Genomic DNA, 115,343 nt, shown 5'->3' with positions numbered 1-115,343 from the left:
TCTGCAGGACTTATTTCTCAATACTGTACGCAAGCAAAAGATTTCCCTGACAATCTTTCTGATTAACGGCGTAAAACTCACAGGCGTTGTCACGTCTTTCGACAATTTCTGTGTTCTTCTCCGTCGTGACGGACATTCGCAGCTCGTGTATAAGCACGCGATCTCGACAATCATGCCTGGTCAGCCAATGCAGATGTTCGAGAGCGAAGAAGCAGCGTCCTAACCAAGGCCGGCCGTCATTTCGACACGCGATACAAAAAACGATTCCATCATCCCTGAAGCTGCCAAGCACAGGGATGATATGCGCGCGACCGTCGTTGTGCCGGTGCTGAAATCGCGCTCGCGCGGCGGGCAGAGCGAATCGGCATCGACCCGCACGCCGGAAAGCCGTCTCGACGAGGCGACCGGCCTGGCGCAGGCGATCGATCTCGACGTCGTCAATGGCTCGATCGTGCCGGTCAACGATCCGCGCCCGGCTACGCTTCTCGGAACGGGCAAGATCGAGGAAATCAAACACCTTCTGGACGAGCGTAATTCCGGTCTTGTGATCGTCGATCACCCGTTGACGCCGGTGCAGCAGCGGAATCTGGAAAAGGAATGGAACGCCAAGGTCATCGACCGGACGGGCCTGATCCTCGAAATCTTCGGCCGCCGTGCCTCGACCAAGGAAGGCACGCTGCAGGTCGATCTTGCGCATCTGAACTATCAGAAGGGCCGCCTGGTTCGAAGCTGGACCCACCTTGAACGCCAGCGTGGCGGTGGCGGCTTCATGGGCGGTCCGGGTGAAACCCAGATCGAAGCCGACCGGCGTCTGCTGCAGGATCGCATCATCAAGCTCGAACGCGAGCTGGAACAGGTCGTCCGCACGCGCCAGCTTCATCGCGCCAAGCGCAGGAAGGTGCCGCATCCGATCGTGGCGCTCGTCGGTTACACCAACGCCGGCAAGTCGACGCTGTTCAACCGCATTACCGGGGCAGGGGTCCTCGCTGAAGACATGCTCTTCGCCACGCTCGACCCGACACTGCGCCGCATGAAGCTGCCGCATGGCCGCACCGTCATCCTGTCCGATACGGTCGGCTTCATCTCCGACCTGCCGACCCATCTGGTCGCCGCCTTCCGCGCCACGCTGGAAGAGGTGCTGGAAGCCGATCTCATCCTCCATGTGCGCGATATGTCTGACGTTGACAATCAGGCCCAGAGCGCTGACGTGCTGCGCATCCTGAATGACCTCGGTATCGACGAGGCTGAAGGCGAGCGCCGCATTCTCGAAGTCTGGAACAAGATCGACCGGCTCGAACCCGAAGCCCACGATGCCATGGTGCAGAAGTCCTCCGGCATGAAGAATGTCATTGCCGTTTCCGCCATCAGCGGCGAGGGCGTGGACGGGCTTATGGATGAAATCAGCCGCCGTCTATCTGGCGTCATGACGGAAGCGACTGTCACTTTGCCTGTCGACAGGCTGGCGCTATTGCCCTGGCTCTACGACCATGCCGTCGTCGACAGCCGCGAGGACAACGAGGACGGTACCGTGACGCTGGACCTCCGCCTGTCCGAGACGGAGGCCGCCGAACTCGAGCGCCGCATCGGCAATGGTGCGAAGCCCGCCAAGGAAGACTGGGAGCGATAATCCCATTTGGGCGAAGTTTCACTCCGCCCCGGCTACGACAGCCCGCTCGATTGCCTTGGCCGCCTGCCAGATCTCTTCCATCCGCTCCAGGCTGGCTGCTTCCAAGCTCTCACCTTCTGCATCAAGAACCGTCTCTATATGATTGAATCGGCGCCTGAACTTCGTGTTCGTTCCGCGCAGTGCCTGTTCCGGATCGGCCTTCACATGCCGACCGATATTGACGACAGCGAAGATCAGGTCGCCGAGTTCGTCGCTGACCTTTGACTTGTCGCCGTCGCGCAGTGCAACACGCAGTTCATCGACTTCCTCCTCGATTTTGTCGAGGATCGGTTCGGGCGCCGACCAATCGAAGCCGACCTTGGCCGCTCGTTCTTGTAGCTTCAGCGCTTCGGTCAGCGCCGGAAAGCTGCGTTGCACCGAGCCGAGGAAGCCGGCCTTGAAATCTTCTGTCATGCCGCGCCTCGCCCGGCGCTCGGCGCGCTCGCGCTTCTCTGCCTGCTTGATCTCATCCCACTGCTTTTTCACCGCATCGGGCGTATCGGCATCCGAGCGGGCGAAAACATGCGGATGTCGGCGGATCATCTTGCGGGTAATGGCTTCCACGACATCGCCAAACGAGAATTCTCCGACTTCCTCGGCCATGCGCGCATGAAAGACCACCTGCAGCAGCAGGTCGCCAAGTTCATCGCAGAGGTCGTCCATGTCCTTGCGCTCGATCGCGTCGGCAACTTCATAGGCTTCTTCGAGCGTATAGGGTTTGATGCTCTCGAAATCCTGCTCGACGTCCCACGGGCAGCCGGTCTCGGGATTGCGAAGTGCCGCCATGATTTCGATCAGGCGCGAAATGTCTTTCGAAGGTTCCATGGTCTCTCAGTTCAGCGGAATATCGTTGGCACTCTTGGTGGCCTGATAGGTGTTGGAAAGGGCGTCATAGCGGGACTTGATCCGTGCGGTCTGCCGCTTGAGGTCGGCTTTCAGCTGTTCATCCTCGGTCTCGACGAGATCGGCGATCGCAAAGCTGTTCCAGAAGGCGTTCTGCCGCCGGTAGCCGCCGGGTTCAAGGCCGAAGACCTCCTTCAGGATTTTCAGGTCATGCGGGATCGCGAAGCTGTCGCGCGAATCCTCGTGGCTGAAGAAGTAGTAGAAATTATCGAAGCCGGCCCACGTGATCGCCGACATGCACATGGTGCAGGGTTCGTGAGTGGAGAGAAAGATCAGGTCTTTCGTCGCGGGTTTGTCGTTAAGCTCGTAGAAGCGCTTCAGCGTGTGCACTTCGCCGTGCCAGAGCGGGTTTTCGAGCTCGTTATTGGTTTCGGCGACAATGAGCGAAAGATCGGATTTGCGCAGGATAGCCGCCCCGAAGACCTTGTTGCCGGTGGCGACACCAAGTTCCGTCATCGGCAGGATATTCTCTTCCATGACCTGCAGCAGGCGGGAGGCGATTGTCTTTTCCGGCATGAAATTCTCCTGTTCGTGTTATCCTACCGTCCATCGGAATGAAGCGGAATGCGCAACTGTTTCGCGGGCGACTTTGCCACAGGGTTTATTGGCGTCGCTTCCCGTGCAGCCCCGCAGTCCGCAGCGAAAAACCTAATCAACACGCTCAGGATATGTGGCTTTTGCGCCGCACGGGTGAGTTTTCTCAAATCACTGATCAACCGGGTAAAAGAATACGTGACTGGCCGGCCTTTGGAATTCTGTTTCTTCATTCGCTTGTCCAGAGAATGCATATTCGGGCAACTTCGAAGTGGATTGAGAATGCCTCCCAGGACTGAACAGCTTTCGGTATTTCCCGCCTTCTTTCGCGTGGAAGGCCGGATCGCCGCCGTTTTCGGCAATGGCGACGAAGCATTCGCCAAGGTTCGCCTGCTGTTGAACACGCAGGCACGCATTGTCGCGCATACTGATCGCCCTGAAGCCGATTACCACGCTTTTCTGATTGCCAACCGCATCGACACCGTCCGCGAAGCCTTCGCGTCCGAACAGGTTGATGGTGCTGTCCTGGTGTTCGCGGCAACTGGCGATGCGGAACAGGATCGCCGTATCGTCGATGCCGCCCGCGCGGCCAAGATCCCGGCCAATGCCGTCGACCAGCCGGATTATTGCGATTTCTTCACCCCCGCTCTTGTCAATCGCGCGCCCGTTGCCGTCGCGATCGGCACGGAAGGGGCAGGGCCGGTGCTCGCCCAGATGATCCGCGCCCAGATCGATCAGCTCCTGTCACCCTCACTCGGGCGTCTGGCGGCTCTGGCGACGAACTATCGCAAGACGGTTGAGCATCTCGTTCCACGCGGCGTTTCCCGTCGCATCTTTTGGCGTGGCTTCTTCTCCGGCCCTGTCGCCGATGCCGTCGCCAACGGCAACATCCCGCAAGCTCGCCGCGCCGCCAACGGTCTGCTGCGTTCGCTGGATCGCGTCGAAGGTCATGTCTGGCTCGTCGGCGCCGGTCCGGGCGCCGAGGATCTCCTGACCTTGCGTGCGCAGCGCGTGATGATGGAAGCCGATGTCATCGTCTATGACGCGCTCGTACCGCAGGCGATCGTCGATATGGGTCGCCGTGATGCTGAACGTCTTTCGGTCGGCAAGCGCAAAGGGTGCCATTCGAAGTCTCAGGAAGAGATCAATGATCTCTTGGTCGATCTCGGTCGCCGGGGCAAACGCGTCGTACGCCTGAAGAGCGGCGATCCGCTTGTCTATGGCCGGGCAGGCGAAGAGATGGCCGCCCTGCGTGCCGCTGGCATCTCCTATGAGATCGTGCCTGGCATCACCTCGGCATTTGCCGCCGCCGCTGATTTCGAGCTGCCATTGACGCTTCGCGGCGTCGCCTCCTCGCTGGTTTTCACGACCGGACATGATCTGACGGGTGACGTGCTGCCGGACTGGGCAAGCCTCGCCGTATCGGGCGCCACGATCGCCGTCTATATGGGCCGCACGGTTGCAGCTTCCGTTGCCGAGAGGCTGATGCAGGCAGGTATTCCCGCCGAAACCACGGTTGCCGTCATCGAGAATGCCAGCCGTGCCGATCGCCGGCTGCTTCATGGCATTTTGCGCGATCTTCCCGACCTGCAGCATCGTGACGAATTGACTGGCCCGGTCATGGTCATTATCGGCGATGCTGTCGCAGGCGCCAATTTCGAACTGTCCGAACCTTTGGTGCGTGAACGCGCCCGGTTCGATGAACTTGCAAGGAGCTGACATGGTAGACAAGGTTCTGACCGCCAACCGCCTGGGCGATGGCATCGCCGTCTGGCTGAACGCCAACGGCGAGTGGGTGACCTCGTTGCAGGAGGCACTCGTTGCCCGCCATGCCGAAGCCGTCGCTGCCCTTGAGGAGATCGGCAAGAAATCCTACGCCGACAACAAGGTCGTCGACGTTGCCGTCGTCGACGTCCAGGAGACCAACGGCCAGCTCTGGCCGCTGCGCCTGCGTGAGCGTATCCGCGCCCAGGGCCCGACCATGGAATATGCGCCCGGCTACAAGCCGGCCGATCCCGAATTCATTGCAGTCTGAGGAAGACGATGTACCGTTACGACGAATTTGACCACGCCTTTGTCGCCGAGCGCGTCGAGCAGTTTCGCGATCAGGTCCAGCGCCGCCTTTCCGGCGAACTGGCCGAGGACGCATTCAAGCCGCTGCGCCTGATGAACGGCGTTTACCTGCAGCTTCATGCCTACATGCTGCGTATTGCCATTCCCTACGGCACGCTGAGCTCGCGCCAGATGCGCATGCTCGCACATATCGCCCGCACCTATGACCGCGGTTACGGCCATTTCACCACGCGCCAGAACCTGCAGTTCAACTGGCCGAAGCTGTCGGACATGCCGGACGTTCTGGCCGAGCTCGCAACGGTCGAGATGCACGCCATGCAGACGTCGGGCAACTGCATCCGCAACGTGACGGCCGACCACTTCGCCGGTGCCGCCGCCGATGAAGTCGCCGATCCGCGCCCCTATGCCGAAATCCTGCGCCAGTGGTCATCAGTCCATCCGGAATTCTCCTTCCTGCCGCGCAAGTTCAAGATTGCGGTAACAGGCGCCGAGCGCGATCGCGCAGCCATCCAGGTCCACGATATCGGCCTGCATCTTAAGAAGAACGACAAGGGCGAGATCGGCTTCGCCGTCTACGTCGGTGGCGGGCAGGGCCGCACGCCGATGGTCGCCAAGCTGATCCGCGACTTCCTGCCGGAAGAGGATCTTCTGTCCTACACGACCGCCGTCATGCGCGTGTATAACCTGCATGGTCGCCGCGACAACAAGTACAAGGCCCGCATCAAGATCCTCGTCCACGAAACCGGCGCCGAAGAACTCGCCCGTCAGGTCGAGGTTGAATTCGCCCAGTTGAAGGATAGTGAGCTGAAGCTGCCGGAAAGCGACGTTCAAGCGATCACTGCCTATTTCGCACCGCCGGCCCTGCCGCAGCGTGCCGAGGGCTGGGAAAACCTTGCCCGCTGGAAGAAGGCCGATCCGGCTTTTGCCCGCTGGGTGCAGCAGAATGTCCAGCCGCACAAGAATCCCGATTACGGCATGGTGACGATCTCGTTGAAGCCGATCGGCGGAATCCCGGGCGACGCCTCCGACTCGCAGATGGACGCCATTGCCGATATCGCCGTGGAATATGCCTTCGACGAAATCCGCGTCAGCCATGAGCAGAACCTCATCCTGCCACATGTGGCGCTCGCTGATCTCGAAGCCGTCTATCGTGGCCTCGTTGCGATTGATCTCGCCGAAGCCAATGCCGGCCTCATCACCGATATCATTGCCTGTCCGGGGCTGGACTATTGCGCACTTGCAAATGCGCGCTCCATTCCGGTTGCGCAGGAAATTTCCCGCCGCTTCGGCGATCCTGCCCGCCAGGCCGAGATCGGCGAGCTGAAGATCAAGATCTCCGGCTGCATCAACGCCTGCGGTCACCACCATGTCGGCCATATCGGCCTTCTGGGTGTTGAAAAGAAGGGTGCCGAACTCTACCAGATCACGCTTGGCGGTTCGGGCGACGAGCATACCTCGATCGGCGAAATCATCGGCCGCGGCTTCGAGCCGGACAAGGTGACGGATGCCATAGAGACGATCGTCGACACCTATCTCGGCCTGCGCCTCGATCCCTCGGAAATCTTCCTAGCGGCCTATCGCCGCGTCGGTCCGCGGCCTTTCAAGGATGCGCTCTACGGTTCGGCTCAGGAAGCGGCATAAGGAGGGGATGATGACGAAGATCTGGAGAGAAACCGGTTTTGTCGAGAACGACCCGTGGGTGATCGAAACCGACGAGGTCAAGGCATCAGGCGACCAGAAGCCGCTGCTGACGCTCGACGAGCTGATCGCCAAGGCGGATGAGAGTAACGATGTTGGCCTCGGCGTGGTTATCAAGCCGGCTGACGACGTGCTGAAACTTGAGCCCTATCTGTATCGCCTGGAGATCGTGGCTGTGGCATTTCCGGCCTTCAACGACGGCCGCGCCTTCAGCCATGCGTCGCTTCTTCGCCAGCGCCTCGGTTACACCAACGAGCTGCGTGCGGTCGGCGATGTGCTGATCGACCAGGTGCCGCTGATGCTGCGCGTCGGCATCGACAGTTTCGCGGTCACCAACGAGACGGCGATCCGCCGTCTTTCGGAAAAGCGCCTGCCGTCCATTCCGCATCATTATCAGCCGGCGGTGCGTGACGCCGAAGCCGGCAAGGGCTATAGTTGGCGCCGTCAGGCAAAGCCGGCCGCCTGAGGCTGCCGGTTCTGCCGTCTTCTTGATGACGGAACGATAGCATGAGCAAATTCGAAGTGGCGGTGATCGGCGGCGGTCTCGCCGGCATGATCGCCGCAGTCGCCCTGGCGCGCGGCGGTCGCAATGTGGCGCTGGTCGCCCCTCCCGCTCCCAAGGAGGACCGCCGTACCACGGCACTGATGGACCAGTCGATTCGCTTCCTGGATCGGCTGACACTCTGGGAGAGGCTTCGTCCGGCAGCCGCACCGCTTGCCAGCATGCGCATCATTGACGGCACAAACCGCCTGCTGCGTGCTCCGACCACGACGTTCCGCTCTGCCGAAGTAGGGCTCGATGCCTTTGGCTACAACTTCCCGAACAAGGCGCTGATAGATTTGCTCGAAACCGCGATTGCGGCGGAGGGCAACATTACCCGTTTCACCGGCATGGCCGAGACGATCGGCGTTGCTCCTGACGCCGTGACGGTCGCGCTCGCGGATGGCGAAGAGATCGTCGCCGACTTCGCTGTCGGCGCCGATGGCCGCAAGTCGAAGCTCAGGGAAACGGTCGGCATCGACGTCCGCACCTGGTCCTATCCGCAATCGGCCATGGTGCTGAATTTCGCCCATACGCTGCCGCACCAGAATATCTCCACCGAATTCCACGCCGAGCACGGCCCTTTCACGCAGGTGCCGCTGCCGGGCAATCGCTCCAGCCTCGTCTGGGTGCAGAACCCCTCCGATGCCGCCGCCCGCATCGAGCTGTCGCTGGCCGAGCTGGGCAATGTCGTGGAGGAGCGCATGCAATCCATACTCGGCAAGGTCGCTGTCGAGGAAGGAGCGCAGATCTGGCCTCTGTCAGGCATGATGGCGCATCGTTTCGGCAAGGGCCGCGTAGCACTGGTCGGCGAGGCAGCCCATGTCTTCCCGCCGATCGGCGCGCAGGGCCTCAATCTCAGCCTTCGTGATATCATGGCGCTGAGCGATCTCCTCTCTGCCCGCGCGGAATTGCCTGTCGCCGCCGACGCCGGCAGCAGCTTCGACCGCAAGCGTCGTGCCGACATCATGACGCGCACCGCAAGCGTCGATCTCCTCAATCGTTCGCTTCTTTCCGATTTCCTGCCGGTGCAGGTGCTGCGCGCCGCAGGGCTGCATGTCCTGTCGGCCATCCCGCCCTTGCGCAATATCGTCATGCGCGAAGGCATCGAGCCGGGGCGCGGCTTCCGCGATATCCCGGATGCGATCAAGGAACGGTTGAAGCGGAAGAAAGCCTGAATTCCATTGCAATCGGCCAGAGCGTCTTTGCTCAGCCGATTTGCATCAGGATCGGAAAGCTCTGTTGAAACCAGATCGCCACGTTGCTGACCCAGCCGAGCAGAAAGGCGAGGCCGGTCAGCACGAGGAAGACGCCCATGATCTTCTCCACCGTGCCAAGGTGCCGGCGGAAGCGCGACAGGAAGCGCATGAAGGCGCCTGAAAAGCCGGCGGCAATCCAGAAGGGCACGGCAAGGCCGAGCGAATAGACGGCGAGCAAACCCGCACCTGAGCCAACCGTTTCGCGCGATGCCGCAACCCCAAGGATCGCCCCGAGCACCGGCCCGATGCACGGCGTCCAGCCGAAGGCGAAGGCAAGGCCCATGATATAGGCGCCTGTCAGGGTCGCCGGCTTGCCATTACCCTGAAAACGGGCCTCGCGCGCCAGAAGGCCGATTCGGAAAAGCCCCAGAAAATTCAATCCCATGACGATGATGATGAGGCCGCCGATCTTGGCGAGCAGGTCGAGGTGCTGGCGCAGCACCATGCCGATCGTCGATGCACCGGCGCCAAGCGCCACGAAGACGGTCGCAAAGCCGAGGGTGAAGAAAAGCGCCGAGAAAAGCACGCCGCGCCGCACGTCCGGCCCGGCAGCAACCGCGCCGCCGCCACGGAACTGCTCGACCGAAATGCCCGCCATATAACAAAGGTAGGGTGGAACGAGCGGAAGCACGCAAGGCGACAGGAAGGATAGCGCTCCGGCAAGCAGCGCGCTCCAAAGGGAAATATCGGCAATCGACACGCATTCTCTCCGGCGGCAGTCTGAGCGATGTTCCTAGCGCCGTGGCGGGGCGATTGCCAATCACCTTTTTGCGCGGACATAGCAAGCCGGATCTCCATATTGCCGCAGGCCATGCGGGATGCTCCAATTATCCCAACATGAGACAAGGCGCGTGGATATTAACCGCGCGCAAACCATCATTGGCTCTCTGAGTAGATCGACTCAGACGTGACTGGTGGTATTGCCCGGCATTTGCAGGCACCCCACTGCAAATGCCGGGAGGTCCGGTCTGCGTCCATACGAGGCTGGCGCCGGACCTTCCGCGTGCTCTCCCGCCTGTTAGCGACGGAACAGGATCAATATGTTCTGCGTCGATGCATTTGCGATCGATAGCGCCTGAATAGCGAGCTGCTGTTGCGTTTGAAGCGCCGCAAGCCTGGTTGCCTCTTCTTCCATATTGGCATCGACGAGCCGGCCGATGCCGGACTGGATCGAATCGCGGAGATCGCTGACGAAGTTCTGCTGCATGTCGATTCGTTTCTGCATCGAACCGAGCTTGGAAGCGGCATCCGTCATCTTGCCGATCGTCAGGTCCACGCCCTGGAGCGCTACCTGCAGATCGCCAAGGCTCATGTTGGTGACGTCGATCGAAAAAATCGAGGGCATGGTGATCGAAACGCCGCCATACGAACCGACGATGGATGAACCAAGCAGGCCGGACGATGTGTCGATCATGCCACTTGTATTGAGGCCAAAAAGGACGTTCCCGCTCGTGGAGCTGTCGAGAGCGTAATCGGTCGTCTTGACGCTGACGCCATTGCTTGCATCGCGAACGAAGGAAGAGATGACGTTCTTCGTGCTGTTGCCGCCGACAAGCCAGTTTTCGCCGGCAAAGGAGGCAGACTGGGCAATGCTGAGGAGCTGGGATTGAAGCTGGCTGATTTCGTCCTGGATCTTGGCCTTGTCCACACCCTTTTCGGTTGCGGCGACGATCTTGGCCTTGATCTCGTCGACGACGCTGATGGCGCTGTCCATTGCGGCATAGGCTGTATCGAGTTTGGCAGCGCCGAGACCCAGCGCATCCTGAACGGCGGAAAGCGCCTTGTCATCGGAACGCATTGTCGTGGCGATCGACCAGTAGGCCGGATTATCGGAGGCCTTGTTGATACGATAGCCGGTCGCCAGGCGTTGTTGCGTTTCAGCCAGTTGCTTGTTGATGCTGCGCAACGTTTTTAGCGCTGCCATTGCCGAAGTGTTCGTCAGGATACTGGTCATCGTCTCGTCACCAAAGAAGAGGAAGGCCTATCCGGCATCCTGCCGATCGACGGTACCCAGCATCATGCTCCGACTCGCAAAGGGTCGGGCCGTTCGTACGTCTGTTAAACGCCATGATGGCTAACACATTGCTAATAACGTAAAGCTAGAAGTTGCAATGCTGAGGCGGTCGCGATTGGAGGGGCGTGCAATTCCGAATAAGGATAGCCGCGCGAATCAATAGGGGTGGAGATGGGCTGTAAGCCTTTTCCGGTATAAGGCCATTCCGTTGTTGTGACCGCGTGATAGATTATCGCGAGAGAATCCAAGAGGAGAAATATTGATGAGCAGGTTTCGGGCATTTGTGGCAGTTGGCGCGCTGATTGGCATTTCCGTGCTGACGGCATGCGCGACGCCCCCGAATTCTTATGGCTCCGCCTCCGGTTACGTGCCTGGAGATTCGATGAACCGTGCCTGCCGGGACGGTTTCAGGCCGAATGATGGGCGCTCCTGCAGCTATTGAGAGTGAGTGAGTAGGGGCGTCAAGCTGCCAGGATTGTGCCTGGCAGTATCCCGTCAATGCAGCTGCGGCTCATCCTCATCGAGAAAGCTCTGCACGCCATCGCGTTCTGCGGTGGCCAGGAATTCTTCCCAAGCATCCAGATCTGTCGCGAACTTGTCTTCCCAGGTCGTCACGACTTCCGTCTGTGAGATGACCTCAAGGGTCCAATCGCCATTGGTGCCAGCCGGCCGATATATGTCGACCAGCACGGTCACTCCACCGTCTTCGAATTCGCCGGAGAAGTCGGAATGCTCGAGTTTGGGTTCTTTGGGTGTTTTCGGCATTTGACTTCCAGCACCCTCACGCGCGTACAGTTGGGAAACAAAAGGACTATGGTGAGAGCGTCGGGGTTCGAACCCGAGACCTACTGATTAAAAGTCAGTTGCTCTACCGGCTGAGCTACGCTCTCCCTTTCCGCGAGTGCGAAGCACCCCGGCTGGAAGTGCGCGGAACATATGCAGGCGACCTATCGCGGTCAACCGAAAAAATCTCCTTGTGGACGCATTGCGCACATTTCTTGATGCATGCCATCGTCAGAGGGCGGTATTGCAGCGTCCAGACATTCGAGCATCTGATGCAGGCGTCCGGATTGGTGTGGACGATCGATCGACCGAGCGGGAGGCTACCGCCGCCGTCGTTCCAGAAAGGCGACTGCCTGCAAGGTTGCGATGATGACGGCAATGCCGATGAATGTGCGGAGATCGGGCAATTCATCGAAGAAGATGTAGCCGCTGACCGTCGCAAAGACGATCGACAGATAACCGAAGGGCGCAAGCAGGCTGGCGCTCGCAATCTGATAGGCTCGGAGGAAACAGAATTGCCCGAGCTGTGCCAGAAGCCCGATTCCGAGCAGGGCAGGCCAGTCTTCGCCGCGCACGGGCTGCCAGACGAAGAGTGCGGGAATGAAGGTGATGAGGGTCAGGCCCGCCGTATAGAAGACCATCATGACGGTCGTGTTCTCATAATGCAGCATCCGTGTCTGGATCGTCGCCAGTGCCCCGAAGATGATCGACAACAGCACCGCGATCAGTCCGAGATTCCAGGCGAACGTATCCGGCGCCAGCATGATGAGCACGCCGACAAAGGCAAATACTGCGCCGACCCACCGCCAGCGGCTGACCTTTTCGCCAAGCATGATGACTGCCATCAGCATGGAGACGAGCGGCCGCGTGAAGCCGAGCGCATTGACGAGCAACAGCGGCAGCATGGTGAGCGCCACGAAATTGCTGGTCAGCGCGACGGCATTGCAGCTGATGCGCATGATGTTTCGCAAAGGATCTCTGGAATTGGCAAGCTGCCGGCGATGACGCCAGATCAACGGCAGAATAAGCACCAGCCCGATCAGTGCGCGAATGAAGACAAGCTGGATGGCCGGGTAGGATGCGCCCTGCATCTTGACCAGCACCGTCATGCCCGTCACCAGTGTCGTATCGGAAAGCAGCCAGAGAATGCCGAAACGGCTATCCCTGGCTGTGGCAAGGCCATCCATCTCGCGTGCCTCAGGCGGGCTGCACGAGATTGGCAATCAGCCGAAAGGCGCCAGATGTCAGCTTGTCGAGCTGGTGATGTAGCACAAGGCTCGTATGTGTATGTCGGCCCTTGCCGATCTCTGCTGATATCAAGGCACCCTTGAGCGGCTGCTCTTCAGGGTCATGCATGGCAAGCAGCGGCACATAGGCGTCGTCCCAGCGGGCAGCAAAATAGAGGCCGCGCTCCTTGTCCCAGCCATCCCAGTCTGCCGATGTGATTCTGTTCGGACCCCGCAGCAGCGGATGGTCAGGCTCCAGCACGGTCACCTCTGCCGTCGGATCGGTCACACGCCAGCGGACCGAGGGCGACCCGATGTCGATTCGTTTCGGTGGCGTCGCATCTGGCTGCCAGCCATCAACAGGGCGATGGTAAAGCGTTAGCAGGTGGCCGCCCTCTTCGACGAAGCGATGCAGGCGGGCAGTCGCGGCCGCGAGATCCTTGCGGATGCCGAAGGCGAAGATGCCGACGACGATGGTCGTGAAGCGCGAAAGATCGCCTGACAAAGCCTGAGCATCGAGTTCAATGACGTCGAGCCCCATGCGACCAAGCCACAGGCCGACGCGATCTGCGCCGCCGCCGACATAGCCGATTTTGGCGCCTTCAGGCAGTTTGAGGTCGAGGGCCAGAACCCGCAGCAGTTCCGGTTCGCGGAAGCTCGTATGGCCGATATGCGGATAGGCGATCGGCGAGATGCGCATGGCCGGTTGCCCGTCCACGAGCGGCGTGATGGTGACGAGGCCGGGTGTTATGACATCAGGAGCTGAAAGGGTGGTCGCGCCATCAGCCTGGCTGATTGTCCAGCCGGGCGGCGTGGAAAGGCCAACATGCCCCGTTGATGCAGCCTTCATGGTCAGCTTCCGCCCATCGCTTTCTACCGGAATGATGAAGGCATTGGGCTGAAGGGTCAGCGAGTGCCGTGGGGCGATAACGAGCGGCTCTTCGAGATCGACGGCCACTGTGACCGAACGGCCGCCGATCTGCGCCCTGATATCGACGGAAGCATTGCCATTGCCGCCGAGGCTCGACCATCCCGGCTGATACTGCAGGGTCAGCGGCGCGTCCGCTGTCGACGTCAGCTCATAGGCGATTTGCAGCGGTGAGGTTTCTTTCAGGCTTGCCGAAATGCCGTCAGGCAATCTTGCATCGGCATTGACGACTGCAGCGCCGGCGTTGCCGCTGAGATGAAGAGTCAGCCTGCCGATTGCGCCAGGCGAAAGCTCGGCCGGCTCGGCAACGGCGCGAACGAAGACCTGCTCGGCCTCGCAAAGGGCTGCATCGATTTCGACAAGCTTGCGCCGCAGGCGATGCTCGTGAGCTCCGCGGAATGCCTCGGATGCTTGTTCGAGCGCCTTTTCGATCTCACACGCCGCTTGCAGCAACGCATTCACGATGGCGGATCGTTCCGGAAAACGTTCGATCGCCTTGCCGATTGCGCCATCCGCTCGCATCAGCGCATCGACGACACCCTGCGGCAAGTCCGTTTCTCGCGCGAGATCAGCCAGCCTAGAGGGAAGCGAATCGAGGATAGCGCTTTCTGCAACAGTTCCCTCGGCACTGAGCTTTAAGTGCAGTGGCCAACTATTGTGGCCGATATCACGCCAGCGGCCCATGCCCTGAGAGGCATGGTAGTAGCGCGACCACTCCCCGATATGACTGTAACTGACCCCGCTGACCGGCTCGAAACTCGCGACAGTGAGCGGCAATGTCGTGGCTGGTGGCGGAACTTCGTCGTCATAGGTATCACCGCCGCCAGACCACGCAGGCAGGTAGAATTTGGCTACCTGCCAGGGCGTCAGGCCTTCTTCGAAATGTTCCGGAAAGGCGGCGGGATCGGCGGCAAGGCCGATGGCGGTCTCCGCCGCCCGCGTCATGGCGCGATGGTGTCCATGCTGTCCTGGCACGTCGAGGAAGGTCGGCAGCACGATATCGGGACGTTCCTGGCGATAGGCGCGGACCAGCCGCTCGACGATCCGCTTTTCGCCCCAGCGGTCGAAGGTCCGGTCGCCGTTTTTCGAGAAGCCGAAATCGTGGATTGGATCTTCGGGGCCGTGGCCGAGCCAATGGATATCGGCGTCGAGTTCCCGGGCTGCCTCTTCCATCTCCCGACTGCGCAGTATGCCGAGCGCGCCGAGCCGCTCCGGACCAAGTGCATTCTGCCCGCCTTCGCCGCGGGTCGAGCAGGCGACGACGACGCGCATGCCGAGGCCGAGGCGCAGATAGGCGAGCAGGCCGTTATGCTCATCATCGGGATGGGCGCCGGTATTCATCATGGTGACGGTCGAGGTCAGGCGGGAGAGTGCCCGGTGCAGCCGCGTCAGCGAAAGGCTCCGCTTCTGTTTCTCAATACGATCTCGGTCGGTCAGCATGGTTCCTCCATTGGGGCAGACCGGCGGCGCATCTCAAGCTGCGTTATCGGCGGCGGTCGGTGATATGTCGAGTTTGGGGGTGACGGCTTCGAAGAGCGGCAGGGCGGCGGCACCGAGTGCGGCCGTCAACTGGCCGGTCTGGCCGCGAATGACGCGCGGCAGCGCGCGCGTCCGCCGGCTGGCGACCGAGACTGGAAGCGTCTGCATGGCCGCGACGATATCGTCGATAATGGCGTCGGGCAGGGCGCCGCCGAGGATGACGGTCTCCGGGTCGAGAACGTTTTCCAGCATTGCCACCATCGGCGAAAGATAGTCCGCGGTCTCCGCGATCCACTCCTTCACGACGGAATTGCCCTCCCGGTGCAGCACTTCAATGGCCGCAAAATCGGTATTCTCATGGCCGGCCTCGGCGAGCTTCTCCTTCAGTGCATGCAGCGAGGCATAGCGCTCCAGGCAGCCGCGCTGGCCGCAAGGGCAGGGCTTGCCGCGCGGCGCGACAACGACGTGGCCGATTTCGCCGGCATTGCCGAAGGCTCCACGGAAGGGCGCGCCGTCGTGGATGAGCCCGAGACCGACGCCGACGCCGAAATAGATCATGCAGAAATTGGAGATAGCGCGGCCCGAACCGAACAGTCTTTCACCGACGGCCGCCGCATTCGCGTCGTTTTCGACGATGACGGTCTCGCCGCTGGCTTCGCTCAGAACCGCGGCCGGATTGATGCTGCTCCAGCCGGGCAGGGTAGTGGGGCCGACCGAGCTCATGCCTTCGATTTCGAAAGGGCCGGGCATGACCACGCCGATGCCGAGAAGCTTCGACGGGAAACGCTTGCGCACCTTCTTCACTTCACCCGCGAAAAGCGGAACGATATGTTCCGGGTTGGTATTCACAACCGGCATGATCGTTTCGGAACGGACTTTTCCCGAGAGATCGAGCACCGTCGTCACAATATGGTCGGCGGCGATTTCGACGCCGATCGTCACCGCTCCGTCAGGATTGACGGCAAACTGGATCGGTGGCTGGCCGCGGCCGGAGCGCAGCCGGCCAATCTCCATCAGCAGCTGTTCGTCGACGAGTTCGTCAACGATGTTGGCAACGGCCTGCGCGGTCAGATGTGTCAGCTTGGCGATATGCATGCGGCCGAGCGATCCGTGCATGCGCACGACATCGAGCACGACACGACGATTGTGGTCGCGGCTGCGCTCGGGGTTCTTGCCCATCGCGATCTGCTGCTTGCCGGATTGCCGTGTCATCTCTCCGCCCTCGTCTCTGCCGGTATGGATAGCGCCGATATCATGAAGCGAGCAATAGAATAATTAAACTAAATTATCTTATTGACAAAGCCACCCATCCGAACCAGCCTGAAAGGGTCGCAGTGCGATGCCGAGGAAGAGGAGCCTCAGTTCCATCTTTCCGAGCCAATCAAATCGGGGCGCTGCCGATGTGCGGGATGCCCTGGGGAACCAGATGAGCGCGAGCGGAAGGATGCCGGCTCGGGCAATGGAGGAATAGATTATGCGTCGCGGAATCTTATTGGCTGGCCTGTTTGCCGGCATCAGCATGGTTGCGGTCAACAGCGCCCAGGCGGTCGAAATCGAATATTGGCAGTATGTCTATGATACGCGCGTCAAGGCGATGGACCAGCTGATCGCCAATTTCGAAAAGGCCAATCCCGACATCACCGTCAAGCAGACGACCTTCCCCTATGCCGATTACCAGACACGCGTCGTTGCCGCCAATCTCGCCGGTAATGGCCCTGACGTGATGCAGCTCTTCTATGGCTGGCTCGACCAGTTCATCGCCGGCGGCCTGCTGCAGCCGCTGCCGACAGACGCTTTCCCGCATGACCAGATCGAGAAGGATTTCTTCCCGATCGTGACGGCGATGAAGCGTGGCGACGATTATTACGGCCTGCCGACCGCCGTACGCTCGCTGGCGCTCTTCTACAACAAGAAGCTCTTCCAGGAAGCAGGCCTAGACCCGAACAAGCCGCCGCAGACGGTCGATGAATTCGTCGCCGCCGCCGAAAAGACCGTCAAGCGCGACGCCGCCGGCAACGTTGCCGTCGAAGGCACGACGCTCGATATGGGCGGCCAGGATCACCAGTGGTGGCGTGAGGTACTGATCCGCCAGTTTGGCGGCGAGCCCTATACTGCTGACTATTCCAAGGTCACCTACAACAGCGATGCCGGCATCAAGGCGCTGAAATTCTACACCAGCCTGCAGACTGAAAAGAAGGTCGGTCAGACCGGCTTCATGGATGAGGGCCAGGCAGCCTTCCGCGGCGGCAAGGCGGCGATGACGATCGACGGCACCTTCCGCCTCGGCTCCTTCGGCAGCATCAAGGACTTCGAATGGGGCGTCACCGAGCTTCCCGCCAACGCTGACGGCCTGCGCTCCAACTATGCGAGCTATTTCGCCAACGGCATCGGCGCCAAGGTCTCCGGCGAAAAGCTTGAAGCCTCCAAGAAGTTCCTCGCTTACGTCACCTCGCCGGAAGCCATGAAGATCTGGCTCGGCACGGTTGGCGAACTGCCGGCTCGTCGCGAGGCTGCTCTCACCGACGAAAACCTCAAGAACCCGATCTATGCGCCGTTCCTGAAGGCACTCGCTTATTCGCACACTTCGCTCTTCGTGGATGAAGCCGGTCAGCGCCAGAACGCCATCGATATGGTCAACCGCGTTCTGCTTGAAGGCCAGTCGCCCGAGGATTCCCTTGCTCAGGCCGCAACCGCCGAGCAGGAAATCATCGACAACGCCAAGAGCAAATAAGGGACGGCCATGAGCTCCGCACCCGCGAATACGGAAGGGGCGGCTGTCAGCCGTCCCGCCGGATCGTTCTGGGATCGGCTGACGATGCGCCAGAAACGCCTTGTCTGGGTCTGGACATTCCTGGCCCTGCCGATCCTGTTTTACTGCGTGATCCGCTTTTATCCGACGCTGCAGGCCTTCTACCTGTCCTTCACGAATTGGAATCTGATGAAACCGCCGAAATTCATCGGCGTCGCCAATTATGTGAAGCTCTATAACGACCCGCAATTCTGGAAGGTTTTCCGCAATACCTTCACCTATCTCATCATCGGCACGCCGCTGAGCCTCATCATCTCTTTCGTCGTGGCCTTCTTCCTGGATCGCGTGCGTTTCCTGCACGGCCTGATCCGCGCGCTCTATTTCCTGCCGTTCCTGACGACGGCGGCCGCCATGGCCTGGGTCTGGCGCTGGTTCTACCAGCCGGCCCCGATCGGCGTCATCAATGACGTGCTCGGCATGATCGGCTTGCCGCAGCAGCAGTTCATCCGCTCGGTCGATCAGGCGCTGCCGTCGATCATGGTCACCTCGATCTGGGCTGGCCTCGGCTTCCAGATCATCATCTTCATGGCCGGCCTTCGCGCCATCCCGAGCACCTTCTATGAGGCCGCGAAGATCGATGGCCTCGGCGAATGGCCGATCCTTTGGAAGATCACGCTGCCGCTCCTGAAGCCGACGACCGTCTTCCTCGTGGTCTTCTCCTCGATCGGCTTCCTGCGCATCTTCGACCAGGTCTACAACATGACGACCAACGATCCCGGCGGCCCGCTCGGATCGACCAAGCCTCTGGTTCTCATGATCTACCAGACGGCCTTTTCATCCTACAACATGGGGTATGCGGCAGCTCAAACGGTAGTACTTTTCGCCATCCTGCTCTGCGTCTCCCTGCTGCAGCTCTGGATATTGAGGGAGCGCAAATGAGTGCCGTGACCACGAATACCGCGGCACCGCTGCCGAAAGCCAATATCCGCCCCGGCGCCATTATCACGTGGACGCTGCTCTTCATCGGCGGCCTCATCATGGTCTCGCCGCTGCTCTTCATGTTCTCGACCTCGCTGAAGACGGCAGGCCAAGTCTACGACCTGCGCCTGATCCCGGCCGAACCGACGCTGCAGAACTACATCACCGTTCTCTCCGACGGCCGCTTCATGCGCTGGTTCCTGAACTCGACGATCGTCGCCTGCACGGTGACGCTCTCGAACGTCTTCTTCGACAGCCTTGTCGGCTATACGCTCGCCAAGTTCGAATTCCGCGGCCGTTACCTGATCTTCCTGGCGATCCTCTCGACGCTGATGATCCCGACGGAAATGCTCGTCATTCCCTGGTATCTGATGTCGGCACAGCTCGGCTGGCTGGACAGCTATTGGGGCATCATGTTCCCGGGCATGATGACCGCTTTCGGCACCTTCCTGATGAAGCAGTTCTTCGAGACGGTCCCGAACGATTTCCTCGAGGCTGCCCGCATCGACGGCCTGAACGAATTCCAGATCTGGTGGAAGGTGGCGATGCCGCTGGTCACGCCGGCGCTGTCAGCGCTCGCCATCTTCACCTTCCTCGGCAACTGGACGGCCTTCTTCTGGCCGCTGATCGTCACCACCAGCCGCGAACTCTATACGCTGCCGGTTGGCCTCTCGAGCTTTGCCGTCGAGCAATCCATCCAATGGGAAATGATCATGACCGGTGCGGCACTCGCGACATTGCCGACGCTGCTCGTCTTCCTGGTGCTGCAGCGCTACATCGTGCGCGGCGTCATGCTGGCCGGTCTGAAGGGATAAGACATGACCGAAACCAATCCACGCCTTGCCGACAGGAGCGTCTTTCCTGACCCTGTCTACAAGGAAACGGTGCTGAAGCCGCTCTTCGATGGCGCCAAGACGCATCATGTCGACGGTATCCGCCGCATCGACCGTGCCCATCTCGTCATGCTGGTTGAAACCGGCATTCTCGACCGCGAACAGGCCGGCAAGATCGCCGCCGCACTCGAAGCGATCGATCGCGACATCGACCCGGAAAAACTCGTCTATACCGGCGAGGTCGAAGACTTCTTCTTCCTCATCGAGAAGGAGTTGAAGGCCCGTATCGGCGTCGATATCGCCGGTCGCCTGCACACTGCGCGCTCGCGCAACGACATTGACCACACGCTGTTCAAGCTCGGCCTGAAGGAGCGCATCGACGCTCTGATGGTCAAGGCGCGTACGCTCCTCGATGCCATGATTGCGGCAGCCGACTGGGAAAAGGAGACGTTGATCGTTGCCTATACGCACGGGCAGCCGGCCCAGCCGACAACCTTCGGCCATTATCTTTCGGCGGCGATCGAAGTGCTGATCCGCGATATCGAGCGCTTTGCCGAGGCGCGTGAGATCGTCAACCTGAGCCCCATGGGTGCTGCAGCGATCACCACGTCGGGCTTCCCGATCGATCGCGCCCGCGTCGCCGAACTGCTGGGCTTTGCCGCGCCGCTGCGCAATTCCTACAGCTGCATCGCCGCGGTCGACTACACAACCTCGACCTACAGCGCGATCGAGCTGATGTTCCTGCATCTCGGCCGCCTGATCCAGGATTTCCAGTTCTGGACGAGTTTCGAAGTGGGCCAGATCTATGTTCCCAATGCGCTGGTGCAGATCTCCTCGATCATGCCGCAGAAACGCAATCCGGTGCCGATCGAGCATATGCGCCATCTTGCAAGCCAGACCTTTGGTCGCGCCCGCACCGTGCTCGACGTCATGCACAATACGCCGTTCACCGACATGAACGACAGCGAGGGCGAAACGCAGGACATGGGCTACGAGGCGTTCCATTCTGCCGGACGCGTGCTCGACCTGCTGGCAGCCTTCGTCGCGCAGATCAGCATTGATCCGCAGCGTGTGGCCGACAATATCCGCCGCTCCTGCATCACCATCACCGAACTCGCGGATTCGCTGGTCCGCCTCGAAGGATTGTCCTTCCGGCAGGCGCATGAGATTGCCGCGACGGTCGCCCGCGCCGTCGTCGCCAAGGGCGGCGGTCTTTCGGACGACGGCTATCAGCCTTTCCTCGCAGCTTTCGAGGAATTGGCCGGCCGCAAACCCGGCATCGACAAGGCACAGTTTGCCGAGATCGTTTCGCCGGAACATTTCGTTGCCGTCCGCGCCCGTTTCGGCGGTCCCGCGCCGGCACCGATGGCGGATGCGCTTGCAGCCTACCAGGAAAAGGCTGCCGCATTCGCCGCAGATGCGCAGGAAAACGCAGCGCGCGAAGCCGCCGCTGCCGAGGAACTTCAAACCAGATTCACGGCATTGATGGGGGCCGCCTGATGGCAAATATCGAACTGCAGGGGCTCGTCAAACGCTACGGCAAGCTGGATGTCGTCCACGGCATCGATCTTGCGATCGCCGACGGTGAGTTCGTCGTCTTCGTCGGCCCATCCGGCTGCGGAAAATCCACGACGCTTCGCATGATCGCCGGTCTGGAGGACATATCCGGCGGCACGCTGAAAATCGGCGGCGAGGTGGTCAACGAGCGCGAGCCGAAACAGCGCAATATCGCCATGGTGTTTCAGAACTACGCCATCTATCCGCATATGAGCGTACGCCAGAATATCGGCTTCGGCCTTTACACCTCGAAGCTGTCGCAGGTGGAAAAGGACAAGCGCATCGACGAGACGGCGCAGATCCTCGGCCTGACCGATTATCTCGCCCGCCGCCCGGCAGCACTGTCAGGCGGCCAGCGCCAGCGCGTCGCGATCGGCCGCGCCATGGTCCGCAACCCCTCGGCCTTTCTCTTCGATGAGCCGCTGTCGAACCTCGATGCCCAGCTTCGCACCCAGATGCGCATCGAGATCAAGCGCCTGCACCAGCGGCTCGGCACGACAATCGTCTATGTCACGCACGATCAGGTGGAGGCCATGACCATGGCTGACCGCATCGTTGTCATGAAGGACGGCCACATCCTGCAGGCGGGAACGCCGATGGATATCTACGAGAACCCCGCCGATGTCTTTACCGCACGCTTCATCGGCAGCCCGTCGATGAACCTGCTTCCGGGCACGGCGGCAGCCGATGGTCTGCGCATCGGGCAGGGCGGTCCGCATCTGATCGGCGTGCGCCCGCATGATCTTGTCATTGGCGAGGAGGCCGGCGTTCTGTCGCTCTCGGGCACGGTGACGGCCGTCGAGCCGCTTGGCGCCGAAACGCTGGTGCATTTCGATGTCGCCGGGACATCGGTGATTGCTACGGCCCCCGGTAAAGTGATACCGGCCGTCGGCAGCGCGGTGACTGCCCATGCAGCGTCAGGTGCTCTCTATGTTTTCGATGCAAAAACGGAAAAGGCCCTCGGGCGCCAATGACATCTGATAGTGACATGCGATCGGCGGTGCTCAGCATTGGCCGGACCTACTGCGACCTGATTTTCACAGGTCTGGAGACTATGCCCGTTCTCGGGCGCGAGCTCTTTGCTGATGACCTGCGCATTGCCGCAGGCGGCGGCGCTTTCATCATGGCCGCTTATTCCGCCCATATCGGCCGCAAGACCGCCTTGCTCTCCCGCCTCGGAACGGACGGACTTTCCAACGGTCTGGCGGGCGAACTGCAGGCAAGTGGGGTCGATCTGCGCTTTCTCGACCGGGCGGTCGACGCTGGTCCGCAGGTTACCGTCGCCATCAACAATGGCGAGGAACGCGCCTTTTTGTCGCGCCGCGCTGGCAGCGCTGAACCTGCAACGCTCAAAGAGGCGCTTGCCTGGAGCGAGGCGCGTCACCTGCACATCGCCGAATTCGCAACCCTTGCGGAAATCCCCCACTTGATTGCGAAAGCCAGGGAAAACGGGCTTACGGTATCGCTCGACCCGAGCTGGGACGAGGCCCTGATCTACCAGCAGGATTTCCTCGATCGCTGCGAAGGCATTGATCTCTTCCTTCCCAATGTCGAGGAAGCCATAGCGATTACCGGACGTTCCGATCCGACAGAAGCGCTCGACAGGCTCGCCGAGCGCTTCCCGGCCGTCGCGCTGAAAGCAGGCGCCGGCGGCGCTTATTTCGCGGCCGCCAGCGTCCGGCTCCATCAGAATGCTCCCACCGTCAAGGTCGTGGATACGACGGGAGCAGGGGATGCCTTCAATGCCGGGCTCATCCATGCCTGGCTTGGCGGCGCGAGCGCCGATATCTGCCTGCGCGAAGGCATTGCCATGGGCAGCCTGGCGGTTCAGGCTGCGGGCGGCGCTGCGATCCTTCCCTCACGCTAGGGTCTGGGCGATGCCGCGGTCTTTTCAGTGCCGCGGATCGCTCTAATTAACGGGAAGCGGCGCAGAAATCGCTGCACCGGACGGAACCCGGAATATTGGCGTCGAGCCCGCGGGCTTGCTGCGGAACAGCTTGCACTTGCCGCGCTATCCAGCTGTTTCCTTACGAATATTTCATGAAATTCAGCCGCATTTCCGTACCATCATCAGGGCATCGGTAATGTTGGGTTCATGTTCGTTGTGATTATTCTGGCGCGAACAGGCCAGGCATGGCGAAGCATATTTCGAGGATGACATGGACAATCTGGAGGCTGGTAAAGAGACCGGTTCCAAAAATGGCGCAAACGCCGATCTTGCTGCCGTGCTGGCCGCTGGCCGGCAGAGCAGGGGCCGGCGCTGGCGCGGACGCCTGATCGCGCTGGTGCTCCTAATCCTCGCCGCAGCCGCGGCCGCCTATTTCTACACGGGCCGCAGCCGTTCCGAGATCAGCTACACGACCCAGCCTGTCAAGCGAGGCGATCTTACAGTGCTTGTCACTGCCACAGGTTCGGTCCAGCCGACCCAGCAAGTCGATATATCGAGCGAATTGTCGGGCACGATGCGTGAGGTCAATGTCGACTACAACAGCGCAGTGAAGGCAGGCGATATTCTGGCCGAACTCGATACCAACAAGCTGGAGGCAGACGTCAAGAGCTCGCGCGCCAAGCTCAACTCGGCAAAGGCAAATGTGGTCAAGGCGAATGCCGATATGCAATCGGCCGCGACCTCGCTCGACCGCCTGAAGAGCCTCGTCAAGAGCAACGTCTCCACGCAGCAGAGCCTTGACGACGCGACCTATAAATATGACTCGGCTGTCGCCGCCAAGGATATCAACGAGGCCGAGGTCCTGGCCTCGGAGGCGGACCTGCAGCTTGCCGAGGTCAATCTTGGCAAGGCGAAGATCGTCGCGCCGATCGATGGCGTGATCCTGACCCGCTCGGTGGATCCGGGTGCGACTGTTGCTGCCTCGCTGTCGGCGCCCGTGCTTTTCACCATTGCCGGCGATCTCAAGAAGATGGAGCTGCAGGTGGATGTCGACGAAGCCGATGTCGGCCAGATCGCCGTCGGCCAGAAGGCAAAGTTCACAGTCGACGCCTATCCCGACCGCACCTTCCCGGCCGTCATCGAGCAGATCCGCTTTGCCTCTCAGGTGGTCAATAATGTCGTCACCTACAAGGCGGTGCTTTCGGTCGATAATGCCGACTTGCTTCTGCGCCCCGGCATGACGGCGACCTCCGATATCACCGTCGAAGCCGTAAAGGACACGCTGATGGTCCCGAACGCGGCCCTGCGTTACGCTCCGCCGCAGGCAGAAGGCCGTGGCGGCCGTGGTATCTTCAGCCTGTTCCGCCCGCCGCGTCCGCTCCGCAGCGGTGGTGGCGGTGATGCCAAACTGACCGGCACGCAGCGCCGGGTCTGGGTGTTGCGCAACGGCCATCCCGCAGCCGTCGTGATCCAGGTTGGCTCCTCGGATGGCCAGTTCACGCAGGTCACCTCCGGCGAGCTTACCGAAAAGGATGCGATCATCACCGACACCGCGACGCGGACGAACTGACGGGAGCCGATGATGGAAYGCCCGCCGCTTCTGGAATTCAGGCAGGTCTCGAAGATTTACGGCGAGGGTGCTGCGGCAATCCGCGCGCTCGACCACGTGGATCTTTCAATCCGCACCCATGAATTTGTCGCCATCATGGGGCCGTCCGGTTCCGGCAAGTCGACGGCGATGAACATACTCGGCTGCCTCGATGTGCCGACCTCAGGCGACTATGTTTTCCAGGGCATTTCGACCGGCGGCTTTGACCGCAGCCAGCTGACGCTGCTGCGCCGGCATATGCTGGGCTTCGTCTTCCAGGGCTTCAATCTGCTGTCACGCACCTCGGCGGTCGAGAATGTCGAATTGCCGCTGATCTATCGCGGCATGGCGGTCGGCGAGCGGCGCAAGCGGGCGAGGGAAGCGCTCGGCCTCGTCGGTCTGTCGGGCAGGGAACATCACAAGACGCAGGAACTCTCCGGCGGCCAGCAGCAGCGTGTGGCAATCGCCCGCGCTATCGTCACCGAGCCGGCCTTGCTGCTCGCCGATGAGCCGACCGGCAACCTCGATACCAAGACCAGCATCGAGATCATGGACCTGATGACGCGGCTGAACCGCGAACAGGGCATCACCATCGTCATGGTCACGCACGAGCCCGATATTGCTGCCTATGCAGGGCGCTTGTTGCGTTTCGTCGACGGCAAGCTGGAAACCGAAGTAGAGCATCAGCGGAGGGCGGAACATGTTCTTTGAAACGCTGAAGCTCGCGCTTCGCGCGATCAGCCGCAATCTGCTGCGTTCCTTCCTCACCGTACTCGGTGTCGTCATCGGCGTTGCCGCCGTCATCGCGCTCGTTACGATCGGCAACGGTACGACTGCGCAGGTTTCGACCGAGCTGTCACGTCTCGGCACCAACATGCTCTTCGTGCGTCCCGGTCAGTTCGGACCCGGCCGTGCCAGTTCCGAGGCGCGGCGCTTCACGCTGAAGGATGTCGAGGCGATCCGTGATCAGGTTCCGGGTCTCCGAGCGGTTGCGCCCTCCAACCAGTCGACGGCAACCGTCATTTTCGGCGGCCAGAACCATTCAACCACGGTCTATGGCACGACCAACGACTATTTCATCGCACAGGACTGGGATCTGGCGCTTGGCCGCAATTTCACGCCGGCAGAAGAGCGCGGCCAGTCGCGCTGCATCATTGGCGAGACCGTGCGAGAGCAGCTTTTCGGGGCTGCGGATCCGACCGGCCAGCTGATCCGTGTCGGCAAGGTTTCCTGCCCGGTCATCGGCGTCCTGGCAAAGCGCGGCCAGTCCGGCATGGGCAACGACCAGGATGATGCCGTCATCATGCCGGTCAAGGTCTTCCAGCGCCGCATCAGCGGCACCTCCAATGTGCCGACGATCCTCATCTCGGCGCGAGACGGCGTCTCTACCTCAAAGGTCCAGGCCGATGTCGAGAACCTGCTGCGTGAACGCCGCAAGATCATTCCCGGCCGTCAGGACGATTTCAACGTCAATGACATGACGCAGATCGCTGAAGCCATGACCGGAACCACCACGCTGCTGACGGGTCTGCTTGGAGCGGTCGCCGCCGTCAGCTTGCTCGTTGGCGGCATCGGCATCATGAACATCATGCTGGTATCGGTGACGGAGCGCACCCGCGAGATCGGTATCCGCCTTGCGATCGGCGCGCTTGAAAACCAGGTGCTGACACAATTCCTTGTCGAGGCTGTCGCCTTGTCACTCTTCGGCGGCATAGCGGGCATCATGCTCGGCCTGACGCTTGCCTACGGTACGGTCAGCTTCCTCAATGTACCCTTCGTAGTCAGTCCGCTCATCATCTTCATTGCCTTCGTCTTCTCGGCGGCTATCGGCATGATTTTCGGCTTTTTTCCGGCGAGGCGCGCAGCCCAGCTCAATCCCATCGAGGCATTGCGCCACGAGTAGAGAGAATGCTCTCGCGCAGGGCATGGCTTTGATATATCAGGATAACTTGTCTTCGGCATTCAACCGTGCCAGTATTGATATATCAGCCTCGGATTCGCCCGCATGCAGGAATCGCTAAGCCATCTCGCCTATCTGGCGCTGGAGCACGCTATCGTGACGCTGGCTTTGGCACCGGGTGCGCTGGTGACCGAAAAGCAGCTTATCGATCTTGCTGGCCATGGCCGCACGCCGGTGCGGGAGGCAATCCAGAAGCTTGCCTGGCAGGGGCTGATACTGGTCAAGCCGCGTGTCGGTCTGCAGATTGCTGAAATTCATGCTGAAGACCACGCCAATGTCATGCAGGTGCGCCGCAAGCTGGAGCCGGTTGCTGCGGCTCTAGTGGCAGATACGGCCAACGAGGAGCAGAGGGGACGGCTTGTCGCCTGCGCGCTGGCGATGGAGGAATGCGCCGTCCGCGGCGATCTCGCGGGCTTCTTCGCCGCCGACAAGGCCTTTGACGAGATCCTTGAGGACGCCTGTCCGAACAGTTTCATGATCGCCGCATTGGGGCCGGTCCAGACCCATTCCCGCCGTCTTTGGTATTCGACCGCCAATCCGGAACGGATGGATCGCTCTATCTCCCTGCATGTTACGGTCATCAAGGCCATTCATCAGGGCGAGGCCGAGCAGGCGCGCGAGGCCATGGCCGACCTCATCGATTATCTGAGCCAGAAATAGAAACGGCCCCGTTTCCGGAGCCGTTGCCTGTGGATCGGGATTACAGCCTCAGCCGACGAAGGCGCGTTCAATCACGAATTCGGCGGGCTTGCTGTTGGCGCCCTCGTCGAGGCCGGCCTTTTCCAGGAGCTCCTTGGTGTCCTTCAGCATGGCGGAAGAACCGCAGATCATGCCGCGGTCAATAGCCGGATCGATCGGCGGAACGCCGAGATCGGTAAAGAGTTTGCCGGAGGAGATCAGGTCGGTGATACGGCCGCGATATTCGAAATCTTCGCGGGTGGCGGTCGCATAATGGCGCAGCTTGTCGCCGACGACTTCCTGGAGGAGTTCGTCATTCTGGATCTCGTGGACGAGGTCGAAGCCATACTTCAGCTCGGAAATCTCGCGCGCCGTATGGGTGAGGATGACCTCGTCGAACTTCTCATAGGTCTCCGGATCGCGGATCAGGCTCGCGAACGGTGCAATGCCCGTGCCGGTCGAGAACATGTAGAGACGTTTGCCGGGGGTCAGCGCATCGAGAACAAGCGTGCCTGTCGGCTTCTTGCGCATCAGCACCTGGTCGCCCGGCTTGATGAGCTGCAGATGCGAGGTCAGCGGGCCATCCGGTACCTTGATGGAGAAGAATTCCAGTTCTTCTGCCCATGCCGGGCTTGCGATCGAATAGGCGCGGAAAACCGGCTTGCCTTCGACCATAAGGCCGATCATCGCAAACTCGCCCGAACGGAAACGGAAGCCGTCTGGCCGGGTCATCGTGAAGCGGAAGAGCCGGTCGGTATAATGCGTCACGCTCAGCACCGTCTCGGCATAGACGCCGGCGGGGATGGCGGAAGCGAATTCTTCGGTCTTTGCGGGTGCGTTCATTTCGATATCGGACTCGTCGTTCGCAAGAAGATCATTACATGCGAGGCAGATATTACAAAACCCCGTTGAATTAAAGGCAATCCATTCCATCGCATGGCTGGGGAGCGAAATATGCATGTCATTGTCAGGAATCAGTGCTGTGATGAACTGTCGCTTTTGCACTGGCTAAGCTATTCAAAGGATGCATATTAAAGCATGTCTCACAAAACAGTTCGGCGGTTTTGCGCTAAGGACACGCGGCAAGTAAAAAGATAGAGCGTGGCGAGCGATCCGAAAGATCGTCGCATGCTTCAATAAAAACGACGCCCACCGCGACGCGGGCGCGACAGGTGGTTACGGGGGAACATGAAAATCTTCAACTATAAGCGCGTTCCATACGCGGAAATGCGCGCATTTTCCGTCCATATTCTGACGGCCTCCGGTTCCTTTCTCGCGTTTCTCGGCGTGGTGGCGGCTGCCGAGCACCGCTTCGTCGATATGTTCTGGTGGCTGGGTCTGGCCCTTCTTGTCGATGGCATTGACGGCCCGATTGCCCGCAAGGTGCGTGTCAAGGAAGTGCTGCCCAACTGGTCGGGTGATACGCTCGACAATATTATCGACTACGTGACCTATGTGCTGTTGCCGGCCTTTGCGCTCTATCAGAGCGGCATGATCGGCGAGCCCTGGTCCTTCGTCGCCGCCGGCATGATCGTCGTTTCGAGCGCCATCTATTATGCCGATATGGGCATGAAGACCGAGGAATATTTCTTCTCGGGCTTCCCGGTCGTCTGGAACATGGTCATCTTCACACTCTTTGTCATGCACGCGAGCGAGATGACGGCCTTCATCGTCGTCACCGTTTCGGTGGTCCTCACCTTCCTGCCGATCAACTTCCTGCATCCAGTGCGCGTCCAGCGGCTGCGCCCGTTGAACCTCGGCATCTTCCTGCTCTGGTCGGCACTCGGCGCCTATTCGTTGCTGAAGCATTTCGATATGCCGCAATGGGCAGTCGTTCTCTTCATCGTGAGCGGCATCTACCTTTACGTCATCGGCGGTGTGCTCCAATTCTTCCCTGCGCTCGGACGCAAGTGAGGTAAACGGCGATGGCAATGACGAAGGCGGTTTCTTTTTTCAGAAATGGCGGACCCGAAGTTTTCGAATATGTCGATATCGATCTGCCGCCGCCTTCCCAAGGTCAGGTACAGGTACGCCAGGAAGCGATCGGCCTGAATTTCATCGACGTCTATTTCCGCGACGGCACCTACAAGGCTCCGCATCTGCCCTTTGTGACCGGCAAGGAGGCTGCCGGCATTGTGACATCAGTCGGTCCCGGCGTGATTGATTTTGCCGTGGGCGACCGCGTTGCTTATGCGGGCTCTGATGGCGCCTATAGCGCTGAGCGCAATATCGAGACGAAACATTTGGTGAAGGTGCCCGACGGTGTCAGCCTGGAAACAGCAGCCGCCATGATGCTGAAGGGTATGACGGCCGAGTATCTCCTGAACCGTACGTTCAAGGTCGGCCCTGAAACCGTGCTGCTCTTCCATGCCGCAGCCGGCGGCGTCGGCCTCATTGCCGGCCAGTGGGCAAAGGCGCTCGGCGCAACCGTCATCGGCACGGCAGGCTCCGCCGACAAGGTCCAACTGGCGCTCGAACATGGCTATGATCATGTCATCAATTACAAGACCGAGAACTTCGCAGAACGCGTGCGGGAGATCACCTGGGGCAAGGGCGTCGACGTGGTTTATGACTCGATCGGCCGAGACACTTTCCCACAATCACTGGATTGCCTGAAGCCACGCGGCCTCTTCGCATCGTTTGGTCAATCTTCGGGCGCGATCGAGAATTTTACGATGGCGCACCTCGCCCAGAGAGGCTCTCTCTATGCCACGCGCCCGACGCTCTTCACTTATATTGCCTCGCGTCAGGAACTGACCGATTGTGCAAACAATCTATTTGATGTTGTGCAGAGCAACAAAGTGCGTATCAATATCAACCAAACCTATCCGCTGCGTGAGGTTGGGCGGGCGCACGCGGATCTGGAAACAAGAAAAACAACCGGAACGACGCTGCTGATTCCATGAGATCCAAAAGGACCGGTCAGCAGAAGAAATGAGGGGAACGTGTCGCCATTGAATGTGCCGGCTTCCGGCGCGTTGTTATCGGTGCAAAAGCTGACGAAATTCTTCGGTAGCTTTGCCGCCTGCAATGAAATCGATCTCGATATAGCGCCGGGCGAAATTCATGCGCTCCTCGGCGAAAATGGCGCAGGCAAATCCACGCTGGTCAAGATGCTCTTCGGCGTTCTGGAGCCGACGGATGGGCATATCCTCTGGGAGGGAACGCCGGTTGCGATCACCTCGCCGGGCGAGGCCCGCAAGCTCGGCATCGGCATGGTCTTCCAGCATTTTTCGCTGTTCGAGGCGCTGACCGTTGCCGAAAATATCGCACTTTCGCTTGATGACAGCATTCCGATCGGCAGGATCGCCGAAGAGGCGAGGGCGCTGTCTGCGGCTTATGGCCTCCCGCTCGATCCGCATGCGCATGTGGCCGATCTCTCGGTGGGCGAGCGTCAGCGCATCGAAATCGTCCGCGCGCTCCTGCAGAACCCGAAGCTCATCATCCTCGATGAACCGACATCGGTGCTGACACCGCAGGAGGCCGACAAGCTCTTCGAAACACTTTTCAAACTGCGTGCCGAGGGGCGCTCCGTTCTCTATATCAGCCACCGCCTGGAAGAGGTGCAGCGCATTTGCGATCGCGCCACCGTGCTCCGCCACGGCCGTGTGACCGGCGCCTGCGATCCGAAGCAGGAAACGCCCGCCTCTCTCGCCCGGATGATGGTGGGCAGTGAGGTGGCGGCTGTGACTCATCCCGAGCGTAGCGATAAGGGCGAGGTGCAACTCGCCGTTTCGAGCCTTTCCGTTGCAGCGCGCACGCCCTTTGCCATGCCGCTGCGCGACGTCTCCATGAGCGTGCGATCGGGTGAAATCCTTGCCATTGCCGGCGTTGCGGGCAATGGACAGAGCGAGCTGTTCGATGCGCTGTCCGGCGAATATCCGGTGTCGTCGGCCGAAGCGATCGTGATCCGCAAGAAGCCGGTCGGAACGCAGGGAATCACGGCCCGCCGCCTGCTTGGCGCCGGTTTCGTGCCGGAAGAGCGGCATGGTCATGCGGCGGTGTCGGCTATGAAGCTCTCTGACAATCTGGTGCTGGCCCGCAGCCAGTCGGACCGCAAGGCCTTTCTCGGTGTCCTCGGCATTATCAGGCAGGGCGCGGTGAAATCCGCCGCACGGCGCATTTCAGAGGCCATGGACGTGCGCAAGAGCGGCGATGATCCCGCCGCGGGTTCGCTCTCCGGCGGCAATCTGCAGAAATTCATCGTCGGCCGCGAACTCGACCGCCAGCCGGCTGTGCTGGTCGTCAACCAGCCGACCTGGGGTGTGGATGCCGGTGCTGCAAGCCGCATCCGTCAGGCGCTTGTGGACCTGGCAAAAGCGGGCTCCGCCGTCGTCGTCATCAGCCAGGATCTCGACGAAATCTTCGAGGTGGCGACTGATATCGCCGTCATTTCCGAAGGGCGCCTTTCAAAGCCCTATGCGGCAGGTGAACTCACGCGCGAGAAGATTGGCTTGCTGATGGGCGGCCTGCATGAAGGCAAGCATGCCGCGGAGGCCGCTGATGCGMATTGAGCTTGAAAAGCGCCCGCAGGTCTCGAAGCTCTACGCCTTCGTTTCACCGCTTCTCGCCCTCGTCCTGACGCTGATATTTGGCGCGATCATGTTCGCCATGCTCGGCAAGGATCCGGTCGAGGCACTCGATGCCTTCTTCCTTGAGCCACTTTTGGAAGTGTGGTCGTTGCACGAATTGGCGGTCAAGGCAGCACCGCTGATCCTGATCGCCGTCGGTCTTGCCGTCTGTTATCGCTCCAACAACTGGAATATCGGCGCCGAAGGCCAGTTCACCATCGGCGCGATCACCGGCTCCTATGTCCCGATCATCTTCTACGACTGGCATTCACCGCTTGTACTGCCGCTGATGCTGATTATGGGAGCGCTCGGCGGCGCGCTGTTCGCAGCCATTCCGGCATTATTGAAAGCGCATTTCAACACCAACGAGATACTGACGTCGCTGATGCTGGTCTATATCGCCCAGCTCTTTCTCGATTGGCTGATCCGCGGCGCATGGCGCGATCCGAAGGGTTTCAACTTCCCGGTCTCGCGCGACTTTGCGCCGGAGGCAATCGTGCCGGCAATATGGGAAGAGTCCGGCCGCGCCCATTGGGCCTTCATTTTCGCGATCGTCGCGGCTGTTCTCGTCTGGTTCATGATGCGCTTCACTCTGAAGGGCTTCGAAGTCGTCGTGCTCGGCCAGTCGGAACGGGCAGGGCGCTTCGCAGGCTTTTCCTCGAAGAGGATGATCTGGTTCAGCTTCCTCTTTTCCGGCGCGCTCGCAGGTCTTGCTGGTATCTGCGAGGTCTCGGGCTCGATCGGCCACCTGCAGCCGGCGATTTCGCCCGGCTACGGCTTCACCGCCATCATCGTCGCCTTCCTCGGTCGCCTCAATCCGCTCGGCGTCATTGCTTCCGGTCTTGTGCTGGCGCTGACCTATCTGGGCGGTGAGGCGGCGCAGCTTTCGATCGGGGTTTCGGACAAGGTCACCCGCGTCTTCCAGGGGCTCATCCTCTTCTTCGTGCTCTCCTGCGACACGCTGATCTATTATAAAATCCGCATCGTCTGGTCGCGGGTGAGAGGCAACGCGGCATGAGCATCTTCGAAGCCATTCTCCTGACCGTCATCACCGCCTCCACGCCGCTCGTCATCGCAGCCCTCGGTGAGCTCGTGACGGAGCGCTCGGGCGTCCTCAATCTCGGCGTCGAGGGCATGATGATCATGGGTGCTGTCGCCGCCTTTGCCGGCGCGCAGATCTCCGGTTCGCCCTATGTCGGCATCATCTGCGGCATTGCCGCCGGCGCGCTTTTCTCGCTGCTCTTCGCCTTCCTGACGCTGACGCTGGTGGCAAACCAGGTGGCGACCGGTCTGGCGCTGACCCTTCTCGGCCTTGGCGTCTCCGGCCAACTCGGCGAGCCCTATGTCAGCGTCCCCGGCATTCAGCTGAAAGAGATCGTCGTCCCGCTTCTGTCCGATATTCCCGTTATCGGCGCGGTTCTCTTCAAGCAGGATCTGATCTTCTACCTGTCGATTGCCTTGCTCTTCGGCGTGAGCTGGTTCCTGTTCAGAAGCCGTCCCGGCCTGAAACTCAGGGCGATCGGCGACAGCCACGGTTCTGCCCATGCGCTCGGCATTCATGTCATCCGCACGCGCTATCTGGCTGTCATGTTCGGCGGTGCCTGCGCGGGTCTTGCCGGCGCGCAGCTTTCGCTCGTCTATACGCCGCAATGGGTGGAGAACATGTCGGCCGGCCGCGGCTGGATCACGCTGGCGCTGGTGGTCTTCGCTTCCTGGCGCCCGTGGCGGGTCTTTGCCGGCGGTTATCTCTTCGGAGCGGTAACGATCCTGCAGCTTCATGCGCAGGCCTTCGGTCTCGGCATCCCATCGCAGTTCCTCTCGATGCTGCCCTATGCCGCGACTATTGTGGTTCTCATCATCATTTCTCATAATCGACGCACGACGTTGATCAACACGCCCGCGTCGCTTGGAAAAGCCTTCGTACCGGAGCGATAAAACAAGAACACGGACGGGTTTCCGGAATAACTTCAAACCAACAGGGGTCATCATGAAGAAGTTCGCACTCACACTTGCCGCATCGGCCGCAGCCGTGATCGGCATATCCTCAGCCGCCGCGGCGGCCGACAAGACGAAGGTCTGCTTCGTCTATGTCGGCGCACACAATGACGGCGGTTATTCGCAGGCGCACGATGTCGGCCGCCAGCAGATCCAGGCCGAATTCGGTGACAAGATCGAAACGCCCTACCTCGAAAACGTCCCGGAAGGCCCCGATGCCGAGCGCGCCATCGAACGTCTCGCGCGTTCCGGCTGCCAGCTGATCTTCACGACGTCTTTCGGTTTCATGGACGCGACGGTCAAGGTGGCCGCCAAATTCCCGAAGGTCAAGTTCGAGCACGGCACCGGCTACAAGGCCGGCCCGAACCTCGCGACCTACAATTCGCGCTTCTATGAAGGCCGCTACATCCTCGGCCAGATCGCCGCCAAGACCTCGAAGAATCATGGCGCTGCCTACATCGCCTCCTTCCCGATCCCGGAAGTGGTCATGGGCATCAACTCCTTCGAGCAGGGCGCAAAGTCGATCGACCCGAGCTTCAAGCTCAAGGTCATCTGGGTCAACACCTGGTTCGACCCGGGCAAGGAAGCAGACGCTGCCAAGGCCATGATCGACCAGGGCGTCGACGTGCTGACCCAGCACACCGACACGACTGCGCCGATGCAGGTTGCCGAAGAGCGCGGCATCCACGCTTTCGGCCAGGCATCGGACATGATCGCAGCCGGCCCGAAGGCTCAGCTGACGGCGATCGTCGATACCTGGGGCAACTATTACTCCAAGCGCGTTCACGCCCTTCTCGACGGTACCTGGAAGTCCGAGCAGAGCTGGGACGGCCTGAAGGATGGCATCCTCAAGATGGCGCCTTACACGAACATGCCTGACGACGTGAAGAAGATGGCTGAGGAAACAGAAGCCAAGATCAAGTCCGGCGAACTGCATCCTTTCACCGGTCCGATCAACAAGCAGGACGGCACGCCCTGGCTGAAAGCCGGCGAAAAGGCTGATGACGGCACGCTGCTGGGCATGAACTTCTACGTCGAAGGCGTGGATGACAAGCTGCCGGCACAATAAGCAGATTTTGTAACTCGCAGTTGCGAAAAGGCGCTCTGAAAGGAGCGCCTTTTTTGCTGCAGTGCATACCAAAATGCGCATTTACAAAAGTATTACTATATGATTTTTTGACCCTGCGCCGCGAGACGCGGCATTGGGAGAGGAAATCATGAAATTGAAGACTGCACTTTTGAGTGCCACGGTTCTGGCTGCCTGCATGTTCGGTTCGGCTTCGGCCGGCGGCTTGACTGTTGGCTTCTCGCAGATCGGTTCGGAATCGGGCTGGCGCGCGGCTGAAACGACAGTAACCAAGGAACAGGCCAAGAAGCGCGGCATCGATCTGAAGTTTGCCGATGCGCAGCAGAAGCAGGAAAATCAGATCAAGGCTCTGCGCTCCTTCATTGCTCAGGGCGTCGATGCCATTCTCATTGCTCCCGTTGTCGAAACCGGCTGGGACGACGTTCTGAAGGAAGCCAAGGAAGCCAAGATTCCGGTCATCCTTCTCGACCGTACGATCAAGGCTCCTGACGACCTCTACCTGACGGCGGTTACCTCCGACCTGGTCCACGAAGGCAAGGTCGCAGGCGACTTCCTGGTAAAGACCGTTGGCGACAAGAAGTGCAACGTCGTCGAGCTGCAGGGCACCACCGGTTCGTCGCCGGCCATCGCTCGCAAGAAGGGCTTCGAAGAGGCTCTTGCCGGCCACGACAACCTGAAGATCGTTCGCAGCCAGACCGGCGACTTTACCCGCACCAAGGGCAAGGAAGTCATGGAAAGCTTCCTGAAGGCCGAGAACGGCGGCAAGGACATCTGCGCTCTCTATGCCCATAACGATGATATGGCGGTTGGCGCCATCCAGGCGATCAAGGAAGCTGGCCTGAAGCCGGGCAAGGATATCCTCGTCGTCTCCATCGACGCCGTGCCGGACATTTTCAAGGCCATGTCCGAAGGTGAGGCCAATGCCACGGTCGAGCTGACGCCGAACATGGCAGGCCCGGCCTTCGATGCGCTCGATGCATACCTGAAGGACAAGAAGGCTCCGGCGAAGTGGATCCAGACTGAATCCAAGCTCTATACGCCTGCTGACGACCCGATGAAGGTCTACGAAGAAAAGAAGGGCCAGGGCTACTGATTTGAACCTGCAACCGCACCGGTCCATCATGGACCGGTGCGGAACTGCCGGTGCCGGGCCGGGCGTCATGCCCGGTTTTGGCGCAGGCGTAAGGCGCAATATCAGGAAACAGCAGCCCTCATGGTTCACAATTTCGAGAATATTCTCGCAGCCTCGGCCATATCGAAATTCTTCCCCGGTGCTATTGCCCTGGACAAGGTGGATTTCACGCTGCGCCGTGGCGAGGTTCACGCCTTGCTCGGCGAAAACGGCGCCGGCAAGTCGACGCTCATCAAATGCATTACCGGCGCCTATCGCCGCGACGGCGGAAGCCTGACACTGGAAGGTCACGAGATTGATCCGGCCGATACGCTGGCCGCCCAGAAGCTCGGCATCGGCACCGTCTACCAGGAGGTCAACCTCCTCTCCAATCTCAGCGTTGCGGAAAATCTGTTCCTCGGCCGACAGCCGAAGCGTTTCGGCATGATCGATGCCCGCACCATGAACCGGAATGCCCGTGAGCTTCTGGCAGGCTACGGTCTTGATATCGACGTCACCGCGCAGCTCGACCGCTTCTCGGTCGCCGTCCAGCAGATCGTCGCGATCGCTCGCGCCGTCGATCTGTCGGGCAAGGTGCTCATTCTCGACGAGCCCACCGCCAGCCTCGATACCCATGAAGTCGAGATGCTTTTCCGCATCATAAATGACTTGAAGAAGCGCGGATTGGGTATTGTCTTCATTACTCATTTTCTCGAACAGGTCTATGCCGTCAGTGACCGCATCACCGTGCTGCGCAACGGCCGGCTTGTGGGGACGCACGCGGCAGCCGAACTGTCGCGGCAGAACCTGATCGCCATGATGCTCGGGCGCGAACTCGCCCAGACGGAACATGCCGCCAAGGAACGCACGATTGCCGCCGGCGAGGTCAAATATGCTTTCGAGGGCTTTGGAAAACGCGGCAAGGTGAAACCCTTCGATCTCGAGGTCCGCGTCGGCGAAGTTGTCGGCATTGCCGGACTTCTCGGCTCCGGGCGCACGGAAACCGCAGAACTCATGTTCGGCATCGAAAGCGCCGACAGCGGCGTCGCCAGGATCGATGGCGCGCCGGTGACGCTGTCGAGCCCGCGTGCCGCAATCGCCAGGGGCTTCGGCTTCTGCCCGGAAGATCGCAAGACGGATGGCATCATCGGCGACCTGTCGATCCGCGAGAACATAGCGCTTGCCTTGCAGGCGCGCCGAGGCTGGGCGCGGCCGCTTTCGCGCGCCGAACAGAATGCGATCGCCGACGAATACATCAAGGCGCTCGATATCCGCACGACCGACCGTGAAAAGCCTATTCGGCTTCTGTCGGGCGGCAATCAGCAGAAGGCGATCCTTGCTCGCTGGCTGGCCACAAATCCGGATTTCCTGATCCTGGACGAACCGACCCGCGGCATCGATGTCGGTGCCCATGCCGAGATCATCAAGCTGATCGAGCAACTGTGCGCCAGGGGTATGTCGCTGATCGTCATTTCTTCGGAACTGGAGGAGCTGGTTGCCTACAGTTCCCGCGTCATCGTGCTGCGCGACCGCGAACATATCGCTGAACTGACCGGTGAGCGCATAACCGCCGCCGGCATCGTCGACGCCATTGCTGCGGGCGACAAACGAACGGAGGATGCATGACTGCCTCGCTGAAGGCGCTGGGCTTTCGTCTTGCGCCGCAATTGATTGCGCTTTTGGTTGTTCTTCTTTTGAATTTCAGCTTCTTCCCGCAATTTCTTGATGTAATTGTTCAAAATGGCCGGCTCTACGGAAGCGTCATCGATGTGCTCAATCGCGGCGCGCCCGTTGCGCTGCTGGCGATCGGCATGACGCTTGTGATCGCCACCAAGGGCATCGACCTTTCAGTCGGCGCGGTCATCGCGATTTGTGGCGCCGTTGCAGCCTCGTCGATCGTCGAAGGCAATTCGCTTGCCTATACGCTGGCACTCACTGTTGTCGTCGGCCTGCTCTGTGGCTTCTGGAACGGCTTCCTCGTCGCCGTCCTCAACATACAGCCGATCATCGCCACGCTCGTTCTGATGGTCGCCGGCCGCGGGATCGCCCAGCTCATCACCGAAGGCGCCATCATGACGTTCAACGATGATGGGCTGATCTTTCTCGGCAGCGGCTCCTTCGCCTTCCTGCCCATGCCCGTTGTCATCTGGCTGATCGTCGCCCTGATGGTCATCCTGCTGGTCCGCCGCACCGCCCTCGGCATGCTGATCGAGGCTGTCGGCATCAACAGACGCGCGAGCACGCTGTCAGGTGTACAGACGCCGGTGCTGCTAATGGCGGTCTATATGCTGAGCGGCCTCTGTGCTTCCATCGCGGGCATCATCGTCGCCGCCGACATCAAGGGTGCGGACGCCAACAATGCCGGCCTCTGGCTGGAGCTCGATGCCATCCTCGCCGTGGTTGTCGGTGGCAACTCGCTGCTCGGTGGCCGCTTCAGCATCATCGGCTCGCTGGTTGGCGCTATGATCATCCAGGCAGTCAACACCGGTATTCTGCTTTCCGGCTTTCCGCCGGAGTTCAATCTCATCATCAAGGCGATCATCATCATCGTCATTCTGGTCATCCAGTCGCCGGCCATGCAATCGCTGACCAGCTTCCTGAGCCGCCGGACGGACGCAAAGGGGCGCAAATGAATTCCAAATACTTGCCGCTCCTTGCGACGATCGTCATCTTCGTGCTCGCCTATGCGGTCTGCACGCTGCAATATCCGAACATCCTGTCGACACGCGTCATCGGCAATCTGCTGACGGATAACGCGTTTCTCGGCATCGCCGCCGTCGGCATGACCTTCGTCATCATCTCCGGTGGCATCGATCTGTCGATTGGATCCGTTATCGCCTTCACCGGTGTTTTTCTCGCAGTGATCCTGCAGAATACCAGCATTCATCCGCTGGCCGCCTTTGCGATCGTTCTCATCATCACCACCGCCTTCGGTGCCGTAATGGGCATGATCATCCATTTCCTGCAGATGCCGCCGTTCATCGTGACACTTGCCGGCATGTTCCTCGCTCGCGGCATGGCCTATGTCCTGTCGATCGACAGCATTCCGATCAATCACGAATATTATTCGACGCTGACCAGCCTCTATTATCGTTTGCCGGGTGGCGGACGTCTGACGCTGATCGGCGCCATCATGCTGATCGTGTTCGCAGCCGGCATATTCATCGCGCACCGCACCCGCTTCGGGACCAATGTCTATGCGCTGGGCGGCGGAGTGCAGACGGCACAGTTGATGGGCGTTCCAGTGGCGCGCACGACGATCCAGATCTACGCCTTGTCGGGTTTTCTGGCGGGCCTATCCGGAATCGTTTTTTCCCTATACACCTCTGCAGGATATTCTCTTGCGGCGGTTGGCGTCGAACTGGATGCCATCGCAGCAGTCGTCATCGGAGGGACGCTGCTGACAGGAGGAGCGGGATTCGTGGCAGGGACCTTCATCGGTCTGCTGATCCAGGGGCTCATTCAGACTTACATCACTTTCGACGGCACGCTGTCGAGCTGGTGGACGAAAATCCTGATTGGCCTGCTGCTTTTTGCATTCATGGTGATGCAGAAGGCCATCCTTTTCCTTTCCAGTCTGAACAGGAGATATGGCTAGGAGGAGAGTCGTATTGCGCAACAGATCGCTTGAAACCCGTAAGGTTGGGCGAAGAACCCGAACAAGCCACGCGCATGTCGTCGATGAACTCGGCAGGGGAATCGTTGCCGGCACCTATCCCGTCGGCGCTATCCTGCCCGGAGACGGAGAACTGGCGCAGCGCTTCAAGGTTTCGCGTACGGTGCTGCGCGAGACGATGAAGACGCTCGCCGCCAAGGGCATGGTCGTTGCAAAGGCGCGCGTTGGTACGCGTGTTACGGAAAAGAACTTCTGGAACATGTTCGACACCGAAATCATATCCTGGCATTTCGCCAACGGTGTGAGTGAAGAATTTCTCCTGCAGCTTTACGATATCCGCCTCGCTTTCGAACCTTTCGCTGCCGGCCTCGTGGCCGAGCGTGCAAAACCGGACGAGATCGAATGGCTGCGCGGCCTGGCGCTCGACATGGCCGCAAGTGACCATACGGCCGACAGCCTGGCACTTGCCGATCTGCGCTTCCATCTCGCCGTTTCAGAGGCGTCCCATAATCCCTTCATGCGCACGCTTGGCGGGCTCATCGAGGCGGCACTCGTCGGCATGTTCCGCATGAGTACGCCGCCATCCGAGAACGGTTTCGCCAACATTGCTGAAACCCATATGCGCATCGTCGACGCGATTGCGGCAGGCGACGCCGCTGCAGCTCGCAAGGCGATGGAAATTGTCATCGTCGAGGGCAGGGACCACGTCCACGAAGCCTTCTCCGCGCTTTCTGAGCCCATCGTTTCCCTGCCGATTTCGTCTTTTTGAAGCGTCGCCTTGCTGCTATGAGCGGCGGAAGAGCCGCCTCGCAATGGATTCTCGGAGTCTGCCATGGAACGCACCTGCCTTGCCGTCATTCTCGCCGCCGGTGACAGCACCCGAATGAAATCCGCAAAGTCGAAGGTGCTTCATGAGGTCGCCGGCCGACCGATGATCGCTCATGTCGTCGATGCCGTGGCCGCAACCGGAGTGTCTTCCGTTGCCCTCGTCGTCGGTCGGGATGCCGAGAAAGTAGCAAAGGCTGCCGATGTCGGTGGCGTGACGGTCAAATCGTATGTTCAGGAACAGCGCCTCGGTACCGGACACGCCGTTCTGGCCGCCCGTGAGGCGATTGCCGAAGGCTATGACGATATTCTCGTGACTTACGGCGACGTGCCGCTGCAGACCGCCGGTCCGCTGCTCGAAGCCCGCAAGGCATTGGCTGAAGGCAGCGACGTCGTCGTCATCGGTTTCCATACGGACCGTCCGGCCGGCTACGGACGCCTGCTTGTCAAGGATGGCGAATTGATTGCCATCCGGGAGGAGAAGGACGCCACGGACGCCGAGCGCGCCGTCAAATGGTGCAACAGCGGCCTCATGGTGATCAACGGCCGCAAGGCGCTCGACCTGCTGTCGCGCATCGGCAACAGTAATGCCAAGGGCGAATATTATCTGACCGATCTCGTCGAGATCGCCCGCTCGCTTGGCGGCCGCGTCACCGCCGTCGATGCGCCGGAGGTCGAGATGGCCGGCTGCAATAACCGCGCCGAGCTCGCGGCGATCGAACGCTTCTGGCAGGAGCGCCGCCGCCACGAACTGATGCTCTCGGGTGTGACGATGATCGCCCCGGAAACGGTATTTCTTTGCTACGACACCGTCATCGGCCAGGATGCACTGATCGAGCCGAATGTCGTCTTCGGCCCCGGCGCCGTCATCGATGGCGGTGCGGTCATCCATGCCTTCTCGCATATCGAGGGCGCGCATGTGAGCGAAGGCGCGACGGTCGGTCCCTTCGCCCGTCTGCGTCCGGGTGCCGATCTCTCGATTGGATCCAAGGTCGGCAATTTCTGCGAAGTCAAGAACGGCAAGATCGGCGAGGGCGCCAAGGTCAACCACCTGACCTATATCGGCGATGCCGTTATCGGCTCCGGTAGCAATATCGGCGCCGGCACGGTCACCTGCAATTATGACGGGGTGAACAAGTTCGAGACCGTCATCGGCAAGGACGCTTTCATCGGCTCGAATTCCTCGCTGGTTGCTCCGGTCACGATTGGCGACAGCGCCTATATCGCATCGGGCAGCGTCATCACCGCAGACGTGCCTGATGATGCACTCGCCTTCGGCCGTGCCAGACAGGAGATCAAGCCCGAACGCGCCAAGCTCCTGCGAGAACGGGCGCTCGCCATCAAGGCGGCAAAGAAGGCCAAAGGCTGAGCCTTCTTCGGTAACGTGCGGAAACCGAAAGTGACCGCCGTACCAATTGAGAAATAAGCGGGAATCGCTAGGAGTGGCCTCACTGAACAGGTCTGAGGGGACGTTTGCATGTGCGGAATTGTTGGGATCGTCGGAAATGCGCCGGTTGCGAGCCGTCTTGTCGATGCGCTGAAGCGGCTGGAATATCGCGGCTACGATTCCGCCGGTGTCGCCACCATCCATGATGGCGTGATGGATCGCCGCCGCGCCGAGGGCAAGCTCTTCAACCTCGAAAAGCGTCTCGACAGCGAGCCATTGCCCGGAACGACCGGCATCGCCCATACACGCTGGGCAACCCACGGTGTGCCGAACGAGACTAACGCCCATCCGCATTTCGTCGAAGGCGTCGCCGTCGTCCACAATGGCATCATCGAAAATTTCTCCGAACTGCGCGACGAACTGAGCCACGAGGGCGCGGCCTTTCAGAGCCAGACCGACACGGAAGTCGTCGCCCATCTGATGGCGAAGTATCTGCGTGAAGGCCTGACCCCGCGAGAAGCCATGCTGAAGATGCTGAACCGCGTCACCGGCGCCTATGCGCTGGCCGTGATGCTGAAGAGCGATCCCAGCACGATCATGGCTGCCCGCTCCGGCCCGCCGCTTGCCATTGGCTATGGCAAGGGCGAGATGTTCCTGGGATCGGATGCTATCGCGCTGTCCCCCTTCACCAATGAAATTACCTATCTCGTCGACGGCGATTGGGCGATCATCACCCGCGAAGGCGCGACCGTGCTCGATTTCTCCGGCAAGGTGGTCAAGCGCCCGCGCCAGATTTCCCAGGCTACCGCTTATGTGGTCGACAAGGGCAATCACCGTCATTTCATGGAAAAGGAAATCTACGAGCAGCCGGAGGTTATATCCCACGCGCTCAGCCACTATGTGGATTTCACCGCCAACACGATCAGCCCGAATGCATCCGCGATTGATTTCAAAGCCACGACCGGCCTTGCGATCTCGGCCTGCGGCACAGCCTATCTTGCCGGCCTGATCGGCAAATACTGGTTCGAGCGTTATGCCCGCCTGCCGGTCGAAATCGATGTCGCCTCTGAGTTCCGCTACCGCGAAATGCCGCTGCAGCCGTCGCAGGCCGCCCTCTTCATCTCGCAGTCCGGCGAAACCGCCGATACGCTGGCTTCGCTGCGCTACTGCAAGGACAATGGCCTGAAGATCGGCGCCGTCGTCAATGTGCGGGAATCGACCATCGCCCGCGAATCCGATGCCGTCTTCCCGATCATGGCCGGGCCGGAAATCGGCGTTGCCTCCACCAAGGCTTTCACCTGCCAGCTTGCCGTGCTTGCATCACTGGCGATCGGCGCAGGCCGGGCCCGCGGCACGATCAGCCCCGATGACGAGAAGGCGATGGTCCGCCACCTTGCGGAAATGCCGCGCATCATGAGCCGTGTCCTCAATCTCATCCAGCCGCAGATGGAAGGCTTGTCCCGCGAACTCTCCAAGTGCAAGGACGTGCTCTATCTCGGTCGCGGCACCAGCTTCCCGCTTGCCATGGAAGGCGCGCTGAAGCTCAAGGAGATCTCCTATATCCACGCGGAAGGTTATGCCGCGGGCGAGCTGAAGCATGGGCCGATCGCACTGATCGACGAGAACATGCCTGTCATCGTCATTGCGCCCCATGACCGGTTCTTTGAAAAGACGGTGTCCAACATGCAGGAGGTCGCAGCCCGTGGCGGCCGCATCATCTTCATCACCGACGAGAATGGCGCTGCTGCTTCCAAGCTGCCGACCATGGCGACGATCACGCTGCCGAATGTCGACGAAATCATCTCGCCGATGATCTTCTCGCTGCCAATCCAGTTGCTTGCTTACCATACGGCAGTCTTCATGGGCACGGACGTCGACCAGCCGCGCAACCTCGCAAAATCGGTGACTGTGGAGTAAGCCCTTCGAGGCTGAAACATGTTGTGCGTCAAGGCGAATTCTGGCAATTTTGTGCCTTGCGGACACAGGGGGAAGGTCGGTCAACCGGCCTGTCTAAAGACTGAAACGGAGTTCATCAGAAAAGATGTCCGAGAAGGCCCCCCGAGTGCCGGTCGCCATGCGGCTGCGTAATAATTTCCTCGCTGGACTGATTATCTGCGCACCGATCGCCATCACCATCTGGCTGACGTGGACCTTTATCCACTGGTCGGATAGCTGGGTGCGCCCCTATATCCCGGCGCGCTGGAATCCCGAGAGTTACATAAACTTCGCCATTCCTGGCTTTGGCCTGTTGACCGCGGTGATCATCATCACGATCGTCGGCTTTCTCGGCAAGAATCTGATCGGTCAAAGCATCGTCCGCTTCGGTGAATCCATCGTCCAGCGCATGCCGCTGGTGCGCACGATCTACAGAAGCGTGAAGCAGATCTTCGAAACGGTACTGAAAGAGCAGTCCAATTCCTTCAAGAAGGTCGGCCTAATCGAATATCCAGGTCCGGGCCTCTGGGCGCTGGTCTTCATCGCGACCGATGCCAAGGGCGAGATCGGCTCGAAGTTCAACGCCATGGGGCAGGACATGGTCGCCGTCTTCCTGCCGCCGACGCCGGTGCCGACGGCCGGCTTCCTGATTTTCGTGCCGCGCGAAAAGATCGTCATGCTCGACATGAGCCCGGAAGATGCCGCCAAATTCCTGATATCGGGTGGCCTCGTTGCCCCGGAACACCTGCCGGTCGTGCGCCCCAAGCCGAAGGCAATATCCAAGGTCGACTAGAGCCTTTCCCGACCGCGAGCGATTCTATCCGGCTCGGAGGAAACGGATCGCCTCGTCGCGGCGGAAGAGATAGAGCAGGGTGCGCACGGCCTCGCCACGCTCGGTCGTCAGGTCGGGATCGCGTTCGATCAGATAGGCGGCATCCTTGCGGGCGATTTCCAGCAAATCGGCATGCGCCTCGATACTGGCGATACGGAACCCGGGCGTGCCTGACTGGCGCGTCCCGAGGATTTCGCCTTCGCCACGCAGTTTCAAATCCTCTTCGGCTATCCGGAAACCGTCTTCCGTATCGCGCATGATGGACAGCCGCGCATGGCCGGTCTCGCCGAGCGGTCCCTTGTAGAGCAGGATGCAGGTCGAGGCCTCGTCGCCGCGGCCGACGCGACCGCGAAGCTGGTGCAACTGCGCCAGCCCGAAGCGCTCGGCATGTTCGATCACCATGATCGTCGCATCGGGCACGTCGACGCCGACCTCGACGACGGTTGTCGCCACCAGCAGCCGCAATTCGCCACTCTTGAAGGCGAGCATCACGGCGTCCTTTTCCGGCCCGCTCATGCGACCATGAATGAGGCCGATGCCCGGACCGAGTGCGGAGACGAGCGTCGCATGCCGCTCTTCCACCGACATCAGATCGACTTCTTCGGACTCTTCGACCAGCGGGCAGATCCAATAGGCCTTCTTGCCCTCGGCAAGCGCACTCTTCAGCCGACCGACAATCTCGCCGGTTCGCTCGGTCGGGATGGTGATGGTGGTAATCGGCTTTCGGCCGGCCGGCTTCTCCGTCAGCTTCGAGACGTCCATATCGCCGAAAGCCGCCAGCACCAGCGTGCGCGGGATCGGCGTTGCCGTCATGACCAGCATATGTGGCGAGATGCCCTTCGCCGTCAGGCGCAGACGCTGGTGCACGCCGAAACGATGCTGCTCGTCGACGACGGCCAGCATCAGGTTCTTGTAGTTGACGCTGTCCTGGAAGAGCGCATGCGTGCCGATGACGATCTGCGCCTCACCGGAGGCGATGCGTTCGAGAATGTCCTCCCGCTCGCGCCCCTTGGTGCGCCCCGTCAATACTTCGACGCTAAGACCGGCGGCAGCTGCGAATTTCGAGATCGTCGCATGATGCTGGCGTGCGAGGATTTCCGTCGGCGCCATCAGCACGGCCTGTCCGCCGCTTTCGATGACGGCGGCCATCGACAACAGCGCCACCAGCGTTTTGCCTGAGCCGACATCGCCCTGCAAAAGCCGCAGCATGCGTTCTTCGCCGGCCATATCCTTCAGCACGTCGGCCACGGCCCCAGTCTGGCTGTTGGTTGGAGAAAAAGGAAGATGTTGCAATATCTTGCCGCTGATTTCTCCAGTGGCATGTACGGGTTGTCCAGCGACCTTGCGCAGCCGCTGGCGCACCAGCGCCAGTGATAGCTGGCCGGCCAGGAATTCGTCATAGGCAAGGCGGCGGCGGGCAGGGGCCTGCGGATCGATGTCGGACGTATCCCGCGGCTCGTGCAGCATATGGAAACTGTCGCGGATCGTCGGCAGGCCCTGTTTTTGCGCCAGCGCCAGATCGATCCATTCCGGCAATTCTGGCATGCGCGGCAATGCCGCCTCGATGATCTTGCGCAGGGTTTTCGGAGAAAGCCCCGCCGTCAGCGGATAGATCGGTTCGACCAGCGGCAGGTTCTCACCCTCGCTTGCTCTGACGATATAGTCGGGGTGAACCATCGATGCGCGGCCGTTGAACCAGTCGACCTTGCCGCTGACGGTCACCTCCTCGTCGATCGGCAATTGTTTTTCCAGCCATGCGGCCTGGCCGCGAAAGAAGACGAGCGTCAGCTCGCCGGTCTCGTCATGCAGAAAGACCCGGTAGGGAACGTTGCGATTGCCGCGTGGCGGCGCCTGATGCCGGTCGACACGCGCAGTGATGGTTACGATCGCGCCTTGCGGCGCGCGGGCAATGCCCGGCTGATTGCGGCGGTCGATCAGTGAGTAGGGCGCGTGGAACAGCAGATCGATGACCCGGCAATCATCCGGTGTTTCACGCCCGAGCAGCTTGACGAAAAGCTCGGAGATCTTCGGGCCGACGCCTGGAAGGCCCGAAACGGGAGAAAACAGCGGATCGAGAATGGTGGGGCGCATGGGCGCCAAAATGCGATGAACAATAGGGCCTTGGCAAGGCTGACAAGCCGCTTTCCAGGGTCTATAGAGGCGCATCAACAAGGAAGGTGATGCCATGACAGGAGTAACGCTCACGAGCGCCGGTCTCGACCCCCGACGCCGCCGGATTCTTTTCCGCTGCTGGCATCGCGGCATCAGAGAGATGGACCTTGTCTTCGGCCAGTTTGCTGAAAATGAACTTCCCACGATGAGCGAAGTCGAGCTCGATGAATTCGAGACGATCATGGCGGAAGAGGATAATGACCTGGTGCGCTGGATCATGGGAACCTGGCCGACGCCCGAGCATTTACAGACGCCCATGTTTGCCCGCATTGCCGCCTACAAACCCGACTTCGAGACCCCCAGGACGCCGGAATGATCCCTGGTTTTGATGCCAAGAAGCTCGCAGCCGCCGCCGAGCCGCTGACGATCGGCAATGTGCCTGCAGGCATGGAGCCGTTGCTGCTGGCCGAGCTCGCACGCAATGGCGAGCCGGTCGCCTATGTGCTGTCAGATGGTCAGCGCATGGCCGATCTGGAGCAGATGCTGGGCTTCGTTGCCCCTGATATTCCAGTCTTGACGCTGCCCGCCTGGGACTGTCTTCCCTATGACCGCGTTTCGCCGAGCGCCGATACTTCGGCGCGGAGGCTCGCCGCGCTCTCGGGTCTGATCGCCCATCGCAAGAAGCCGCATGCGGCAATCGTGCTGGTGACAGCCAATGCCATGCTGCAGAAGGTGGCGCCGCAAGATATCATCGAAAGCCTGACCTTTTCCGCGCGTCCCGGCAATCAGCTGCGGATGGACGATATTGCCGGACGGCTGGAGCGCAACGGCTTCGAGCGTGTGGCGACCGTGCGTGAGGTCGGAGAATATGCGGTGCGCGGCGGCATCCTCGATGTCTTCGTGCCCGGTTCGGAAGAACCGGTTCGCCTGGATTTCTTCGGCGACACACTGGAGAGCATCCGCAGCTTCGATCCGGCCAGCCAGCGCACGATCGGCCAGGTGCGTTCCCTCGATCTCAATCCGATGAGCGAAGTGACGCTGACGCCGGATACGATCAGCCGTTTCCGCAAGAACTACCTCTCCACCTTCGGCGCCGCCACGCGTGACGATGCGCTTTACCTCGCCGTATCGGAAGGTCGCCGCTATCCCGGCATGGAGCACTGGCTTCCGTTATTTTACGAGAAGCTGGATACGGTATTCGATTACCTCTCCGGCTTCCGTATCGTCACCGATCACACGGTTCGTGAGGCAGCAGAAGAACGGTCCAAGCTGGTCTACGATTACTACGACGCGCGTCTCAATTCCGGCCAGCAGGGCAAGGGCCAGATGGCGCAGGGTACGCCCTACAAGCCGGTCTCACCCGGTCAGCTCTATCTCGACAGCAAGACTTTTGCGCGCACCCTCGATGCGATCAACGCGATCCGCATGTCGCCTTTCAACGAGCACGAAGGCGAGGCACGCCGCGTCGTCAATCTCGATGCGCGCCAGGGGCAGCGCTGGGCGCGATCAAATGCCGAAGGCGGCGGTGATGCCGAGCGCGTCAATGTCTTCGACGTCGTCGTCAAGCACATCGCAGACAAGCGCGCCGGCGGTGCGAAGATCATCATCACYGCCTGGACCGAAGGGTCGCTCGAGCGTTTGCTGCAGGTGCTGAACGAACACGGCCTCGAACGCGTCAAGCAGATTGCGGCGCTGAAGGATGTCTCCAGCCTTGCGAAGGGTGAGGCGGCTGCGGCTGTGCTCAGCCTTGAATCCGGCTTCGAGACCGGCGATCTCATCGTCATCGGCGAACAGGATATTCTCGGCGACCGCATGGTGCGCCGCTCGCGTCGCCGTAAGCGCGCCGCCGACTTCATCTCGGAAGTCGCTGGTCTGGACGAGGGATCTATCGTCGTCCATGCCGAACACGGTATCGGCCGTTTCGTCGGCCTACGCACCATCGAGGCAGCCGGTGCGCCGCATGCCTGTCTCGAACTGCAATATGCCGATGAGGCAAAGCTTTTCCTGCCGGTCGAAAACATCGATCTCCTGTCGCGCTTTGGCGGCGAGGGCACGGAAGTGCAGCTCGACAAGCTCGGTGGCGGCGCATGGCAGATGCGCAAGGCCAAGCTCAAGAAGCGCTTGCTGGATATGGCCGATGCCCTGATCCGCATCGCAGCCGAGCGCCTGACGCGTCATGCGCCCGTGCTGACGACGCCGGAAGGGCTCTATGACGAATTCGCCGCGCGTTTCCCCTATGACGAAACGGAGGATCAGGAAAACGCCATCGAGGCCGTGCGCGGCGATCTCGGCGCCGGTCGGCCGATGGACCGTCTCGTGTGTGGCGACGTCGGCTTCGGCAAGACGGAAGTGGCACTTCGCGCCGCATTTGTCGCCGCGATGAATGGCGTACAGGTCGCTGTCGTCGTGCCGACCACGCTGCTCTCCCGCCAGCACTTCAAGACATTTTCCGAGCGCTTCCGCGGATTGCCGGTGCGCGTGCAACAGGCTTCGCGCCTTGTCGGCTCCAAGGAATTGGCGCTGACCAAGAAGGAAGTCGCCGATGGGAAGACGGATATCGTCGTCGGCACCCACGCGCTGCTTGGCTCGGGCATCAACTTCGCCAATCTCGGCCTGCTCATCATCGACGAAGAGCAGCACTTCGGCGTCAAGCACAAGGAGCGGCTGAAGGAGCTGAAGAGCGACGTGCATGTGCTGACGCTCTCGGCAACGCCGATCCCGCGCACGCTGCAGCTTGCCATGACCGGGGTGCGTGAGCTCTCGCTCATCACCACGCCGCCGGTCGATCGTATGGCGGTGCGCACCTTCATTTCGCCCTTCGACAGCCTCGTCATCCGCGAAACGCTGATGCGCGAGCATTATCGCGGCGGCCAGAGCTTCTATGTCTGCCCGCGTCTTGCCGACCTCGAAGATATCCACGCCTTCCTGCAGTCCGACGTGCCGGAGCTGAAGGTCGCCGTCGCTCATGGCCAGATGCCGGCCGGTGAACTCGAAGACATCATGAATGCCTTCTACGAAGGCCGTTATGACGTGCTGCTATCGACCACCATCGTCGAATCCGGCCTCGACGTGCCGACGGCCAATACGCTGATCGTCCACCGCGCCGATATGTTCGGTCTTGCCCAGCTTTACCAGCTGCGCGGCCGTGTCGGCCGTTCGAAGGTGCGCGCCTTCGCGCTCTTCACGCTACCGGTCAACAAGGTGCTGACTGCGACCGCCGAGCGCCGCCTGAAAGTGCTGCAATCGCTGGACACGCTCGGCGCCGGCTTCCAGCTCGCCAGCCACGACCTCGATATCCGCGGCGCCGGCAATCTGCTCGGCGAGGAACAGTCCGGCCATATCAAGGAAGTCGGCTTCGAGCTTTACCAGCAGATGCTGGAAGAGGCCGTTGCCGAAGTGAAGGGTGTCGACGAGATTGCCGATACCGGTTGGTCGCCGCAGATTTCCGTTGGCACTCCGGTCATGATCCCCGACAATTACGTGCCGGATCTGCACCTGCGCATGGCGCTTTATCGTCGCCTCGGCGAGGTGAGCGAGCTCAAGGAGATCGATGGCTTCGGCGCCGAGATGATCGACCGTTTCGGTCCGATGCCTGTCGAAGTCCAGCATCTGCTGAAGATCGTCTACATCAAGTCGCTCTGCCGCACCGCCAATGTCGAAAAGCTCGATGCCGGCCCGAAGGGTGTCGTCGTGCAGTTCCGCAACAAGGAATTCCCGAACCCGGCCAATCTGGTCGGCTATATCGGTAAGCAGGGCGCCATGGCGAAGATCCGTCCCGACCACAGCCTGTTCCTGACCCGCGACCTGCCGACCCCGGAAAAGCGCCTGCAGGGCGCGGCCGTCATCATGACGCAGCTTGCGGAACTGGCCAAAAGTTAAGGGCAGCCCGGCGAAACCGGACTGCCCTTACTCTCATCCGTTAGCTGGGATCGTCGGTGTCAATTCATCCCGGCGCGTGCTTCGGCCTTTGCCTTGGCGATTTCGCGCAGCGCTTCTGCCAGCACATCCGGTGTCTGTGCGCCACTGACAGCATATTGCTGGTCGAAGATGAAGAACGGCACGCCATTGACGCCCATGCGCTGCGCCGCGTCGATTTCCGAGAGAATGACGCTGCTGTCGGCATCGGACGCGAGCAGGGCAGCAATGACGGAGCGCTGCAGGCCTGCCTTCTCGGCGATATCGAGCAGCACTTCATGATCGCCGATATTGCGGCCCTCTTCGAAATTGGCCTTGAACAGTGCCGAGACCACGGCCTCCTGCTTCTGCCTGTCCTCGACAACTGCCCAGTGGATCAAGCGGTGCGCATCGAGTGTGTTCGGCCCGATCTTGATGGCTTCGAAATTGAAGTTGATGCCGACTTCACGACCGTAGTTGGTCAGCATCTTGTGCGCTTCGGCCACACGTTCGGCGCCACCGAGTTTCTGCTCCAGCATCTTCTTCTGATCGACGCCTTCGCGCGGATAATCCGGATTGAGACGATAGGGGCGCCAGTTGATATCGACACCGATTTCGTCCTGAACCTCGGCGATCGCGAGCTCCAGCCGCGCCTTGCCGAGATAGCACCAGGGGCAGACGACATCAGAGACGACGTCGATGGTGATGCGTTCCATTGTGATTTCCTATTCTGCCATCCCTCAACAAGAGTTGGCTCGATGCATAGAAGATGTTGCCGGCGATCTTTAGAGGAAGGCCGAGGCAAGAGAAAGGAAATAGAGCGCTACGCTCAATGATGTGATTATTGCGCGCTCGTATCCCACCACGTTTGCAATTGATAGCCATAGAGCGGCACCGCATCCGGATGACCGATGCGTTTGTTGCGGGCAACCCATTGCTGATCGATGTGGTAGAGCGGCAGCACATAGTGGTTGGAGAGCAGCAGCCGGTCATAGGAGCGCACAGAAGCGGTGAAATCCTCCGTCGAGCGGGAACGCAGCAGGTGATCGATCAATGTATCGAGATTGGGATCATTGGCCCCCGCGAAGCTGTCTGTACCCTGGCGCGTGCGTGCCGCCGACGACCAGCGGCCGAGCTGCTCATTGCCGGGTGACAGTGAAGAGGTATAGGCCTTCATGATCATGTCGTAGTCGAAACTGTTCGTCCGGCTCTGATATTGCGAATCGTCGACGGTGCGGATCGACGCCGCGATGCCGATCGTCTGCAGCGAACGCTGGTAGGCGACGGCGAGTTTTTCCTGATCGGGATTTTGCGTCATGATCTCGAAGGCAAGCTGCTTGCCGCTCGCATCCGCCATCTTGCCGCCCTGGATCGTGTAGCCCCCCTGTTTCAGGAGGTCGACAGCCTGCTTCAGCACCTTGCGGTCGCGTCCCGAACCGTCCGTCACCGGCAGCTTGTAGCTGCCGTCAAGGATGGTGGGGTCGATCCGGTCCTTGATCGGTCCGAGCAACGCCAGTTCACGCTCATCCGCCGGTACCCCGAAACTCGACAGATCAGAGTTCTGCCAGAAGCTTTGCGTGCGCTTGTAAGCGCCGGAGTAGAGGTTCTTGTTGGCCCATTCGAAATCGAAGACCAGCGACAGGCCTTCGCGCACCTTGATATCGCCAAAGATCGGCCGCCGGGTATTGAAGACGAAGCCCAGCATGCCGCTCGGCAGTTTCGGCTTGAAGACATCCTTGACAACCGTGCCCGATGTTGCAGCCGGGAAATCATAGGCATTGGCCCAATGCCCGGGATTGCCCTCCAGATAGATATCGACATCGCCTTTCTTGAAAGCCTCGAAAAGCGTCGTGTCCTGTAGAAAATACTGCACGGTGAGCTGGTCGTAATTGTCCATGCCGACCTTGGCCGGAATGTCCTTGCCCCAATAGTTCGGGTCGCGCTCGTAGGTGATGCTCTCGCCGGGTTTCAGGCTCTTGATCTTGTATGGACCGGAGCCGATAGGAGGCGTGAGCGAACTGCGGTCGAAACCATCAAGTGCGATCGCATGTTTCGGCAGGATCGGAAACAGGCCGAAGATCATCGGCGTCTCGCGATCTGCCTTGTCGTTGAAGGTGAAGCGCACGCTGTGGTCGCCGACCTTCTCCATTTTCGAAACGAGATTGAGGCGGCTGGAGAAGGGCACGCGTCCCTTGTCGCGCAACAGTTCGAAGGAAAAGATCACGTCATCTGGCGTAACCGGCTGCCCGTCCGACCACTTGGCTTTCGGGTTGAGGTTGAACTGAATGAAGGTACGGTCTTCATCCCATTCCACCGTTTCCGCCAACAGGCCGTAGAGCGTGAAGGGCTCGTCGCTCGAACGTTGCAGCATGGATTCATAGACGAGGTTGCCGAATTGCGGATCCCACATGCCGCGCGCCGTTGTACGCATGCTTTTCAGGATAAAAGGGTTCAGGCTGTCGAAAGTGCCGACCACGCCATAGGTGATTTTCCCGCCCTTCTTCACGTCGGGATTGACGTAAGGGAAGTGCTTGTAATCGGCAGGCAGCGCCGGCGCACCGTGCATGGCAATACCATGTACGGGCTCAGCAGCGGCGGCGCCACTGATCAGCGTGAAAGCGGCGAGAAGGGCGATCCGAAGCATTGCTGAAATTCCTTGATGCGCGGCAATGGGCACGATTCGCGGCAGGGTAACATGCGAGCGTCCAATTCCAACCGGACCCGTCGTTTTCTTTACCTATGTGCCAAAATGCCCGCGAAATTGCCAAAGAAATGCTGGATATCTTCCACAGCGCGATGTAACACGTGACCCGAAGTTTTGGGGTCATGCATTTGCCTTAATTTTTTAAGAGGTGGAGTGCCGAACGACCCGGTGGTTGGGGCGGCCGAACGTAGCCCCGCAACGGATATCAGGAGACGGAATTCGTTATGATGTTCAAGTCTGAAAAGAAAATGCGGGCAGCACTGTCCGTTATGGCAGTGATCTTCGGTGCCTCGGCTCCGGTCTCGTCCTTCGCACAGGATGCAGCCGCCCAGGCTCCGGCAGCGTCGGCTGACGCGCCCGCACAGGCCGCAGGTGCACCGCGCCTCGGCTGGTACAAGACCTGCAGCAAGCAGGAAGACAACGACATCTGCGTTGTTCAGAACCTGGTTCTCGCCAATGGCGGCCAGCTGGTTACTGCCGTTGGCTTGATCTCGGTCTCCGGCAAGATCAACCGCAAGATCCTTCAGGTTTCTGTTCCTGCTGCGCGCCTGATCCCCCCGGGCATTGCAATGCAGATCGACGGCGGCAAGGGCCAGAAGCTCGATTACGCCGTCTGCCTGCCCGACAAGTGCACGGCTGAAATTCCGCTGACGGACGCCATGATCGCAAGCCTCAAGAAGGGCAGCGACGTGGTCTTCACCTCGATCAACTTCCGCCGTGCTGCAAACCCGATCAAGGTTTCGCTCGAAGGCTTCACGGGCGCTTATGACGGCGAACCGGTTTCCGAATCGAAGCTTGCCGAAAGCCAGCGCAGCCTGCAGGACAGCATGCAGAAGAAGGCTGAAGAAGCCCGCAAGAAGCTGGAAGACGCCCAGAAGGCAGCAAAGGCCCAGTAATCGGGGCTTTCACGAATTGACGAAAACCCGGCTTCAGGCCGGGTTTTTTGTTGCCGGCTTGTTGCGCAAAAGTGTGAAGCCGTTTTGCGCAACATGCGAGAAAAGAAAAAGGCCCCGACATGCGGGGCCTTGTCATAGAGGTCATGTGATCCGACTTAATGGGCGAAGCTCATCTTGGGTTTGAACTGGCCCGTCGGGCCGCGGTCGAAGATCTGCTCGACCTGCGGATTGCGAAGCGGCGTATCGCTCTCGTCGCTCACCAGGTTCTGCTCGGAAACATAGGCGACATATTCGCTGTCATCGTTTTCGGCAAGCAGATGGTAGAACGGCTGGTCCTTGCTGGGGCGGACTTCCGCGGGAATGGAATTCCACCATTCTTCCGTATTCGCGAACTCCGGATCAACGTCAAAGATGACGCCGCGAAACGGAAAAACCTTGTGCCGAACCACTTCGCCTATACTGAACTTTGCAACTCTTTCTTTCATGGTACGACTTCCTTTCTCACCTGATTTGGTGATCGGCCCCCCGCAAATCAAGATTTTTTGCGGGACTTCGTCACATGATTGTCATGTCCGCCCATCGGTTTTCATGACCTCGAGGTCGAAAAAAGCCCCGGCGAACCGGGGCTTCTCTCTTGTTTTATGCCGAGTAATACATGTCGTACTCGACCGGATGCGGCGTCATTTCGAAGCGCATCACTTCAGCCATCTTCAGCTCGATGAAGGCATCGATCTGATCGTCGTCGAAGACGCCGCCAGCCGTCAGGAACTTGCGGTCCTTGTCGAGGCTTTCCAGCGCTTCACGCAGTGAGCCGCAGACGGTCGGGATCTTCTTCAGTTCCTTCGGCGGCAGGTCGTAGAGGTCCTTGTCCATGGCCTTGCCGGGATGGATCTTGTTCTTGATGCCGTCGAGGCCTGCCATCAGCATGGCGGCGAAGGAGAGGTAAGGGTTCGCCATCGGATCCGGGAAGCGGACTTCGACGCGCTTTGCTTTCGGATTGGTGCCGAACGGAATGCGGCAGGAGGCCGAACGGTTGCGCGCGGAATAGGCGAGCAGAACCGGTGCTTCGTAACCCGGGACGAGACGCTTGTAGGAATTCGTCGACGGGTTGGTGAACGCGTTGATCGCCTTGGCATGCTTGATGATGCCGCCGATATAGTAGAGGCAGGATTCGGACAGGCCCGCATATTCGTCGCCGGCGAAGGTCGGCTTGCCGCCCTTCCAGATCGACTGGTGAACGTGCATGCCCGAACCGTTGTCACCGAAGATCGGCTTCGGCATGAAGGTTGCCGTCTTGCCATAGGCATTGGCGACCTGATGGACGACATACTTGTAGATCTGCATCTTGTCGGCGTTGCGAACGAGCGTGTCGAACTTGATGCCGAGTTCGTGCTGGGCGGCAGCCACTTCATGGTGGTGCTTTTCAACGACGACGCCCATTTCCGAGAGAACCGTCAGCATTTCCGAACGCATGTCCTGGGCGCTGTCGATTGGCGGAACCGGGAAATAGCCGCCCTTGACGCGCGGGCGGTGGCCGAGGTTGCCGGTCTCATAGTCGGTATCGTCGTTCGACGGCAATTCGGTCGAGTCGAGCTTGAAGCCGGTGTTGTAGGGATCAGCCTTGTATTTGACGTCGTCGAAGACGAAGAATTCGGCTTCCGGGCCGACGAAGATCGTGTCGCCGATGCYGGATGCCTTCAGATAGGCTTCGGCCTTCTTGGCAGTGCCGCGCGGGTCGCGGTTATAGGCTTCGCCGGAAACCGGGTCGAGGATGTCGCAGACGATGACCATCGTGGACTGGGCGAAGAACGGGTCCATATGTACCGTGTCCGTGTCGGGCATCAGCACCATGTCGGACTCGTTGATGGCCTTCCAGCCGCCGATCGAGGAGCCGTCGAACATGACGCCATCGGCGAACATGTCTTCATCGACGCAAACAACGTCCATCGTTACGTGCTGCAGCTTGCCCTTGGGGTCGGTAAAGCGCAGGTCGACGAACTTGACGTCGTTTTCCTTGATCTGCTTCAGGATTTCGCTTGCACTCGCCATAAGATGTTTCCTCTGTTTTGTGATGATGTTACGTTATGTGCGATGAGGATGGGTGAGCTTGCCCGAAGGCAAAGCTTTCAGATGGCATCGATACCGGTTTCACCGGTGCGGATGCGGATGACCTCTTCGACGTTGGAAACAAAAATCTTTCCGTCGCCGATGCGCCCCGTCTGCGCGGCCTTGCGGATCGCGTCGATGACGGCCTCCGCATTTTCATCTGCGAGCACGACCTCAACCTTCACCTTCGGCAGGAAATCGACGACGTATTCAGCGCCGCGGTAGAGTTCGGTGTGGCCCTTCTGGCGACCGAAGCCCTTCGCTTCCGTGACGGTGATACCCTGCAGACCGACTTCCTGAAGGGCTTCCTTCACCTCGTCCAGCTTGAAAGGCTTAATGATCGCTTCGATCTTTTTCATGAGAAAATGTCTCTCCGCTTCTCCTGTTACAGCAGGAACGTTCCCGCTCGCGGAATATGATGCAGATATCGTGCCAGTTTGAAATCCGTCTCGCGCAAAAAATCGCGGAATTTTATGTGCGCGACCTTGTTTGCCAGCGTTTCAATGTCGTTTTGATGAAAAATGAGGTGAGTAGGGGCGCATTTTTATCGAAAATGATACAAAACCTGAAAAAACCATTCCGTTTTCGACTTCTCGATGGAGCTTGCGATTCGATGAAAAATTAATCAGATGCACAAAATATGATCTCTTGTTTTCTCGATCATGCGGTTGTTTTTTAGGCGTTTTTTGAATTGAATAGGGCCATGAGCCAACGCCTTTCTGATCTCCTCCTGACACCTGCCGAAATGGCCGCCGCTGATAGGGCCGCCGCTGAAACCGGAATCGACTCCTACGGCCTGATGGAGAAGGCGGGTGCCGCTGTCGCCGCCGCTGCGCTGCGGCTTTATCCGGGCACTGCACGTTTTGCCGTCCTCTGCGGTCCCGGCAATAATGGCGGCGACGGCTATGTGGTTGCCCGGCTTCTGCAGGAGAGTGGCGCACGTGTGGAGATCTTCTATCTCGGCGATCCGGAGAAGCTGAGGGGAGACGCCGCACGGGCGAGGGCAGTCTGTGCGTTGAAGGGCTTGGATATAGGCAACTATGATCCAGAGCAGGGCGATATTGTTGTCGACGGTCTCTTCGGAGCGGGCCTGGCGCGCGATGTGCCGCCCGATGTCGCCGATCTGATCCGCAAGGTCGGCAGGGCGGGCACGCCGGTCATTGCCGTCGACCTCCCATCAGGCCTGGACGGGCGCACCGGTGCCATGCTCGGAGCCGCCTTCCGCGCGGCGCATACCGTGACCTTCATGACCCGTAAGCCCGGCCATCTTCTGATGCCGGGCAGGGAGCTTTGCGGCAGCCTCGAGGTCTTCGATATCGGTATTCCGAGCCGCATCATCCAGGCGCAGACGACTGGCCTCGTGGCCGAGAATACGCCCTGCGCCTGGCGCGCTGCCATGCCGGCCGAGCAGTTGGAAACACACAAATACAAGCGCGGCCACCTTGTCGTGTTTTCGGGAGAGGCGAGCAAGACGGGCGCAGCCCGCATGTCGGCCATGGCGGGCCTGAAAGCCGGGGCAGGGCTGGTGACGATCGCAGCGCCGACCGAAGCCCTCTCGGCCAACAGCGCCCATCTGACCGCCATCATGCTGCACGCCATTGATGACGCGGCGGCGTTGAAGGACTGGCTTGGAGATGCCCGGCTTCAGACCTTCGTTCTCGGACCCGGTTTCGGGATTGGAAAGAAAGCCCGTAAATTCGTGTCCCTGCTCCGGGACCGGCACGTCGTTCTCGATGCTGACGGTATCAGCTCATTCAAGGATGACCCGCAGGCGCTGTTCGACCTGTTCAAGGGGGAGCCGAGCCTCGTGCTGACGCCGCATGATGGAGAATTCGCTCGCCTCTTTCCCGATATTGCCGCAGACGAGAAGGCGGGTAAGGTCGACAAGGCGCTCGCAGCCGCAAGTCGCGCCAACGCCGCCGTCATATACAAGGGTGCCGATACCGTCATCGCCTCGCCGGATGGGCGTGCACTGATCAATACCAACGCGCCGGTCTGGCTCGCCACCGCAGGCTCAGGCGACGTATTGGCCGGCATCATCGGCGGCCTGCTTGCCCAAGGAGTGCCGGCTTTCGAGGCGGCGGCTGCCGGCGTCTGGCTGCATGGCGAAGCCGGCAATCGCGCCGGCAAGGGCCTGACCGCCGAAGATCTCGCCAGCCACGTGCTGCCGTTTTGAGCTCTTAACCGTTTACCCGCTTCTGCAGGGCCATTGCCCCATGCGGCGCGTTGACCTTGCCCTCATGGATCATGAAGGCGAAGACATCGCGCGGTTCAATTTTGACCTTGCGGTCCTTGTCGATCAGCGGCAGGTCGTCAGGCACCTTGCCTTCGGCCCAGACCTGCAGCCGCTTGGTCCAATCCTTCAGTTCCGGCTCCGGGTAGCAGGTCGGAATATCGTCCGATCCCTTCTGCAGACGCGTGTAGACGAAATCCGCCGTTACGTCGGCAATCATCGGATAGTCGAAATGTTCGGCGCAGACGGGCGCCACCCCGTATTTTTCGAGGAGCGCAATGAATTCAGGCACCTTGAAGGAATCGTGCCGGACTTCCACGACATGGCGCAGCTTCAGCCCGTCCTGCTTTTCGGGCAGCAGCTTCAGGAAGGCTTCGAAATCATCGGGCTCGAATTTCTTGGTGGGCGCAAACTGCCAGAGCAACGGGCCGAGATGATCGCCAAGCTCGCTAATGCCGGACGAGAGGAACTTCTCCATCGACTCCCAGGCTTCGGCAAGCACGCGCCTGTTCGTGGTGTAGCGCGTCGCCTTCAGCGAAAAAACGAAGCCATCGGGCACGTCGGCGGCCCATTTGGCGAAGACTGCCGGTTTCTGCGTGCTGTAATAGGTGCCGTTGACCTCGATGACCTTCAACTGGCGGCTGGCATAGTGCAGCTCGTCCTTCTGCTTGAGATCGTCGGGAAAGAAATGGCCGCGCCACGGCTCGAATGTCCAGCCGCCGATGCCCACGCGGATCGTGCCCGATTTGCTCATCTCTTCCTCCTCGCTTGCGATCCTTCAGATCGCGCCAACCTTCTTCGTCCTGTCGATCGTTTTCGACATGTCGACGATAGTCCACCCTGGCCGATAGGGATGGGGGCGGCGACCCGTTTCCTGAAAACCGAAGGCGGAATAGAGCGCTATATTCCGCTCCATTAGCGCATTGGTATAAAGTCGGATCTCCGGCACTGCCCATTCCCGCGCTCTGTCCTCCAGCCAGGTAAGCATTGCAACGCCATGTCCCGATCCCTGAAACTCAGGCGCGACGGCGATGCTGAAGAGCATAAGATGGTCCGGGTAGCGTTCGACAACGACCAGTCCCGTAATCCTGTCGTCAGCCTCCCGCAACCAGATCTCTCCGCGATCGAGCCGAGGCCCGTAATCTTCGGTTACGGGCACCGGCGGCGCGCCGAAGCTTTGTGTATAAGGGGCAAAGGCAGCTGCGGTCAGCGCCACGACAACCGGTAGATCCGCTCCCGTGGCACGCCGCATGGTCATTCCGCCGCCGCGAACGTCTTCTTGACCGGTCGCCGCTCCAGCAGTTCCTTCAGGAAATGACCGGTATAGGAACGCTTCTCCTTGACGATGGTCTCCGGCGTGCCGACGGCCACGATCTCGCCGCCTCCGTCACCGCCTTCAGGGCCGAAGTCGAGGATCCAGTCGGCAGTCTTGATAACTTCGAGATTGTGCTCGATGACCACAACCGAATTGCCCTGATTGACCAGCTCGTGCAGCATTTCCAGAAGCTTGGAGACGTCATGGAAATGCAGGCCAGTTGTCGGCTCGTCGAGGATATAGAGCGTGCGGCCCGTCGAACGCTTCGACAGTTCCTTGGCGAGTTTGACGCGCTGCGCCTCACCACCCGAGAGCGTATTGGCCTGCTGGCCGACCTTGATATAGCCAAGGCCGACATCGAAAAGTGACTGCAGCTTGTCGCGCACGCCCGGAACCGCTGCGAAGAACTCGACACCTTCTTCCACCGTCATGTCCAGCACGTCGGAGATCGACTTGCCCTTGAAAGTCACGTCGAGCGTTTCGCGGTTATAACGCTTGCCGTGGCAGACGTCGCAGGTGACATAGACGTCGGGCAGGAAATGCATCTCGATCTTGATGACGCCATCGCCCTGGCAGGCTTCGCAGCGGCCGCCCTTGACGTTGAAAGAGAAACGGCCCGGCTGATACCCGCGCGCCTTGGCCTCCGGCAGGCCGGCGAACCAGTCGCGGATCGGCGTGAAGGCGCCGGTATAGGTCGCCGGATTGGACCGCGGCGTACGGCCGATCGGCGACTGGTCGATATCGATCACCTTGTCGATATGTTCGAAACCGTCGATGCGATCGTGATCGGCAGGGATTTCGCGCGCGCCCATGACACGACGCGCTGCAGACTTGTAGAGCGTTTCGATCAGGAAGGTGGACTTGCCGCCGCCCGAAACACCCGTAACAGCCGTGAAGACGCCGAGCGGAATGGCTGCGGTGACGTTCTTCAGATTGTTGCCGCGCGCGCCAACGACCTTGATCTCCTTGCCTTTCTTCGGCTTGCGTCGCTCGTCGGGCAGTGCCACCCCGAGTTCGCCGGACAGATATTTGCCGGTGAGCGACTTCGGATTGGCCATGATCTCCTGCGGCGTGCCATGTGCCACCACCTGTCCGCCATGGACGCCGGCAGCAGGGCCGATATCGACCACATCATCAGCCGTCAGGATCGCATCTTCGTCATGCTCGACGACGATAACCGTATTGCCGATATCGCGCAGGTGCTTCAGCGTTTCGAGAAGCCGGGCATTGTCGCGCTGGTGCAGGCCGATCGACGGCTCGTCGAGCACGTAGAGAACACCCGTCAGGCCCGAGCCGATCTGCGAGGCAAGCCGGATACGCTGGCTCTCGCCGCCCGACAGCGTGCCTGAATTGCGCGACAGGCTCAGATATTCGAGGCCGACATCGTTGAGGAAGCGCAGGCGGTCGCGGATTTCCTTGAGAATGCGCACGGCAATCTCGTTCTGCTTGGCATTGAAGGTCGCCGGTAGCGTCTCGAACCAGTCGCGCGCGATGCGGATCGACATTTGCGTCACTTCGCCGATATGCAGCTTGTTGATCTTGACCGCGAGCGCTTCCGGCTTCAGGCGAAAACCATTACAGGCCGGGCAGGGGGCGGCCGACATGAAGCGCTCGATATCCTCGCGCGCCCAGGCCGAATCCGTTTCCTTCCAGCGCCGCTCGAGATTGGGCACGATGCCCTCGAAATTCTTCGAGGTCGTGTAGGAGCGCGCGCCATCGGCATAGTGGAATTCGATCTTCTCCTCGGTGCCATTGAGAATGACATCCTTGGCTTTCTCAGAGAGATCGTTCCAGCGGCTGCCGAGCTTGAAGCCGAAATGCTTGCCGAGCGCCTCAAGCGTCTGGTTGTAATAGGGCGAGGTGGACTTGGCCCACGGCGCAATCGCGCCATCCCGCAACGTGCGCTCCGGCTCAGGCACGATCAGGTCGGTATCGATCTTCTGCTGCGAGCCGAGACCGTCGCAGGTCGGGCAAGCACCGAAGGGATTGTTGAACGAGAAGAGCCGCGGCTCGATTTCCGGAATGGTGAAGCCGGAGACCGGGCAGGCGAATTTTTCCGAAAACAGCACACGCTCATGCGTCTCGTTGAGCGACTTGTTGGCAGAGCCACCAGCCGAGGTTTCCTCCGGCGGCAGCGGCTTGTCGGCAAATTCCGCAACGGCGAGCCCATCGGCGAGCTTCAGAGCGGTCTCGAAACTGTCGGCCAGACGCGAGGCCATGTCGGGGCGCACGACGATACGGTCGATGACGATATCGATATCGTGCTTGTATTTCTTGTCGAGAGCAGGCGCATCGGCGATCTCGTAGAACTGGCCATCGATCTTGACGCGCTGGAAGCCCTTTTTCATGAGATCCGCCAGTTCCTTCTTATACTCGCCTTTGCGGCCGCGGATCATCGGCGCGAGAATGTAGAGCCGCGTGCCTTCCTCGAAAGCGAGCACCCGATCGACCATCTGGCTCACCGTCTGGCTTTCGATCGGCAGGCCGGTGGCCGGCGAATAGGGGACGCCGACGCGTGCGAAGAGCAGGCGCATGTAGTCGTAGATTTCGGTGACCGTACCGACCGTCGAGCGCGGGTTGCGCGATGTCGTCTTCTGTTCGATCGAGATTGCCGGCGAAAGCCCGTCGATCTGGTCGACGTCAGGCTTCTGCATCATTTCCAGGAACTGGCGGGCATAGGCCGAAAGGCTTTCGACATAGCGGCGCTGTCCCTCGGCATAGATCGTGTCGAAGGCGAGCGAGGATTTGCCGGAGCCGGAAAGGCCGGTCATAACGATCAGCTTGTTGCGCGGCAGATCGAGGTCGATGCCCTTCAAATTATGCTCGCGCGCGCCACGGATGGAGATCGTCTTCAGTTCGCTCATCGTCTCTGCTTCAAGTCGTTTGGGGAATAACAGCCCTTATTTAGTGATGCCGACGGGCGAGTCGAGGCTGAATGTCCGGAACAACAAAGGTTTTCGATTCTGTTGACAGGATCATAGCGAATAATTAGAACAAATAAAGAACAAAATTCCTTGTGGATGACAGGAACTGGATACGCACCGCCTGTCCTCTATGGTTTAAGGTGCGCCGATGATTTTTAAACGCCGCCGGGCAGGGCGGCAGTAAGGTGAATGATATGGCTGGCAGTGTGAACAAGGTAATTCTGATCGGAAACGTGGGCGCCGACCCCGAAATCCGCCGTACGCAGGATGGCCGGCCGATCGCCAATCTTCGTATCGCGACCTCGGAAACCTGGCGTGACCGCAATTCCGGCGAGCGCCGCGAGAAGACCGAATGGCACACGGTCGTTGTCTTCAACGAAGGCCTCTGCAAGGTTGTCGAGCAATATGTGAAGAAGGGCGCCAAGCTCTATATCGAAGGCGCGCTTCAGACCCGCAAGTGGCAGGACCAGACCGGCAACGACCGCTACTCGACGGAAATCGTGCTGCAGGGCTTCAACTCGACCCTGACGATGCTCGACGGTCGTGGTGAAGGCGGTGGCGCAGGTTCCGGCTTCGGCGGCGGTCGCGGTGGTGACGACTTCGGTGGCGGCGGTTACGGCGACGATTATGGTTCCAGCCCGTCTTCCGGCGGTGGTGGCCGAAGCAGCGGCGGCGGTAATCGTGGCGGTGGCAGCAGTGGCGGTGGCAGCAGCAGCGGCGGCAACTTCTCGCGCGATCTCGACGACGATATCCCGTTTTGAGCGACGCTATTTCCGAGCTTTGACGACGGCGCCCCAGGGCGCCGTTTTCATGTCGGCGTGGCGCTGATCAGATTAAGAGCGGATTTTGCACCGTCCACGACGAACTGCGCGGCAAGTGCTGCGAGGATTACACCGAGGAGGCGGGTCAGGATCGCGCGGCCGGTCACCCCGAGGAAACGGTCGAGCCGGTCGGCGAGGAACAGCACCATTAGGGTGATCAGCAGACATGCAGCGATGACGCCGATCAGCTGCGCACGTTCGACCGTGGAGGGCAGGGTTCCTCCGAGCAGGATCGTCGCCGAAATGGCGCCCGGTCCGGCAATCAGGGGCAGGGCAAGCGGGAAGACAGCGATATTCTCGATATGATCCTTGGTAATTGCGACTTCCGTCGTCTTTTCCTTGCGATCCTGGCGCTTCTCGAAAACCATTTCGAAGGCGATCCAGAAAAGCAGCAGGCCGCCCGCCAGCCGGAAAGCGCCGATGGAAATACCGAGCACGCCGAGCACGCTGGAGCCGAATAGCGCAAAGACCGCAAGAATGATGAAGGCGATGGTGGTGCCGCGCAGCGCCACCTGCTTTCGCTCCGGCCGGCTCATGCCGACAGTGAGGCCGAGAAAGAGGGGCGCAAGCCCCGGTGGATCGATGGTGACGAGCAGCGTCGTGAACGCGTTGATCAATTGGTCGGCGCTTGCCATCGCTTCTTCAAAACCCCATATAGATGCTTGTTTTTCATGATTGTGCTGTGCCGATTCCGATTTGGCAAATGCGTGATCGCTGATTGTCTATCTATCGCGGGCAAATACCGTTATTTGCCCTCTTTCGACCGTAAAAGCCTGTTCAAAACCCCTGGCCAAATTGGCGCGGGAACAGGCTTTCCGCTATAAATCTTCGAGTGATTCTAGAAGAGAACGTGAACCGTTTTGACTGAGCAAACACCCCCCGGCGGCGGGAAGCTCCCGCCAGGCATCGAGCCGATCTCCATTATGGAGGAAATGCAGCGGTCATATCTCGATTACGCGATGAGCGTTATCGTGTCCCGCGCACTTCCCGACGTGCGCGACGGCCTGAAGCCCGTGCACCGGCGCATCCTCTACGGCATGTCCGAGCTCGGCATCGACTGGAACAAGAAATACGTCAAATGCGCCCGCGTCACCGGGGACGTGATGGGTAAATACCATCCGCACGGCAATGCCGCGATCTACGACGCGCTCGCCCGTATGGCGCAGGACTGGTCGCTTCGTCTGCCGCTGATCGACGGCCAGGGCAATTTCGGCTCTGTCGACGGTGACCCGCCGGCGGCCGAACGTTACACCGAATGCCGCCTGCAGAAGGCCGCGCATTCGCTGCTCGACGATCTCGACAAGGAAACGGTCGATTTCCGCGACAACTATGATGGTACGCTCTCCGAGCCTGTCGTCGTTCCCGCAAAATTCCCGAACCTTCTGGTCAACGGTGCTGGCGGTATCGCCGTCGGTATGGCGACCAACATTCCGCCGCATAACCTCTCCGAAGTCATCGATGGCTGCATTGCCCTGATCAATGATCCGGCGATTGAACTGCCGGACCTGATGCAGATCATTCCGGGTCCCGACTTCCCTACCGGAGCCAAGATTCTCGGCCGCTCCGGCATCCGCTCAGCCTACGAAACCGGCCGCGGTTCCGTCGTCATGCGCGGCGTTGCCACCATCGAGCCGATGCGTGGCGACCGCGAGCAGATTATCATCACCGAAATCCCCTATCAGGTGAACAAGGCGACGATGATCGAGAAGATGGCCGAACTGGTGCGCGAGAAGCGCATCGAAGGCATCTCCGACCTGCGCGATGAATCCGACCGCCAGGGCTATCGCGTTGTCGTCGAATTGAAGCGCGACGCCAATGCCGACGTCATCCTGAACCAGCTTTATCGCTACACGCCGCTGCAGACCTCCTTCGGCTGCAACATGGTGGCGCTGAACGGCGGAAAGCCGGAACAGCTGACGCTGCTCGACATGCTCCGCGCTTTCGTGGCCTTCCGCGAGGAAGTTGTTAGCCGGAGAACGAAATTCCTGCTTCGCAAGGCGCGCGAACGTGCGCACGTCTTGGTCGGTCTCGCGATTGCTGTTGCCAATATCGACGAAGTCATCCGTGTCATCCGTCAGGCGCCGGACCCGCAGTCCGCCCGCGAAGAACTGATGACCCGCCGCTGGCCGGCAGAAGATGTCGAAAGCCTGATCCGCCTGATCGACGATCCGCGCCATCGCATCAATGACGACCTGACTTATAACCTCTCGGAAGAGCAGGCCCGCGCCATCCTCGAACTGCGCCTTGCCCGTTTGACGGCTCTCGGCCGGGACGAAATTGGCGATGAACTCAATAAGATAGGCGAAGAAATCAAGGATTACCTCGATATCCTCTCGTCGCGTATCCGCATCCAGACGATCGTCAAGGACGAGCTCACTGCCGTCCGCGACGAGTTCGGCACGCCGCGCCGCACCGAGATCATCGACGGCGGTCTCGAAATGGACGATGAAGATCTCATCGCCCGTGAAGACATGGTCGTTACCGTTTCGCATCTCGGCTATATCAAGCGTGTGCCGTTAACGACCTACCGTGCGCAGCGCCGCGGCGGCAAGGGCCGTTCCGGCATGACCACCCGCGACGAAGATTTCGTTAGCCGGCTATTCGTGGTCAATACCCACACGCCGGTCCTGTTCTTCTCCTCGCGCGGTATCGTCTACAAGGAGAAGGTCTGGCGCCTGCCGATCGGCACGCCCACCTCGCGCGGCAAGGCGCTGATCAACATGCTGCCGCTCGAACCTGGCGAGCGCATCACCACGATCCTGCCGCTGCCCGAGGATGAGGACAGCTGGGATAACCTCGACGTCATGTTCTCGACGACGCGTGGTACGGTCCGCCGTAACAAGCTCAGCGACTTCGTCCAGGTGAATCGCAACGGCAAGATCGCCATGAAGCTGGAAGACGAGGGTGACGAAATCCTCTCCGTCGAGACCTGCACCGATCAGGACGACGTGTTGCTGACGACGGCGCTCGGCCAGTGCATCCGCTTCTCGGTCGATGACGTCCGCGTCTTTGCCGGCCGCAACTCGATCGGCGTGCGCGGCATCAACCTCGGCGATGGCGACCGGATCATCTCGATGACGATTGTCGGCCATGTCGATGCCGAGCCCTGGGAGCGCGCTGCCTACCTCAAGCGCTCCGCCGCCGAACGTCGTGCGACGGGCGTGGACGAGGAGGATATCGCTCTGGTCGGAGAAGAAGTCACCGAAGAGGGACAGCTCTCGGACGAACGCTACGAAGAGCTGAGGGCACGCGAACAATTCGTGCTGACGGTCTCTGAAAAGGGTTTCGGCAAGCGCTCGTCCTCTTACGATTTCCGCATCTCCGGCCGCGGCGGCAAGGGTATCCGTGCCACCGATACGTCGAAGACAGGCGAAATCGGCGAACTCGTCGCCGCCTTCCCGATCGATGATGGCGATCAGATCATGCTCGTCTCGGATGGCGGTCAGCTGATCCGTGTCCCGGTCGGCGGCATCCGTATCGCCAGCCGCGCTACCAAGGGCGTAACGATCTTCTCCACCGCCAAGGATGAAAAGGTCGTCTCGGTCGAGCGTATCAGCGAGCCGGAAGAAGAAGAGACGCCCGAGAATGGTGACGAAGCCGTGGTTTCCGAAGGTGAAGCTCCGGCAGCGGGCGAAGCCGACGAAACCCCATCGGCTGAGTAATTCACGACATTCACATAGCAAACCGGGCGGCACCTGCCGCCCGGTTTTTTTTATTGCGCTATGAAGAGCTTGCCGCTTCATCCTGAGGCGAATGTTGTGGGCAGCTGGACAAGGCGAGGTGTGTTGGCCGGAGTTTCGGCTGCAACCGGCGCGGCGGCGCGGCGCTTCCTGCTTCTGCCGCAAAGTGATCCTGGACCAGCCTTTCCAGCGGAACTTCCCTTGAAGATGGCGCTGCCGTATTTGCTGCAACAGGTGAGGACACGGCTGCCGTGGTCTTTCCGGCCGGCAACATCCAGCCCGCCACTTTGCCCGAGGGTATCTCGATCCTCGCGATGGGGCAGGCTTTGCCGTCATTACAAGCGAACGCAGCGACTATCTGCGCGCGCTCTATGGCATCGGGCTCTATTGGTTCTGCCGTTGCGAGACAGCGGCTGTCTGGCGCTTCGGCCGCCATTCTCGACATGAGAAAGCCGGATGCAAAACATCCGGCTTGCATTCATGCTTTTGCGCTGCGGGAGCGGCTTCAGAAAGCCTTGTGCTTTTCTTGGAGCGATTTCACTTCCTCGCTTTCACGGCGCAGAGCGGAAATCGTGGAGGTCACGGACACAATGAACATGATGCTGATGAGTGCTGTGAAAACTGTCAGGATCGTGAACATGGTGGCGTTCCTTTCTTTAGGGAGTTGCGTTCAAGCTCCTCAGTACTGACCGAGAACGCTTACGGAGCGAGCCGAAGCGAACGGACCATATACCTTGGAAGCATCGACTTTCTGATTGTCATAGAGAGCGATTGTGGCAGTCAGCATGCCCGTGACCATTACCATCCAGAGCATGTTAATCATCGTGATCTTGCCAGGCATCTTTGTTCCCTTCCTGCCGCGCTTACGCATCTCATATGTGTCGATCATTTGAACGCATCCGTCTTTAAAAGGTTCCGCCGGATGTTGGCGGGGTGTTTACCAATCGTGATCTGAAGCGACCTTGAATGTCACGTTCATCTGCCGTTCAGAAATCAAATCGATTAGAACGCGTGCAGCCAAGCTGTCTCATGATCGCCGCATGTTCGCTGACCTCCGGGCGTACCCAGCCAATCTGATGCCTGTCGGCGACGTAACCGTAGAAAAACTCGGCAAACAGCGAGGAAATAACGGCTACTGCGATGAGGATGATCAGCATGATCGGGGTCTTTCCGGGGAGTGACGCTACCGGGACCGGCAGCGTCTGGGTTGATGATGCGAATTAAGCAGATCGCATCTGAGCGGACCTTGAACGCGCCGTTCATTCATCGTTCAGCCGCGTCGGGCGGTCTGGCTAAATGACTTGCGGGAAACGGGCTTCCATGACAAAAGGCGTCAAACGAACGGCCGGACCAAATGACCACAGCTTTCTATCCGGGGTCCTTCGACCCGATCACCAATGGACATGTTGATGTGCTGGTCCAGGCGCTCAACGTCGCCGAAAAGGTGATCGTCGCGATCGGCATCCACCCGGGGAAGGCACCACTCTTTTCATTCGACGAAAAGGCAGCATTGATCCGCGCGTCGCTGGGCGAGGTGCTGCCGGAAAAGAGCGCGCATATCGATGTCGTCTCCTTCGACAATCTCGTCGTCGACGCGGCGCGCGCGCATGGCGCAAGCCTGCTGATCCGTGGCCTGCGCGACGGGACCGATCTCGATTATGAAATGCAGATGGCCGGCATGAACAGGCAGATGGCGCCTGATATCCAGACTATCTTTCTGCCGGCAGGCACGGCCTCGCGGCCCATTACCGCCACATTGGTGCGCCAGATCGCAGCCATGGGCGGCGATGTCAGCGCCTTCGTGCCGGCGGCCGTCTTGCAAGCCCTGAAATCCAAGCGCAAAGCTTAGGCGGATACCGCCGCAATGGAGCTCACATGAAACTCTTCTATCTTGCATTTGCCGGCGTGCTCTATCTCGCCTCCTTCGCGGGCGACGCTTTTGCGCAGGCGGCCGATCACTACATCACCATCCAGCTGAAGAGCGGCCCGGTTGTCATCCAGCTGCTTCCGGATGTGGCGCCGAAGCATGTGGCGCAGATCGAAGCGCTGGTGAAGAAGGGCGAATATGACAATGTCGCCTTCCACCGCGTCATCCCGGGCTTCATGGCCCAGACCGGCGACGTGAAATATGGCAACATGGAAAAGAACTTCGATGCCGCCCAGGCCGGCACCGGCGGCTCCGACCTGCCTGACCTGCCGGCCGAATTTTCGAAGACGCCTTTCGTGCGCGGCACGGTCGGCATGGCACGCGCCCAGGACCCGAATTCTGCCAACTCGCAGTTCTTCATCATGTTCGATGACGGTTCCTTCCTGAATGGCCAGTACACCGTCGTCGGCAAGGTTGTTTCGGGCATGGAAAACGTCGACAAGATCAAGAAGGGCGAAGGCCAGAACGGCGAAGTCAGCAATCCTGACCGCATGATCAAGGTCACGATGGGCAAGAAGTAAATTCACGACAAGAAGGAGAACGACAATGGCCGAGATCAAGGATCCGGAAAACACCATCATTCTGGAAACCACCAAGGGCAAGGTTGTCATCCAGCTTCTGCCGCAGGTCGCGCCCGAGCATGTCAAGCGCATCAAGGAACTCGCCCGCGAGAAGGCCTATGACGGTGTCGTTTTCCACCGCGTCATCGCCGATTTCATGGCGCAGACGGGTGACGTACAGTTCGGCAAGAAGGGCGGCGACAACTTCAATCCGGGCCGCGCCGGCATGGGCGGCTCTGAAAAGGACGATCTGAAGGCTGAATTCTCGGCAACGCCGCATGTTCGCGGCACCTGCTCGATGGCCCGCTCGCAGAGCCCGAACTCGGCGAACTCGCAGTTCTTCATCTGCTTCACCGACGCTCCCTGGCTGAACAAGCAGTACTCGGTCTGGGGCCAGGTCATCGAAGGCATGGATAACATCGACAAGATCAAGAAGGGCGAGCCCGTCTCCGATCCGGATTCGATCGTCTCCATGCGGGTTGCCGCCGACGTCTGATTGTGATTTCTGCAGAAACCCGCCCTTGCGCGAGAGCGCGGGGCGGGTTTCGCTTTGCCTGGAAGTGCTTCGATGCGCGTAGACCTCTTTGATTTCGACCTGCCGGATGAACGCATTGCGCTGCGGCCCGCTGAGCCGCGCGACAGCGCGCGGCTGCTTGTCGTCGATCCGAACGGGCAGCCGGTTCTTTCCGATCATCGCGTCTTCGACCTGCCGTCCTTCCTGCGCGCCGGCGATGCGCTGGTCTTCAACGATACCAAGGTCATCCCGGCACAACTCGAAGGCATCCGCCACCGCGAGGGTGCGGGCGGTCAGCAGGTTTCGGCGACGCTGCATATGCGGATCGGCGCCAACAAGTGGAAGGCCTTCGCCAAACCCGGCAAGCGTATCAAGGAAGGCGATCGTATCGCTTTCGGCCATGGTGGCCAAAGTTGCATGATCGGCTCGCTCGACGCGACCGTGGAGGAAAAGGGTGACGCCGGCGAAGTGACGCTCGCCTTCGATCTTTCCGGACCTGCGTTGGATGAGGCAATCGCAGGCGTCGGCCATATTCCGCTGCCGCCCTATATCGCCGCAAAGCGTCCGGAGGACGAACGCGACCGCGCCGATTACCAGACCATCTATGCGCGAGAGGAGGGCGCCGTCGCCGCCCCGACCGCCGGTCTGCACTTCACGCCCGGCCTTTTCGAGGCACTGGACATGGCTGGCATCGAACGCCACTTCGTGACGCTGCATGTCGGCGCCGGCACTTTCCTGCCGGTCAAGGCCGACGATACCGACGATCACAAGATGCATCTCGAAAGCGGCTATGTCAGCGCCGAGATTGCTGCGAAGCTGAATGCCGTCAAGGCAAGGGGCGGACGCATTGTCTGCGTCGGCACGACCTCGCTCCGGCTGATCGAGAGCGCCGCCGAAGAGAGCGGCGAGATCAGACCCTGGGCGGGCGCGACAGGCATCTTCATCACGCCTGGTTACCGCTTCAAGGCGGTCGATATACTGATGACCAATTTCCACCTGCCGCGCTCTACACTCTTCATGCTGGTCTCGGCCTTCGCCGGTTTCGAGACCATGCACGTGGCTTATACGCATGCCATTTCGACAGGCTACCGCTTCTATTCCTACGGCGACGCGAGCCTTCTTTTCCGGAAAGACCGATGACCACTGAGAATTTCCAGTTCACCCTGAAGAAGACCGATGGCGGTGCCCGTCTCGGGGAAGTTTCCATGCCGCGTGGCACCATCCGCACGCCGGCCTTCATGCCTGTCGGCACGGTCGGCACGGTCAAGGCCATGTATCTCGACCAGGTGCGTGATACCGGCGCCGACATCATTCTTGGCAATACCTATCACCTGATGCTGCGGCCGACGGCCGAGCGCGTTGCCCGCCTCGGCGGATTGCACAAGCTCATTCGCTGGGAGCATCCGATCCTGACGGATTCCGGCGGCTTTCAGGTCATGTCTCTCTCCGGTCTGCGCAAGCTCGATGAGCAGGGCGTCACCTTCAAGTCGCATGTCGACGGCAGCCTGCATCACATGTCGCCGGAGCGCTCGATCGAGATCCAGGGGCTGCTTGGCTCCGATATCCAGATGCAGCTCGACGAATGCGTGGCATTGCCGGCCGAGCCCAAGGAAATCGAGCGCGCCATGGAGCTTTCGCTGCGCTGGGCCGAGCGTTGCAAGGTCGCGTTCGGCAATCAGCCGGGCAAGGCGATGTTCGGCATTGTCCAGGGTGGTGACGTGCCGGCCCTGCGTGTCCGGTCGGCCGAAGAACTGGCAAAGCTCGACCTAAAAGGCTACGCCGTCGGCGGTCTTGCTGTCGGCGAGCCGCAGGACGTCATGCTGAAGATGCTGGAGACGACGCTTCCGGTCCTGCCCGGTGAAAAGCCGCGCTATCTGATGGGCGTCGGCACACCCGACGACATCCTGAAATCCGTCGCCCGTGGAATCGACATGTTCGACTGCGTCATGCCGACCCGCTCGGGCCGTCACGGTCTGGCCTTTACCCGGCGCGGCAAGGTCAATATCCGCAACGCCCGCCATGCGGAGGACATGCGCCCGCTCGACGAACAATCGAACTGCCCGGCGACGCGCGACTATTCCCGCGCCTATCTCCACCATCTCGTCCGCGCCAACGAAGCGCTCGGCGGCATGCTGCTCTCCTGGCACAATCTGAACTATTATCAGGAACTTATGCAGGGTATCCGCAAGGCGATTGCCGAAGGTCGCTTCGCCGATTTCATGGCGGAAACGATCGAGGAATGGGCGCGAGGCGATCTCGAACCGGTGTGATCAGATGCCCTTGCTGGCGGCGTTCGGCACGATCTGCACGCCGTTGATCTTGAAGCTGCCGTCCGGCTGACGAGCGACCTGATAGATCGCCGTCCAGTCCTTGCCGTCGCGGCCGGAAATCAGCACTTCCTGATAGATCATTGCACCGTCGTCGATCGATCTGCTGCGCCCGAAGGCATAGTTGCCCGGGTGATAGACCGGCTCGTAGCTTTTCTTCACCATCGCGAAGAAGACGTTTTTGTCTGGATACATGGCCTTGATGCCGGGCGCGGCGAAGGAATAGGCGGTATCCGCGTCGTCCTTGAGGAATGCCCTGATCTGCTCCTCGATCATTGTCTGTGTTGCCTGCACGGGATCTTCGGCGCGGGCCGCCATGCCTGACATCACGGATACAGCACACAGAACCAGCACTGCGAAGAAGGCGCGCATAGGATCATCTCCGGCTATGTCAGCAGAAGTGTAGGCTATTTTGCGCGCAAGGAAAGAGCCCGATAAACCAGGGCTCAGGACCAGCGACGGAAGAGAGCGCTGGCATTGACGCCGCCGAAGCCGAAGCCGTTGGTAATCGCATATTCCATCGCCACCTTGCGGGCCACCCTGCCCACGAGATCAATGCCTTCTGCTGCGGGATCGGCCGTTTCGAGATTGCGGGTCGGCGGGGCGAGCTGATCGCGCAGCGCGAGGATTGTGAAGATGGCTTCAAGGCCGCCGGCTGCACCCAGGAGATGGCCCGTCGCCGACTTGGTTGCGCTGACGGCGATGCCGCCGTCGCGACCGAAGACCGTGCCGATTGCAGCGATCTCGCCCCTGTCACCGACCGGTGTCGAGGTCGCATGGGCGTTGAGATGCTTCACCTCGGCCGCCGGAATCCTGGCTTGCCGCAATGCTGCTTCCATCGCCCGGCGGGCACCGTCGCCATCTTCCGGGCCTGCCGTCATGTGATAGGCGTCAGCGGCCGTGCCGTAGCCGACGAGTTCGGCAAGCGGCGTTGCGCCGCGCGCCAGCGCATGCTCAAGGGTTTCGATGACGAGAATTCCGGCTCCTTCGCCCATCACGAAACCATCGCGCGCTGTATCGAAGGGACGTGACGCAAGTTCGGGTCTGTCGTTGAAACCGCTCGAGAGTGCGCGCGCTGCTGCAAAACCGCCGAGGCTCACCTTGTCGATGCAGGCTTCCGAGCCGCCGCAGATAGCGACGTCAGCCTCGCCGGAGCGGATCATCCGCGCCGCATCGCCGATCGCCTGAACACTTGCCGCGCAGGCCGTTACCGGCGCGCCCAATGGCCCCTTGAAGCCGTAGCGTATGCTGACCTGACCGGCAGCCAGGTTGACGAGGAAGGAAGGCACAGTAAAGGGCGACAGCCGTCGCACGCCGCGGGTTTCAGCCGTGCGCACTGCATCCGTTATTGCCGGAAAGCCGCCGACACCCGACGCGATGATCGTGGCTGTCCGCTCGCGCGCATCGACGCTTTCGGGCATCCAGCCGGCCTGGCCCACCGCTTCGTCCGTCGCCATCATCGCAAACTGGATGAAGCGGTCCATCTTCTTCTGGTCCTTGGGCGGCACGGCGCGATCGGGATCGAAACCGGCTTCACTGTCCTCCTCGATGGAGGGAACGACGCCGCCGACCTTGGCGGCGAGATCGCCGACCACATTCTCCGGCAGCACGCGCAGGCCGGAACCACCAGCGACGAGCCGGTTCCATGCGGTCTCGACGCCAACGCCAAGCGGCGAAACAAGTCCCATACCGGTGACAACAATGCGTTCCATGGATTTGTCCTTTCTAAAGCAATTCCAGCAAGAGCGCGAAGCGGGGTTGCGTCCGGAATTGCGTAAAAACTAAGAGATAGAGCATTGGAAATGCTCTAGGCGTCGATGCCGAGGTAGTAGGCGCGCATGCGGGCGATCCGTTCGCGGTCGCCCTCATCGGCAGCCGGTCCCGGCAGCAGGCAGGTGTTTTCAGGTTTCAACTCCTCGCCGCTCGCTGCATCCACCAGCATGGGCTGGCGTTCCTCGCCGGAAGCGGCATTGCCGAGCAGGAAGGCAAGATCCTCTTGCGGAACGTGCCGGCGTCCCCAGGAAAACAGGGCCATCAGAACGGGGAAGAAATCACGTCCCTTGGCAGTCAGCACATATTCGTAGCGGGCAGGGCGCTCGTTGTAGAGGCGCTTCTCGAACAGTCCTTCATCGATCAGATGCGCAAGCCGCCGCGTCAGGATGTTCGGCGCGATGCCGAGGCTCTTCTGGAATTCGTCAAAACGCGTCAGCCCGTGAAAGGCGTCGCGAAGGATCATCATGCTCCACCAGTCGCCGACGCTGTCGAGCGCGCGGGCGGCGGGGCATTTGAAATTGGCAAAGCTCGTTCGTTGCATGATGCAAGTCAGTACAGAAGTCACTTGCATCATGCAAGCGACTTACGCGCGTAAGCGACTTGTCAGGCGTCATACCGCTCGAAGATCCGCGCCAGGAGAACGCCGGTTACGAGAACGCCGGCTGCTACAAAAACGGTGTCGCCCGGCGTCCCGATATAAAGCGGCCCGATATTGGCAAAGAGCAGGAAGGCGACGAGGAAATTGAACCAGCCCCAGATGACATTGGTGGCCGGAGAACTGAGCTTCGCCCCCTGCAGGCGAGCGAAAGGTGTGCGAAAAGGCCGGCCGCTGACGCCATTGACGAAATGCGGCATGCCATTGGTCAGGAATGCGGCGGCGATGAAATGAATGATGTAGGCAGTCCAGGGCAACGGTCTCTCCGCTCGGCTGATGGGATCCTGCTGACAATGTTGGGCAGGACCGGCGCAGGACAAGAAAAAGGGGCTCCGAAAATGGAGCCCCATCCAGGACCACCGCTTGAAGACGTCAGGGTCGGATGTCAGATGAACAGGAAATCATCGTGATGAAGCGCCGCCAGATTGGAGAGTGTCGCGATCTGTACAGCCGCGCCGCGCCCGCTTCCATCTGCATCGTAGAAAAGTTTTCCCGATGTCTGGTCGTAGATCAAACGGTCGTTCGAATCCAAAGCCTTGGTGCCGAGCACGAAGTTTTCGGCCGAAAAACTCGCTGGATCGATGGCGGTGAAAATCTCGTGATCGAGCACGATCTTGTCACCGGTGCTTTCCGAGAAGTCCTCGATCTTGTCGATGTTGTTGTAAGCGCTGGGCTTGAAGTCGAAGACGAAAGTATCGGCTCCAGCTCCGCCGTTCAGGACATCGTTGCCGTTGCCGCCGATGAGCTTGTCGTTTCCTGCGCCACCCGACAGGGTATTGGCTGCATTGTTGCCGGTCAGCACGTTATTTTCGCCGCTACCTGTGGCATTGATCGCCGATGAGCCTGTAAGCGTCAGGTTTTCAACTGTTCCAAGGGCATTCTCAAGATAGAAGGATATGGAGGCATTGACGGTGTCGATGCCACCGCCGCCCGTCTCGTCGACGATGTCGCCCGCCGAATCCACCTTATACGTGTCGTTGCCAAGGCCGCCGATCATTCGGTCTTCGCCTCTGCCGCCATCGAAATAATTGTCGCCGGAATTGCCTGTCAGAACGTTGTTCATGACATTGCCGGTCGCATTGATGTCGTCGGCACCCAACAAGGTCAGGTTTTCGACAGTTCCGGTCACGTGGTCCTTGTCCATCAGGCTGAGGGAGACATAGGACTTGATGGTGTCCTTGCCGGAGCCGCCAGCCTCGATGACCACATCATTGATGTTGTCGACGATATAGGTATCGTCACCACCACCGCCCTTCATGGTGTCGGCGCCCGCGCCGCCATCCAGCACGTTGGCTCCGTAGTTGCCGACGAGAATATTGGCAAGGTTGTTGCCAGTCGCGTTGATATTGGCGTTGCCGGTCAGTGTCAGGTTTTCGATGGCGCCGATCGCATGTGCGGCATCGGCCAGACTGAAGCTGATCGATGACATGACGGTATCGGTTCCGCCGCCGCGGCTTTCATCGACAATGTCGGTCGGGGAGGTGACCGTAAACGTGTCGTCTCCGGTGCCGCCGTAGATGTGGCCGGGTTCCGGACGGGCGCCGCTACCTGCGGCTATGTTGATGATGATGGGATGGTCGACAACGTCCAGGTTTAGCGAGGATATGTTGCTGAAGCTTTTGACCGGCGTATCGCCCGCCAGTGGGTCGTAGACCTGCACGGTCCCGAAAGCTCCACCCAGGTTGACGCTGACGTTGGTCGCAGCCGCCTGGATCGCCTTGTCGGTCGCCTGGTTCCATATATCCGGCTCGTTCCAGATGATGATCTGATAGCTTCCGTCGGATTTCTCCGTCAGGTAGCTGCGCGCCGTGGAAGGCAGTCCGTTGATGGAGTAATTGAGCGTGCCCGGATTGAAGTTCGCTTGGGTCGCGCCGTCGTCTTCGAGAATTTCGGTCAGATTGTGGATCGCCATTGCTGCCGGTTTCGGCGTGTAATCCAGGCGAAACAGCCCGAAATGCTTTTCCTGATCGGAACCCTGCGGATCCGAATAGGCATCGAGAAGCTGGTAGATGAAGGTTCCCTTGGATCCCAGAAAGGCGCCGTCCATCAGAGTGTTGAGAAGCAGTTTTGCCTGCGTCGTCTCGTCGACGCCTTCCCATCCGCCGTTGGTATCGGCGGTCAGCGACGTGTGATAGCCGATCTCGGTGATGGTAAGCGGCTTGCCGGGATCGGCCTGCATCTGGTTGCCGGATTCACGCGATAGCCAGGAGAAGGGCTGGTCGCCCTCCTTCGCATAGGTGTGGATCGTCGTGTAATCGTTGGAAGAGGCAACCGTGTAACCGGTAAAGCCGAGAACCGGAATATCCTTCAACAGCGGATCGGCATTGACCGCATTGAACAGGTCCTTCTGGTAGGCAACTGCCGCAGCCTCTCCCGACAGACCTTTATAAGCCACCGGCCAGTTGTTGACCTCGTTCGGGCCTTCGATGCCGACGATCGAACCCGGATGCGCTTCGACGAAAGCATGCAGCCGCTGGACGACGGTGGCGGGAGTGTCATCTCGCCCGGAAACAAAAACGAATTTGACACCCGCATCGGCCGCATCCCCAAGATGACCTTGACCGTAGGGGTCGGAGACAGGGGTAGGGGCATGATCTCGAACTGTGTCGAGACCAAGGTAGCCCAGGGCTTTAACAACTTCCGCGATATTGGAATATTTCCCGTCGGTGTAGTCGATATGTGTGTCGATCCCGAATGAATCGATAACGTCAGTAATTCTAGTAGCTTGGGCCATTTCATCCTCCTCGCCTGGAAGTAGAAAACATTACTTCGATGGTATAGTGATTCCCTTCAAAAGTAGGGCCTGATTTACAGTAGAATCCGCCAAAGTTATGATTGCGTTAACCATATTGTATTGTTCGCAATATGATTGCTAAGCGCTGCGTTGGAGGCGATCCGATATTTGCGGACTCGGCATCTCGCCTTCGAAGCGACGGGAAGGGCATTGTTGCCAAAGCGATAAGGCCTGGTCGCCAAGCGGAAGAACGTCCTAGGTGATATCGATGATATCCTGCTCGGTCAGAGGGCCGGGGTCCGCTTCAATGCTATCGGTCAGGGGGATACTGGAATTGAAGGCGAGGTCGTATCGGTTCGACCCGATGTAGTGGCCGAATAGCGCAGCGGCGCAGATTACTGTCCATCGCTCATCAAGCCGGAACCGGCAAGCTCGCAAGAGCTCGCCCACATCGCGCTCTATTCAGGTGTCGGCGGAGGTCTTCATCAAAGTCGCGGATTGCTCCGTCATTTCATGCGTGACGACGCCGCTGATGGATCAGATCAGCCATACATTCTGTCAACAGTCGTTGGCTGGCGAGGATGTAGGGGAGGCACGGTCGATCTTATTACCAATAGGGAATGCCGGGGCGTTTCCGCCCCGGCACATCGTATTGATCACGCCGCTTTGGCAATTGCACCATGCGGGTCGAGAACGAATTTTGTCGCAGCACCCTGGTCGAAGCTCTCATAACCCTGGGCGGCATCCTCAAGCGAGATCACCTTGGCATTGACGATATCGGCAATGGGCAGCCGGTCGTGCAGGATCGCCTGCATGAGTTGGCGGTTATATTTGAGCACAGGCGTCTGACCGGTGTGGAAGGACTGCGCCTTGGCCCAGCCGAGACCGAAACGCAACGACAGGCTGCCCTGCTTGGCCGCATTGTCCACGGCGCCGGGGTCCTCCGTGACATAGAGGCCGGGAATGCCGATGGAGCCCGCGGCACGGGTGATTTCCATCATCTGGTTCAGAACGATCGCCGGCTGTTCGCCGCCGGAATGTCCACGTGCTTCGAAGCCGACGGCATCGATGGCGCTATCCACTTCATTCGTGCCGACCACCTCTGCGATCATGTCGCCGAGGCGGTCGCTCTTCGAGAGGTCGATGGCCTCGAAGCCGACGCGGCTGGCATGGGCGAGGCGATCCTTGTTGAAATCGCCGATCATGACGACGGCCGCGCCGAGGATACGGGCGGATGCCGCTGCTGCGAGGCCGACCGGGCCGGCACCTGCGACATAGACGGTGGAGCCGACGCCGACGCCGGCCCTGACGGCGCCGTGGAATCCGGTCGGCAGGATGTCGGAAAGCATGGTGAGATCACGGATCTTGGCCATCGCCTTGTCGCGGTCGGGGATTTTCAAGAGGTTGAAATCCGCATAGGGGATCGTGACATAACGGGCCTGGCCGCCGATCCAGCCGCCCATGTCGACATAGCCATAGGCGCCGCCGGCCCGCGACGGATTGACCGTCAGGCAGACGCCGGTATCCTGTGATTTGCAGCAGCGGCAGCGCCCGCAGGCAACATTGAAGGGCACGGAGACGATGTCCCCGACATCGAGCATTTCGACGTCGACGCCYTTTTCGATGATCTCGCCGGTAATCTCATGTCCGAGCACGAGACCCGGCATCGCGGTAGTGCGGCCACGGACCATGTGCTGGTCGGAACCGCAGATATTGGTGGAGATGACCTTCAGGATGACGCCATGTTCGATACGACGCCCGTCCGGTGCCTCGAGTTTCGGATCGTCAATGTCGCGGACTTCCACTTTTCCGGGCCGCAAGTAGACGACGCCACGGTTCTTGCTCATTTCCGTCTCCTCCGTTGAAATGCAGCAACGCGCAAGCAGCTCCTCCCGCAGCGGTTGCCTGTCACAGAGTAGACCAGAAAGATCTGAGCGCCGTCCCGAAAGCGACGCCTTGCGGGCGGAAACCGCAAAACCGGGTCAAAGGGCAGGGCGCTCGATACGGTCCGGCCACCCGCTTCGGCGGACTCGAAGACAGGTGGCCTTTCCCCGGCAGGCGGGGTGCATCCTGCCAGGGCGCCGCATTAGCACCGTCGTGACGGATACAATATCAAAACGGTAGCTCCCTTTTGACGTGGCTTCCGCTATAGTTGCAGGGATAGAGCCTGGGGGCCATCATGACGCAGCGCGGCCGTGCCTTCGCAGACATCGTCTACACTATCCTGATCGTGGAGAAGGCCTATCCGGTAGAGGTCGTCGCGACCGCGTTGGGCATGAATTATGCGGCCTTTCACTCACGGCTGATCAGCCGAACATGTTTTTCCGCAGAGGAAATCCAAAATCTGCTGGAAGTCGTGCCGGATCCGCGCTTGGCATCCTATCTGTTCGAGAAGAGTATCTTTGTTGCGGCGGAGCGTTCTTCCGACTGGCAACAGCAGCAGCCTGCCGGGTCGCTGCAGCGGGGCGCCACGCGCGTGGTCATCGAGGCGACGGACGTGCTCGAAATTGTGGATGCCGCACTTGCCGGAGGCGGGATGGATCACCGCAAGCAGCGACTGGTGCTCAAGGAAATCGAGGATGCRGAGAGGGCGCTTGCATCCCTTCGCCTCTCTCTCAACGGCGCCTATACCGGGCCGTCCTTGCGCATCAGTAAAAGATAGGCTTCACCCTCTTCCTCGAGCGAGAGCATCGCCTCGATGATCGTCAGGCGCGTCTCCTCAAGGAAGGACTTCCTGGCGCCGCCAGCGGTCGCCAGCTGCCGTTCCACGGAAAGAAGCCGAAGTTTCAAGAGGTTTTTCTGGCGCACAATGCGTGCATATTCCTGGAGGGGATGAGAATGGTCGGAAGACATGCGAAAGCCGGTGATTTTTGCTTACGCATCTAGCCGGCCCGGCTGAGCTTCGCCATCAAAACGACCCTGTCGTTTTTACGCAGGTCGACGAACACGATCGGAACAGATCCCGAAGCGACTGCGCTCTTCGGGATCCAGTCTTCAAACCTATCGAACCGCTGCCGGAAGTACCTCGAATTTCCAGAACTTGTCCGGCTGGAAGTAGGTCGTGGCAAACTGGCGAATGTCCTCGGCGGTGACTTTGTCGTAGCCGGCAAGATTGTCGCGTATCCGTTCCAGACGGCGAGGGTCCGTTTGAGCGCCGTTCAGATATTGCACCCAATATTCGTTGCTCTGCTGCTGGTGTTTCAACGTCTCGATAATCGGTGCGCGAGCCCTGACCAGTTCGTCCGGCGAGACATCTTTCGATCTGAGGTCATTAGCGATCTTGTCCACGAGCGCATAGAAATTCTCGACCTTGTCCGGCGTTGTCTCGACATAGAGATAGGCGTAGCCATAGCCTGGAATATCCCACGACAGATCCATCGCGCCCTGCGGACTGTAGGTCGCGCCTTCGGCAATCCGGAACTGGTCGATCAGCCTGTTTTCGAAGATCTGGCCGGCGATGTTGGCGACAAAGCCCCGCTGCATGTCCGAGAGCATGTCGCCAACGGGGGCAGCGACAATCGCCGCGGCGTTGTCGCTCCGGCCGTTATGAGTCCGCATGACGGGTTTTTCGGTGGGGGCGGGGAAATGCACATCGTTTGCAACGTTGTCCGATGTTGCATCCGGGCGAGCCGGCAAAGCCCCGAAGGTTTCAGCCGTCAGGCGGATTGCTTCGTCCGCCGTTATGTCGCCGACAATGGTGATATCGATCGGGCCTGCGGAAATTTGCGGCCGGAACAGCGCTTCGAAATCTTCCAGTTTCGTGGCAGACAATTGCGCCTTGTCCGGGAAAGTCCAGCGCGGGTCGCCGGAATGCACGAGGCCAGCGAAATCGCGGCCGATGACGGCCCCTGGCGTCGCCTCATACTGATCGAGGTTGTTCAAATAGGCTTGCCGGACGCGCTTGAAAACTTCCGGCCGGTAGGTGGRATCGGAAGTGTAGGCGGCCATGATCTGCAGTTGCGTCGCCAGATCCCCCGTCTGTGTCTGGCCGGTGAACTGGAAGGAGCTGTCATCCACCGAGAAGTCGATGCCGGCGATTTTGGCAGCCAGCGCTTTCTGTAAATCCGGGTAATCCATTGCCTTGGTGCCCGACAGGACCACGGCCGGCGATGTCCAGATCGGCAGGGGACGGTCATTCGGCAGTCCCAGCCGGCCGTGACCAATATCCTCGCGTACCAGCACTTCGTTGGCGCGCAGCTTGGTCGGCTTGATGGTCAGCCGCACGCCGTTGGCAAAACGCACCATGGTCAGGCCGAGATCCTCGACAACGCGGCGTTCGACAACAGCGCCGGGTTCGCCGAAATGGGTATAGGGCCAGACGACCGCCGCTGCGGCGGACGGCGCGGTGACCGGAACGGCACGGGAAGCGTCATATGCCTGCCTGATGTCGCTGGCGCCGCCTTTTGGCGCTTGAGCAGTCTGCAGGACGAGCTGCGGGCCGTTCCCGGAAAAGACACGCGCGACAACCTCGTTGACCTCGGCCGCCGTCAGCCCCTTGGTGATTGTCTCGAACATCGAAAGATCTTCCGCGGGGGAGGTGAAGACCTCATTATCGTCCACGCTGCTCGCCAGCATGGAGGCGATGTCGGTGCTTGTGCGCGTCGCAGCACCGGCGGCCGCCGCTTCAAGGAGAGAGCGATATTCGACGATTTCCCGGTCGAGCTCGGCCTGCTCGGCGCCGAATTGCTGGAAACGGCGCTGTTCCTGATCGATGGCCGCGAGCGCCTGCTGCCATTTGTCCGTCTCGGAATTTGCCGTGACGACAACGATATGGGCCGAGTCGAAAAGATCCTGAGAGCCGACGGCGGCGCTGATGAAGGGAGCGTTGGCCCTGTTGGCCATGGCGCCTAGTCGACGTTTGAGTACCAGAAGACCGAGATCTTCGACCAGCTGCTGGCGACGCTTGGCAAAAGTGTCAGGTGAAGCATCATAGGGCCGCGTCCAGGCGATCTGAACATTCGTTGTGCCGCCCGGAACCGCGATGACCTCGGCGCTTTCGCTTTTCGGCTTCAGCGTGCCGAGATCGGGCTTTGGCGGGGCAGGGATGGCAATCTTCCAGTCGCCAAAGCGCTGCCTGATCTCCAGTTCCATCGCAGCGGGATCGACATCGCCCACCACGATCAGCGTGGCGCGATCGGGCCGATAATTCGCGTGGTAAAAGTCACGCAGCAGATCGACAGGGGCATTGCTGATGATGTCGACCTTGCCGATCGGCGCGCGCATCGTCACGCGCTGGCCAGCGAGCATGGAATTCGTGACGCCGATCGCCGCGCGATATTGCGGCGTGTCGCGCAGCCGCTCTTCCGAAAGGATGACGCCGCGCTCGCGGTCGAAGGCGCCGGCATCGAGCGTCAGCTCGCTTGCCGTCTCGCGCATCAGCATCAGGCCGGTGGAAATCGTATCCGCGTCAACCTCGGGCAGATCGAGCGAATAGACGGTCTCGTCATAGGAGGTGTTGGCGTTGGTATCAGGCCCGAAGGCCAGGCCCTTGCGCTGCAGGATACGGATCATCTCGTCCTGTCCGACATGCGTCGAGCCCTTGAAAGCCATATGCTCGAGGAAATGCGCAAGCCCCTGCTGGTCATCCCTCTCGTCCAGCGAGCCGGCGCCAATCCGGAAACGGATGGCCGCTTGTCCCGTTGGCGTGGCATTGCGCATAATCGCAAACCGCATACCGTTTTCGAGCGTGCCGAAGCGTATGCCGGGTTCGGCCGGCAGGTCGCTGATCGTCTGCGGCCACGGCGCGGATGGATTTTCCGCAAGGGCCGGCGAGCCTGAGATGAAGAGCGCGGCAAGCGAGGCCGCTGCCAGGAGTTTGGAAAGGATAGGAAATTTCATATATTTAAGGGGCATTTTGTCCTGGTGCCGGGCACGGGGTGTTTGACTTCGGCCGGACTATCAGACAGGTCGCGACTCGCATCAACGTGTATTTTCCGTCATGGATAAGAGTTGAGAAAATGCACCTATCTATAAAATCAGGAAAATTTGAGGAAGGCCGATCGGTCTTCGACTTTACCTGCGAGAAACGTACCAGCTTCCGGAGTTCAGCCCGCCGTTCGCAAGCCATCTCATGCGCTGTCACACAGTAGTTGCCATTGAGATCCGGAATCAGCTTGTCGACGAATGTGTTGCGCTTGAACTCACGAAAGATCGTCGATCGATGCCGTCCGGGCTTCTCGGCAATGATCTCGACAGCCGCGGCGCCAGCGGGCGATCTTGCGTCGTTCATCCACATCGATATGCGAGTAGGTAGGTTTCATCGCGTCTTCCTTGCGAGTGACAACCCATTGGTATCATTCGCAAGTCGCACTTTATCCTTGAACTCACCTCTTCGTACACATAGATCGCATAAGATAGATTATGGAACCACAATGGATACCCAAACCCAGATCAGAGCCAATGTTAACCCACTACTGCGCCGCCTGCATCTCCGGCTGCGGCCACCGCTGCAATGCGTCGCGTCCGGCCTCCGTCAGACCGTAGACGCCTCTGTCGAGCCGTTCGAACCAGCCATAGACATTGGACAGCAGGATCTTGCCAGCCTCCGGCACGCCGGATCGGATGTCACGTACGCGCAACGGACCTGATGCCAGTGCTGCTGCGCAGCCAAGCGCCTGCTGGCGATATGCCGTCATGACCGGAGCGCGCGTACTGCCGCCAAGCGCCGGATCTCCGCGCCGTTTCTGGTGCTCGCGCATCAGCCTCGAACGTCGCTTCGGATTGGTCCGCGGCATCGGTGACACGGAGCCGACAATGACGCTGACGTCGCCGGTGTCCGAAATCCCGAGCATGCCGATGCCAAGCCGCCGGCAAAGGTCGCGGTAGCGTTTGTCTGCTTCCCGGCCTTTGCCCTTGGCTGAAATTCGCGCCGCGATCCAGACTTCGTCAGATACGGCCGCGCGATCGACGGCCTGCAGAATGAGCTCCAGATTGAAGCTCATCTTCAGCTCGCAGACGACGACAACAGGCGGATCGTCATCGCTCAGGCCGACGAGATCGCAGCCGGCGACTTCGCCCTTGACGACATAACCTGCCTTTTCGAGAAAGCCTTTCACGGGCAGATAAAGCGAAGTTTCCATGGGCCTGCAGATCGAAGAAGAGAATCGTTACATAATCTACATCGATCCGCTGATACGGGACACCGCATCGATTGCCATGAGCCGGATTGCCTGGGATAGCGTGGATGGGCATTATCGCATCCCTTCCAAGGTTGACGGAAAACCCTCAAGACGCTAGCACGCTCGAAGCGTATTCCGGGGGTAATTCAATATGGATATTTTCACAGCGGCCGGTTTGACGGCTCTGCTGCAGGTCATTGCTATCGACCTTGTTCTCGCCGGCGACAATGCCGTCGTCATCGGCCTTGCTGCTGCCGGCCTAGAAGCCACGCAGCGTCGCAAGGCAATCATTGTCGGCATTCTGGCGGCAACGGTGCTCCGCATCCTGTTCGCATCCGTGGCCGTCTATCTGCTGGCAATCGTCGGATTGCTGCTCGCCGGCGGCCTGTTGCTGCTCTGGGTCTGCTGGAAGATGTGGCGTGAGCTGCGTGCCGGCCATGGTGAAGAACATGCGGCCGAGGCTGGCGCAGCTGCGCCGAGGAAGACCTTCTTTCAGGCTGCGACACAGATCGTCATCGCCGACGTTTCCATGTCGCTGGACAATGTTCTTGCCGTTGCCGGCGCCGCTCGCGAACATCCGAGCGTGCTGGTGCTGGGCCTCGGTCTTTCCATTGCGCTGATGGGCATCGCCGCGAACTTTATCGCCCGCCTGCTCAACAAACATCGCTGGATCGCCTATGTCGGCCTGCTGATCATTCTCTATGTTGCGCTCGACATGATCCATCGCGGATATCTCGAAGTCGCACCTTTTATCGGCGCCTAGAGCTCGACTTCGAAGCTCATCTGATCGAACGCCGGCACCACATGGTCCGGCGTTTCAGCCATAACCACGTCATAATCGAGCGGCGTATGCATATGCGTCAGGATTGCCCGTTTCGGCTTTAGCCGCTCGATCCAGTCCAGCGACTGTTCCAGTGAGAGATGGCTGGGGTGATAGGCATATTGCAGGGCATCGATGATCAGCATGTCGAGCTTTTGCAGCTTGTCGACCGTCTGCGGCGGAAAATCGCTGACATCGCTGCAATAAGCCACATTCCCGATGCGGAAGCCGAGCGAATGGATATCACCATGCTGTTGCAGATGCGGCATGAAGGCGATCGTTCCGCCCGGCCCATGGATTTCAACGGGCTTTTCCAGATCCTCGATCACGATTGGCAGCACGATCGGCGGGTAATTGCTGCCCGGCGGCGTTTCCAGGCAGTAGCCGAATGCTTCCCGTAACCTGCCCATGGTGAACTGGTCGGCAAAGATCGGCACGCGGCGGCGGGTATTGTGGAAATAGCCGCGCAGATCGTCGATGCCGTGAATATGGTCGGCATGCGGATGCGTGTAGAGAACAGCGTCCACATGATCGACCCCTGCCCTGATCATCTGCTCGCGAAAATCCGGACCTGTGTCGATAACGACAGTCGTTGCCGCGCCGCTGGCCGAAAACTGCTGAACCATAAAGGCTGCGCGTGTTCTCTTATTCTTCGGATTGTTGGGGTTGCAGGCACCCCAGTCACCTGTAATGCGCGGCACGCCGGGTGATGACGAGCAGCCGAGAATGGTGAACCGCAGCCGCCGTGTCACGCCGCTAGATCCTCGGCATCTTTGAAAACAGGCGGAAAGCGTTGTCAGTCGTGATCCGTGCGACTTCCTCGTAGGGAAGGCCGATCGTATCGCCCAGTACCTCGGCCGTATTCACGACGTATGACGGCTCGTTGCGCTTGCCGCGCCAGCGCTTGGGCGCCAGATACGGCGCATCCGTTTCGACCAGCAGCCGGTCGTGCGGAATGGTCTTTGCGATCTCTCGCAGCTCTTCGGATTTCGGAAAGGTCAGGATGCCCGAAAAGGAGATATAGCCGCCGAGCTCGACGCCAGTCTTCGCAAGCTCCGGGCCGGCCGAGAAGCAATGCAGGATGAAGGGAAAGGCCCCCTTCCCTGTCTCCTCGGTCAGGATCGCCGCCATGTCGGCATCGGCGCTGCGGCTATGGATGACGAGCGGAAGCTGTGTTTCCCGGGCAGCGGCAATATGGCGGCGAAAACCGGTCTGCTGGTCCTCCGGCTTCTGCGTGTCGTAGAAATAGTCGAGGCCAGCCTCGCCGATCGCGACGACCTTCGGATGTTCATTGGCGAGCCGAACGAGATCTTCCGTCTGGATATCCAGTTCGTCGCCCGCATTGTTGGGATGCGTGCCGACCGAACAGAAGACGGAAGGATATTTCTCGGTAATGGCAAGCAGTCCGTCGAGCTTGCGCACGCGGGTGCAGATCGTCACCATCTGCGCCACACCGGCCCCATGGGCACGTGAGACGATCTCGTCGCGCTCCGCATCGAAATCGGCAAAGTCCAGATGGCAATGCGTATCGACCAGCACGGCTTTAAGCCTCCGGAGCCACGTAGCGCGGGAAGACCGGCGTCGGCGCCTCGATCGGCGTTCCCGGCACCAGGCGGCCCGCTTCGCCAAGGCTCGTGAAATCACGCTTGTCGGCCGGAGCGGCCACGAGGTCGAGCAGCTTGCCGGCCGATTCCGGCACGAAGGGCTGCAGCAGGATCGCGATCTGGCGCACCACTTCTGCGGTTACATAGAGCACCGTACCCATGCGCGCCGGATCGGTCTTCTTGAGCGCCCAAGGCTGCTGACCGGCGAAGTAGCGGTCGGTTTCGGAGACGACGGTAATGATAGAGGCCAACGCGCGGTGAATGAGCTGCTTGCCCATGTCTTCGCTTGTCGAGGCATGCAGCGCATCGGCCTGGGCCAGCATCGCCTTGTCCTCATCTGTCAGCGGTCCGCATTCCGGGATCTTGCCGTCGCAATTCTTGAAGATCATCGACAGCGAGCGGCTGGCAAGATTGCCGATGCCATTGGCAAGATCGGAATTGATGCGCGTGCCTATCGCCTCTTCGCTGTAGCTTCCATCCTGTCCAAAGGAGACTTCGCGCAGGAAGAAATAGCGCACCTGGTCGAGGCCGAAATGGTTCACCAGATTGACCGGATCGACGACATTGCCGAGCGACTTCGACATCTTCTCGCCCTTGTTGAGCAGGAAGCCGTGGGCGAAGACGCGCTTCGGCAGCGGCAGCTTTGCCGACATCAGGAAGGCCGGCCAATAGACGGCGTGGAAACGGATGATGTCCTTGCCGATGATATGCACGTCGGCCGGCCAGTATTTCGCCCGCGGTCCGTTGCGGTCTTCGATATAGCCCGTGGCAGTGATGTAGTTGGTCAGTGCGTCGACCCAGACGTACATGACATGGGCGGGGTCGTTCGGTACCTTGATACCCCAATCGAATGTGGTACGCGAAATCGAGAGATCCTTGAGGCCTGACTTGACGAAGGAGATCACCTCGTTGCGGCGCTCGGCCGGGCCGATGAAATCGGGGTTTTCCTCATAGTGCTTCAGCAGCCGGTCCTGATATTCGGAGAGCTTGAAGAAATAGCTCGCCTCTTCCACCCATTCGACTGGCGTGCCTTGCGGCCCGTAGCGCACGCCGTCGGCGCGCAACTCGGTTTCGTTTTCCTGGTAATAGGCTTCATCGCGCACCGAGTACCAGCCGGCGTAGGAATCCTTGTAGACATCGCCGTTGTCGGCCATCAGGTTCCAGATGTTGCGCGAAGTCTCGTGGTGACGCTCCTGTGTGGTGCGGATGAAGTCGTCGTTCGAAGCGTTGAGCAGCTTCGCCATCGCCTGGAATTCACTGGAATTGCGGTCTGCAAGCGCCTGCGCCGTGATACCTTCGGCGCGCGCCGTCTGCTGCATCTTCTGGCCGTGTTCGTCAGTCCCCGTCAGGAAGAAGACATCCTTGCCGTCGAGGCGCTGGTAGCGCGCCATGGCATCGGTCGCAATCAGCTCGTAGGCATGGCCGATATGCGGCTTGCCGTTGGGATAGGAGATCGCGGTCGTGATGTAGAAGGGGGTCTTGTCTGTCATGGCGGCCAATTCCGGCTTACTCTATAAATCGTCCGCCGCTCTTAGCGCATGTCTCGCACAAGCGAAACATCAAGTTTGGCAGCCGCCTACGATTTCACGGACACTAGGCCTCGAACTTGACTCACGTTCGGGCGCCATCTACCCCTTGTCCGGCAACGGGGTGGGACAGACGCGAAGTGCCATTTTTCATTGATCGGAACAGTCACGGCCGCGCGCCTTCGGAGGCGCATATTTGACGTTCGAGCCTCTCTATTCCCTGTCCGGTCTCATGGTGGGAGCATTGGTCGGGATCACCGGCGTCGGCGGCGGTTCGCTGATGACGCCGCTGCTCGTGCTCCTTTTCGGTGTCCACCCGGCAACCGCCGTCGGGACCGACCTTCTCTATGCAGCAATCACCAAGACGGCCGGCACGGCTGTTCACGGCATGCATGGACGCGTCAACTGGAAGATCGTCGGCAGTCTGGCGGCCGGCAGCGTGCCCGCCGCGCTGTCGATGCTCTGGCTCATGGCCGGCGTCGACCGTAAAAGCATTGGCGTCACGAATACCATCACCACCGCGCTCGGCTGGCTGCTGGTCATGACCGCAATCATGCTGATTTTCCGCAGTCAGATCCTTGAATTCGCTCGTCGTGTCATCGGTGAGCGCATGCCGCCGAAGCCGGCAAGCATCGTCGCCTTCACCGTCGTTCTGGGCTTCGTGCTCGGTGTGCTCGTCACGCTGACATCGGTCGGCGCCGGCGCTCTGGGCGTGACGATCCTGCTGATCCTCTACCCCAGGCTCGACGTGCGTGAGATCGTCGGTTCGGATATCGTCCACGCCGTGCCGCTCACCCTGATCGGCGGTATGGGATACTGGTTCATTGGAGAGATCGACTGGGCTATGCTCCTTGCCCTGCTCGTCGGTTCCATTCCCGGCATCATCCTCGGCAGCCTGCTTGCGCCCAAACTGCACGAACGCACCATCCGCATTGTGCTCGCCATTACGTTGGCGATTGTCGCCTGGAAACTGTTGACGGGCTGACCGGAGCAATTCCTGCAAGCTGTGCGGCGGTTTCGCGTTCGCAACTGTGTAAAAACAAAGACGCTTCAGGCGCGGGGTTGCTTGATCTCGGAAAGCACTTCCATGATCGTCTGCTTGCGATCGAGATTGTAAGCGCCGGAGATGGTCAGTTTCTCCGTGATTTCGGAATAGAGCCGCGCAAGGCGGTCGGCCGCCGCGATCTGTCCCTCGCCGGCAGCAAGGCGGGCGCGGTTCATCACGTCATCGCCGACATGGCTGACGAAGAAATCGAAGATCGTCTCGGCTTCCCTGCCGGAAAGTGCATCTGCAAGCCGATGCATGGCCTTGCGTGCCGCAGGTCCCTCGGAGGACAGAACCTCGTTATAGGCCTGGATGATCTCGCCGCCACCATAGTTCAGCAGTTTCAGAGCCTCACCGACACTGCCCTTTGCGGCAGAAAGCAGTGCCTGCCCCTCCCCCTCGATGCCGAGATGAGCAAGGGCTGAAACAAGGGCGCGATCGTCGAGCGGTGCAAGCTTCAGCGGCAGGCAGCGCGAGCGGATCGTCGGCAGCAACTTGCCCGGCGCATGTGAAAGAACGAGGAACATTGCGCGCTTCGGCGGCTCCTCGAGGATCTTCAGAATGGCGTTTGCCGCATTCCGGTTCATGTCGTCGGCGGGATCGATGATGACGATACGCCAGTTGCCCGTGCCTGAGGTTTGCGAGAAGAATTTGCCGGCCCGGCGCACTTCGTCGATGGTGATTGCCGACTTGACCTTGCCGGTCTTCTCGTCGACAGGGCGGGGAAGATGCAGGAGATTGTGTGAGGCTCCCGAGGCGATCTGTCGGCTGACGGCCGAGGCTGGATCCGGATCGGCAATGCGCTCCGGTGCGCCCGCGGGATCGGGATGCGACAGAACGTGATTGGCGAAGCGGAAGGCCAGCGTCGCCTTGCCGATGCCCTCCGGCCCCTCAATCAGGATTGCATGATGTCCCTTGCCTGAGCGGTAGAATTGCGCCAGGAAATCCTCTGCCTCTTCATGGCCGAAGAGCTTCGTATTCTCGGCCGGCCATATGGCGCCGTCGAGCAGTCCGGGCCTCTCCTCACTCATGATGGGCCGCTTCCGGCATGCGAACTTCGGCTGATGGTTTCAGCAATTGCCTGACGATGGTAACGATCTCCGCGGCGATCGCCTCTTCCGTCTGCGTGGCATTGACGACGTGGCAGCGTTCAGGCTCGCGCGCGGCGATGTCCAGAAAGGCCTCGCGGCGCTTCTCGTGCGTTTCGAGCGTTTCCTTCTCGAACCGGTCGGGACCGTCGGCATTTCGCTTGCTGACGCGCTCCAATCCCTGCTTGGCCGGAATATCGAGGATCAGCGTACAGTCGGGCATCACGCCGTTGATGGCGATGCGCTGCAGCGTCTCGATGAAATCAGGTTCCAGATTGCCGGTGACGCCTTGATAGACGCGCGAGGAATCCATGAAGCGGTCGCAAAGCACGATCTTGCCCGTGTAAAGCGCCGGGCGGATGATCTCTTCCACATGATCATTGCGGGCGGCGGCAAAGAGGATCGCCTCCATGCGGGTGCCGAAGGCTTCCGCAGCGCCCGAAAGCAGTACGTGGCGCACAGCTTCCGCGCCTGGCGAACCGCCCGGTTCCCTGGTCAGCAGCACGTCATGGCCATCGGCCTTCAATGCCTCGGCAAGTCGGCGGATCTGCGTGGACTTGCCCGCGCCCTCTCCGCCTTCAAACGTAACGAACAAACCCTTACCGGATGACAATGATACTTTCCCGCATTCTGAGCGCCGTGCTCTTTCTCTATCTATCCGAAGATAGTGCGCAGCGAAACCTTTTGCCGCGGCGACATATTCGCCTTCCCCGGCAAATTACGGCTATCTGCGCCCGAAAAGAAGCGTCAGCTCTGCTCGGACTTGTCCCATAGCCAGGAGAAGAACAGCGATTCGCCAAGCTCGAGCAGCGCATCGATCGCACGGCTGCTGAGCGAGCCCACCTCCACGGATTGCACCGTATAGAGCGGCACTTCTCGCAGCATCCTGTTGCCGGAAACGATCCGCAGCGTGCCGACTTCCGTATCCGCCTTGACGGGCGCCATCAGTGGCCAGTGATAGACGATGCGGGCAGCAAGCCGGTCCGGATTGTTGATCGGAATGTAAACGCTGACCGGCGCCTTGGCGACGAGATCAACTGTGCGCGCCGTGCCGCCATAGACACTCGCCGCTCCGATGACTTCCGTGTCTGCAAAGACCTGACGGCTCTCGAAGGCTGTCAGCCCCCATTCCACCACGCGCTTGGCTTCTTCCGTGCGCTCCTTGTCGGAGGCGATGCCGGCAAGCGCCACGAAGAGCCGCCGTCCGTTGCGCTGCACGGAGGCGACGATTGAATAGCCCTCGCCTTCCGTGAAGCCGGTCGCGAGACCGTCCGCTCCGAGATCCATGCCCAGCAGCGGATTGCGGTTGCGCTGGAAGATCTTGTTCCACTCGAAGTCAGGCTGGGCGAAATAGGAATAGAGATTGGGATAGGATGTCTGCAGATTGGTGGCGAGCGTCACCAGTTCCCTGGCCGTCACCTTGCTCTTGCCATCCGGGATTCCGGTTGAATTGCCGAAGACGGCCTTGTCCATGCCGAGATCGCGTGCGCGACGCGTCATCGATGCCGCAAACTGGTCTTCGCTGCCGCCCATGCCCTCGGCAAGGATGATGCAGCCATCATTGGCGCCCTGGATCGCCACACCCTTGATCAGATCCTCGACGCGAACCCTCGATTTCAGCGCCGCAAACATCGTGGCGGCACGCGAAGGCGCACCGCCCGTGCGCCAGGCATATTCGGAGACGGGATATTCGGTATCGAGTGAAATCTGCCCCTTGCTGACGGCATCGAAAACGAGATCCATCGTCATCAGCTTCGCAAGCGCGGCGGGTGCGAAAACCTGGTTCTCGTTCTTGGCGAGAAGCACGGTGCCGGTCGACGCCTCGATCATATAGGCCTGCGCGGCCTTGGTGACGAAACCGGCCTCGGTTCCTTCTGCCGCAACGGCAGCAGAAGCAGGCAAAAGCAGGCATGCAAGAAGGCGAAGCAACGGCTTCAACATCGCAATTCCCATTGATGGTGCGGGTTGACTCAGGAGGGTAAAGCGAGCCGGAAGCCGATGCAATTACACTTTATCGTTGGGCTTTATCGCGCCTTTGCGCTGCCGCCATTCTGGCGCTTGAAGGAGGCGAGAATGGATTCCTGCGTCAGACCGTCATTTCGCACCATCACGGCATCGAATGCGAGCGGAACCTTCACGGTGATCGCATCCTGATAGTTCATCGCAAGCGACGCGCCCTTCGACCAGCCGTTCGGGCGTTCAAGGGGAATGGGTCCGATTTCCGGCAGGACCACGGCCTGTTCCATCGCCTGCGCGCCATTGCCGAAAGCCGGGGGCGGCTGCAGGAAATGGCCGCCTGCCGGCGCCCGCATCGGCACGGGGGCCTGAGCCGGCGCCGCATTGTATTTGGCACTCGGCGAGTTGCCCGCATAGGCAGCGGACGAGAATGGCACCGGTACGCTGTCAGGCGAAGGGTCGGAATAGCCGCCGAGGCTCTGCAACTGGTCGCCGGTGATCTTCTTGCTGTTGGAGGCAACCATCACGCCGCTCGCAATCTGCCCACCGCCCGGATAGATGCCCGGAAGACGGCTGCCCTTCGGAACATAGGAAGCCATCAGATAGGGCATATCATGACCGTCGAGCGGTGCCTTGCCGACATACTGAACCCGAACGTTGCCCGTACCGCTGTGCTGCAGGTCGAGCATGGAGGCGGTCTTGTTCGAAAGGTCGATGATGCGACCTTCGTGATAGGGGCCACGGTCGTTGACACGGACGATCACGGACGAACCGGTTTCAACGTTCGTCACACGCGCATAGCTCGGCAGCGGAAAGGTCGGATGCGCAGCGGAAAGATGCATCTGGTCATAGACTTCGCCGTTCGCAGTCAGGCGGCCGTGGAAGGCAGAGCCGTACCAGGAAGCGATGCCCACCTTGTTATAGGAGTAGTCCTCCCTCGGGTAATACATCTTGCCCTTAACCACATAGGGATCGCCCACCATGTAGCGGCCACCGCCCTTGGGGATATTGTTGCCGTTGGCAACACGCGGGCTGGCTTTGACGCCATACTCGCTTTCGGAGAAATATTCCTTGCCGTGGGATTTCTTCTTGGGAACCGCCTGCGTTGTGCCGCAAGCCGCCACCGTTGCGCACACCGCCGACAATGCCAGCCACCGTGCCGCCGTTGCGAAAGACGCCGCCCCGTAATTCAGTTTCATATGCCCCACGCCACCAAAGACCGTTATGGTTAAGGAACTCACTCGTGAGTGAGTTGGAGTGCCTTATTCCGTGCCTTCCTAACGAGACTTTAATCTTGTGGATATCATGGCGAATTTGCGAACGATTTCGGCACGATAGCGAGAATTCTAACGATTATGGTTAATATTTGGTTGATTTTAATCTGTGCGGGAATGAAATCGCGCATGTATTTCCGCATGTTGAACCGTTTCGGATCGTGACAGTACCTTTTGGCAACCACGATTGTCCTGCCCCGCAGCAGGACACATTATGGCAGTTTATCCGTCGGAGCTGTCAGAGCACATTGACGCTGAAGTCCGAACCGCTATAAAGCCAGCCAAACCGCGATTTGGCCGTCGGCGGGACGAGTCCTTGTCAAAACGAGGGCCCGTCAGCACGGACGGACAGGATCAACTGGATGGAAGAGTGTCCGAGTGGTTTAAGGAACCGGTCTTGAAAACCGGCGTGCGGGAAACCGTACCGTGGGTTCGAATCCCACCTCTTCCGCCATCCGCTAATGAACTCATTAGCTGTTTCTCCTCCTGCCGCCGAGTTCCTCATCGCTTGTTCCGGCGAAGACGACCCGGGCCAGGCGCATCAAATCGTATTTCATCATCCTCTTGATTTTGGGATAGGTTCGCCCGAACGATATCTGAAAGCTGGTTTGCGTTGTCCGGGCTCCCAAAACCGCGAGTTCAATAACGCAGGTGGAGGATGGAGGGGAATTGCATGGCGGAGGTACTGGACCTCGACTGCGTCGTCGTGGGCGGAGGGGTCGTCGGGCTTGCGGTCGCGCGCGAACTTGCAATGTCCGGCCGCGATGTGGTTCTTCTCGAGGCGGAGCCGATAACCGGCAGCATTACATCGGCCCGCAACAGCGAGGTCATCCATGCCGGGCTCTACTATGCCACCGGCAGCTTGAAGGCTGAACTCTGCGTTGCCGGAAAACATCGGCTTTACGACTATTGCCGGGAGAGAAATATCCCCCACAGGGCCTGCGGCAAACTCGTTGTCGCGGCGAGTGAGGAGGAGGTTGGATATCTTGAAAAGCTGTCGAGGCAGGCTGCCGCCAACGGCGTCGAAGACAGCTATCTGATCGATGCTGCGGAGCTTGCCCGCAGGCAAGCACAGATCAGGGGCTTCGCCGCACTTGTCTCGCCGTCAACCGGCATTATCGACAGCCATAGCCTCATGCAGGCCTACATCACGGATATAGAGGCGAATGGCGGAGCCGTTATCTGCAATTCTCCCGTCATCGACGGCGAGTTCACGGCCGACAAGGTTCGCCTCGCAGTCGGCGGCCGCGATCCGGTAGAGATCGAGACACGCCTTGTGGTCAATGCAGCCGGTTTGAATGCCTGGGCGCTGTCAGAAAGCCTGTCCGGCCTGGACGCCAGCACGATCCCGCCGCGTCACTACGCCAAGGGATGTTATTTCGCTCTGTCCGGCCGTGCGCCCGCAACGCAACTGATCTACCCCGTCCCTGAGCCCGGCGGTCTCGGAGTGCATCTGACACTCGACCTTGCTGGCCAGGCACGTTTCGGTCCTGATGTCGAGTGGATCGAGACGATTGACTATGACGTCGATCCGCGCCGCGCAGACAAATTCTATTCCGCAATCCGCCGCTATTGGCCCAATCTGGCGGATGGCGCACTGCAGCCCGCCTATTCGGGTATCCGTCCGAAAATCGCCGGACCGGCTGTGGGCGGCAGCGGTGACTTTGTGATCCAGGGGCCGGAGCAAACCGGTCACCCTGCCTATGTGGCACTCTACGGAATTGAAAGCCCCGGCCTGACCGCCTCGCTCGCCATCGGGCAGAGGGTGGCAAGACTTGCCGGATAGACAATCTTCTGTCGTCCGCCGGCTTTGATCGAGCAAGAGCCGTAGAGATCCTATCGACCAAAGTTTCTTCTCTGATAATGCAAATTGAGAATGCTCCGGTTCCAGGTGATTTAATATTAGGTCTAGCGCATGTAATGACGTGGCAATTTTACTTAAATTTCATGCTTAACTACTTATTAATGAGCGGCTTGCGCAGTTGAGGCGATAAACTATGCTTGCTCCCAATAAAGGGAGGATATGATGTTCAATAAGAGCTTGCTGATGCCGGCTGGCTTTGCCGCATTGGCCTTTTCCGGCCTGATGTTTCAGATCGCGACACACGCACTCTCGACGCCAGTGACGGTGCTTCATCCCTGACGCCGGCAAACCGCTGCCGCGACGGAACTTATTTCGATTGTGCGCGTTTTATCTCACGTTTTGCCTAGGAGGGAGATCACTATGGAAAACGAAGGTGTGGGTTGGATTGCAGCCATCATCATCGGCGGCTTCGCCGGATGGCTGGCGGAGAAATTCATGAACAGCAGCATGGGCGTGTTCATGAACATATTGCTCGGCATCATCGGCGCGATTGTCGCCAACTGGATTCTCGGTATCCTTCATATCCAGCCGTTGACCGGCTGGCTCGGATACCTGGTCACGGGTTTTGTCGGGGCATGCATCCTGATCGCGCTCGGGCGCCTCGTCCGCCGCTGACCTGACACGGAAAGATCGCTGGAAAGATTGAAAAGCCGGACGTCCTGCGTCCGGCTTTTTTCATTATCGGCGGCTGAGGAGACCGAAGAGATAGGCGACGCCTGCCGTGATGGCAATCGCGGTCAGGGGCTCTTCACGCACCTTGTCGCGGACGCGCTCGGTCATGACAGAGGCTTCGTCGGCCACTGCGGTCTTTGCGCCCTGCCCCAGAGCGATCACGCTCTCCGAAAGGCGGGCCAGATCCTCGCGCAACGCAGCAACCTGCGCGGACAGATCTTCGGCGGCAACTTCAGCCTTGACGCGCGCAGCGGTGGATTCGGCGGAAGCGGTTTTCAATTCGGCCATGGTCTGCTCCTGTTTGATGGAATGCCGCTTCAACGAAATGAAGACTGGAAAGGTTCCGCAATGTAGCATCTTTTGTCGCTCGCGGCGGGTCAGCGAGAGCGTGTGCAAGCCTCGCAAGCTTTTCGTGCGACAAGCCTTCATTTCCTCGCAGCTTTGTTTTATGGAACGACGAATGTCTGCCCTTCCGGGGCCAATGATAATGCGAGGTTTGCGTTTCCATGTTCCATTTTCTGAGAAGAGCTGCTCAGACCTGGGTTGCCAAGCTGCTCCTGCTCCTCCTCGTCGCTTCCTTCGGCATCTGGGGCGTGTCGCGTGAGCTGATAAGCGGCGGCAACAGCACGACGGTGGTCACCGTCGGCGACCAGCATGTGGACGTCAACGAATTCCGCCTCGCCTATCAGCGTCAGATTGCGTCTCTGAGCCAGCAGTTCGGCATGCGGCTCACACCCGAGCAGGCGCGCGCTTTCGGCGTTGAACAGCAGGTCCTCGCCCAGCTCGTTGCCGGCGCCTCGCTTGATCAGCTTGCCGATGACATGGGGCTCGGTCTTTCCGAGGACCGTCTTGCCCAGCTGATCGGTGACGATCCGGCTTTCAAGGCAGTCAACGGCCAGTTCGACCGCTCGCTCTTCACCTCGCGTCTGCGCAATGCCGGCATTCGGGAAGACGACTATATCAAGGATCGCAGCAAGCAGGCTGTCCGCAGCCAGATCATCGAAGCCGTCGCCAATGGCTTCCAGGCGCCTGCGACGCTCGTCAACGCGCTGAAACTCTATGGCAGTGAGAGCCGCAGCGTCGATTACCTGCTGCTTACGAACGCCAATATCGAGCCGATCAAGGCGCCGGCCGATGACGTGCTCTCCAAATGGTTCGAAGATGCCAAGCAGCGCTACCGCGCACCGGAATATCGCAAGATCGCCTATCTGAAGCTTCAGCCGGATGATATCGCCGATCCCGCGACCGTCACCGACGACCAGATCAAGGAAGCCTTCGACAAGGCCAAGGCGGCCTACACGACGCCGGAAAGCCGCACGCTGGAACAGTTGACCTTTGCCAGCAAGGATCTCGCCAATGCGGCCGAGACCGCGCTGAAGACCGGTACGAGTTTCGATCAGCTCGTTACCGATCAGGGMAAAACTGCGGGCGACGTGCTGCTCGGAGAATTCACCAAGGACAAGGTTCCGGATCAGGCCGTTGCCGACGCCGCCTTCGCCGTCAAGACCGACGGCGGCACGACGCCTGTGGTCGACGGCAGCTTTGGTCCTGTGATCCTGCGCGTGACCAACATCAAGCCGGAGACCACCAAGAGCTTCGACGAGGTCAAGGAAGAGCTCCGCAAGCAGCTTTCGGTCGCCAATGCTTCGCAGGAAGTGATCAACGTTCACGACCGTATCGAGGATATGCGCGCCGGCGGCACATCTCTTGAAGAGATCGCCAACCAGCTCAAGCTGAAGGCCGTCGTCATCGACGCCATCGACATGACGGGTGCCGACAAGGACGGCAATCCGGTCAAGGATATCCCGGCGCAGCAGCAGCTTCTGGCCGAAGCCTTCAAGACCGATGTCGGCGCCGATGCGGTTGCCATTTCCGTCGGCAATGACGGCTATGTCTGGTTTGATGTCCGCGACATCATGCCCGAGCGTGACCGYCCGCTTGCYGAAGTGCACGACAAGGCCGTTCAGGACTGGACCGCCGAGCAGCAGAAGGCCGAGCTTGCCAAGAAGGCAGCCGAGTTGAAGGCCGAGGCGCAGAAGGGCACGTCGCTTGCCGATATCGCCACCCCGCTCGGCATCGCCGTCGAAAGCAAGAGCGGCTTTACCCGTTCGACCGACGATCCGGTTCTCGGTCGCGCTGGCATCAACGCAGCCTTCTCGGGCCCTGTCGACACCGTGGCAGCAGCCGTTGGCGCCGATCCGAGCACCCAGATCCTGCTGAAGGTGACCGAGGTCAACGACCAACCGACGACCGATGCCCTTGATAACCGCGACCAGCAGATCACCGCCATGGCAAATGCCGCCGGCGACGATATTCTGGATCAGATGGTCAACCTGTTGCAGAGCCAGTACGGTACACAGGTCAACCAGAAACTCGCCGAACAGGCGACCGTCCGCTAGGGGGAAGCGACGCATGACCGATCTGAAGCCGCTTCTGGCCAAGGCAGCAAGCCGCGAGCCCCTGACCCGTGACGAGGCCCGCCAGGCCTTCGATATCCTGATGTCCGGCCAGGCAACGCCTTCGCAGATCGGCGGCTTCCTGATGGCGCTTCGCGTTCGCGGAGAGACGGTCGACGAGATCGTTGGCGCCGTCACCACGATGCGCTCCAAGATGCTGCGGGTGGAAGCGCCTGCCGACGCGATCGATATTGTCGGCACAGGCGGTGATGCCAGCGGCACCTACAACATATCGACGCTGGCGGCGCTGATCGTCGCCGGCGCGGGCGTTCCGGTCGCCAAGCACGGAAACCGCGCGCTGAGCTCGAAATCCGGCGCCGCCGACAGCCTTGCGGCCCTCGGCGTCAATCTCGAGGTTACCCCGGAGATGATTACCCGCTGCATCGCAGAAGCCGGTGTCGGCTTCATGTTCGCGCAGCAGCATCATTCGGCCATGCGCCATGTCGGGCCGACGCGCGTCGAACTCGGAACGCGTACCATCTTCAACCTGCTCGGTCCCCTCTCCAATCCGGCCGGCGTCAAGCGCCAGCTTCTCGGCGTCTTCGCGCCGCAATGGGTGGTACCGCTTGCCGAAGTCATGCGCGACCTCGGCGCCGAGAGTGTGTGGGTCGTCCATGGCGACGGCCTTGATGAAATCACGACGACCGGCACGACCAGCGTTGCAGCGCTCGAAAACGGCAAAATCCGTACCTTCGAGCTTTCGCCTGCTGATTTCGGTGTGGCGCCTCGCGTGCTCGCCGAGATCAAGGGCGGCGACGGCACCGTCAATGCTGCAGCGCTGCGCGAGGTGCTCGGTGGCGCCAAGAACGCTTACCGCGATATTGCGCTCGCCAATGCCGCCGCGTCCCTCGTCATCGCAGGCAAGGCAGAGACGATCCGTGACGGCATGACGCTTGCAACGGAATCGCTCGATAGCGGCGCAACGGCATCTGCGCTCGATAAACTGATCGCCGTATCCAACGATATCGACTAGGATCGTCTCATGACCGATATCCTGAAGAAGATCGAAGCCTACAAGCGCGAGGAAATCGCTGCCGCCAAGGCAAGGACCTCGCTTGCCGATCTCAAGGCCATGCAGGCCGGGCAGTCCGCGCCGCGCGGTTTCCACAAGGCGCTCATCGCCAAGCGCGACGCCGGAGAATTCGGCCTGATCGCCGAGATCAAGAAGGCAAGCCCCTCCAAGGGGCTCATCCGTCCCGATTTCGATCCGCCTGCTCTCGCCAGGGCTTACGAAGCCGGTGGTGCTGCCTGCCTTTCCGTGCTGACCGATACGCCGAGCTTCCAGGGCGCACCGGAGTTTCTGACGGCAGCGCGCGCCGCCTGCACCCTGCCCGCACTGCGCAAGGATTTCATGTTCGAGACCTATCAGGTCCATGAAGCCCGCGCCTGGGGTGCCGACTGCATCCTGCTCATCATGGCCTCGCTCAGCGATGACGATGCCGAGCGCCTGCAGGACGAAGCCTTCTCGCTTGGCATGGATGTGCTGGTCGAAGTCCACGATGCGCCGGAAATGGAGCGTGCGCTAAAGCTGTCTTCGCCGCTCGTCGGTATTAACAACCGCAACCTGCGCACTTTCGAAGTCAGCCTCGCCGTCAGCGAGACGCTGGCTGCAATGGTTGCTGACGATCGTCTTCTTGTCGGCGAAAGCGGCATCTTCACCCATGAGGATTGCAAGCGTCTGCAGGCCGTCAGGATCAATACCTTCCTCGTCGGCGAAAGCCTGATGCGCAAGGATGACGTCGCGGCCGCCACACGCACTCTCCTGACAGGCGAAGCCGCAATCGCGGCCGAATGAGCATGAGCGGCGAAAAGCCAGGCCTCACCCATATCGATGCCTCTGGCGAGGCGCATATGGTCGATGTTTCCGACAAGGCCGAGACCGTGCGCATCGCCACTGCCGAAGGCCACGTGAAAATGGCGCCGGAGACGCTTTCGCTCATTCGTCAAGGCAATGCCAGGAAGGGCGACGTCATCGGTACCGCTCGCCTTGCCGGCATCATGGCCGCCAAGCGGACGGCCGACCTCATTCCTCTCTGCCATCCGCTTATGCTGACAAAGGTCACGGTCGAGATCGAGGAAGATACCGACCTGCCCGGCCTGCGGGTCACGGCCACTGCCAAGCTCACCGGCAAGACCGGTGTGGAGATGGAAGCGCTGACTGCCGTCTCCGTCGCGTGTCTGACGATCTACGACATGGCCAAGGCCGCCGACAAGGCGATGGAGATCGGCGGTGTCAGGTTGCTTGAAAAATCCGGCGGCAAATCCGGCGATTTCCGCCATCCGGAGGCAAGATGAACCTTCTGCCGGTCGCCGAGGCCTTAAGCCGCCTGCTGTCCAGTGCCGCGCCCGTCATGGCGTCCCAAACACTGCCGCTCGCAGAGGCTGAGGGTCGCGTCCTGGCCGCCGATCTCACGGCCGGTCTGACCCAGCCGCCATTCAATTCTTCAGCCATGGATGGCTATGCGCTGCGCCGTGAGGATGCGCCGGAGCCGGGCGCCGCTCTGAAGGTCATCGGCACATCGTCCGCCGGCCGCGGCTTCGAAGGTAGCGTTGGTCCGGGCGAGGCTGTCCGCATTTTCACCGGCGCACCTGTACCGTCGGGTGCCGATAGCGTGTTGTTGCAGGAGGACGCGGAAAAGATCGAAGGCGGTATCAGAACCAATTTCCCGGTACGGCAGAATCAGCATGTTCGCCCGCGCGGTCAGGATTTCACTGAAGGTGAAGTGGTGTTGCCCGCCGGTACGATCCTCGATTTCTCGCGGCTGACGGTCGCAGCCGGCATGAACCGGCCCGATGTCGAGGTGTTGCGCCGTCCCGTCATCGCCATTCTTGCGACCGGTGACGAACTTCTGCCGCCCGGAAGCACTCCTCGTCCCTCACAGATCATCGCCTCCAACACCTTTGGCGTCGCTGCCCTTGCCCGCCGCGCCGGTGCCGACGTGCTCGATCTCGGCATCGTGCCTGATGACAAGGCGAAGATAACGGCAGCGATAGACAAGGCGCGCAATGCGAAAGTCGATGTGATCGTCACGCTCGGCGGCGCCTCGGTCGGCGATCATGATCTGGTGCAGTCGACATTGATCGAAGCCGGCATGGAGCTCGATTTTTGGCGCATCGCCATGCGCCCCGGCAAACCGCTGATGGTCGGCAGTTTCGGAAAGACCCATGTTCTCGGCTTGCCCGGCAACCCCGTCTCGAGCCTCGTCTGCTCGCTGCTATTTCTGGAGCCGCTGATCCGTAAGCTTGGCTCGCTGCCATCAGTTCCGCGCGAGACGATGGTGGAGGCCGCCGTCACGCTGCGCGCCAATGATCACCGTCAGGACTATGTGCGCGCCAAGCTCTCGAAATCCGCCGCTGGCGGCTGGCTTGTCGAACCCTTCGACAAGCAGGATTCATCGATGATGAAGACCTTCGCCCTTTCGGACTGCCTCATCATTCGTCCGCCGCATGCGCCAGAACTGCCGGCGGGAGCCACCTGCCCGGTCATGCTTCTGCGGCCAGATCTCCTCGCCTGACATTTCCTGAGGCGACCGCAAGCCAGAAGCAGAGCTGTGCCAGCACACTTGCGCCGAGGATGACGGTCGCGGCGGCAAGTCCGGGGTCACCGCCTATGCCCGAAAGCGCACTGCAGATAGCGCCGACGGCCATCTGCGTCGAGCCGTAAAGGCCGGAGGCCGAGCCGGTGACTTTCGGATTGACGCTGACGGCGAGCGTCAGCGCATTGGGCGAGGCCACGCCCGCGCCGATCGTATAGACCATGATCGCAGCCATCATCGGCAGAAGCGTCAGATGGTGGCTCACGGCGAGGCCGAAGAAGACCAGTGCGGCAGCAATGCTGACGAGATTGGAAATCACCATCAGTCGCTTCATCGCAAACCGGCCGATCAGCCGCGTGGCGATCATGCTGCCGATCCAGTAGCCGAAGATCAACAGTGCAAGACAAATGCCGACCTCCGTTGCCGGGCGGCCAAGCTCGTTGATGACGATGAACGGGGCGGAGGCCGTGAACGCATACATGGAGGTCGTCGCGCAGCCGCCGCCGATGGCATAGCCGACGAATGAACGCGACGCGAGCAGCCCCAGATAGTCACGGCTCAGTGACTTCATGGAGGCCTCGGAATTGCGGATGCCAGTTTCCGGCACCTTGCGCCATGTCAGCAGCAGATTGACGATGCCGAGCGCGCAGAGGGCCACGAAGATCGAACGCCAGCCGAGCGTAGAAGCAAGCGCGCCGCCGACGATCGGCGCGAGCCCCGGCCCGACCGTGACCATCAGGTTCATGATCGCAAGCCGCTTGGCCGTTTCATCGGGGCTGGACGTGTCGCGTACGATGGCGCGGGCAATGACAAGCCCGGCGCAGCCACCGAAAGCCTGGAAGAGCCTTGCCGCGATCAGCGCATGCACGCCGGGCGAGACAAGCGCCGCGACGCCGGCGAGAGTATAGAGCACAAGTCCGCTCATCAGCACCGGCCGGCGTCCGTAGCGATCCGAAAGCGGACCATAAACGAGCTGACCGACGGCAAGGCCGAAAATGTAGAGACTGACGGTCAGTTGCATCTCGCCGATCGAGGCACCGAGATCCGTGGCCGCTGCCGGAAGCGCAGGCACGAAAATATGCATGGCCAGAGTGCCACTGAAGGTAATGAGCCCGAGTAGCCAGACCGGTATGTGACGCTTTGCGCCAAGTGGTCGCGCTTCGCTCATCGGGCCTGGATGCGTATTCACTGTTCTGGTTCCTCGAGCTGCCGGGCAAGTACGTCGCTGATGTGATCGAGCACGCGCCACGTGGTTTCGATGTCCTCGCGCGGCAGCAAGGCAAGCGCCTCCTCGCGGATGCCCTGCGCCACGCGTTCGACCGCCTCCACGGTCCTCCTGCCCTCTTCCGTCAGCAGGGTTTCCTTTGCACGCCTGTCTTCGCCTTCTCGTCGCTCCACCAGTCCCGCCTTCTCCAGATTATCGATCAGGCGTACGACCGAGGAATTGTCGAGTGAGAGCGAGGCGGCCAGTTCCTTCTGGTGCATCGGCGTCGGCGAGCGGGCGATACGCAGCAGCGGCAGCCATGTCGCTTCCGTCAGCCCGAAAGGCTGCAAACGCAGATTGGCGACACGCCGCCAGTAGCGAGCGGTCTGGGAGATGAGGCTCCCGAATGAGGTTGTGATCTTGTCGTCGGTCATGTCAATATCGATGGGATAGCAATAAATGACATGTCATCTATTCTGGCGCAAGACGAAAGTGTGTGATTGGTGCGTCGTTTCAAGCGATGAACTTTTCTCGGTTCACTTCAGTCGGAAAACAGCGCTGTCGGCGGTCGAGAGGCTCTGGGCTCCGCCAAAATCCGGCACCGCATAGTTTGCAAGCCGCAGCAGTGAGTTCGTGGGAAGGGGCGCCCTGCCGGGATCGCCGACGAGCACATCGAGACCGGCCATGCGGCAGCGTTCGAGAAACGGCAGGACACGCCCCGCCAACGCCTCGTCATAGAAGATGTCACCGGCCAGCATTACCTCGGCAGCAGGCGGAGCATCTCCCATGATGTCTCCGAGTTCCGTCTCGATCATGACACCGTTCGCTGCAGCGTTCATCAGCGTAGCAGCAATCGCCTTGTCATCTATATCAACGGCCAGAGCATGTGCCGCACCGCATTTCATTGCCGCAATGGCGACAAGACCGGAGCCTGTGCCGAGATCGATGATGCGTTTGCCGGCAACCGTTTCGGGATGGTCGAAGAGATAGCGCGCAAGCACGGCGCCACCTGCCCAGGGATAGGCCCAGTAGGGCGGCATCAGATCGGAATCATCAGCCATTGCAAGCCGATAGAGGCCGCTCCTCGATGTCGCCGTATGCAGCCTGACCTTAGGTATGGAAGGCACTTCCGAAAGCGGCAGGTTCGCCTTGATGAAGGCCGTCAGGTCGAGACGATCATCTGTGGACGCCGGTCTCATCTACTATCGATTGCCTCGTTGCGACAGGCCTTCAGGCCCTCCCGGACGGCATAATACCTCGCTGGACCTTTGTATAGTTATGGAAGCCCGCGCCCCCGCGTAATTTCCACCCGCGATCCCCCAGGATTCGCCCCTATTTCCCAAAGCTGGAGGAACTTATGCAACCGATCACCAGACGCTCATTCTCGGCCGCTCTCGTTGCAGGGGCCGCACTCAGCATGTTTCCGGCTGCCAGCCGGGCCGCCACCGTCACCAAGGCAAAGAATGTCGTTCTCGTCCATGGCGCTTATGCCGATGCATCCTGCTGGCTGGATGTCATCCCTCATCTGCAGGCTGCCGGTCTGAACGTGATGGCCGTTCAAAACCCCCTCACCTCTTTTGCCGACGACGTCGAAGCTACCAAGCGTATCCTGGCGCTGATGGAAGGTCCGACCGTGCTGGTCGGCCATTCCTATTCCGGCATGCTCGTCACTGAAGCCGGTGTCGATCCCAAGGTCACGGCACTCGTCTACATCGCCGCTCGCGCGCCGGATGCCGGCGAGGATTATACCGCGCTTGCCAAGCAATATCCGACGCCGCCGGCCAGTGCCGGCCTTGTTCACAATGGCGGTTACGCCCAGTTGAGCGAGGAAGCTTTCGTGAGAGACTTCGCCGGCGATCTGCCGGTTGCCCGCGCCAAGGCGCTCTATGCCGTGCAGGGCCGCATTTCCGATACGCTGTTCACTGCCAAGACGACGGTTGCCGCCTGGCGCTCCAAGCCGTCATGGTATGCCGTTTCGAAGAACGACCGCACCATCAATCCCGATCTCGAACGCTTCATGGCAAAGCGCATGAATGCGACGACTGTGGAGCTCGACGCCAGCCACGTTTCGCTGATCTCGCAGCCGCGCGCCGTCGCCGATCTCATCCTCGCAGCAGCCGGTCAAGACGAACATATCTGAGACCTTCGCTGCATGCCGGCCGCATTGCCTTACCAGTGCGGCCGGCGACTGCGTTAGCGGTCCTTTTTCTTGCCGAACTTGCCCTTGCCGCCTTCGAACTTGCCGCCTTCGAATTTCGGCTTCGGGCCTTTCTTCGTCCAGGGCTTGTCGTCCTGACGCTCGGCGCTGGCGGGTCTGTCCTTGCCGAACTTGCCCTTCGGCTTGTCGCCGCGGAAACGATCATCGCCACGATCCTCGAACGGCTTCTTGGCAAAGGGTTTGGCAGCCGGTTTGCTGAAATCAGGCATGCCGTTCAGCCTGACCACGCGGATACCGCGTTCCATCGTCTTGTTCGGGCCGAGCGCGCCGAGAAAACCATCGGCGCTATCAGCAGCAATTTCCACAAAGGTTTCATCCGGCTGCATCTTGATCGCGCCGATCTCACGCTTCGTGAGATTGCCGTTGCGGCAGAGCATCGGGATCAGCCAGCGCGGCTCGGCATTCTGCTTGCGGCCGACGGAGACCGAGAACCAGACACTCGGACCGAAGTCGTCGCGCGGTCCCTTCTGCGCCGGAGCAAATTCGCGTGCCTCGCCGTTGTCGCGGCGTTTGCGGGCGCGGTCGTCTTGCACCGAAACCTCGATCAGGTCTTCCGGCGCCGACTGATTGGCGCGGTAGAGGCGTACGAAAGCGGCGGCAAGCGTCTCGGCACCATGGCTGGCGATCAGCTTCTGTACGAGATCCTGTTCTTCATCCTGCGGCTTGTCGGCAAAGATCGGATCTGCGAGCAGCCGCTCGTCGTCGCGTTCAGTCACTTCTTCGACGGACGGCGGACGTGCCCAGGTGGCATTGATGCCGGCATTTTCCAGCAGTCGCTCCGCCTTGCGGCGAACGTTGAGCGGCACGATGAGCGCGCTGACGCCCTTGCGTCCCGCACGGCCCGTACGGCCGCTGCGATGCAGCAGCGTTTCCGGATTGGTCGGCAGGTCGGCATGCACGACGAGATCGAGGCCCGGCAGGTCGATGCCGCGTGCGGCGACATCGGTTGCGATGCAGACACGCGCGCGTCCGTCGCGCATGGCCTGCAGCGCATGGCTGCGCTCGTTCTGGGTCAATTCGCCGGAGAGTGCCACGACATTGAAATTGCGGTTGTGGAACCGTGCCGTCAGGTGATTGACGGCCGCACGCGTCGAACAGAAGACGATCGCATTGCGCGCCTCGTAATAACGCAGCACGTTGATGATAGCGTTTTCACGGTCGCTTGGAGAAACGACGAGCGCGCGGTAGTCGATATCGATATGCTGCTTCTCTTCCGCCTGCGTGCTGATGCGCACGGCATCGCGCTGATAGCTCTTGGCGAGCTTGGCGATCGCAGCTGGAACCGTTGCCGAGAACATCAGGGTACGGCGCTCATCGGGCGCCGCTTCGAGGATGAATTCCAGATCTTCGCGGAAGCCGAGATCGAGCATCTCGTCTGCCTCATCCAGCACGGCAGCCTTGAGTTCGCTCATGTTGAGCGCATGGCGGCGGATGTGGTCGCAGAGACGTCCCGGCGTGCCAACGACGATATGCGCACCGCGTTCCAGCGCACGGCGCTCGCTGCGGATATCCATGCCGCCGACGCAGCTGACGATCACGGCGCCTGCCATTTCGTAGAGCCATTCCAGCTCGCGCTTGACCTGCAGTGCCAGTTCGCGCGTCGGCGCGATCACGAGAGCAAGAGGTGCGGCGGCTGGCCCGAAACGCTCGGCGCCTTCAAGCAGCGTCGGCGCAAGCGCCAGGCCGAAGGCAACGGTCTTGCCCGAGCCGGTCTGGGCGGAAACGAGAGCGTCAGATTCTGCGAGCGCCGGATCGAGCATCGCCTTCTGGACGGGGGTAAGTTCTGTATAGCCGCGCTTCTGCAACGCCTTGGCGATCGCCGGAGAGACGCCGTTATAGTCAGTCATTTGTTCGATCTTTCGGAGCTGTCAGGCGCAGCGAGCGCCGTAGCCGGAAACGTCCGGCCGAAGAGTTGGGCCGTTCCTACTCGCTCCGGCTGCGAATGTCAAAGTGTCTCGCCGCGCCATGTGTAGATGGCGATGCCGCCGGAGCGGCCGCGAAGCTTCGTCTCGAACGGTCCGGCCAACCGCCCCGTGCGCAAGGGAATGGCATCGGGACCGGCGGCGTCGAGCAGTCCGGCGCTGAGTGCAAGTTCCGCACCGCGGCTTGCCGCCACTTCCATCAGTCGCTGCGCGACATTGACGGTATCGCCCGTCGCGGTGATCTGCTGCCGGTCGCCGGTGCCAAGACGCGAAGCGACGATCGGGCCGCAATGGGCGCCGAGCTTGAAGCCTATCCTCCTGCGCCGAAGCTCCGGATGGCCTGCGAGGAAGAGGCGCGTGCGATCGGCAAGCCGTATGGCGCAGGCTGCGGCCCGCGCCGCATCGTCCGCCGCCGGTGCCGGCAATCCGAAGAGGATCATGGCGCCGTCGCCCATGAAGCTGGTGATCGCGCCCCCGAGAAGCCGTACTTCCTCATCAATCAGTTCAAAGAAGCCGCTGAGGATCTCGCGCACCATGGCCGGTCCGACCGCTTCGCTGAGGCCGGTGAAGCCCGAGAGATCGATGAAGACGACGGAAGCGTTCTGCCGCACGGGCTCGGCCAGGAATGCCGGGTCGCGCGCCAGCCACTCCCCGAGGCCGGGCGCCTCGATGCGCTGCAGGCGCTCCGATTGATCGGCAAAATGCCGCGCACGGCGGCGGTCTCGCCAGAGTTCTGCGGCGCCGAAAATAATCGCAGGCGGCAGTGCAGCCGCAATCGGCAATGCAGCACTCAGCCAGTAACCGTTCGCGAAAGCAGCAAGGTTGAGCATCGCCCAGGCAATGACCGTGAGGCAGATGATGATGAAGCCGAGAGCGCTACGGCGCCACGCGACCAGCGCGACCAGGAGAACAGGCAAGGCCGTCGCAATGCCGGCATCCGCCTGCCTTGTTCTGCTGTCGCGTACCATGCCATCGCCGGCGATCAGATGGGTGATTGCCGTCGACATGACTTCGACACCCGGCAGGATGGGATCGAACGGTGTGGGAAAGACATCGCCGCCGCCGGTGACTGTTGCGCCGATCACCACAACCTTGCCGGTGATGGCATCCGCCGGCAGCTTGCCATCGAGCGCATCGGCAGCGCTGAAGGTGCTGATGCTGCCCGCAGGACCATAGAAAGTCAGCGGCAGGCGCTGGCCCGTATCCGTTGGAATGCGGTGAGCACCGAGCCGGATGCCATCGTTTTCGATCAAGGGTTCGGCCCCGAGCGCAATCGAGGCCGCGCGCAAAGGAAAGGCCGCGTCCAGACGGTCGGCGGCGCGAGAAAACAGCGGGATGAAACGCGGCACGCCGCTCTGGTCCGTCGCGACGTTGACGATGCCGAGCGGCGCAGCCTCCGCGAAGCGCGGCTGCGGCAGCAGAAGCTGCTGTGCCTCGGGTACTGTTGCAAGCGGATCCTCGGCATTTGCCGTCACCGACTGGAGACTTTGTGGAAAGGTGGCGGCACCGGCGATGATGCTGGGCGCGGATTTGATCGCCGTTGCGAGCGCCGCATCCCCCTCCTCCGTGCCGGGGTCGACGAGCAGTATATCGAGAGCCAGCGCCCTTGGTTTCAACGCCCCGATGGAGGTTACGAGTTGTGCAAGCGTCTCCCGCTTGAGCGGATAGCCATGTGCCGCGGCGGTGCGGTCATCGATCGCGATAATGGAAACGATATCGGGCGGAGACCGGACACCGACGATCATGCTGCGCAGATCGACAAGCGTGGCTTCCACACGCTCGATCAGGCCGGAGTTCGACTGCTGCTGCAGATGGAAATAGCCGAGGGCAGCGCCCCACAGACCGGCGAGCAGCAGTGCGATCACTGTCGGAAGCCGGTGGTTCATGAGACCGCTTATTGACCGAGGCGTGAAAGAAGAGCCGCGACGCGGGGCGCCGGCCAGGTGCGAACGGTGAGCGCAGCCGTTCCGCGCGTCACGTCTACGCCCTCGCCCGGTCCAAGCACGACGGCTGCCCCTGCCGGACGGCGTACGCCGACGCGGCCGCGTGTGACCAGTACGGAGGTCGTGCCGCCTTTGACATCGACGGCCCATTGGGTGCCGCGAACGGCCGCGATCGCCTGCGGCGTCACCACCTGGAAACCGCCGCGATGCTGGCTGCTGTCCACGTCGACAAGGGCAGCCTTGCTGCGCAATGACAGCGAATCCGGGCTGCCGTCACGATTGCGATCGATGAGTGTGAAGGATGCTCCGCGTTCGGCGGTGATATTGACGCCGCCGGGGCAGCGGAAGATCTGGTTGCCATTCGCCGCCCGCGAAATCGCGCAGCCGGCGGACTGGGCATAAGCTGCTCCCTGAGGCAGGAGCCCGATTGTCAGGACAGCGAAAAACAGGCTGAGGGAGATTGCTGGGATGGCTTTCATGATCCGCCTCTCATGACCGCCGGTACATCCTCGAAGGCGCCGGCCGGTCGATACTAGCTGAATTCGCCGGTTTCCCTATGCAAAAATCGGGGGCCGTGCAAGCCATTCGGAAACATTCAGGGTCCGCTCGGTGACGGCCCGATGTAGCGAGCGCGAGGGCGAATCAGATGGCCGCTTTCGATCTGCTCCATCGCATGCGCCAGCCAGCCGGCTGTGCGCGCCAGTGCGAAGATGATGATCGGCGCCTCCTCCGGCAGGTTGAAGGCGGCCGTCATGGCGGCAAGCGCGAAATCGGCGTTGACCGGCTCGCCCACCATCTCTTCGCCGGCCCGCTGAACATCGCGGAAGATTGGCGGCACGTCGAAAGACGAGAGCAGAACGCGTGCCCGCACATCGCCGTCGGGATAAAGCGGATGTCCGAAGGCCCCCAGCCTGCTTCCCCGCAGCAACTGGTGGCGGATCGCGCGCTCCGCCCCGATGCTGGATGCGGCGTCGACAAGGGCATCGATACTCCGCCACGCCGAGCCATGCAGTGGGCCGGTCAGCGTCGAGAGACCCGAGAGCACGGCGGCAGAAAGTGCCGCTCCCGTCGAAACCGTGACGCGGACAGCGAAGGTCGAGGCATTCAGCTCATGATCGGCGAACATGACGAGCGCCCGACGCAGGCAATCGGCGGCCTCCGGCCTGCCCCAGCATGCAGCGAGACGGTGATGCAGGGAATGGTCCGTCGGGCCTGGCGCCAGCGCATCGGCAATGGTGGACAGCACGCTGCATGCTTCCATCTGCAAGGCGGGGCGCGCACGTCCGAGCGACGGCAGGTCGGCGCTCACCCGTCCTGCCAGCGCCAGAAGTGCAGCCTGAATGGTAGGCGCTGCCGGCTCTGGCGCGCGCGCCGGCACGCAGGTAAAACTTTCCGCATTCCAAAGGAGCAGCGCAGTCTCCTCCAGCGTCGCATGCTGTGAAAGCTCCGCCGCATCCCGCCCCCGATAAAGCAATCGTCCCGCGGCAATGGTTGAGATCGCGGATGCCAGCACCGGATCGCCCCAGCTGATTGCCTCGGCGGCGACCGTCTCGCTCTTACGCCGGCCGGCATGCCGCTCGGCAAGTCGTTTGACGTCGCTTTGCTGATAGAGGCTGCGGCGCGGGTCGGCTGGGTCGGCCTTGGCACGGATGCGACCCCGGCTGACATTGGCATAAAGCGTCTGCGGCTTGGTGCCGAGTTCCGCCAGCGCTTCCTCTGCTGTCACCCAGGTCATCGCAACCTCATATTGATCAATTACATCAAGATTGACGTCAACCAAACTAGGTCCGATCTTTCCTCTGGTAAAGGAGAAAACCCATGAAAAATGGTTTGGAAGATGTCATTGCCGCTGAAACACAGCTCTCGGATGTCGACGGCGAAGCGGGCCGGCTGATCATCCGCGGCATATCCCTGGATCATCTGGCCGGGCGCAGTACCTATGAAGATGTCGCCGCGCTGCTGCTCGATGGATTGATCGAACCGCATCTCGATGCAACCGAGTTGCGCCGCCGGCTTGGCCAGGCGCGACGGGAAGTTTTCGCGGAAATCAAAGCCGCCGATTCCCGCTTGCTGGCGCTGCCGCCGGTCGATGCGATGCGAGCACTCGTCGCCCGGTTGCCGGACGGTGAAGATATCGATACTGCGCTTCGCCTGCTTGCAGCACCCGCTGTCTTCCTGCCGGCGGTTCTGCGCCTGCAGCGCGGCGAGAAGCCGGTAAAGCCCGATGCCGGCTCGTCGCAGTCAGCCGATATCCTGCGGATGCTATCGGGCACGGTGCCGAGCGCCGAGCAGACGGGTGCACTCGACACCTATCTCGTAACGATCTCCGATCACGGCCTCAACGCCTCAACCTTCGCATCGCGCGTCATCGCCTCCACCCGCGCCGGTCTCACCTCCTCGGTGCTGGCGGCGATCAGCGCACTGAAGGGACCGCTGCATGGGGGCGCGCCGGGGCCGGTGCTCGATATGCTTGACGGTATCGGGAGCGAGGCCAATGCCGGCCCCTGGCTGCGTTCGGCGCTCGATCGCGGCGAACGGCTGATGGGCTTCGGCCACCGTGTTTACCGCGTGCGCGACCCGCGTGCCGATGCGCTGAAAGATGCGCTGAAGCCGCTTGTTGCCGCAGGTCAGGTGAATACCGGCCGCATCGCGCTTGCCGAAGCCGTTGAGCAGGCAGCGCTCGCGATCCTGAAGGAGCGCAAGCCAGACCGACCACTGGATGTGAATGTGGAATTCTATACCGCGTTGCTTCTGGAAAGCCTCGGCTTCCCGCGCGATGCCTTCACCGGCGTCTTTGCGATCGGCCGCACTGTCGGCTGGGTCGCCCATGCCCGCGAACAGGGGCTGGAAGGTCGTCTGATTCGTCCCCGCTCGGTCTACGTGGGACCGCTGCCGCAGGCGGCGTGACGGAATGAAAAAAGCCGCTCCCTCGTTTCGGAGGGAGCGGCTGGAATTGTGTAACAGCGAAGAATTAGACCAATCGGCTCTGTTCCGTCGCCGCTTCGATGAAGCTTGCAAAGAGCGGATGCGGATCGAGCGGGCGGGACTTCAGTTCCGGGTGGTACTGAACGCCGATGAACCAGGGGTGGTCGGGATATTCGATCGTCTCCGGCAGGACACCGTCAGGCGACATGCCTGAGAAGACGAGGCCGCAGTTTTCCAGCCGGTCCTTGTAGTCGATATTGACTTCGTAGCGATGGCGGTGACGCTCGGAAATATCGGTCGAGCCGTAGATATCCGAAATCTTCGTGCCCTTCTTCAGGGACGCCTTGTAGGCGCCGAGACGCATCGTGCCGCCGAGATCGCCCGCTGCCGTGCGCTTCTGCAACTCGTTGCCCTTCACCCATTCCGTCATCAGACCGACAACCGGCTCCGGCGTCGGGCCGAATTCGGTCGAGGAGGCGTTCGAGACATCGGCGAGGTTGCGCGCAGCCTCGATGACGGCCATCTGCATGCCGAAGCAGATGCCGAAATACGGCACCTTGCGCTCGCGGGCAAAACGCGCCGCATGGATCTTGCCTTCCGAACCGCGCTCGCCGAAGCCGCCCGGTACCAGAATGCCGTGCACCTTCTCGAGATACGGTGCCGGATCTTCCTTTTCGAAGACCTCCGACTCGATCCATTCGAGCTTGACCTTGACGCGGTTGGCGATGCCACCGTGATGCAGCGCTTCGATCAGCGACTTATAGGCATCCTTGAGGCCGGTATATTTGCCGACGATCGCGATCGTGACTTCGCCTTCCGGCGTGCGGATGCGGTTGCAGACCTCTTCCCACTGGTCGAGGCGCGGCTTTGGCGCCGGCTCGATGCCGAAGGCGGCAAGCACTTCGTCGTCGAGGCCTTCCTTGTGATAGGCCATCGGCACGTCGTAGATATTGGCAACGTCGAGCGCCTGGATGACGGCGGAAGGGCGCACGTTGCAGAACAGTGACAGCTTGCGGCGTTCGGCTTCCGGGATTTCCCGGTCGGCGCGCACCAGCAGGATGTCGGGATGAATGCCGAGCGCCTGCAGTTCCTTGACGGAATGCTGTGTCGGCTTGGTCTTCAGCTCGCCCGCTGCCGGAATGTACGGCATCAGTGTCAGGTGGACGTAGATTGCGGTGCCGCGCGGCAGGTCGTTGCCGAGCTGGCGGATCGCTTCCATGAAGGGCATCGCCTCGATATCGCCGACCGTGCCACCGATTTCGCAGATGACGAAATCATAGTCGTCATTGCCTTCGATGACGAAATCCTTGATCTCGTTGGTGACGTGCGGGATGACCTGAACGGTCGCGCCGAGATAATCACCGCGGCGTTCCTTGTCGATGATGTTCTTGTAGATGCGGCCGGTGGTGATGTTGTCGGTCTTGGTCGCCGAGCGTCCGGTAAAACGCTCGTAGTGGCCAAGATCGAGGTCGGTTTCCGCGCCGTCGTCGGTGACGAAGACTTCGCCGTGCTGGGTCGGGCTCATAGTGCCCGGATCCACGTTCAGATAGGGGTCAAGTTTGCGAAGCCGGACCCGATAACCACGGGCCTGCAACAACGCTCCGAGAGCCGCGGCCGCAATTCCTTTTCCGAGGGAAGAAACCACGCCGCCAGTGATGAATACGTATCGCGCCATGGGAGCCACCGGATACCTTTTCAAAAACGATTCCACCAGCCCAAAAATTCTTTTCCAGAACTTTTGGTGCGTGGCGCAGGAATCTGAACAAAAGAAAACCGGCAGACCCGAGGGCCTGCCGGCGGTTTATTTTCTGGACCGGCTTATTGTCCCGTGGGGACGCCGGAAGGCTGTGCCGGCGCGGTCGCGGCGGGAGCCTCAGGCTGGGCCGGAGCCGTCGTCGTCGGAGCAGCCGGAGCGGTCGCCGCAGGGGCGCTCGCAGCCGGTGCCTGAGTTGCAGGCGCCTGCGCTGCAGGAGCTTGCGTTGCCGGGGCAGCCGGTGCCGGAGCCGCAGCGCCGCCATTCGGAATGCCGCTGTTATCGGCAGGCTGGGCCGGAGCCGGCGTGTTGCCACCGCCGAGCGAATCGAGAATGCCGTTGCCCTGCCCGCTCGTTGCCGGAATGCGATTGAGAATATCGGTCGGGCGGCTTTCGTAACGGGTCAGGATGCCGAGGCCGAGCGAAGTAAGGAAAAACAGCGTCGCCAGGATCGCCGTCGTGCGCGTCAGCGCATTGGCCGTGCCACGCGCCGACATGAAGCCCGATCCGCCGCCGATACCGAGACCGCCGCCTTCGGAGCGCTGGATGA

General features: G+C 60.6%; 103 protein-coding genes, 2 tRNA genes and 1 pseudogene (2 of these 106 only partly in view). 57 read left to right on the top strand and 49 right to left on the bottom strand.

Translation table 11 applies throughout. The annotated features are described in order from the left end of the window. A protein-coding gene (hfq, locus tag AC1DF8_RS15270) for an RNA chaperone Hfq (RefSeq protein ID WP_003539403.1) crosses the window boundary here: on the top strand, nt 1–223 show its 3' portion. The gene continues 20 nt to the left of window position 1, outside the view; the window shows 223 of its 243 coding nt (coding positions 21–243); the start codon falls outside the window, past its left edge; it ends in the stop codon at nt 221–223. A 78-nt stretch (nt 224–301) separates the two neighbouring features. Continuing rightward, nucleotides 302–1,627, top strand: coding sequence for a GTPase HflX (hflX, locus tag AC1DF8_RS15265; protein ID WP_478154068.1), 1,326 nt, complete (start codon nt 302–304; stop codon nt 1,625–1,627). 18 nt (nt 1,628–1,645) lie between these two features. Here hflX and mazG read toward each other — a convergent pair whose 3' ends face one another. Then, complete coding sequence (gene mazG / locus AC1DF8_RS15260) at nt 1,646–2,491, bottom strand: nucleoside triphosphate pyrophosphohydrolase (RefSeq protein WP_478154067.1); 846 nt, start codon at nt 2,489–2,491, stop codon at nt 1,646–1,648. A gap of 6 nt (nt 2,492–2,497) precedes the next feature. Next, nucleotides 2,498–3,085 (bottom strand): nucleoside deaminase, encoded by a 588-nt coding sequence (locus AC1DF8_RS15255; protein WP_113117113.1) that lies wholly within the window; start codon nt 3,083–3,085, stop codon nt 2,498–2,500. 300 nt (nt 3,086–3,385) lie between these two features. On the opposite strand from AC1DF8_RS15255, the gene cysG reads away from it, so the two are divergent. Genes cysG through AC1DF8_RS15230 form a run of 5 tightly spaced genes read left to right on the top strand, consistent with a single transcriptional unit; the run spans nt 3,386 to nt 8,593 of the window. Continuing rightward, nucleotides 3,386–4,822, top strand: coding sequence for a siroheme synthase CysG (cysG, locus tag AC1DF8_RS15250; RefSeq protein WP_478154066.1), 1,437 nt, complete (start codon nt 3,386–3,388; stop codon nt 4,820–4,822). A 1-nt stretch (nt 4,823) separates the two neighbouring features. Next, the gene (locus tag AC1DF8_RS15245) at nt 4,824–5,138 is read left to right on the top strand and encodes a DUF2849 domain-containing protein (protein ID WP_112547175.1); all 315 of its coding nucleotides are present in this window, start codon (nt 4,824–4,826) and stop codon (nt 5,136–5,138) included. An 8-nt stretch (nt 5,139–5,146) separates the two neighbouring features. Beyond that, nucleotides 5,147–6,817, top strand: a complete 1,671-nt coding sequence (locus tag AC1DF8_RS15240; RefSeq protein ID WP_478154065.1) for a nitrite/sulfite reductase — start codon at nt 5,147–5,149, stop codon at nt 6,815–6,817. Between the two features lie 10 nt (nt 6,818–6,827). After that, a complete protein-coding gene (locus AC1DF8_RS15235; RefSeq protein WP_112968440.1) occupies nt 6,828–7,340 on the top strand; it encodes a DUF934 domain-containing protein in 513 nt (170 codons plus the stop codon). Between the two features lie 41 nt (nt 7,341–7,381). After that, a complete protein-coding gene (locus AC1DF8_RS15230; RefSeq protein ID WP_478154064.1) occupies nt 7,382–8,593 on the top strand; it encodes a UbiH/UbiF family hydroxylase in 1,212 nt (403 codons plus the stop codon). 31 nt (nt 8,594–8,624) lie between these two features. On the opposite strand, the gene AC1DF8_RS15225 is transcribed toward AC1DF8_RS15230, so the two are convergent. Together AC1DF8_RS15225 and AC1DF8_RS15220 are read right to left on the bottom strand one after the other, a co-directional pair. Then, on the bottom strand, nt 8,625–9,374 hold the full coding sequence (locus AC1DF8_RS15225; protein WP_112547178.1) for a cytochrome c biogenesis CcdA family protein: 750 nt from the start codon (nt 9,372–9,374) through the stop codon (nt 8,625–8,627). Nucleotides 9,375–9,692: 318 nt separating this feature from the next. Beyond that, nucleotides 9,693–10,628: a flagellin N-terminal helical domain-containing protein gene (locus AC1DF8_RS15220; protein WP_112547179.1), complete on the bottom strand. Its 936-nt coding sequence runs from the start codon at nt 10,626–10,628 to the stop codon at nt 9,693–9,695. 322 nt (nt 10,629–10,950) lie between these two features. Here AC1DF8_RS15220 and AC1DF8_RS15215 point away from each other — a divergent pair, with 322 nt between their 5' ends. Next, the gene (locus tag AC1DF8_RS15215) at nt 10,951–11,130 is read left to right on the top strand and encodes a hypothetical protein (RefSeq protein WP_478154063.1); all 180 of its coding nucleotides are present in this window, start codon (nt 10,951–10,953) and stop codon (nt 11,128–11,130) included. A gap of 53 nt (nt 11,131–11,183) precedes the next feature. Here the strand turns inward: AC1DF8_RS15215 and AC1DF8_RS15210 are convergent, their stop codons facing one another. The 5 genes from AC1DF8_RS15210 to AC1DF8_RS15190 form a co-directional block, all read right to left on the bottom strand. After that, nucleotides 11,184–11,453 carry a hypothetical protein gene (locus AC1DF8_RS15210; protein ID WP_112547181.1) on the bottom strand — a complete coding sequence of 90 codons (270 nt, stop codon included), beginning with the start codon at nt 11,451–11,453 and terminating at the stop codon, nt 11,184–11,186. 49 nt (nt 11,454–11,502) lie between these two features. After that, a tRNA-Lys gene (locus tag AC1DF8_RS15205) sits at nt 11,503–11,578 on the bottom strand. Between the two features lie 213 nt (nt 11,579–11,791). Continuing rightward, entirely contained in the window at nt 11,792–12,658 is an 867-nt protein-coding gene (locus tag AC1DF8_RS15200; protein ID WP_478154062.1) for a DMT family transporter, read from the bottom strand. Between the two features lie 10 nt (nt 12,659–12,668). Then, the gene (locus AC1DF8_RS15195; protein ID WP_478154061.1) at nt 12,669–15,065 is read right to left on the bottom strand and encodes a PIG-L family deacetylase; all 2,397 of its coding nucleotides are present in this window, start codon (nt 15,063–15,065) and stop codon (nt 12,669–12,671) included. A 33-nt stretch (nt 15,066–15,098) separates the two neighbouring features. Further along, nucleotides 15,099–16,316: an ROK family protein gene (locus AC1DF8_RS15190; protein WP_478154060.1), complete on the bottom strand. Its 1,218-nt coding sequence runs from the start codon at nt 16,314–16,316 to the stop codon at nt 15,099–15,101. 262 nt (nt 16,317–16,578) lie between these two features. On the opposite strand from AC1DF8_RS15190, the gene AC1DF8_RS15185 reads away from it, so the two are divergent. From AC1DF8_RS15185 to AC1DF8_RS15140, 10 genes are all read left to right on the top strand, one after another. After that, complete coding sequence (locus AC1DF8_RS15185; RefSeq protein WP_478154059.1) at nt 16,579–17,835, top strand: extracellular solute-binding protein; 1,257 nt, start codon at nt 16,579–16,581, stop codon at nt 17,833–17,835. A 9-nt stretch (nt 17,836–17,844) separates the two neighbouring features. After that, nucleotides 17,845–18,792 carry a carbohydrate ABC transporter permease gene (locus AC1DF8_RS15180; RefSeq protein ID WP_478154058.1) on the top strand — a complete coding sequence of 316 codons (948 nt, stop codon included), beginning with the start codon at nt 17,845–17,847 and terminating at the stop codon, nt 18,790–18,792. Further along, nucleotides 18,789–19,646 (top strand): carbohydrate ABC transporter permease, encoded by an 858-nt coding sequence (locus tag AC1DF8_RS15175; RefSeq protein WP_112547187.1) that lies wholly within the window; start codon nt 18,789–18,791, stop codon nt 19,644–19,646. Before AC1DF8_RS15180 ends, AC1DF8_RS15175 begins: the two co-directional genes overlap by 4 nt. A 3-nt stretch (nt 19,647–19,649) precedes the next feature. Then, a complete protein-coding gene (gene argH, locus AC1DF8_RS15170) occupies nt 19,650–21,164 on the top strand; it encodes an argininosuccinate lyase (protein WP_478154057.1) in 1,515 nt (504 codons plus the stop codon). After that, entirely contained in the window at nt 21,164–22,195 is a 1,032-nt protein-coding gene (locus AC1DF8_RS15165) for an ABC transporter ATP-binding protein (RefSeq protein WP_112547189.1), read from the top strand. Before argH ends, AC1DF8_RS15165 begins: the two co-directional genes overlap by 1 nt. Further along, on the top strand, nt 22,192–23,088 hold the full coding sequence (locus AC1DF8_RS15160; RefSeq protein ID WP_478154056.1) for a carbohydrate kinase family protein: 897 nt from the start codon (nt 22,192–22,194) through the stop codon (nt 23,086–23,088). Before AC1DF8_RS15165 ends, AC1DF8_RS15160 begins: the two co-directional genes overlap by 4 nt. Before the next feature lie 292 nt (nt 23,089–23,380). Then, on the top strand, nt 23,381–24,679 hold the full coding sequence (locus tag AC1DF8_RS15155; RefSeq protein ID WP_112547191.1) for an efflux RND transporter periplasmic adaptor subunit: 1,299 nt from the start codon (nt 23,381–23,383) through the stop codon (nt 24,677–24,679). 12 nt (nt 24,680–24,691) lie between these two features. Beyond that, entirely contained in the window at nt 24,692–25,408 is a 717-nt protein-coding gene (locus AC1DF8_RS15150) for an ABC transporter ATP-binding protein (protein ID WP_478154090.1), read from the top strand. Next, nucleotides 25,398–26,600 carry an ABC transporter permease gene (locus AC1DF8_RS15145; protein WP_112547193.1) on the top strand — a complete coding sequence of 401 codons (1,203 nt, stop codon included), beginning with the start codon at nt 25,398–25,400 and terminating at the stop codon, nt 26,598–26,600. Before AC1DF8_RS15150 ends, AC1DF8_RS15145 begins: the two co-directional genes overlap by 11 nt. Before the next feature lie 102 nt (nt 26,601–26,702). Continuing rightward, nucleotides 26,703–27,317 (top strand): GntR family transcriptional regulator, encoded by a 615-nt coding sequence (locus tag AC1DF8_RS15140; RefSeq protein ID WP_113117104.1) that lies wholly within the window; start codon nt 26,703–26,705, stop codon nt 27,315–27,317. 48 nt (nt 27,318–27,365) lie between these two features. Here AC1DF8_RS15140 and AC1DF8_RS15135 read toward each other — a convergent pair whose 3' ends face one another. Further along, nucleotides 27,366–28,178 carry a ferredoxin--NADP reductase gene (locus AC1DF8_RS15135; protein WP_478154055.1) on the bottom strand — a complete coding sequence of 271 codons (813 nt, stop codon included), beginning with the start codon at nt 28,176–28,178 and terminating at the stop codon, nt 27,366–27,368. Nucleotides 28,179–28,523: 345 nt separating this feature from the next. Between AC1DF8_RS15135 and pcsA the strand changes: the two genes are divergently transcribed. The 14 genes from pcsA (at nt 28,524) to AC1DF8_RS15065 (ending at nt 44,655) form a co-directional block, all read left to right on the top strand. Next, nucleotides 28,524–29,249, top strand: a complete 726-nt coding sequence (pcsA, locus tag AC1DF8_RS15130) for a phosphatidylcholine synthase (RefSeq protein ID WP_112547195.1) — start codon at nt 28,524–28,526, stop codon at nt 29,247–29,249. 11 nt (nt 29,250–29,260) lie between these two features. Next, nucleotides 29,261–30,241, top strand: coding sequence for a quinone oxidoreductase family protein (locus AC1DF8_RS15125; protein ID WP_478154054.1), 981 nt, complete (start codon nt 29,261–29,263; stop codon nt 30,239–30,241). A gap of 39 nt (nt 30,242–30,280) precedes the next feature. Beyond that, nucleotides 30,281–31,849: an ABC transporter ATP-binding protein gene (locus tag AC1DF8_RS15120; protein ID WP_478154053.1), complete on the top strand. Its 1,569-nt coding sequence runs from the start codon at nt 30,281–30,283 to the stop codon at nt 31,847–31,849. Then, complete coding sequence (locus tag AC1DF8_RS15115) at nt 31,839–32,924, top strand: ABC transporter permease (RefSeq protein ID WP_478154052.1); 1,086 nt, start codon at nt 31,839–31,841, stop codon at nt 32,922–32,924. Before AC1DF8_RS15120 ends, AC1DF8_RS15115 begins: the two co-directional genes overlap by 11 nt. Then, nucleotides 32,921–33,841: an ABC transporter permease gene (locus AC1DF8_RS15110; protein WP_478154051.1), complete on the top strand. Its 921-nt coding sequence runs from the start codon at nt 32,921–32,923 to the stop codon at nt 33,839–33,841. The genes AC1DF8_RS15115 and AC1DF8_RS15110 overlap by 4 nt, the downstream gene beginning before the upstream one ends. Before the next feature lie 52 nt (nt 33,842–33,893). Beyond that, nucleotides 33,894–34,970 carry a BMP family ABC transporter substrate-binding protein gene (locus AC1DF8_RS15105; protein WP_112547199.1) on the top strand — a complete coding sequence of 359 codons (1,077 nt, stop codon included), beginning with the start codon at nt 33,894–33,896 and terminating at the stop codon, nt 34,968–34,970. A 148-nt stretch (nt 34,971–35,118) separates the two neighbouring features. After that, nucleotides 35,119–36,081: a galactofuranose ABC transporter, galactofuranose-binding protein YtfQ gene (ytfQ, locus tag AC1DF8_RS15100; RefSeq protein ID WP_478154050.1), complete on the top strand. Its 963-nt coding sequence runs from the start codon at nt 35,119–35,121 to the stop codon at nt 36,079–36,081. 120 nt (nt 36,082–36,201) lie between these two features. Further along, nucleotides 36,202–37,725, top strand: a complete 1,524-nt coding sequence (gene ytfR, locus AC1DF8_RS15095; protein WP_478154049.1) for a galactofuranose ABC transporter, ATP-binding protein YtfR — start codon at nt 36,202–36,204, stop codon at nt 37,723–37,725. Further along, nucleotides 37,722–38,732, top strand: a complete 1,011-nt coding sequence (locus tag AC1DF8_RS15090) for an ABC transporter permease (protein WP_112968424.1) — start codon at nt 37,722–37,724, stop codon at nt 38,730–38,732. Before ytfR ends, AC1DF8_RS15090 begins: the two co-directional genes overlap by 4 nt. Next, nucleotides 38,729–39,697 (top strand): galactofuranose ABC transporter, permease protein YjfF, encoded by a 969-nt coding sequence (yjfF, locus tag AC1DF8_RS15085; RefSeq protein ID WP_112547202.1) that lies wholly within the window; start codon nt 38,729–38,731, stop codon nt 39,695–39,697. Before AC1DF8_RS15090 ends, yjfF begins: the two co-directional genes overlap by 4 nt. Nucleotides 39,698–39,710: 13 nt before the next feature. Further along, nucleotides 39,711–40,484 (top strand): FadR/GntR family transcriptional regulator, encoded by a 774-nt coding sequence (locus AC1DF8_RS15080; RefSeq protein WP_112547203.1) that lies wholly within the window; start codon nt 39,711–39,713, stop codon nt 40,482–40,484. A gap of 63 nt (nt 40,485–40,547) precedes the next feature. Continuing rightward, nucleotides 40,548–41,909, top strand: coding sequence for a bifunctional UDP-N-acetylglucosamine diphosphorylase/glucosamine-1-phosphate N-acetyltransferase GlmU (gene glmU / locus AC1DF8_RS15075; RefSeq protein WP_478154048.1), 1,362 nt, complete (start codon nt 40,548–40,550; stop codon nt 41,907–41,909). Nucleotides 41,910–42,017: 108 nt separating this feature from the next. Beyond that, complete coding sequence (gene glmS / locus AC1DF8_RS15070; protein ID WP_478154047.1) at nt 42,018–43,844, top strand: glutamine--fructose-6-phosphate transaminase (isomerizing); 1,827 nt, start codon at nt 42,018–42,020, stop codon at nt 43,842–43,844. Nucleotides 43,845–43,968: 124 nt separating this feature from the next. Beyond that, entirely contained in the window at nt 43,969–44,655 is a 687-nt protein-coding gene (locus tag AC1DF8_RS15065) for a DUF502 domain-containing protein (RefSeq protein ID WP_112968420.1), read from the top strand. A 24-nt stretch (nt 44,656–44,679) separates the two neighbouring features. Here AC1DF8_RS15065 and recG read toward each other — a convergent pair whose 3' ends face one another. After that, complete coding sequence (gene recG / locus AC1DF8_RS15060) at nt 44,680–46,785, bottom strand: ATP-dependent DNA helicase RecG (protein WP_478154046.1); 2,106 nt, start codon at nt 46,783–46,785, stop codon at nt 44,680–44,682. 94 nt (nt 46,786–46,879) lie between these two features. On the opposite strand from recG, the gene AC1DF8_RS15055 reads away from it, so the two are divergent. After that, nucleotides 46,880–47,182: an FAD assembly factor SdhE gene (locus AC1DF8_RS15055; protein ID WP_112547208.1), complete on the top strand. Its 303-nt coding sequence runs from the start codon at nt 46,880–46,882 to the stop codon at nt 47,180–47,182. Continuing rightward, nucleotides 47,179–50,685, top strand: coding sequence for a transcription-repair coupling factor (mfd, locus tag AC1DF8_RS15050; protein ID WP_478154045.1), 3,507 nt, complete (start codon nt 47,179–47,181; stop codon nt 50,683–50,685). Before AC1DF8_RS15055 ends, mfd begins: the two co-directional genes overlap by 4 nt. Nucleotides 50,686–50,744: 59 nt before the next feature. Here mfd and AC1DF8_RS15045 read toward each other — a convergent pair whose 3' ends face one another. Together AC1DF8_RS15045 and AC1DF8_RS15040 are read right to left on the bottom strand one after the other, a co-directional pair. Next, a complete protein-coding gene (locus AC1DF8_RS15045; RefSeq protein WP_112547210.1) occupies nt 50,745–51,416 on the bottom strand; it encodes a DsbA family oxidoreductase in 672 nt (223 codons plus the stop codon). Nucleotides 51,417–51,541: 125 nt separating this feature from the next. After that, nucleotides 51,542–53,344: an extracellular solute-binding protein gene (locus AC1DF8_RS15040; protein ID WP_478154044.1), complete on the bottom strand. Its 1,803-nt coding sequence runs from the start codon at nt 53,342–53,344 to the stop codon at nt 51,542–51,544. A gap of 284 nt (nt 53,345–53,628) precedes the next feature. Between AC1DF8_RS15040 and AC1DF8_RS15035 the strand changes: the two genes are divergently transcribed. Further along, on the top strand, nt 53,629–54,300 hold the full coding sequence (locus AC1DF8_RS15035) for an invasion associated locus B family protein (protein WP_112547212.1): 672 nt from the start codon (nt 53,629–53,631) through the stop codon (nt 54,298–54,300). 155 nt (nt 54,301–54,455) lie between these two features. Here AC1DF8_RS15035 and hspQ read toward each other — a convergent pair whose 3' ends face one another. The 3 genes from hspQ to AC1DF8_RS15020 form a co-directional block, all read right to left on the bottom strand. After that, a complete protein-coding gene (gene hspQ, locus AC1DF8_RS15030; RefSeq protein ID WP_007811955.1) occupies nt 54,456–54,785 on the bottom strand; it encodes a heat shock protein HspQ in 330 nt (109 codons plus the stop codon). A 154-nt stretch (nt 54,786–54,939) separates the two neighbouring features. Next, complete coding sequence (gene glnA, locus AC1DF8_RS15025; protein ID WP_478154043.1) at nt 54,940–56,349, bottom strand: type I glutamate--ammonia ligase; 1,410 nt, start codon at nt 56,347–56,349, stop codon at nt 54,940–54,942. A gap of 77 nt (nt 56,350–56,426) precedes the next feature. Then, nucleotides 56,427–56,765, bottom strand: coding sequence for a P-II family nitrogen regulator (locus AC1DF8_RS15020; protein ID WP_003539626.1), 339 nt, complete (start codon nt 56,763–56,765; stop codon nt 56,427–56,429). A gap of 344 nt (nt 56,766–57,109) precedes the next feature. On the opposite strand from AC1DF8_RS15020, the gene AC1DF8_RS15015 reads away from it, so the two are divergent. Next, a complete protein-coding gene (locus AC1DF8_RS15015; RefSeq protein ID WP_478154042.1) occupies nt 57,110–58,582 on the top strand; it encodes an NAD(P)H-hydrate dehydratase in 1,473 nt (490 codons plus the stop codon). Between the two features lie 4 nt (nt 58,583–58,586). On the opposite strand, the gene AC1DF8_RS15010 is transcribed toward AC1DF8_RS15015, so the two are convergent. From AC1DF8_RS15010 to uvrA, 3 genes are read right to left on the bottom strand one after another with little or no spacing between them, the layout of a single operon-like run. Next, nucleotides 58,587–59,393 (bottom strand): DUF72 domain-containing protein, encoded by an 807-nt coding sequence (locus tag AC1DF8_RS15010; protein WP_113210610.1) that lies wholly within the window; start codon nt 59,391–59,393, stop codon nt 58,587–58,589. Between the two features lie 24 nt (nt 59,394–59,417). Next, on the bottom strand, nt 59,418–59,897 hold the full coding sequence (locus tag AC1DF8_RS15005) for a GNAT family N-acetyltransferase (RefSeq protein WP_478154041.1): 480 nt from the start codon (nt 59,895–59,897) through the stop codon (nt 59,418–59,420). Beyond that, the gene (uvrA, locus tag AC1DF8_RS15000) at nt 59,894–62,818 is read right to left on the bottom strand and encodes an excinuclease ABC subunit UvrA (protein WP_112547218.1); all 2,925 of its coding nucleotides are present in this window, start codon (nt 62,816–62,818) and stop codon (nt 59,894–59,896) included. Before uvrA ends, AC1DF8_RS15005 begins: the two co-directional genes overlap by 4 nt. 254 nt (nt 62,819–63,072) lie before the next feature. Here uvrA and AC1DF8_RS14995 point away from each other — a divergent pair, with 254 nt between their 5' ends. Beyond that, nucleotides 63,073–63,639 carry a single-stranded DNA-binding protein gene (locus tag AC1DF8_RS14995; protein WP_112968412.1) on the top strand — a complete coding sequence of 189 codons (567 nt, stop codon included), beginning with the start codon at nt 63,073–63,075 and terminating at the stop codon, nt 63,637–63,639. A gap of 47 nt (nt 63,640–63,686) precedes the next feature. Here AC1DF8_RS14995 and AC1DF8_RS14990 read toward each other — a convergent pair whose 3' ends face one another. After that, the gene (locus AC1DF8_RS14990; RefSeq protein WP_112968411.1) at nt 63,687–64,334 is read right to left on the bottom strand and encodes a MarC family protein; all 648 of its coding nucleotides are present in this window, start codon (nt 64,332–64,334) and stop codon (nt 63,687–63,689) included. A gap of 225 nt (nt 64,335–64,559) precedes the next feature. Between AC1DF8_RS14990 and gyrA the strand changes: the two genes are divergently transcribed. Together gyrA and AC1DF8_RS14980 are read left to right on the top strand one after the other, a co-directional pair. Then, a complete protein-coding gene (gyrA, locus tag AC1DF8_RS14985; protein ID WP_113210611.1) occupies nt 64,560–67,361 on the top strand; it encodes a DNA gyrase subunit A in 2,802 nt (933 codons plus the stop codon). Nucleotides 67,362–67,630: 269 nt separating this feature from the next. Beyond that, nucleotides 67,631–68,068, top strand: coding sequence for a hypothetical protein (locus tag AC1DF8_RS14980; protein WP_478154091.1), 438 nt, complete (start codon nt 67,631–67,633; stop codon nt 68,066–68,068). On the opposite strand, the gene AC1DF8_RS14975 is transcribed toward AC1DF8_RS14980, so the two are convergent. Both AC1DF8_RS14975 and AC1DF8_RS14970 read right to left on the bottom strand, forming a co-directional pair. Then, complete coding sequence (locus tag AC1DF8_RS14975) at nt 68,059–68,268, bottom strand: hypothetical protein (protein WP_112547223.1); 210 nt, start codon at nt 68,266–68,268, stop codon at nt 68,059–68,061. The genes AC1DF8_RS14980 and AC1DF8_RS14975 overlap by 10 nt on opposite strands. A 97-nt stretch (nt 68,269–68,365) precedes the next feature. Then, nucleotides 68,366–68,536 (bottom strand): hypothetical protein, encoded by a 171-nt coding sequence (locus tag AC1DF8_RS14970; RefSeq protein WP_478154040.1) that lies wholly within the window; start codon nt 68,534–68,536, stop codon nt 68,366–68,368. Nucleotides 68,537–68,733: 197 nt separating this feature from the next. Between AC1DF8_RS14970 and coaD the strand changes: the two genes are divergently transcribed. From coaD to tgt, 5 genes are all read left to right on the top strand, one after another. Continuing rightward, the gene (gene coaD / locus AC1DF8_RS14965; protein WP_112547224.1) at nt 68,734–69,228 is read left to right on the top strand and encodes a pantetheine-phosphate adenylyltransferase; all 495 of its coding nucleotides are present in this window, start codon (nt 68,734–68,736) and stop codon (nt 69,226–69,228) included. A 26-nt stretch (nt 69,229–69,254) separates the two neighbouring features. Further along, the gene (locus tag AC1DF8_RS14960; RefSeq protein WP_112547225.1) at nt 69,255–69,827 is read left to right on the top strand and encodes a peptidylprolyl isomerase; all 573 of its coding nucleotides are present in this window, start codon (nt 69,255–69,257) and stop codon (nt 69,825–69,827) included. A 25-nt stretch (nt 69,828–69,852) separates the two neighbouring features. Next, entirely contained in the window at nt 69,853–70,362 is a 510-nt protein-coding gene (locus tag AC1DF8_RS14955; protein ID WP_112547226.1) for a peptidylprolyl isomerase, read from the top strand. Between the two features lie 72 nt (nt 70,363–70,434). After that, nucleotides 70,435–71,520, top strand: a complete 1,086-nt coding sequence (gene queA / locus AC1DF8_RS14950) for a tRNA preQ1(34) S-adenosylmethionine ribosyltransferase-isomerase QueA (RefSeq protein WP_478154039.1) — start codon at nt 70,435–70,437, stop codon at nt 71,518–71,520. After that, entirely contained in the window at nt 71,517–72,650 is a 1,134-nt protein-coding gene (tgt, locus tag AC1DF8_RS14945; protein WP_112968405.1) for a tRNA guanosine(34) transglycosylase Tgt, read from the top strand. The genes queA and tgt overlap by 4 nt, the downstream gene beginning before the upstream one ends. On the opposite strand, the gene AC1DF8_RS14940 is transcribed toward tgt, so the two are convergent. The 6 genes from AC1DF8_RS14940 to fdhA form a co-directional block, all read right to left on the bottom strand. Further along, on the bottom strand, nt 72,651–73,079 hold the full coding sequence (locus AC1DF8_RS14940) for a DUF4864 domain-containing protein (protein WP_478154038.1): 429 nt from the start codon (nt 73,077–73,079) through the stop codon (nt 72,651–72,653). A gap of 74 nt (nt 73,080–73,153) precedes the next feature. Further along, nucleotides 73,154–74,419: a beta-ketoacyl-ACP synthase II gene (gene fabF, locus AC1DF8_RS14935; protein ID WP_478154037.1), complete on the bottom strand. Its 1,266-nt coding sequence runs from the start codon at nt 74,417–74,419 to the stop codon at nt 73,154–73,156. A gap of 95 nt (nt 74,420–74,514) precedes the next feature. Continuing rightward, nucleotides 74,515–75,021: a winged helix-turn-helix transcriptional regulator gene (locus AC1DF8_RS14930; protein ID WP_478154036.1), complete on the bottom strand. Its 507-nt coding sequence runs from the start codon at nt 75,019–75,021 to the stop codon at nt 74,515–74,517. Nucleotides 75,022–75,083: 62 nt separating this feature from the next. Then, nucleotides 75,084–75,392 (bottom strand): hypothetical protein, encoded by a 309-nt coding sequence (locus tag AC1DF8_RS14925; RefSeq protein ID WP_113148389.1) that lies wholly within the window; start codon nt 75,390–75,392, stop codon nt 75,084–75,086. 128 nt (nt 75,393–75,520) lie between these two features. Continuing rightward, nucleotides 75,521–77,869, bottom strand: a complete 2,349-nt coding sequence (locus AC1DF8_RS14920; protein WP_478154035.1) for a calcium-binding protein — start codon at nt 77,867–77,869, stop codon at nt 75,521–75,523. 656 nt (nt 77,870–78,525) lie between these two features. Then, nucleotides 78,526–79,716: a formaldehyde dehydrogenase, glutathione-independent gene (fdhA, locus tag AC1DF8_RS14915; RefSeq protein ID WP_112968120.1), complete on the bottom strand. Its 1,191-nt coding sequence runs from the start codon at nt 79,714–79,716 to the stop codon at nt 78,526–78,528. A gap of 332 nt (nt 79,717–80,048) precedes the next feature. Here fdhA and AC1DF8_RS14910 point away from each other — a divergent pair, with 332 nt between their 5' ends. Next, on the top strand, nt 80,049–80,531 hold the full coding sequence (locus tag AC1DF8_RS14910; protein WP_112968121.1) for a phage regulatory CII family protein: 483 nt from the start codon (nt 80,049–80,051) through the stop codon (nt 80,529–80,531). On the opposite strand, the gene AC1DF8_RS14905 is transcribed toward AC1DF8_RS14910, so the two are convergent. The 4 genes and pseudogenes from AC1DF8_RS14905 to AC1DF8_RS14890 all read right to left on the bottom strand — a co-directional run bounded on the left by AC1DF8_RS14905 (nt 80,495) and on the right by AC1DF8_RS14890 (nt 84,948). Next, the gene (locus tag AC1DF8_RS14905; RefSeq protein ID WP_162732769.1) at nt 80,495–80,659 is read right to left on the bottom strand and encodes a hypothetical protein; all 165 of its coding nucleotides are present in this window, start codon (nt 80,657–80,659) and stop codon (nt 80,495–80,497) included. The two genes, AC1DF8_RS14910 and AC1DF8_RS14905, sit on opposite strands and share 37 nt — an antisense overlap. 210 nt (nt 80,660–80,869) lie before the next feature. Continuing rightward, nucleotides 80,870–83,722 (bottom strand): M16 family metallopeptidase, encoded by a 2,853-nt coding sequence (locus AC1DF8_RS14900; protein WP_478154034.1) that lies wholly within the window; start codon nt 83,720–83,722, stop codon nt 80,870–80,872. Nucleotides 83,723–83,879: 157 nt separating this feature from the next. Next, nucleotides 83,880–84,129: pseudogene (locus AC1DF8_RS14895) on the bottom strand (helix-turn-helix domain-containing protein); the annotation flags it as partial. Nucleotides 84,130–84,279: 150 nt separating this feature from the next. Beyond that, entirely contained in the window at nt 84,280–84,948 is a 669-nt protein-coding gene (locus AC1DF8_RS14890; RefSeq protein WP_112543846.1) for a DUF2161 domain-containing phosphodiesterase, read from the bottom strand. A gap of 190 nt (nt 84,949–85,138) precedes the next feature. Between AC1DF8_RS14890 and AC1DF8_RS14885 the strand changes: the two genes are divergently transcribed. After that, nucleotides 85,139–85,750, top strand: a complete 612-nt coding sequence (locus AC1DF8_RS14885) for a TerC family protein (protein WP_112543847.1) — start codon at nt 85,139–85,141, stop codon at nt 85,748–85,750. On the opposite strand, the gene AC1DF8_RS14880 is transcribed toward AC1DF8_RS14885, so the two are convergent. From AC1DF8_RS14880 to metG, 3 genes are read right to left on the bottom strand one after another with little or no spacing between them, the layout of a single operon-like run. After that, entirely contained in the window at nt 85,747–86,559 is an 813-nt protein-coding gene (locus tag AC1DF8_RS14880; RefSeq protein ID WP_183884717.1) for an MBL fold metallo-hydrolase, read from the bottom strand. The two genes, AC1DF8_RS14885 and AC1DF8_RS14880, sit on opposite strands and share 4 nt — an antisense overlap. Nucleotides 86,560–86,563: 4 nt before the next feature. After that, nucleotides 86,564–87,346 carry a TatD family hydrolase gene (locus tag AC1DF8_RS14875; protein ID WP_478154033.1) on the bottom strand — a complete coding sequence of 261 codons (783 nt, stop codon included), beginning with the start codon at nt 87,344–87,346 and terminating at the stop codon, nt 86,564–86,566. A 4-nt stretch (nt 87,347–87,350) separates the two neighbouring features. Further along, entirely contained in the window at nt 87,351–88,901 is a 1,551-nt protein-coding gene (gene metG, locus AC1DF8_RS14870) for a methionine--tRNA ligase (RefSeq protein ID WP_478154032.1), read from the bottom strand. Between the two features lie 232 nt (nt 88,902–89,133). On the opposite strand from metG, the gene AC1DF8_RS14865 reads away from it, so the two are divergent. Then, nucleotides 89,134–89,922: a sulfite exporter TauE/SafE family protein gene (locus AC1DF8_RS14865; RefSeq protein WP_478154031.1), complete on the top strand. Its 789-nt coding sequence runs from the start codon at nt 89,134–89,136 to the stop codon at nt 89,920–89,922. A 65-nt stretch (nt 89,923–89,987) separates the two neighbouring features. Here the strand turns inward: AC1DF8_RS14865 and AC1DF8_RS14860 are convergent, their stop codons facing one another. The 4 genes from AC1DF8_RS14860 to AC1DF8_RS14845 all read right to left on the bottom strand — a co-directional run bounded on the left by AC1DF8_RS14860 (nt 89,988) and on the right by AC1DF8_RS14845 (nt 94,225). Then, on the bottom strand, nt 89,988–91,013 hold the full coding sequence (locus tag AC1DF8_RS14860) for a DNA polymerase III subunit delta' (protein WP_478154030.1): 1,026 nt from the start codon (nt 91,011–91,013) through the stop codon (nt 89,988–89,990). Further along, nucleotides 91,006–91,683, bottom strand: coding sequence for a dTMP kinase (tmk, locus tag AC1DF8_RS14855; RefSeq protein ID WP_478154029.1), 678 nt, complete (start codon nt 91,681–91,683; stop codon nt 91,006–91,008). Before tmk ends, AC1DF8_RS14860 begins: the two co-directional genes overlap by 8 nt. A gap of 134 nt (nt 91,684–91,817) precedes the next feature. After that, nucleotides 91,818–93,011 (bottom strand): D-alanyl-D-alanine carboxypeptidase family protein, encoded by a 1,194-nt coding sequence (locus AC1DF8_RS14850; protein WP_478154028.1) that lies wholly within the window; start codon nt 93,009–93,011, stop codon nt 91,818–91,820. A gap of 83 nt (nt 93,012–93,094) precedes the next feature. Further along, complete coding sequence (locus AC1DF8_RS14845) at nt 93,095–94,225, bottom strand: septal ring lytic transglycosylase RlpA family protein (protein ID WP_478154027.1); 1,131 nt, start codon at nt 94,223–94,225, stop codon at nt 93,095–93,097. Between the two features lie 439 nt (nt 94,226–94,664). Here AC1DF8_RS14845 and AC1DF8_RS14840 point away from each other — a divergent pair. From AC1DF8_RS14840 to AC1DF8_RS14830, 3 genes are all read left to right on the top strand, one after another. Further along, nucleotides 94,665–94,754: transfer RNA gene (locus AC1DF8_RS14840), tRNA-Ser, on the top strand. A gap of 219 nt (nt 94,755–94,973) precedes the next feature. After that, entirely contained in the window at nt 94,974–96,086 is a 1,113-nt protein-coding gene (locus AC1DF8_RS14835; RefSeq protein ID WP_478154026.1) for an NAD(P)/FAD-dependent oxidoreductase, read from the top strand. Between the two features lie 438 nt (nt 96,087–96,524). After that, complete coding sequence (locus AC1DF8_RS14830) at nt 96,525–96,779, top strand: GlsB/YeaQ/YmgE family stress response membrane protein (RefSeq protein ID WP_478154025.1); 255 nt, start codon at nt 96,525–96,527, stop codon at nt 96,777–96,779. Nucleotides 96,780–96,842: 63 nt separating this feature from the next. Here the strand turns inward: AC1DF8_RS14830 and AC1DF8_RS14825 are convergent, their stop codons facing one another. Further along, nucleotides 96,843–97,124, bottom strand: coding sequence for a hypothetical protein (locus AC1DF8_RS14825; RefSeq protein WP_112547781.1), 282 nt, complete (start codon nt 97,122–97,124; stop codon nt 96,843–96,845). 218 nt (nt 97,125–97,342) lie between these two features. Here AC1DF8_RS14825 and AC1DF8_RS14820 point away from each other — a divergent pair, with 218 nt between their 5' ends. Genes AC1DF8_RS14820 through AC1DF8_RS14800 form a run of 5 tightly spaced genes read left to right on the top strand, consistent with a single transcriptional unit; the run spans nt 97,343 to nt 102,807 of the window. Then, nucleotides 97,343–99,235 (top strand): SurA N-terminal domain-containing protein, encoded by a 1,893-nt coding sequence (locus AC1DF8_RS14820; protein WP_478154024.1) that lies wholly within the window; start codon nt 97,343–97,345, stop codon nt 99,233–99,235. 13 nt (nt 99,236–99,248) lie between these two features. Next, on the top strand, nt 99,249–100,265 hold the full coding sequence (trpD, locus tag AC1DF8_RS14815; RefSeq protein WP_112547646.1) for an anthranilate phosphoribosyltransferase: 1,017 nt from the start codon (nt 99,249–99,251) through the stop codon (nt 100,263–100,265). A 9-nt stretch (nt 100,266–100,274) separates the two neighbouring features. Next, nucleotides 100,275–101,087, top strand: a complete 813-nt coding sequence (gene trpC / locus AC1DF8_RS14810; RefSeq protein ID WP_478154023.1) for an indole-3-glycerol phosphate synthase TrpC — start codon at nt 100,275–100,277, stop codon at nt 101,085–101,087. Between the two features lie 2 nt (nt 101,088–101,089). Beyond that, complete coding sequence (gene moaC / locus AC1DF8_RS14805; RefSeq protein WP_478154022.1) at nt 101,090–101,587, top strand: cyclic pyranopterin monophosphate synthase MoaC; 498 nt, start codon at nt 101,090–101,092, stop codon at nt 101,585–101,587. Continuing rightward, entirely contained in the window at nt 101,584–102,807 is a 1,224-nt protein-coding gene (locus AC1DF8_RS14800; protein WP_478154021.1) for a molybdopterin molybdotransferase MoeA, read from the top strand. The genes moaC and AC1DF8_RS14800 overlap by 4 nt, the downstream gene beginning before the upstream one ends. Here AC1DF8_RS14800 and AC1DF8_RS14795 read toward each other — a convergent pair. The 3 genes from AC1DF8_RS14795 to AC1DF8_RS14785 form a co-directional block, all read right to left on the bottom strand. After that, nucleotides 102,776–104,017, bottom strand: coding sequence for a multidrug effflux MFS transporter (locus AC1DF8_RS14795; RefSeq protein WP_478154020.1), 1,242 nt, complete (start codon nt 104,015–104,017; stop codon nt 102,776–102,778). The two genes, AC1DF8_RS14800 and AC1DF8_RS14795, sit on opposite strands and share 32 nt — an antisense overlap. Further along, entirely contained in the window at nt 104,014–104,466 is a 453-nt protein-coding gene (locus AC1DF8_RS14790) for a MarR family winged helix-turn-helix transcriptional regulator (protein WP_478154019.1), read from the bottom strand. Before AC1DF8_RS14790 ends, AC1DF8_RS14795 begins: the two co-directional genes overlap by 4 nt. 102 nt (nt 104,467–104,568) lie before the next feature. Then, nucleotides 104,569–105,231, bottom strand: a complete 663-nt coding sequence (locus AC1DF8_RS14785; protein WP_478154018.1) for a class I SAM-dependent methyltransferase — start codon at nt 105,229–105,231, stop codon at nt 104,569–104,571. A gap of 158 nt (nt 105,232–105,389) precedes the next feature. On the opposite strand from AC1DF8_RS14785, the gene AC1DF8_RS14780 reads away from it, so the two are divergent. Further along, nucleotides 105,390–106,172 carry an alpha/beta hydrolase gene (locus AC1DF8_RS14780; RefSeq protein ID WP_113202618.1) on the top strand — a complete coding sequence of 261 codons (783 nt, stop codon included), beginning with the start codon at nt 105,390–105,392 and terminating at the stop codon, nt 106,170–106,172. Between the two features lie 53 nt (nt 106,173–106,225). Here AC1DF8_RS14780 and AC1DF8_RS14775 read toward each other — a convergent pair whose 3' ends face one another. The 4 genes from AC1DF8_RS14775 to AC1DF8_RS14760 all read right to left on the bottom strand — a co-directional run bounded on the left by AC1DF8_RS14775 (nt 106,226) and on the right by AC1DF8_RS14760 (nt 111,850). Next, the gene (locus AC1DF8_RS14775) at nt 106,226–108,097 is read right to left on the bottom strand and encodes a DEAD/DEAH box helicase (protein ID WP_478154017.1); all 1,872 of its coding nucleotides are present in this window, start codon (nt 108,095–108,097) and stop codon (nt 106,226–106,228) included. Between the two features lie 98 nt (nt 108,098–108,195). After that, complete coding sequence (locus AC1DF8_RS14770) at nt 108,196–110,058, bottom strand: CHASE2 domain-containing protein (RefSeq protein WP_478154016.1); 1,863 nt, start codon at nt 110,056–110,058, stop codon at nt 108,196–108,198. Between the two features lie 8 nt (nt 110,059–110,066). Beyond that, entirely contained in the window at nt 110,067–110,594 is a 528-nt protein-coding gene (locus AC1DF8_RS14765) for a FecR domain-containing protein (protein ID WP_113117066.1), read from the bottom strand. A 116-nt stretch (nt 110,595–110,710) separates the two neighbouring features. Next, complete coding sequence (locus AC1DF8_RS14760) at nt 110,711–111,850, bottom strand: citrate synthase (protein ID WP_478154015.1); 1,140 nt, start codon at nt 111,848–111,850, stop codon at nt 110,711–110,713. An 83-nt stretch (nt 111,851–111,933) separates the two neighbouring features. Here AC1DF8_RS14760 and AC1DF8_RS14755 point away from each other — a divergent pair, with 83 nt between their 5' ends. Continuing rightward, nucleotides 111,934–113,022, top strand: a complete 1,089-nt coding sequence (locus tag AC1DF8_RS14755) for a citrate synthase/methylcitrate synthase (RefSeq protein ID WP_478154014.1) — start codon at nt 111,934–111,936, stop codon at nt 113,020–113,022. A gap of 64 nt (nt 113,023–113,086) precedes the next feature. Here the strand turns inward: AC1DF8_RS14755 and AC1DF8_RS14750 are convergent, their stop codons facing one another. Both AC1DF8_RS14750 and secG read right to left on the bottom strand, forming a co-directional pair. Then, on the bottom strand, nt 113,087–114,715 hold the full coding sequence (locus tag AC1DF8_RS14750) for a CTP synthase (RefSeq protein WP_112547657.1): 1,629 nt from the start codon (nt 114,713–114,715) through the stop codon (nt 113,087–113,089). Between the two features lie 143 nt (nt 114,716–114,858). Further along, on the bottom strand, nt 114,859–115,343 hold the 3' portion of the coding sequence (gene secG, locus AC1DF8_RS14745) for a preprotein translocase subunit SecG (RefSeq protein WP_112968145.1). The gene runs 61 nt beyond the window's last position; the window shows 485 of its 546 coding nt (coding positions 62–546); its start codon lies off the right edge, out of view — the gene reads right to left on this strand; the stop codon is at nt 114,859–114,861.

Source organism: Rhizobium sp. 05N49, from assembly GCF_056396805.1.
Note: the sequence above shows the minus strand (reverse complement) of the source record. Positions and strands in the feature narration are given on the sequence as shown.

Coding starts and splice junctions, on each gene's coding strand:
- AC1DF8_RS14845 (WP_478154027.1), bottom strand. CDS start 94,225: ATGAAACTGAATTACGGGGCGGCGTCTTTCGCAACGGCGGCACGGTGG.
- AC1DF8_RS15180 (WP_478154058.1), top strand. CDS start 17,845: ATGAGCTCCGCACCCGCGAATACGGAAGGGGCGGCTGTCAGCCGTCCC.
- AC1DF8_RS15195 (WP_478154061.1), bottom strand. CDS start 15,065: ATGCTGACCGACCGAGATCGTATTGAGAAACAGAAGCGGAGCCTTTCG.
- AC1DF8_RS14835 (WP_478154026.1), top strand. CDS start 94,974: ATGGCGGAGGTACTGGACCTCGACTGCGTCGTCGTGGGCGGAGGGGTC.
- AC1DF8_RS15090 (WP_112968424.1), top strand. CDS start 37,722: ATGACTGCCTCGCTGAAGGCGCTGGGCTTTCGTCTTGCGCCGCAATTG.
- AC1DF8_RS15190 (WP_478154060.1), bottom strand. CDS start 16,316: ATGACACGGCAATCCGGCAAGCAGCAGATCGCGATGGGCAAGAACCCC.
- AC1DF8_RS15015 (WP_478154042.1), top strand. CDS start 57,110: ATGAGCCAACGCCTTTCTGATCTCCTCCTGACACCTGCCGAAATGGCC.
- AC1DF8_RS14830 (WP_478154025.1), top strand. CDS start 96,525: ATGGAAAACGAAGGTGTGGGTTGGATTGCAGCCATCATCATCGGCGGC.
- AC1DF8_RS15140 (WP_113117104.1), top strand. CDS start 26,703: ATGCAGGAATCGCTAAGCCATCTCGCCTATCTGGCGCTGGAGCACGCT.
- ytfQ (WP_478154050.1), top strand. CDS start 35,119: ATGAAATTGAAGACTGCACTTTTGAGTGCCACGGTTCTGGCTGCCTGC.
- AC1DF8_RS14750 (WP_112547657.1), bottom strand. CDS start 114,715: ATGGCGCGATACGTATTCATCACTGGCGGCGTGGTTTCTTCCCTCGGA.
- AC1DF8_RS15175 (WP_112547187.1), top strand. CDS start 18,789: ATGAGTGCCGTGACCACGAATACCGCGGCACCGCTGCCGAAAGCCAAT.
- yjfF (WP_112547202.1), top strand. CDS start 38,729: ATGAATTCCAAATACTTGCCGCTCCTTGCGACGATCGTCATCTTCGTG.
- recG (WP_478154046.1), bottom strand. CDS start 46,785: ATGCGCCCCACCATTCTCGATCCGCTGTTTTCTCCCGTTTCGGGCCTT.
- glmS (WP_478154047.1), top strand. CDS start 42,018: ATGTGCGGAATTGTTGGGATCGTCGGAAATGCGCCGGTTGCGAGCCGT.
- AC1DF8_RS15210 (WP_112547181.1), bottom strand. CDS start 11,453: ATGCCGAAAACACCCAAAGAACCCAAACTCGAGCATTCCGACTTCTCC.
- fabF (WP_478154037.1), bottom strand. CDS start 74,419: ATGGAACGCATTGTTGTCACCGGTATGGGACTTGTTTCGCCGCTTGGC.
- AC1DF8_RS14755 (WP_478154014.1), top strand. CDS start 111,934: ATGAAAAATGGTTTGGAAGATGTCATTGCCGCTGAAACACAGCTCTCG.
- AC1DF8_RS15135 (WP_478154055.1), bottom strand. CDS start 28,178: ATGAACGCACCCGCAAAGACCGAAGAATTCGCTTCCGCCATCCCCGCC.
- mazG (WP_478154067.1), bottom strand. CDS start 2,491: ATGGAACCTTCGAAAGACATTTCGCGCCTGATCGAAATCATGGCGGCA.
- AC1DF8_RS15155 (WP_112547191.1), top strand. CDS start 23,381: ATGGACAATCTGGAGGCTGGTAAAGAGACCGGTTCCAAAAATGGCGCA.
- AC1DF8_RS15110 (WP_478154051.1), top strand. CDS start 32,921: ATGAGCATCTTCGAAGCCATTCTCCTGACCGTCATCACCGCCTCCACG.
- AC1DF8_RS14780 (WP_113202618.1), top strand. CDS start 105,390: ATGCAACCGATCACCAGACGCTCATTCTCGGCCGCTCTCGTTGCAGGG.
- AC1DF8_RS15020 (WP_003539626.1), bottom strand. CDS start 56,765: ATGAAAAAGATCGAAGCGATCATTAAGCCTTTCAAGCTGGACGAGGTG.
- coaD (WP_112547224.1), top strand. CDS start 68,734: ATGACCACAGCTTTCTATCCGGGGTCCTTCGACCCGATCACCAATGGA.
- AC1DF8_RS15230 (WP_478154064.1), top strand. CDS start 7,382: ATGAGCAAATTCGAAGTGGCGGTGATCGGCGGCGGTCTCGCCGGCATG.
- AC1DF8_RS14775 (WP_478154017.1), bottom strand. CDS start 108,097: ATGACTGACTATAACGGCGTCTCTCCGGCGATCGCCAAGGCGTTGCAG.
- AC1DF8_RS14930 (WP_478154036.1), bottom strand. CDS start 75,021: ATGCAACGAACGAGCTTTGCCAATTTCAAATGCCCCGCCGCCCGCGCG.
- AC1DF8_RS15035 (WP_112547212.1), top strand. CDS start 53,629: ATGATGTTCAAGTCTGAAAAGAAAATGCGGGCAGCACTGTCCGTTATG.
- AC1DF8_RS14785 (WP_478154018.1), bottom strand. CDS start 105,231: ATGAGACCGGCGTCCACAGATGATCGTCTCGACCTGACGGCCTTCATC.
- AC1DF8_RS15045 (WP_112547210.1), bottom strand. CDS start 51,416: ATGGAACGCATCACCATCGACGTCGTCTCTGATGTCGTCTGCCCCTGG.
- AC1DF8_RS14850 (WP_478154028.1), bottom strand. CDS start 93,011: ATGTTGAAGCCGTTGCTTCGCCTTCTTGCATGCCTGCTTTTGCCTGCT.
- AC1DF8_RS15200 (WP_478154062.1), bottom strand. CDS start 12,658: ATGGATGGCCTTGCCACAGCCAGGGATAGCCGTTTCGGCATTCTCTGG.
- argH (WP_478154057.1), top strand. CDS start 19,650: ATGACCGAAACCAATCCACGCCTTGCCGACAGGAGCGTCTTTCCTGAC.
- AC1DF8_RS15010 (WP_113210610.1), bottom strand. CDS start 59,393: ATGAGCAAATCGGGCACGATCCGCGTGGGCATCGGCGGCTGGACATTC.
- AC1DF8_RS14885 (WP_112543847.1), top strand. CDS start 85,139: ATGGATATTTTCACAGCGGCCGGTTTGACGGCTCTGCTGCAGGTCATT.
- AC1DF8_RS14770 (WP_478154016.1), bottom strand. CDS start 110,058: ATGAACCACCGGCTTCCGACAGTGATCGCACTGCTGCTCGCCGGTCTG.
- AC1DF8_RS15005 (WP_478154041.1), bottom strand. CDS start 59,897: ATGACCATGCGGCGTGCCACGGGAGCGGATCTACCGGTTGTCGTGGCG.
- AC1DF8_RS14970 (WP_478154040.1), bottom strand. CDS start 68,536: ATGCTGATCATCCTCATCGCAGTAGCCGTTATTTCCTCGCTGTTTGCC.
- glmU (WP_478154048.1), top strand. CDS start 40,548: ATGGAACGCACCTGCCTTGCCGTCATTCTCGCCGCCGGTGACAGCACC.
- tgt (WP_112968405.1), top strand. CDS start 71,517: ATGACCACTGAGAATTTCCAGTTCACCCTGAAGAAGACCGATGGCGGT.
- moaC (WP_478154022.1), top strand. CDS start 101,090: ATGAGCGGCGAAAAGCCAGGCCTCACCCATATCGATGCCTCTGGCGAG.
- trpC (WP_478154023.1), top strand. CDS start 100,275: ATGACCGATATCCTGAAGAAGATCGAAGCCTACAAGCGCGAGGAAATC.
- queA (WP_478154039.1), top strand. CDS start 70,435: ATGCGCGTAGACCTCTTTGATTTCGACCTGCCGGATGAACGCATTGCG.
- trpD (WP_112547646.1), top strand. CDS start 99,249: ATGACCGATCTGAAGCCGCTTCTGGCCAAGGCAGCAAGCCGCGAGCCC.
- AC1DF8_RS15145 (WP_112547193.1), top strand. CDS start 25,398: ATGTTCTTTGAAACGCTGAAGCTCGCGCTTCGCGCGATCAGCCGCAAT.
- AC1DF8_RS14890 (WP_112543846.1), bottom strand. CDS start 84,948: ATGGAAACTTCGCTTTATCTGCCCGTGAAAGGCTTTCTCGAAAAGGCA.
- AC1DF8_RS15245 (WP_112547175.1), top strand. CDS start 4,824: ATGGTAGACAAGGTTCTGACCGCCAACCGCCTGGGCGATGGCATCGCC.
- AC1DF8_RS14975 (WP_112547223.1), bottom strand. CDS start 68,268: ATGATCGACACATATGAGATGCGTAAGCGCGGCAGGAAGGGAACAAAG.
- AC1DF8_RS15235 (WP_112968440.1), top strand. CDS start 6,828: ATGACGAAGATCTGGAGAGAAACCGGTTTTGTCGAGAACGACCCGTGG.
- AC1DF8_RS14825 (WP_112547781.1), bottom strand. CDS start 97,124: ATGGCCGAATTGAAAACCGCTTCCGCCGAATCCACCGCTGCGCGCGTC.
- AC1DF8_RS14790 (WP_478154019.1), bottom strand. CDS start 104,466: ATGACCGACGACAAGATCACAACCTCATTCGGGAGCCTCATCTCCCAG.
- AC1DF8_RS14955 (WP_112547226.1), top strand. CDS start 69,853: ATGGCCGAGATCAAGGATCCGGAAAACACCATCATTCTGGAAACCACC.
- cysG (WP_478154066.1), top strand. CDS start 3,386: ATGCCTCCCAGGACTGAACAGCTTTCGGTATTTCCCGCCTTCTTTCGC.
- AC1DF8_RS15220 (WP_112547179.1), bottom strand. CDS start 10,628: ATGACCAGTATCCTGACGAACACTTCGGCAATGGCAGCGCTAAAAACG.
- AC1DF8_RS14940 (WP_478154038.1), bottom strand. CDS start 73,079: ATGCGCGCCTTCTTCGCAGTGCTGGTTCTGTGTGCTGTATCCGTGATG.
- AC1DF8_RS15040 (WP_478154044.1), bottom strand. CDS start 53,344: ATGCTTCGGATCGCCCTTCTCGCCGCTTTCACGCTGATCAGTGGCGCC.
- AC1DF8_RS15105 (WP_112547199.1), top strand. CDS start 33,894: ATGAAGAAGTTCGCACTCACACTTGCCGCATCGGCCGCAGCCGTGATC.
- AC1DF8_RS14990 (WP_112968411.1), bottom strand. CDS start 64,334: ATGGCAAGCGCCGACCAATTGATCAACGCGTTCACGACGCTGCTCGTC.
- AC1DF8_RS15165 (WP_112547189.1), top strand. CDS start 21,164: ATGGCAAATATCGAACTGCAGGGGCTCGTCAAACGCTACGGCAAGCTG.
- AC1DF8_RS15240 (WP_478154065.1), top strand. CDS start 5,147: ATGTACCGTTACGACGAATTTGACCACGCCTTTGTCGCCGAGCGCGTC.
- AC1DF8_RS14760 (WP_478154015.1), bottom strand. CDS start 111,850: ATGACCTGGGTGACAGCAGAGGAAGCGCTGGCGGAACTCGGCACCAAG.
- pcsA (WP_112547195.1), top strand. CDS start 28,524: ATGAAAATCTTCAACTATAAGCGCGTTCCATACGCGGAAATGCGCGCA.
- AC1DF8_RS15255 (WP_113117113.1), bottom strand. CDS start 3,085: ATGCCGGAAAAGACAATCGCCTCCCGCCTGCTGCAGGTCATGGAAGAG.
- ytfR (WP_478154049.1), top strand. CDS start 36,202: ATGGTTCACAATTTCGAGAATATTCTCGCAGCCTCGGCCATATCGAAA.
- AC1DF8_RS14800 (WP_478154021.1), top strand. CDS start 101,584: ATGAACCTTCTGCCGGTCGCCGAGGCCTTAAGCCGCCTGCTGTCCAGT.
- AC1DF8_RS15125 (WP_478154054.1), top strand. CDS start 29,261: ATGGCAATGACGAAGGCGGTTTCTTTTTTCAGAAATGGCGGACCCGAA.
- AC1DF8_RS15065 (WP_112968420.1), top strand. CDS start 43,969: ATGTCCGAGAAGGCCCCCCGAGTGCCGGTCGCCATGCGGCTGCGTAAT.
- AC1DF8_RS14765 (WP_113117066.1), bottom strand. CDS start 110,594: ATGAAAGCCATCCCAGCAATCTCCCTCAGCCTGTTTTTCGCTGTCCTG.
- AC1DF8_RS14920 (WP_478154035.1), bottom strand. CDS start 77,869: ATGGCCCAAGCTACTAGAATTACTGACGTTATCGATTCATTCGGGATC.
- AC1DF8_RS14860 (WP_478154030.1), bottom strand. CDS start 91,013: ATGAGTGAGGAGAGGCCCGGACTGCTCGACGGCGCCATATGGCCGGCC.
- uvrA (WP_112547218.1), bottom strand. CDS start 62,818: ATGAGCGAACTGAAGACGATCTCCATCCGTGGCGCGCGCGAGCATAAT.
- AC1DF8_RS15055 (WP_112547208.1), top strand. CDS start 46,880: ATGACAGGAGTAACGCTCACGAGCGCCGGTCTCGACCCCCGACGCCGC.
- AC1DF8_RS15160 (WP_478154056.1), top strand. CDS start 22,192: ATGACATCTGATAGTGACATGCGATCGGCGGTGCTCAGCATTGGCCGG.
- metG (WP_478154032.1), bottom strand. CDS start 88,901: ATGACAGACAAGACCCCCTTCTACATCACGACCGCGATCTCCTATCCC.
- hflX (WP_478154068.1), top strand. CDS start 302: ATGCGCGCGACCGTCGTTGTGCCGGTGCTGAAATCGCGCTCGCGCGGC.
- AC1DF8_RS15215 (WP_478154063.1), top strand. CDS start 10,951: ATGAGCAGGTTTCGGGCATTTGTGGCAGTTGGCGCGCTGATTGGCATT.
- AC1DF8_RS14960 (WP_112547225.1), top strand. CDS start 69,255: ATGAAACTCTTCTATCTTGCATTTGCCGGCGTGCTCTATCTCGCCTCC.
- AC1DF8_RS15185 (WP_478154059.1), top strand. CDS start 16,579: ATGCGTCGCGGAATCTTATTGGCTGGCCTGTTTGCCGGCATCAGCATG.
- AC1DF8_RS14995 (WP_112968412.1), top strand. CDS start 63,073: ATGGCTGGCAGTGTGAACAAGGTAATTCTGATCGGAAACGTGGGCGCC.
- hspQ (WP_007811955.1), bottom strand. CDS start 54,785: ATGAAAGAAAGAGTTGCAAAGTTCAGTATAGGCGAAGTGGTTCGGCAC.